The 115,343-nt window shown below is 69.6% G+C and carries 67 protein-coding genes, 1 other RNA gene and 3 pseudogenes (2 of these 71 only partly in view); 29 read left to right on the top strand and 42 right to left on the bottom strand.

Features of this window, described 5'->3' with window-relative positions; translation table 11 throughout:
• The 3 genes from QJS31_RS04985 to QJS31_RS04975 form a co-directional block, all read left to right on the top strand.
• On the top strand, positions 1–1,280 hold the 3' portion of the coding sequence (locus QJS31_RS04985) for a BCCT family transporter (protein WP_306356026.1). The gene continues 247 nt to the left of window position 1, outside the view; only the last 1,280 of its 1,527 coding nucleotides appear in the window; its start codon lies off the left edge, out of view; it ends in the stop codon at positions 1,278–1,280.
• A 132-nt stretch (positions 1,281–1,412) separates the two neighbouring features.
• A complete protein-coding gene (gene mscL / locus QJS31_RS04980; protein WP_282778929.1) occupies positions 1,413–1,874 on the top strand; it encodes a large conductance mechanosensitive channel protein MscL in 462 nt (153 codons plus the stop codon).
• 93 nt (positions 1,875–1,967) lie between these two features.
• The gene (locus QJS31_RS04975; RefSeq protein WP_282778931.1) at positions 1,968–3,521 is read left to right on the top strand and encodes an MFS transporter; all 1,554 of its coding nucleotides are present in this window, start codon (positions 1,968–1,970) and stop codon (positions 3,519–3,521) included.
• A 239-nt stretch (positions 3,522–3,760) separates the two neighbouring features.
• Here QJS31_RS04975 and QJS31_RS04970 read toward each other — a convergent pair whose 3' ends face one another.
• The 4 genes from QJS31_RS04970 to QJS31_RS04955 all read right to left on the bottom strand — a co-directional run bounded on the left by QJS31_RS04970 (position 3,761) and on the right by QJS31_RS04955 (position 7,488).
• Positions 3,761–4,378: a sigma-70 family RNA polymerase sigma factor gene (locus QJS31_RS04970; RefSeq protein WP_282778933.1), complete on the bottom strand. Its 618-nt coding sequence runs from the start codon at positions 4,376–4,378 to the stop codon at positions 3,761–3,763.
• A 161-nt stretch (positions 4,379–4,539) separates the two neighbouring features.
• A complete protein-coding gene (locus QJS31_RS04965) occupies positions 4,540–5,172 on the bottom strand; it encodes a GAF and ANTAR domain-containing protein (RefSeq protein WP_282778935.1) in 633 nt (210 codons plus the stop codon).
• Positions 5,173–5,285: 113 nt separating this feature from the next.
• Positions 5,286–5,972 carry a GAF and ANTAR domain-containing protein gene (locus tag QJS31_RS04960; RefSeq protein ID WP_282778937.1) on the bottom strand — a complete coding sequence of 229 codons (687 nt, stop codon included), beginning with the start codon at positions 5,970–5,972 and terminating at the stop codon, positions 5,286–5,288.
• 121 nt (positions 5,973–6,093) lie between these two features.
• Positions 6,094–7,488, bottom strand: coding sequence for a YhgE/Pip domain-containing protein (locus QJS31_RS04955; RefSeq protein ID WP_282778938.1), 1,395 nt, complete (start codon positions 7,486–7,488; stop codon positions 6,094–6,096).
• A gap of 78 nt (positions 7,489–7,566) precedes the next feature.
• Between QJS31_RS04955 and QJS31_RS04950 the strand changes: the two genes are divergently transcribed.
• Complete coding sequence (locus tag QJS31_RS04950) at positions 7,567–8,157, top strand: TetR/AcrR family transcriptional regulator (protein WP_282778940.1); 591 nt, start codon at positions 7,567–7,569, stop codon at positions 8,155–8,157.
• 41 nt (positions 8,158–8,198) lie between these two features.
• Entirely contained in the window at positions 8,199–8,822 is a 624-nt protein-coding gene (locus QJS31_RS04945; RefSeq protein WP_029931855.1) for a TetR/AcrR family transcriptional regulator, read from the top strand.
• An 8-nt stretch (positions 8,823–8,830) separates the two neighbouring features.
• On the opposite strand, the gene QJS31_RS04940 is transcribed toward QJS31_RS04945, so the two are convergent.
• Positions 8,831–10,942 carry a prolyl oligopeptidase family protein gene (locus tag QJS31_RS04940; RefSeq protein WP_282778944.1) on the bottom strand — a complete coding sequence of 704 codons (2,112 nt, stop codon included), beginning with the start codon at positions 10,940–10,942 and terminating at the stop codon, positions 8,831–8,833.
• Positions 10,943–11,037: 95 nt separating this feature from the next.
• Positions 11,038–12,732 carry a 3-oxosteroid 1-dehydrogenase gene (gene kstD, locus QJS31_RS04935; protein ID WP_372341506.1) on the bottom strand — a complete coding sequence of 565 codons (1,695 nt, stop codon included), beginning with the start codon at positions 12,730–12,732 and terminating at the stop codon, positions 11,038–11,040.
• A 142-nt stretch (positions 12,733–12,874) separates the two neighbouring features.
• Here kstD and QJS31_RS04930 point away from each other — a divergent pair, with 142 nt between their 5' ends.
• From QJS31_RS04930 to QJS31_RS04920, 3 genes are all read left to right on the top strand, one after another.
• Complete coding sequence (locus QJS31_RS04930) at positions 12,875–13,831, top strand: SMP-30/gluconolactonase/LRE family protein (protein ID WP_306356025.1); 957 nt, start codon at positions 12,875–12,877, stop codon at positions 13,829–13,831.
• 92 nt (positions 13,832–13,923) lie between these two features.
• The gene (locus QJS31_RS04925; RefSeq protein WP_282778949.1) at positions 13,924–14,577 is read left to right on the top strand and encodes a DUF4132 domain-containing protein; all 654 of its coding nucleotides are present in this window, start codon (positions 13,924–13,926) and stop codon (positions 14,575–14,577) included.
• Positions 14,578–14,651: 74 nt separating this feature from the next.
• Entirely contained in the window at positions 14,652–15,797 is a 1,146-nt protein-coding gene (locus QJS31_RS04920) for a metallophosphoesterase (RefSeq protein WP_306356024.1), read from the top strand.
• Positions 15,798–15,937: 140 nt separating this feature from the next.
• Here the strand turns inward: QJS31_RS04920 and QJS31_RS04915 are convergent, their stop codons facing one another.
• From QJS31_RS04915 to QJS31_RS04885, 7 genes are all read right to left on the bottom strand, one after another.
• Positions 15,938–16,483 (bottom strand): TetR/AcrR family transcriptional regulator, encoded by a 546-nt coding sequence (locus QJS31_RS04915; RefSeq protein ID WP_306356023.1) that lies wholly within the window; start codon positions 16,481–16,483, stop codon positions 15,938–15,940.
• Positions 16,480–18,279 carry an alpha/beta fold hydrolase gene (locus tag QJS31_RS04910; protein WP_306356022.1) on the bottom strand — a complete coding sequence of 600 codons (1,800 nt, stop codon included), beginning with the start codon at positions 18,277–18,279 and terminating at the stop codon, positions 16,480–16,482. The genes QJS31_RS04915 and QJS31_RS04910 overlap by 4 nt, the downstream gene beginning before the upstream one ends.
• 125 nt (positions 18,280–18,404) lie before the next feature.
• Complete coding sequence (locus tag QJS31_RS04905) at positions 18,405–19,520, bottom strand: class I SAM-dependent methyltransferase (protein ID WP_306356021.1); 1,116 nt, start codon at positions 19,518–19,520, stop codon at positions 18,405–18,407.
• A gap of 227 nt (positions 19,521–19,747) precedes the next feature.
• Positions 19,748–20,779, bottom strand: a complete 1,032-nt coding sequence (locus QJS31_RS04900; RefSeq protein ID WP_282778958.1) for an NAD(P)-dependent oxidoreductase — start codon at positions 20,777–20,779, stop codon at positions 19,748–19,750.
• The gene (locus QJS31_RS04895) at positions 20,776–22,251 is read right to left on the bottom strand and encodes an MFS transporter (RefSeq protein ID WP_282778960.1); all 1,476 of its coding nucleotides are present in this window, start codon (positions 22,249–22,251) and stop codon (positions 20,776–20,778) included. Before QJS31_RS04895 ends, QJS31_RS04900 begins: the two co-directional genes overlap by 4 nt.
• A 96-nt stretch (positions 22,252–22,347) precedes the next feature.
• A complete protein-coding gene (locus QJS31_RS04890) occupies positions 22,348–22,947 on the bottom strand; it encodes a TetR/AcrR family transcriptional regulator (protein ID WP_282778962.1) in 600 nt (199 codons plus the stop codon).
• A 176-nt stretch (positions 22,948–23,123) separates the two neighbouring features.
• Positions 23,124–23,258, bottom strand: coding sequence for a hypothetical protein (locus tag QJS31_RS04885; protein WP_255222359.1), 135 nt, complete (start codon positions 23,256–23,258; stop codon positions 23,124–23,126).
• A 412-nt stretch (positions 23,259–23,670) separates the two neighbouring features.
• On the opposite strand from QJS31_RS04885, the gene QJS31_RS04880 reads away from it, so the two are divergent.
• Positions 23,671–24,228, top strand: a complete 558-nt coding sequence (locus QJS31_RS04880) for a hypothetical protein (RefSeq protein WP_195144027.1) — start codon at positions 23,671–23,673, stop codon at positions 24,226–24,228.
• A 7-nt stretch (positions 24,229–24,235) separates the two neighbouring features.
• Here the strand turns inward: QJS31_RS04880 and QJS31_RS04875 are convergent, their stop codons facing one another.
• The 3 genes from QJS31_RS04875 to QJS31_RS04865 form a co-directional block, all read right to left on the bottom strand.
• Positions 24,236–24,931, bottom strand: a complete 696-nt coding sequence (locus tag QJS31_RS04875; protein WP_306356020.1) for a response regulator transcription factor — start codon at positions 24,929–24,931, stop codon at positions 24,236–24,238.
• Between the two features lie 141 nt (positions 24,932–25,072).
• Positions 25,073–25,516 carry a nitroreductase/quinone reductase family protein gene (locus tag QJS31_RS04870; RefSeq protein ID WP_282777441.1) on the bottom strand — a complete coding sequence of 148 codons (444 nt, stop codon included), beginning with the start codon at positions 25,514–25,516 and terminating at the stop codon, positions 25,073–25,075.
• Between the two features lie 444 nt (positions 25,517–25,960).
• Complete coding sequence (locus QJS31_RS04865) at positions 25,961–26,209, bottom strand: HNH endonuclease signature motif containing protein (RefSeq protein ID WP_282777443.1); 249 nt, start codon at positions 26,207–26,209, stop codon at positions 25,961–25,963.
• A gap of 9 nt (positions 26,210–26,218) precedes the next feature.
• Between QJS31_RS04865 and QJS31_RS04860 the strand changes: the two are divergent.
• Positions 26,219–26,719, top strand: a pseudogene (locus QJS31_RS04860) (tyrosine-type recombinase/integrase); the annotation flags it as partial.
• Between the two features lie 174 nt (positions 26,720–26,893).
• On the opposite strand, the gene ssrA reads toward QJS31_RS04860, so the two are convergent.
• The 10 genes and pseudogenes from ssrA to QJS31_RS04810 all read right to left on the bottom strand — a co-directional run bounded on the left by ssrA (position 26,894) and on the right by QJS31_RS04810 (position 35,882).
• Positions 26,894–27,266, bottom strand: a transfer-messenger RNA (tmRNA) gene (gene ssrA / locus QJS31_RS04855).
• A gap of 133 nt (positions 27,267–27,399) precedes the next feature.
• A complete protein-coding gene (gene smpB / locus QJS31_RS04850) occupies positions 27,400–27,873 on the bottom strand; it encodes an SsrA-binding protein SmpB (protein WP_029931840.1) in 474 nt (157 codons plus the stop codon).
• A 51-nt stretch (positions 27,874–27,924) separates the two neighbouring features.
• A complete protein-coding gene (locus QJS31_RS04845; protein ID WP_029931839.1) occupies positions 27,925–28,158 on the bottom strand; it encodes a hypothetical protein in 234 nt (77 codons plus the stop codon).
• A 487-nt stretch (positions 28,159–28,645) separates the two neighbouring features.
• Positions 28,646–30,481 (bottom strand): annotated as a pseudogene (gene recQ / locus QJS31_RS04840) (DNA helicase RecQ); the annotation flags it as partial.
• 186 nt (positions 30,482–30,667) lie between these two features.
• Positions 30,668–31,573 carry a permease-like cell division protein FtsX gene (ftsX, locus tag QJS31_RS04835; RefSeq protein ID WP_282780812.1) on the bottom strand — a complete coding sequence of 302 codons (906 nt, stop codon included), beginning with the start codon at positions 31,571–31,573 and terminating at the stop codon, positions 30,668–30,670.
• Positions 31,573–32,262 carry a cell division ATP-binding protein FtsE gene (gene ftsE / locus QJS31_RS04830; protein WP_029931836.1) on the bottom strand — a complete coding sequence of 230 codons (690 nt, stop codon included), beginning with the start codon at positions 32,260–32,262 and terminating at the stop codon, positions 31,573–31,575. Before ftsE ends, ftsX begins: the two co-directional genes overlap by 1 nt.
• A gap of 57 nt (positions 32,263–32,319) precedes the next feature.
• Positions 32,320–32,517, bottom strand: coding sequence for a hypothetical protein (locus QJS31_RS04825; RefSeq protein ID WP_143979798.1), 198 nt, complete (start codon positions 32,515–32,517; stop codon positions 32,320–32,322).
• On the bottom strand, positions 32,504–33,361 hold the full coding sequence (locus tag QJS31_RS04820) for a mechanosensitive ion channel family protein (protein WP_029931834.1): 858 nt from the start codon (positions 33,359–33,361) through the stop codon (positions 32,504–32,506). Before QJS31_RS04820 ends, QJS31_RS04825 begins: the two co-directional genes overlap by 14 nt.
• A gap of 87 nt (positions 33,362–33,448) precedes the next feature.
• Positions 33,449–34,567: a peptide chain release factor 2 gene (prfB, locus tag QJS31_RS04815; RefSeq protein WP_029931833.1), complete on the bottom strand. Its 1,119-nt coding sequence runs from the start codon at positions 34,565–34,567 to the stop codon at positions 33,449–33,451.
• Positions 34,568–35,030: 463 nt separating this feature from the next.
• Positions 35,031–35,882 carry a helix-turn-helix domain-containing protein gene (locus tag QJS31_RS04810; RefSeq protein WP_306356019.1) on the bottom strand — a complete coding sequence of 284 codons (852 nt, stop codon included), beginning with the start codon at positions 35,880–35,882 and terminating at the stop codon, positions 35,031–35,033.
• Between the two features lie 229 nt (positions 35,883–36,111).
• Between QJS31_RS04810 and QJS31_RS04805 the strand changes: the two genes are divergently transcribed.
• Entirely contained in the window at positions 36,112–36,705 is a 594-nt protein-coding gene (locus QJS31_RS04805) for an NADPH-dependent FMN reductase (protein WP_282784435.1), read from the top strand.
• 191 nt (positions 36,706–36,896) lie between these two features.
• On the top strand, positions 36,897–37,682 hold the full coding sequence (gene hisN, locus QJS31_RS04800; protein WP_306356018.1) for a histidinol-phosphatase: 786 nt from the start codon (positions 36,897–36,899) through the stop codon (positions 37,680–37,682).
• 335 nt (positions 37,683–38,017) lie between these two features.
• On the opposite strand, the gene QJS31_RS04795 is transcribed toward hisN, so the two are convergent.
• Both QJS31_RS04795 and QJS31_RS04790 read right to left on the bottom strand, forming a co-directional pair.
• On the bottom strand, positions 38,018–39,445 hold the full coding sequence (locus QJS31_RS04795) for a glycosyltransferase family 39 protein (protein WP_282784438.1): 1,428 nt from the start codon (positions 39,443–39,445) through the stop codon (positions 38,018–38,020).
• Between the two features lie 81 nt (positions 39,446–39,526).
• Positions 39,527–39,793, bottom strand: coding sequence for a hypothetical protein (locus tag QJS31_RS04790; RefSeq protein WP_306356017.1), 267 nt, complete (start codon positions 39,791–39,793; stop codon positions 39,527–39,529).
• 219 nt (positions 39,794–40,012) lie between these two features.
• On the opposite strand from QJS31_RS04790, the gene QJS31_RS04785 reads away from it, so the two are divergent.
• The 4 genes and pseudogenes from QJS31_RS04785 to QJS31_RS04770 all read left to right on the top strand — a co-directional run bounded on the left by QJS31_RS04785 (position 40,013) and on the right by QJS31_RS04770 (position 44,377).
• Positions 40,013–41,401, top strand: coding sequence for an acyl-CoA dehydrogenase family protein (locus QJS31_RS04785; RefSeq protein ID WP_372341493.1), 1,389 nt, complete (start codon positions 40,013–40,015; stop codon positions 41,399–41,401).
• A gap of 27 nt (positions 41,402–41,428) precedes the next feature.
• The gene (locus tag QJS31_RS04780) at positions 41,429–42,661 is read left to right on the top strand and encodes an acyl-CoA dehydrogenase family protein (RefSeq protein ID WP_195120665.1); all 1,233 of its coding nucleotides are present in this window, start codon (positions 41,429–41,431) and stop codon (positions 42,659–42,661) included.
• A 250-nt stretch (positions 42,662–42,911) separates the two neighbouring features.
• Positions 42,912–43,960, top strand: a pseudogene (locus QJS31_RS04775) (DUF222 domain-containing protein); the annotation flags it as partial.
• Positions 43,961–44,068: 108 nt separating this feature from the next.
• Positions 44,069–44,377, top strand: a complete 309-nt coding sequence (locus QJS31_RS04770) for an HNH endonuclease signature motif containing protein (protein WP_306356014.1) — start codon at positions 44,069–44,071, stop codon at positions 44,375–44,377.
• Positions 44,378–44,555: 178 nt separating this feature from the next.
• Here the strand turns inward: QJS31_RS04770 and QJS31_RS04765 are convergent, their stop codons facing one another.
• Positions 44,556–44,867, bottom strand: coding sequence for a hypothetical protein (locus tag QJS31_RS04765; RefSeq protein WP_306356013.1), 312 nt, complete (start codon positions 44,865–44,867; stop codon positions 44,556–44,558).
• A gap of 85 nt (positions 44,868–44,952) precedes the next feature.
• On the opposite strand from QJS31_RS04765, the gene QJS31_RS04760 reads away from it, so the two are divergent.
• The gene (locus QJS31_RS04760; RefSeq protein WP_306356012.1) at positions 44,953–45,849 is read left to right on the top strand and encodes a CehA/McbA family metallohydrolase; all 897 of its coding nucleotides are present in this window, start codon (positions 44,953–44,955) and stop codon (positions 45,847–45,849) included.
• Between the two features lie 24 nt (positions 45,850–45,873).
• Here the strand turns inward: QJS31_RS04760 and QJS31_RS04755 are convergent, their stop codons facing one another.
• Positions 45,874–46,881 (bottom strand): hypothetical protein, encoded by a 1,008-nt coding sequence (locus tag QJS31_RS04755; RefSeq protein WP_306356011.1) that lies wholly within the window; start codon positions 46,879–46,881, stop codon positions 45,874–45,876.
• 222 nt (positions 46,882–47,103) lie between these two features.
• On the opposite strand from QJS31_RS04755, the gene QJS31_RS04750 reads away from it, so the two are divergent.
• The 8 genes from QJS31_RS04750 (at position 47,104) to QJS31_RS04715 (ending at position 56,879) form a co-directional block, all read left to right on the top strand.
• Positions 47,104–48,750, top strand: a complete 1,647-nt coding sequence (locus QJS31_RS04750; RefSeq protein ID WP_282780944.1) for an acyl-CoA synthetase — start codon at positions 47,104–47,106, stop codon at positions 48,748–48,750.
• A 164-nt stretch (positions 48,751–48,914) separates the two neighbouring features.
• Positions 48,915–50,573, top strand: coding sequence for an acyl-CoA synthetase (locus QJS31_RS04745; RefSeq protein WP_282780942.1), 1,659 nt, complete (start codon positions 48,915–48,917; stop codon positions 50,571–50,573).
• Between the two features lie 79 nt (positions 50,574–50,652).
• Positions 50,653–51,219 (top strand): hypothetical protein, encoded by a 567-nt coding sequence (locus QJS31_RS04740; protein WP_282780940.1) that lies wholly within the window; start codon positions 50,653–50,655, stop codon positions 51,217–51,219.
• Positions 51,220–51,459: 240 nt separating this feature from the next.
• A complete protein-coding gene (locus QJS31_RS04735) occupies positions 51,460–52,824 on the top strand; it encodes a PepSY domain-containing protein (protein ID WP_282780938.1) in 1,365 nt (454 codons plus the stop codon).
• Positions 52,825–52,966: 142 nt separating this feature from the next.
• Positions 52,967–53,662, top strand: a complete 696-nt coding sequence (locus QJS31_RS04730) for a hypothetical protein (RefSeq protein ID WP_306356010.1) — start codon at positions 52,967–52,969, stop codon at positions 53,660–53,662.
• 366 nt (positions 53,663–54,028) lie between these two features.
• Entirely contained in the window at positions 54,029–54,361 is a 333-nt protein-coding gene (locus tag QJS31_RS04725; protein ID WP_039809584.1) for a YbjQ family protein, read from the top strand.
• 78 nt (positions 54,362–54,439) lie between these two features.
• A complete protein-coding gene (locus QJS31_RS04720; protein ID WP_029931816.1) occupies positions 54,440–54,769 on the top strand; it encodes a helix-turn-helix transcriptional regulator in 330 nt (109 codons plus the stop codon).
• A gap of 22 nt (positions 54,770–54,791) precedes the next feature.
• Positions 54,792–56,879: a cation-translocating P-type ATPase gene (locus tag QJS31_RS04715; protein ID WP_306356009.1), complete on the top strand. Its 2,088-nt coding sequence runs from the start codon at positions 54,792–54,794 to the stop codon at positions 56,877–56,879.
• Between the two features lie 84 nt (positions 56,880–56,963).
• On the opposite strand, the gene QJS31_RS04710 is transcribed toward QJS31_RS04715, so the two are convergent.
• The 3 genes from QJS31_RS04710 to QJS31_RS04700 form a co-directional block, all read right to left on the bottom strand.
• Complete coding sequence (locus QJS31_RS04710; protein ID WP_306356008.1) at positions 56,964–57,173, bottom strand: hypothetical protein; 210 nt, start codon at positions 57,171–57,173, stop codon at positions 56,964–56,966.
• A 172-nt stretch (positions 57,174–57,345) separates the two neighbouring features.
• A complete protein-coding gene (locus tag QJS31_RS04705; RefSeq protein ID WP_306356007.1) occupies positions 57,346–57,585 on the bottom strand; it encodes a hypothetical protein in 240 nt (79 codons plus the stop codon).
• 29 nt (positions 57,586–57,614) lie between these two features.
• The gene (locus QJS31_RS04700; protein ID WP_282780929.1) at positions 57,615–59,348 is read right to left on the bottom strand and encodes a sodium:solute symporter family protein; all 1,734 of its coding nucleotides are present in this window, start codon (positions 59,346–59,348) and stop codon (positions 57,615–57,617) included.
• Between the two features lie 454 nt (positions 59,349–59,802).
• Here QJS31_RS04700 and QJS31_RS04695 point away from each other — a divergent pair, with 454 nt between their 5' ends.
• Positions 59,803–61,257, top strand: a complete 1,455-nt coding sequence (locus QJS31_RS04695) for a GGDEF domain-containing protein (protein ID WP_306356006.1) — start codon at positions 59,803–59,805, stop codon at positions 61,255–61,257.
• Between the two features lie 186 nt (positions 61,258–61,443).
• Here the strand turns inward: QJS31_RS04695 and QJS31_RS04690 are convergent, their stop codons facing one another.
• Together QJS31_RS04690 and QJS31_RS04685 are read right to left on the bottom strand one after the other, a co-directional pair.
• Positions 61,444–62,289 (bottom strand): DUF6319 family protein, encoded by an 846-nt coding sequence (locus QJS31_RS04690; RefSeq protein ID WP_306356005.1) that lies wholly within the window; start codon positions 62,287–62,289, stop codon positions 61,444–61,446.
• 171 nt (positions 62,290–62,460) lie between these two features.
• Positions 62,461–62,862: a hypothetical protein gene (locus QJS31_RS04685; protein ID WP_282785686.1), complete on the bottom strand. Its 402-nt coding sequence runs from the start codon at positions 62,860–62,862 to the stop codon at positions 62,461–62,463.
• A gap of 217 nt (positions 62,863–63,079) precedes the next feature.
• Between QJS31_RS04685 and QJS31_RS04680 the strand changes: the two genes are divergently transcribed.
• From QJS31_RS04680 to QJS31_RS04670, 3 genes are all read left to right on the top strand, one after another.
• The gene (locus QJS31_RS04680; protein WP_282785687.1) at positions 63,080–64,249 is read left to right on the top strand and encodes an MCE family protein; all 1,170 of its coding nucleotides are present in this window, start codon (positions 63,080–63,082) and stop codon (positions 64,247–64,249) included.
• A 100-nt stretch (positions 64,250–64,349) separates the two neighbouring features.
• Entirely contained in the window at positions 64,350–65,297 is a 948-nt protein-coding gene (locus QJS31_RS04675) for an enoyl-CoA hydratase/isomerase family protein (RefSeq protein WP_306356004.1), read from the top strand.
• A 300-nt stretch (positions 65,298–65,597) separates the two neighbouring features.
• Complete coding sequence (locus tag QJS31_RS04670; RefSeq protein WP_306356003.1) at positions 65,598–66,446, top strand: lysophospholipid acyltransferase family protein; 849 nt, start codon at positions 65,598–65,600, stop codon at positions 66,444–66,446.
• An 801-nt stretch (positions 66,447–67,247) separates the two neighbouring features.
• Here QJS31_RS04670 and QJS31_RS04665 read toward each other — a convergent pair.
• The 7 genes from QJS31_RS04665 to QJS31_RS04635 all read right to left on the bottom strand — a co-directional run.
• Positions 67,248–68,006, bottom strand: coding sequence for a PP2C family serine/threonine-protein phosphatase (locus QJS31_RS04665; protein WP_306356002.1), 759 nt, complete (start codon positions 68,004–68,006; stop codon positions 67,248–67,250).
• A gap of 97 nt (positions 68,007–68,103) precedes the next feature.
• Positions 68,104–96,690, bottom strand: a complete 28,587-nt coding sequence (locus QJS31_RS04660) for a non-ribosomal peptide synthase/polyketide synthase (protein WP_306356001.1) — start codon at positions 96,688–96,690, stop codon at positions 68,104–68,106.
• Positions 96,691–97,977 carry a MupA/Atu3671 family FMN-dependent luciferase-like monooxygenase gene (locus QJS31_RS04655; RefSeq protein WP_306356000.1) on the bottom strand — a complete coding sequence of 429 codons (1,287 nt, stop codon included), beginning with the start codon at positions 97,975–97,977 and terminating at the stop codon, positions 96,691–96,693.
• Positions 97,974–99,653 (bottom strand): fatty acyl-AMP ligase, encoded by a 1,680-nt coding sequence (locus tag QJS31_RS04650; RefSeq protein ID WP_306355999.1) that lies wholly within the window; start codon positions 99,651–99,653, stop codon positions 97,974–97,976. The genes QJS31_RS04655 and QJS31_RS04650 overlap by 4 nt, the downstream gene beginning before the upstream one ends.
• Before the next feature lie 188 nt (positions 99,654–99,841).
• Complete coding sequence (locus QJS31_RS04645) at positions 99,842–100,315, bottom strand: fasciclin domain-containing protein (RefSeq protein ID WP_282778976.1); 474 nt, start codon at positions 100,313–100,315, stop codon at positions 99,842–99,844.
• Complete coding sequence (locus tag QJS31_RS04640; RefSeq protein ID WP_195144059.1) at positions 100,302–100,526, bottom strand: MbtH family protein; 225 nt, start codon at positions 100,524–100,526, stop codon at positions 100,302–100,304. The genes QJS31_RS04645 and QJS31_RS04640 overlap by 14 nt, the downstream gene beginning before the upstream one ends.
• Positions 100,523–115,343, bottom strand: the 3' portion of a protein-coding gene (locus QJS31_RS04635) for a non-ribosomal peptide synthetase (RefSeq protein WP_306355998.1). Its footprint extends 8,267 nt past the window's final position; only the last 14,821 of its 23,088 coding nucleotides appear in the window; its start codon lies off the right edge, out of view; it ends in the stop codon at positions 100,523–100,525. Before QJS31_RS04635 ends, QJS31_RS04640 begins: the two co-directional genes overlap by 4 nt.

Raw genomic sequence — 115,343 nt, 5'->3', positions numbered from 1 at the left:
TGCTGTTCGCCGCCGGGATGGGAATCGGGCTGGTGTTCTGGGGCGTCGCAGAACCGCTGTTCCACTACGACGATCCCCGCCCGGGCGTGGGCGATACGGACGCCCAGCGCGCCGACGCGGCCATGGTGCAGACGTTCCTGCACTGGGGAATCCACCCGTGGGCCATCTACGTGGTGGTGGGACTGGCCATCGCGTACTCGATCCACCGCCGCAAGCGTCCGGTGTCCATTCGATGGGCGCTGGAATCGCTCGCTCCGGAACGCATTCGCGGATGGCGCGGTGACCTTATCGACATCGTCGCGGTGATCGGCACCGTATTCGGTGTGGCCACCTCGCTCGGGCTGGGCGTGCTCCAGATCTCGGCGGGCCTGAACTACCAGGGCTGGATCAACCAGCCCGGCAAGGGCTTTCAGGTCGTGCTCATCATCGCAGTGACCCTGCTGGCCACCGTCTCGGTGGTGACCGGCGTGGACCGGGGCATCAAATGGCTGTCGCAGATCAATATGGGGCTGGCGGGCATGCTGCTGCTGTTCGTGCTGGCGGTCGGTCCGACGCTGTTCATCGTCAACGACCTGGTGCAGAACATCGGCACCTACCTCCAGCAGTTGCCCAAGATCAGCCTCTACACCGGCGCGACCGAGGGACCGAAGGGCACCAACTGGACGCAGCAGTGGACGGTCTTCTACTGGGGCTGGTGGATCTCCTGGGCACCCTTCGTGGGCGTGTTCATCGCCCGTATCTCGCGCGGGCGCACGGTGCGTGAATTCGTGGCCGGAGTGCTGTTGGTGCCGACGCTGCTGACCTTCCTCTGGTTCAGCGTCTTCGGCGGCGCCGGGCTGTTCCGCGAGATGTTCGGCGGCGGTGGACTCATCGGGCCGGAGGGTCCCGATCGCGACAGCGCGCTGTTCGCCCTGCTGCACACGCTGCCCGGCGGCGCGCTCACCGCGGGCATCGCGATCCTGGCGATCGTGCTGTTCTTCGTCACCTCCGCCGATTCCGGTGCGCTGGTGGTGAATATGATCTCCTCCGGCGGCAATCCGGAGCCGCCGGTATGGAGCCGGGTGTTCTGGACCTGCTCCATGGGCACCGTGGCCATCGCGCTACTGGTGGCCAGCGGCGAGGGCGCACAGGCGCTCACCACCCTGCAGACCGTGGCGGTGCTCATCGCGCTGCCGTTCAGCGTGGTCATGCTGGCCATGTGCGTGGCCCTGGTGCGCACCTTCCGCAGCGACCGCGCGATCCGCACCGGCCGGACGCCGAAACGCGCGGGGGTGGGCTGAGTCACGAACCACCCCACCGACGTTGGCAACTTCACAGCTAATAGACCCGGTCGCCGAGGCGAAATCGCGGCTCGATCCGCCTTAGACTGCGCCCGGCACTAGTGAACCGGCGCGGATTGGATTCAGCGGATCATGTTCAAGGGTTTCAAAGAGTTCCTGATGAGGGGCAATGTCATCGATCTGGCGGTGGCGGTCGTCATGGGCACGGCCTTCACCGCCATCGTGACCTCGGTCACCAAAGGGCTGATCGAACCCCTGCTGGCGATTCTGGGCACCAATGGTGAACTGGGCCTGGGCTTTCAGATCGTCGGCGACAAACCCGCCACCTTCGTGGCGGTGGGGCCGATCATCAGCGCGGCCATCAATTTCGTCATGGTGGCGGCGGTGCTGTACTTCGTGCTCATCCTGCCGATGAACCACCTGAAGAAGCGATTCGCCGCCCCGACCGAGGTCAAGGCCGATCCCACCGAGCTGGAGTTGCTCGCCGAGATCCGCGACCTGCTGGTGGCGCAGCGCGCCGTGGGTGACGGCAAGCACGCGCTGGCGGCGCGTGCCACCGGCGACGGGCCGAACGGCGATTCGGCCACGAAGTAGCGCGAACGGCCGTGCCCGGCGCGGGCGTTCTCCGTTTCGGGCTATCGTCGTTAACCGAACCATTGCCAACACGCGAGGCGAGGAGGCGCGACGATGGGCCGGGTCCCCCGCGGGCAGGTGCCCGCACCCGATTCCGACAGCGCGGACACCCCGCTGCCCGGACGCTGGGCCATGCTGGCGGTGCTGTGCGCGAGCCTGCTGCTGGTGGCCATGGACGCCACCATCCTGAATGTGGCGCTGCCCTCGCTCATCCAGGACATGCAGCCCAGCCCGATCGAACAGCTGTGGATCATCGACATCTACGGCCTCGTCCTGGGCGGCCTGCTCATCACCTGCGGTGCGCTGGGCGACCGGCAGGGCCGAAAGCGACTGTTCCTCATCGGTTTCGTGCTGTTCGGCCTCGCCTCGGTGGTGGCGGCGACGGCGCAGCAGCCCTGGCAGCTGATTCTCGGGCGGGTGCTGCTCGGCATCGGCGGCGCCATGGTCATGCCGTCCACGCTGTCGCTGATCCGCACCATCTTCACCGACGACCACGAACGCACGCTGGCCATCGGCATCTGGGCGGCGGTCGCCGGAGCGGGCGCATGCGTGGGCCCGGTCGCCGGTGGTGTGCTGGTGGAGCACTTCGGATGGTCGGCGGCCTTCTGGGTGAACGTTCCGGTGGTCGTGGTGACGGTGGTGGCCGGTATCGCGCTGCTGCCGGAATACCGCGCACCGCAGCAGGGTGGCCTCGACCTCACGAGTGCGGCGCTGTCCATCGCCGGTGTGGTGGCGCTGGCCTGGAGCATCAAACACCTCGCCGCGGGCAGTGTGACGGTGCTCGACGCGGCGATGCTGCTGGTGGCACTGGCGCTGCTGGCGTTGTTCGCCCTGCGGCAGCTGCGCTCGGCCGATCCGCTGCTGGATGTGCGGTTGTTCCGCAATCGCACCTTCCTGGCGGCGGCGCTGGCGACGCTGGTGGCCATGCTCGCCATCGGCGCGGCACTGTTCCTGATCTCGTTGTGGCTGCAGTACATTCACGGCTACTCACCGCTGGAGGCGGGTGTTCGCACCATTCCGGCGGCGGTGGCGACGCTGCTGGGGTCGCTGGCCACGCCGTGGCTGCTGCGCCACGTCGGGGTGCGCACCGTGCTCGGCGTCGGATTGTTCGCCCTCGCCGCCGGTTTCGCCGTGCTGGCGATCTCGCCGGAGCCCACCGTGTACCCCGTGGTGGCGCTGGTGCTGGTTGCCCTCGGGCTCGGGGACGGGCTCGCGGTCACGACCGCCGCCGCGGTCATGGTGGCGGCGGTGCCGCCCGAGCGTGCGGGTCAGGCCGGTGCCGTCGAGGAGACCAACTACGAACTCGGCATCGGTCTCGGGGTGGCACTGCTCGGCAGTATCCACGCCCGGATCTTCGCCGCCCATGTGACGGGATTGCCGCTGCGCGGCGATGATCTCGATACCGCGCAGGGCTCCGTCGGCGGTGCGGCCTATGTGGCGAGCCGTGCGGACGGTCCGATCGCCGAGCAGATCCTCACCACCGCCAGCCACGCCTTCGACCTCGCCCTCACCACCACGGCGTGGATCTCGGTGGCGCTGGTCGGCACGGTGGCGCTGCTCACGGTGACCCTCGTCCCGCACGGCTTCAAGGCCACTGCCAGCCACTGACGGTCACAGCCGGTGACGGCGGGAGCCCGCCCCGGCGTCTGCTCGGTCGGACCGGCGGCTGGCCACCGCACGGCCTCCTTCGGCCCGGGGTCGTCGGACCACCGCGGCGTCACGCCGGCCGGCTGGAACCGATGCCCGGCCGGTCGCTCCGCGATCGGCCGATGCGGCGGTTCAATTCGAACTGCGCGCCGCGCGATGTGGGCGCAGCTGTACCTGCCGACCGAACTGTTGCGGGGTCGTCAGGTGCGGGCGGGTGCGGCGTCGGACAGCAGGACCGATTTCAGTTGGGCCAGGCCGGATCTGATGCGGGCCTTGGCGGCGGGTTCGCCGATGCCGAGGCGGGCGGCGACCTGGCGGTAGGTGAGGCCGCAGTAGAAGGCCAGCATCACCGATTCGCGTTGGCGCGGGCTGAGGGCGGTCAAACCCGTTCGTACCGCGTGTTCTTCGTGGCGACGCACGATCTCCTCGGCCACCACGTCGGCCGGGCGGCGGTAATCGCTCGCACCCCAGCGGTTTTCGTACCCATAGGCGGTGCGTTCGCGGCGCACGCGGTCCACCGCCTGATGGTGGGCCAGGGCGCACAGCCAGGTGAGGGCATTGCCGCGCGCCGGGTCGAAGGCGGCGGCGCTGCGCCAGACCTGGAGGTACACCTCGTGACAGGTCTCCTCGGCGTATCCGATGTCGCGCACGACGACCCGCACCCGGGAGAACACCAGTGCGCGGGTGGCGCGGTAGAGCCGGTCGTAGGCGTCGCGGTCGCGGTCGCCGACACGGCGGAGCAGATCGTCGTAGTCGCTGCCGCGGCGGATCGGGCGGGCGGCGGCGGGCGCCGCCGTGGTACAGGGTGGTTGTGACATGAGTGAAGCCCCCGGTGGATATGCAGGATCGCGGACGGGCGTCGAGGTTCTGGACGCTCGCTTGTCACTGCGGAATCCATCCGGGGACAGGGGATCTCGGCTCCGCAGTGCTCAGGCTACTCCGTCGGCGAAATGCACATCGGGGATCTTCGCCAGGTCACTCAGATTCGCAGACCCAGCTCCACGATGCCGCGGGCGACGGCGTGCACGGTGACCCGATTGCGCCGGGCGTGGGCACGAATGAGCTCGAACGCCACGGTGGTCGTGGTGCCGTGCGCGTGGGCGATGACGCCCTTGGCCTGTTCCACCACGATCCGCGAGGTCAGCGCGTGCCGCAGTTGGGCGGTGGTGCGTTGGTGCTGGCGCACCTGATGCCTGCTGAGAATGTGCTCGGCGGCCATGGCGGCCAACAGTGCGGCACGGTGCACGTCGCGTCGCGACCACGGTCGCGGCTCATGCGAATACAGGCTCAGCACACCGGCTTCGGTGTCGTCCACGCGCATGGGGATGGCGGCCACGGCGCAGATGCCCTGCCGTCGCGCCAGATCGGCGTACTCCGGCCAGATGTCACGGTAGCGCTCGATCTCGGTGATGGTCATGGGTGCTCGGCACGAGAAGGCCACCGCGCCGGGGCCGTCGCCCCGATCCCACTGGCAGGCTTCGAGGTCCAGCAGTTCCTCGGGCAGCGCCCCGAACAGTTCCGGCTGATCGGGCAGCCGGACCGCGACGGTGACGCCGTCGGGCTCCAGTACGCCCATGGCGCTGCGCAGGACCAGCAGCTCACCGTCTGACACCGCCATCACCCCGATCGCCGGACATACGTCTCCGCCGCGAAAATGAACTCCCGTGCCGCGCCGCCCAACTTCCCATCGTATGAGAACGTGAAGCTTCAACGCCAATAGCCGTCTCATTCCGGCTCGAAACATATGCTCCGGTCCACCACTCCCCGCGCCACCTGGACCAGCGAAAGCCCGTGGGAGAAGGCGTATCCGCGCATCCGCGCGTAGGCGTCGGTCACTTCGATGCCGAGCTGGGCGCTGGCCATCCCCGCGGCCTGGTGGATCCACCGGCTCGACGACGGCTGGCCCCAGCGCCGCGCCTCCCCCTCGGCCGCCAGGACGAGGCTGGCGGTCACCAGGTCGGCGACGTGCAGGCTCGCCGTCACCAGCCGGGGGCCGGGCCGCCCGATCGCGTCCCGGTACAGATCGAGCGCGCCGAGCCGGGCTCCGCCCAGGCGCAGCGGAATCGCCAGCAGGGATCCGCGCGGGGCGGCATCACCCAGCGCCTCGGCGAATCCGGGCCAGCGCTCGACCTCGGTGGCCAGGTCGGGAACGGCGACCGGCACTCCGTCGTCCACCGCCGACACCGCCGGCCCTTCCCCGGCGGTGGCCTGCGCGGCCTCCACCCGGTCGGCGATCTCGTCACTGGCACACCAGGGTTGCAGTCCGGCATCGCGCTCCTCGAGCACGATGGCCGCCCGCCGCACCGGCAGCACGTGCACGCAGGCCCCGCACACGGCCAGCATTCCGCCGCCGCCGTCGCGCACCGACCGGAGTAACTGTCCGGTCAGCTGATCGAACTGTGCAGCACCCATCCCACCGAACCACTCCACGACACCTTGTTGGCAGCCAGTATCCGCAGGGTAGCCCGGCCGGTCCAGAGTCGAAAGTCCCTCGTGCACAGCACGATCGGTCGGTACGTTCCCGATGCGGCGGCTACGATTCCGCGACCGTCCGGTGCGGGACACCGAGCCGGGACAGGCCGCGCAGATCGTAGGTGTGCGTGGCGATCGCCCCGAACAGCAGGCCGATCCCGAGTCCGAGCACCGTCATCCAGATGCCTTGGCTCAGGCCCGCTTCCAGATGACCGTCGAAGAACAGGATCGCGCGCACGGCCAGGTAGATCTGGTGCATGGGCTCGAAGGCGGCCAGATCGGCGATGTAGCGCGGGGTCGCCTCGATCGGAATGGACCCGGACGAGGACGGCAGTCCGAGCACCACGAACAGGACCATGTTCACCACCAGCCCCGGCGTGCCGAAGGCGGCCAGCACCGACAGCCCGGTCACCGCGACCGCGACCACGGCCAGGGTGCCGTACAGGAACAGCGTGAGCGGATGGTCGACGGGCATGTCCAGCAGGGTGGCGATGCCGAGGAAGATGGCGGACACGATGGGCGCGGTCACCACCGCGACACCCCATTTGAGCAGCAGCGTACGCCGGCGACTGATCGGCGCGGGCGGCGAATTCCGGTAGTAGGGACCGTATTCCGCGGGCGCGTAGCCGAGCGAGGAGTCCACCAGCGAATGGATGATCATGGCACCGCTGAAGCCCGCGAACAACAGGATGAGCGTGTAGAAGAAGGCCGACAGCCCCTGTCCGGTGCCCTCGGGCAGCGGACGGTAGGGCGCGATGTCGATATTGATCGGCTCGGCGAGTTGCAGGCGCGCGGCCCCGGTGAGCGCGGCGGCCGCGGTCTCGCTGCCCGGCGGCGGCCGCAGCTGCGCCTCCACCCGCTCGGTGAGCTGGGTGCCGACGGTCGCGTTCACCTCGCGCATGGCACGATCGGTCACCCGCTGCATGATCGAGGCCGCGTAGGTGCCCGCGCGCGGGTTGGTATTGACGGTGATGATGGGCCGTTCCACCTCGCCGGGCACCACGGCGGCCGCGCCGAGAATGGCCATCCGCTTGGTGAAGTCCCCGGGGATGATGATGGCCCCGTAGACCTGTCCGTGCTGGAGTTGCCGCCGGGCCTCGTTGATGCCGAGCGGGCGCAGGTCGATCTTGTCGGCCGGAACCTTCTCGACCATGGCCGCGGTGATCTGGTCGCCGAAGTTGACGGGCTGCCCGTCGAGAGTGTCGCCGACGTCCTGATTGACCAGCGCGACCGGGAAATCGTGCAGATTCTTCTCCGGGTCGGCGGTGTAGCCGAGGTACATGGTGCCCAGCAGTGCGGCAAGCAGGCTCACGACCGCGATCGGGAAGACCCACCCGCGCGGGGAGAGGTGGCGTCCGGATGCGGGGGCCGTCGCGGCGGCGGGTTGGCCTTGGGGTGCGTTCGTCTCATCCACGTGCGCACCGCTTTTCGCCTCGGGGGCGCTCTGGTTCGTCATAGCCTTCGCCAATGTAGGCAGTGGCTACAAAGTAGTCAATGCCAACATTACGGATGTGTCGGATATCCTGTGCGGACCATGTCCATCCGTTCTCGCTACCACCACGGTGATCTGCGCTCGGCGCTGCTCCAACGCGCCGAGGCCACCTTGCGCACAGTAGGGGTGGACGGCCTGTCGCTACGCCAGCTGGCCCGCGACATCGGCGTCAGCCACGCGGCCCCGAGCCGCCACTTCCGCGATAAGCAGGCCCTGCTCGACCAGCTCGCCGCCACCGGCTTCGACCGGCTGGGCGAATGCTTCGCCCACACCGTCACCGAGGGTCCGGTGACCGAACGCCTCTACGGCATGGCCCGCGCCTACCTGCGCTTCGCCGTCGAGAATCCGGAACTGCTGGCCCTCATGTTCGCCCGCAAACAGCGCTCCACCTCCCCCGAACTGTCCGCGGCGGTGCAGCGCGCCTTCGCGGTGCCGGTGGACCTCATCGCCGTGGGACAGGCCGAGGGCGAGATCGTGGCCGGTGACCCCAAACGCCTCGGTTTGACCGCCATCGCCGCACTACAGGGCGTCGCCACCATCGTGGCCTCGGATTTCACCAGCGACTACGACGCCGACCAGCTGCTGACCGATATGGTCCGCCACCTCACCCACGGATTGCGTCCCCGCCCCTGAGCGATTCCCGCCCCGGCAGCCGCCCGGCTACGGTGTGTGACGTGACAGTGGAGGGCAGGCAGTACGGCGGGCGGGCCGTGGCCGAGCGCAGGGCCGAGCGACGGCAGCGCTTCCTGGACGCCGCGACCAAGATCTTCGCCGAACGCGGCTACGCCAACTGCTCGCTGGCCGATGTGTGCGCGGCGGCCGGACTGTCCAAACGACAGTTCTACGAGGAGTTCGAGACCCGCGAGGACGTCCTCGTCGCCGCCTACGACCGGATCCAGGACGAGGCCGGAGCCGCCATCGCCGCGGCGCTGGGCGATCTCACCGGCGGCGATCCCACCGCCGCCGTCACCCGGGTGCTGGCGGCGTACCTGGCCTCCATCGACTCCGATCCGTACCGCGCCAAGGTGGCCTTCATCGAGGTGGTCGGCGTGAGCGAGCGCATGGAACAGCATCGTCGCGCCCGTCGCCACGCCTGGGGCCGGGTGGTGCTGGCGGCACTGGAACCCATTGCCGGATCCGGTGCGCGGGTGCGTGGCAATCCGGCCCTGGCCACCAGCGCCCTCATCGGCGCGATCAACGGCCTGGCACACGAATGGCTGCTGGAGCAGCCTCGCCCACCGGTCGACGAGCTCGTGGAACTGCTGGTGCCGATCGCGGTCGCCCTCATCGACCGCTGACGGCCGGATCAGCCGAGCTGGCGTTGGAAGTAGGTGTACTCCAGCGCGGTGGTGTACGCCCGCTCATCATTGTTCGAGCCGCCGCCGTGGCCGCCCCGAGTGGCCTCGTAGAACAGGTACGGGTGCCCCTGTTCGGCCAGCCGGGCGGCGAATTTGCGGGCGTGCTGCGGGCCGACCCGATCGTCGGTGGTGGTGGTCCACACCAGCGGTTCCGGGTAGACCACCCCGGCCTTCAGCTGGGCGTAGGGCGAGATGGCGGCGAGGAAGGCGCGCTGCTCCGGATCGGCCACCGTGCCGTATTCGTCCGCCCAGGACGCCCCCGCGGCGATCTCCTCGTAGCGCAGCATATCCAGCAGCGGCACCGCGATATCGACGGCATTCCACAGGTGCGGGCGCTGCACGAGCTGCACGCCGACCAGCAGCCCGCCGTTCGAGCCGCCCTGGATGCCGAGGTGACGCGGCGTGGTGATGCCGCGGGCGATGAGATCCTGTGCCACGGCCGCGAAGTCGTCGTAGGCGCGCTGCCGGTGCACCCCGCGCGCCGCCTCGTGCCAGCGCGGCCCGTATTCACCGCCGCCGCGAATATTCGCCAGCACGTAGACGCCGCCCCGCTCCAGCCACAGCCGGCCCAGCACCCCGTCGTAACCGGGCGTGGACACCGAACCGAACCCGCCGTAGGCCGACAGCACGGTGGGATTGGTGCCGTCGAAGGCCATCCCGGCGGGCCGGACCACGAAGTAGGGCACACGGGTGCCGTCCGGCGAGGTGGTCTTCCGCTGCTCCACCACGTAGCGCGACGAATCGAACCGGGCCGGAGCCATTTTCACCGGGGTGGCCACGCCGCTGGCCGTATCCAGGCTCAGGAGCGTGGCCGGGGTGAGGAACGAGGTCACCGACAGATAGGCGATATCGCCCGCCGCGTCGGCGTCCACGGCCTCGACGGTGGCGTTCTCGGGCACGGGAACCGGTGCGGCCGACCAGGTTCCGTCCGGAAGCGGGGTGTGGACGGCGGCGCGCCCGCGCACATCGTCGAGCGAGGTGACCACGATCCGGTCGCGGGTGACGAGGACGCTGCCCAGCGCCTCCCGTGGGCCGGGCACATACACCGGCACCGGCCGCATCCGGCTCGGGTCGGCGGTGAGCTCGGCCACCCGCAGCGACAGCAGGCTTCCGGCGGCATGGGTGACGCCCGCGACGGTCCAGTCCTGCCGCAGACCGATCAGCAGTCGATCGCCGATCAGGCCCTCCAGGTCGTGCTTGGGCGGGATGCCGAGCGGTTCCGGCGCGCGGCCGTCGAAACGGCTCACCTCGTGCTCGAAGAAGGTGGTGCCGCGCCGGATCAGGCTCATCCGGCCGCCCGCGCCGTCCTCCAGCAGCACCGGCTGGGTGGCGAGTTCGTCGGCGGGGTCGCCGCGCAGCACCTCCACGGCGGCGTCGAGTGGCTGGCCGCGCCGCAGCTGCTTGACGATATAGGGGTAGCCGGAGGCGGTGACCTCACCGGGCCGCCACTCCCGCGAGACCAGCAGCGTATCGAGGTCGAGCCAGGCCGCGTACTGCTTCCCGCGAGGCAGCGTGAACCCGCTGTCGACGAACGCGCCTGTGGTGCGGTCGAATTCCCGGACGGTCACGGCGTCCTCGCCGCCCTCGGACAGTCGCACCAGACATCGGGTGTGCCGGACCGGATCGCAGTCGATGCCCTTCCACACCCAGCTCTTGCCGTCCGCCCGCGCGACCGCGTCGAGGTCCAGCACCGTGGTCCAATGCGGTTGCGGTGACTCGTAATCGGCGCGGGTGGTCTCGCGCCAGATGCCGCGCGGATGCTCGGCGTCCTGCCAGAAGTTGCCGACCCGCCCGTGTTCGAGCCTGGGCACGGGGATCCGATCGGGCGAGTTGCCGATTTCCCGGGCCACCGCGAGGTTGCCGGGGAAGTCCGGATGCCGTTCCAGCACATCGAGAGTCCGCGCGTTCTGGTCGGCCACCCACTGCCGCACCCGGGGGCTGTCGAGCTCCTCCAGCCACAGGTGCGGATCCTGCGCACCGTCCGCCGTACCGCATGCCGCGATCACCGCGACCACCACGGTCGCCAGCCCCGTCCGCCACCACCTGCCCACGCCACCCATGAAGCCCCCTTCGGTATCGGAACCACCCTGTCCACCCACGGTCGAGAATGACCGATGGTCGACGAGGCGGTGGCGTGGCGCGCGGGATCGGTGTGTCAGCCGCGCGCCCGGTCGGCGATATCGAGCGCCGCGAGGTACCCGAACACCAGCGCCGGACCGATGGTCGCCCCCGGTCCAGCGTAGGTATGGCCCATGACCGGCGCACTGGTGTTGCCCGCCGCGTAGAGCCCCGCGATCACCGAGCCGTCGGCCCGCAGCGCGCGGCCGGCGGCGTCGGTGTCGATGCCGCCCTTGGTGCCGAGGTCGCCCGGCACCAGCCGCGCCGCGTAGAACGGGCCCTTGGTCAGCGGCCCGAGACTCGGATTGGGCTTGTTGGCGATATCGCCGTAGTAGTGGTCGTAGACGCTCTCGCCGCGCTGGAAGTCCTCGTCCACCCCGTTGTCCGCGAAGCCGTTGAAGCGCTCGACGGTGGCGGTCAGGGTGGCGGCGGGCACGCCGATCCGCTCCGCCAGTTCCGCGATGGTGGCCGCTGCGACCAGCACGCCGGACTCCAGCCACGCCTCGGGCAGCGGGGCGCGGCCGGGCAGCGTGGCGAACATGTACCGGTTGCGGTACTTCTTGTCGAAGATCAGCCAGGCGGGAATGTGCTCGCCCGGACCGTCGCCTTGCCCGAAGTCGCCGCCGTACATCCGATGCACCGCTTCGACATACGGCAGCGATTCGTTCATGAACCGCTCACCCCGGGCGTCGACGATGATGCTGCGCGGCAGTGACCGTTCGGTCAGCGCGAACCACGGCCCCTCGGGCAGCGGGATGGCGGGCCCCCACCACGCGTCGTCCATGAGGCGCACGGCCGCACCGAGTTTCAGCGCGGCGGTGATGCCGTCACCGGTGTTGGTGGGCGCGCCGGTGGTCCACTCCGAACCGACGGGCTCACGCTGGTACTTGCGCCGCATCTCGGCATTGTGCTCGAAACCGCCGCAGGCCAGGATGATTCCGTGCCGGGCCCGCCACACCTCGGAGCGCCCGTCGCGCTCGACGCGGGCGCCCACCACGCGATCGTGCTCGGTGATGAGTTCGGTGAGCGCGGTGCCGAGTTCCACGGGCACCCCGGCCGTTCGCAGCCCCAGCATGAGTTCGCCCATGAGGGCCGCGCCGAGGCCGCGCAGGCGGCGACCGCGCAGGTACGCCCCGATGGCCCGCGCACCGACCCGCAGCATGGCGGCCGGACCACGCCAGGTGCGCAATCCCACACTGATCCAACGGTATTCGGACTGCTTCACCACGACATTGGTGGGCGCGGTGCTGTAGGGCGGATGCAGGGTGGCGGCGTCCGCGCCGAGGCGGCGGGTGTCGAAGGGCAGCGGCTCGCAGGAGCGTCCGCCCGCCCGGCCGCCGGGGGCCTCCGGATAGTAGTCGGAGTAGCCGCGCACCCATTCCAGATGCAGTGGGGCGGTGTCGATCAGGAAGTTCAGGGCTTCCGCGCCGCGGTCCAGGTAGGCGTCGATCCGCGCTGGATCGGCGTGCGGCCCGACAATGCCGTGCAGGTAGCGGCGGGCCTGTTCGAGGTCGTCGGCCGGGGCCTGCTCGCGCAGCACCCGATTGTCGGGAATCCAGACACCGCCGCCGGACCGTGCGCTGGAACCGCCCCAGTACGAGGACTTTTCGATGACGACCGGGTGCAGGCCGTGGGCGGCTGCGGTCAGCGCGGCGCTCATACCCGCCGCACCCGAACCCACCACGAGAACGTCGACGACGCGCTCGGCAGTTTCCGCATCCGAGCCCGAAATCTTCACGACGGTCCTTTCAGATCTTGTGCGAGCGGAAGGTTACCCGCCGGTCACCAGCCGGGCGAATCGGGCCGCACGCCCCGTCGGGCGAGCGGCTAGATTGACTGCGGGTCGGACAGTCCGAATGGGAGAACACAGGTCCATGGAACGCAACCGCGGCATCGCCGCCACCGGCGCACTCGCCCGCGCCGCCGTCCGGCTGTCGTTCGCGGTCGGGGTTGCCGCACTCGCCACGACGGCCGCGATCACCCCGGCCGGGGCGGAGCCGACCGGATGCGCCGCCGCCACGACAACCGCACTGCCACTGCGGATTCCGGTGCTGGACTGGGCGGAAAGCATCGGCGTCGACGCTCGCGGCGATATCTGGGTGGGGCGCATGTACCGCAACGCGGTGGAGCGCTACAGCCCCTCCGGTGAACTCACCGCGACGGTCCCCGTGGCCTTCCCCGGCGCGATCGCCTTCGGCCCCGACGGCCTGCTGTACGTGAACACCGGCAATGCGCCGTTCTCGGCCCTCACTCGCTCCGGCGGCGTCGTCCGTCTGGATCCGACGGCCGCCGACCCCCGACCGGAGCCCTTCGTGAGCGGCCTCGGCATGGCCAATGGCGCGGACTTCGACGCGGCGGGCAACCTCTACGTCGGCGACACCACCGCCGGGGTGGTCCGCATCCGTCCCGACGGCACCGTCGACACCGAGTGGACCGAGCGCGCCCCGAAAACCGTCAGCGCCGACGGCCTCGCCGTCAACGGCATTGCCGTACACGGTAATTCGGTCTACGTCACGATCATGAGCAGTCCGGCCGCCCGGGTGCTCCGCGTCCCCCTCGACGATCCCGGCCGTCCGAGCGTGGCCGCCGACCTCGCGGCCGCCCCGTTCACCGCCCCCGCTCTTCCCGACGATCTCACCGTCGGCCCGGACGGCCGACTCTACGTCGCCACCACCAGCGGCCACCTGGTGCGCCTCGACCCGGACACGCACACCACCTGCACCGTGCTGACGGGCGAACCCATGACCGCGGTGACCACCGCCCCAGACTCCGACCGGGAACTGCTGGTGAGCACCGAAAGCGGCACTGTGCTGCGGGTCCGGCTCGCGTGAACGCCGGTGACCTACGATCGACCCACCGCCGCCCGAGCGGCCCACCGGGATTCGCTCCGACCCCGGCAGCGGGCGCGCCGAGGAGCTGACAGGTGACCACCGAACAGATTCGGCGCCTCGAGGGGGCCATGGTGGACGGCCGCCGGTGGCGGGTGGGGACGCATCGGAAGACGGTCGTCGAGCAGCCGGGGCTCGGGGCGATGGCACGGCGGGTCGTCTGGGCGGCCTTCGATGCGGATGGCGCTGTCGCTACGTCGTTTCGGATCGATAACGATGGTGCGTACCTCGACATCGAGGGGGTGGCGCTCGAACTGCCCGACGACGCGCTCATCGGTGTCGCGCATCCGCTGCACCTCGGCGACGCCCGCGCACGGTGGCGTGCGGTGTACTCCGAGCGCGGGCTGGCACAGCCGTTCGCTCAGCTCGATCGTGACGTGTACGCCTGCACGGCGGCGGAGGCCGCGTCGAATCGCTTGGCCCGCTTCGACAATCGCCGGGTGGCCACGGCACGGGTGTTCGGGCTCCAGCGGTTCGGCTGGGTCCTCGCCGACCGGTGGGCGCACCGCCGCGTCGACGCCCGCCACGACGTGACGCTCACCCTCGACCGCGGCATTCGGGGCGGGTTCCACGACGACCCCGACGAGCTGCGCATCTTCGGGGTGGAGGTGAGCGGCGGCGTCTTCGGGGCGCTGGAGCCCGTCGCCGCCTCGGAGCTGCTGCGACAGCTGGAACGGCTCTCCCGCTGACGCTGTTAGTGTCGATGGGACCACTGGCGCGGCGCTGTCGCATCTCGCGCCGCGCCGACGAGAATGGTCCTCCCGTGAAGTATCTCCCCCGCATCATCCTGTTCCTGGCGATTCCCGCCCTGCTGTTCCTCCTACCCTGGTGGACGCTGGTCGCCGCGCCCACCGACGGCGCGAGCACGCTGTTCTGGCTGGGTACGGCGGTATTTTTGCTGGGCTACGCCGTGCTGCCGACGACCATGCTGCTCGGGCACGGGAGCAGACAGTCGGATGCGGCGTCGATCGTGGGCGACACCCTGCTGGGCGTGATGTGGGTGCTGTTCAGCTGGTCGGCGATCGGCCTGGCGGCCGGGGTGGGGTTGTCCGTCGCGGGGGTGGATGATCCGGCGCGCTCCCGTCTCGTCGCGGCGGGGGTGCTCGCCGTCTCGGTGGCGCTCAGCGTCTGGGGCGTCGTCGAGGCACGTCGGGTGCCCCGGGTGCGCACCGTGGAGGTGCCCATCCGCGGTCTCGGCGCGGGCCTGGACGGGGTGCGGGTCGCGGTCGTCACCGATACCCACTACGCCGCCACCGACCGGCTGCGCTGGTCCGAACGCGTGGTCGAGGTGGTCAATGCGCTCGAACCCGATATCGCCTGCCATGCGGGCGACCTCGCCGACGGCTCGGTGGAGAAGCGGCACGCCCAGGTCGACCCGCTCGGCAAGGTGGAGGCCCGCCTGGGCCGCTACTACATCACCGGCAACCACGAGTACTTCGGCGACGCCCAGGGCTGGATCGACCACATGACCTCGATCGGCTGGCAGCCCCTGCACAACCAGCACGAAACCCTCACCCACGGCGGCGACAGCCTCGTCCTGGCGGGCATCGACGACCCCACCGGCACCGCTCTCCCGGGCCACGGCCCCGACCTCACCGCCGCCCTGGACGGCGCGAACCGCGACCTCCCCGTCATCCTGCTGGCCCACCAGCCCAAGCAGATCATCGAAGCCCAGGCGGCGGGCGTGGCCCTGCAGATCTCCGGCCACACCCACGGCGGCCAGATCTGGCCCTTCCGCTACCTGGTCCGCCTCGACCAGCCGGTGGTGGCGGGTCTGTCCCGGCACGGCGCGACCCAGCTCTACACCAGCCGCGGCACCGGCTTCTGGGGCCCGCAACTCCGCGTATTCGCCCCGAGCGAGATCACCCTGCTCATCTTGCGTGCGGAACGACCCGCTGCCCGCGACTGAGCGGATATCGCGCGCTTCGCGATTCGCTCCCGCGCGAGGCCGCGAACGTACCGCCGGACCCCCGTGACGTCGTAGCCGTGGGACCGGTGTCCGCCGGGTCCACCACACCCTACGCGGATTCCGGGCGGGCGTCGGGCCGCTCAGTCACGCGGCGGCGCGGCCAGCCGGAGCAGTGCGTCCCGAAGGTCGGGGCGGGGGCTCCGATCGGCCAATTCCATGAGCGCGGTTTCCGCGACGGCGGCGACGAGCAGGGCTGCGACCGGTTCGGGGTCCGTCCAGCCGATCGCGGCGAGATCCTCGGCGATGACGCCCGCGGCCTGCCGATTGCGTTGCGCCACTTCGTCACCGAGCGCCGCCTCGGTGCGGGCCTGGACGAGCAGGGCCTTGGTGGCCGGTTCGGCGAGGCAGCCGTCGAGATAGACCTGGATGCCGGTGGCGAGGCGTTCGGCCCCGGGCCGGTGGTCGGCGATCCGGTCTCGCACCCGCTCGAACAGGTGGTCGTGGAAGGCGCGGTGCAGGGCGAGGATGTAGTCGTCGCGGCTGGGCCAGTGCTGGTAGAAGCTACCCTTGGCCATATTGGCGGTGGCGGTGATGGAGTTGACCGACAGCTTGGACAGGTCGGAGGTGGCCAGCAGGGCGCGGCCGGCGTCCAGCAGGGCGCGGCGGCCCGGTTCGGCGGATCTCATGACACCGATCCTGCCCGGTGCTCGAGAAACGGCCGCACCGCGTCGAGGAACAGCCCCGGGTGCTCGCTGAACGGTTCGTGCCGGGTGGGCAGCGTCGAGATGCGGGCGTGCGGCAGGGCACGGGTGATACCGCGTCGATTGAGCGGCCACGGATTGATCGGATCGCGCGTACCCCACACCACCTGAACCGGGGTGTGTGACAGCAGCGGAGCCTCGGCGACCAGGTCGCATCGCGGATCGGCAAGGCTGCGCCACAGCGAGCAGTAGACGGCCAGCCGGGCCGGATCATCCGGAACCCGTTGCGCCCGTTCGTAGATGGCGCGATGTCCGGCGTCGCGCAGCGGCCCCAGGTAGGCGCGGGCACTGGGCCGGACGAGGTGGCGCGCCAGTGCGGGCCGCCCCATCGCTCGACAGACCAGACGGGTCGCGATGTTCGCCGGGGTGAATCCGGCGGGCTGCACCAGCACCACCGCCCGCACCCGTTCCGGCCGGAGCTGTGCCGCGCGCACCGCGGCATAGCCGCCGACACTGTTGCCGATAATGGCAACGCGTTGAATTCCCCTCCGCCCCAACGCATCGACCACCTCGACCGCCACCTCTCCGAGACTGTCCGCGGTCATCTCCTCCGGGTTCGCGGCGGACGAATCGCCGTAGCCGGGCCAGTCGACGCCCGCTACCGGCAGCTCCCGAGCGAACTCCGCCGCGACGGCATCGAAATCGCGATGATCGCCCGGATTGGCATGCAGCAGTAGCACTCCCGGCACATCGCCACGTTCCGGTCCGGACAACCACACCGCCACGCTGCCGTGGCGCGTATCGATGTCGAGGCGGGCAGGGCGGTTCATCGCACGCCCCCCGTGCTCGACCGGCGGCGCCAAAGGCCCGAGCAGCGGTGCGACCACGGTGCAGTCCACCGGCCGCGCCCGCTCCGGGTCCAGGGCATTGAGCACCTCCGCGACCGCGACCGGGTCCGATGTCAGGCCGTAGTGCTCGCTGAAGTCGGTGGCGCACACATCCTGTAGCACCACGTTGCGCGCGTTGGGTCCCTCCAGAAGTCCGGTCGTGTACGGGGTGGCGATCTCGTCGTATCGGCTGACGATGCCGACGAATTCGGTCTCGGGCAGCAGCCGGGGATCGGCGCGCAACAGATCGATCATCGGCGAACCCGGCGACATCTGGCACGGTCCGCAGTCCGCGACGATCGCCGCCGCGCCCGGCAGATCACGGACGCGGTCGCCGAACATGGCCAACCCGCTGACGGTCGTCCCGTGAAACGGCCCACCCAGGCCGATCAGGCGGGCGATGGTCGACGCGCCACCCAGGTGGTGCATGTAGAAGAAGGGCACCGCGGCACCCATCGAATGCCCCACGACATCCACCCGGTCCACACCGGTCGCGGTGCGCACGCGGTCGATGAACCCGCCGATCTCGGCGGCGCTGCGTTCCACCGGAGCCAGCGCGCCCACCGCGGGCCCGAGCGCACCCGTGCCGTAGGTGGTGGTGAAGACGCAGTATCCGGACCGCGCGAGCAGGGGCGACAGCGTCTGCCAGGTCACGGTCTCATTGCCCAGCCCGTGCAGCAGTACCACCGGGCGCGGATGACGCTCGTTCGGGCGGCAGGACCAGTCGTTCGCACCCGGCGGCGGCTGGCCCGGGGCAGCGGCCTGTGCCGCCAGTCCGGCCAGATAGCTGTAGGGCACCGGCTCGTCCCGCTCGGCCGCGGCCGTACCCGCGGCCCCACCCAGGAGCACCGCCGCCGTGGCGATCAGTGCCGCGCATCGTGTCACGAATTCCACCGCATCCCTTCCTGCCGAAGCACCGGGCGGTCACCACATCGACGGAGTGACCGACCGGTCGGTCATAGGCTACCGCGTGTGACACCGCCCTGGGAAGGGCGTTCGGAGAACGGAATTGCGAGCCGCTACCTCTTTCGCGCGACGTAGTAGCTGTTGAAGATGTCCGCCTCGATATGCTTCACCTCGACGGAGGCGAATCCGGCGTCGTGCAGCATGCGGGTGGCGAGCTGCTCGCCCCACATGGTGCCGAGCCCGTCACCGTCGAGCGCCAGCGACACCGTCATACAGTGCATGGTGGAGATGGTGTACATGGACGGGCCGAGCGGATGCTCCATATTCTCCTCCAGATTGCTGGAGGCTTGGATATCCACCATCAGGAAGGTGCCGTCCTCCCGGAGCACATCGGCGATGCCGCTCAGTACGCGCGCGGGATGCGCCTGATCGTGGATCGAGTCGAAGGCGGTGATCAGGTCATAGTTGTCGACCACGCCCAGATTCGTCACATCGCGCACCTCGAATCGGGTATTGGTCACGCCCATCTCTTCCGCCTCCGCACGACCGGTGGCGATGCCCTCCTCGGAGAAGTCGTAACCGACGAACCGGCTGTTGGGGAATTCCCGGCCGAGCAGGTTCAGCGCATGCCCACTGCCGCAGCCGATATCGGCGACGTCGATGCCCTCCCGAAGCCGCTCGGGCAGACCCGGCACCAGCGTGATGGTGACATCGATCAGCGCGACATCGTGAATCGCGGAACTCTCCTCCGCCATCAACTGCTGGAACCGGCCGTACTTCGAGTAGGGCACGCCGCCGCCCCGCCGGAAGCAGCCGACGACATCGGATTCGACGCTCGCCGCCAGCGGGATGTACTGGGTGAAGGCGGCGACATTCTCCGGACCGGCCGCCCTGGCCAGCGCCGCCGCATGCTCGGGGGGCAGGGCGAAGGTACGGCTGCCCGGGTCGTAGTCGACGATCTTCCCCACGGTGAGCGCGGACAACCACTCCCGCACATAGCGCTCGTTCAGATTCGCGGCGCGGGCGATATCCGCACTCGTCGCGGGCGGCAGATCGCTCATGGTGTCGAACAGCCCGGTCTGATGGCCGATACTGACCATGAGCGTCAGGAAGCCATCGTTGATCAGTTCCAGCATGCGGTTGCCGAAGGCCTCCGCCCGGGCGGCGAATTCCGGATCCTCCGATCCGGTCGCGGGGGCGGCTGCGAGTGTTTGCGTACCGTCGGACATGACATCTCGATTCCGAATGATTCGACCTGTTGATCAGCGCGGTCGACGAGCGCCGATCGCCCCACCGCTTCCTTGTGACACCCACCCCACCCGCGGTGATGTCGAATATGCGCCGCACCCGATCTTCCTTGGACGTGATGCGCATCACATAGTATCCCCGGCGACAGTCCCCGACAAGGAGAGCGAACCGCCCGCGTCGCACCGGCCGGAACGACGCGGGGTCCGGGTCAGACCGCCTGCGCCAGACGCGGCCAGGTATGCGGCTGGTCGCGCAGCCACCGCAGGTTCTCCCGCACGGCATCCCGCCAATCCTGGGTCGGCAGGTATCCCAGCTTCGCCGTGGCGTAGTCGCTGGGGCACCACCAGTCCTCGGCGACGTGCACCAGGGACCGGGTCAGGAACGGATCCGCGCCGGGCAGCACCGGATGCAGCGCCTCCATCAGTCCGCCGAAGGCGTATCCGGCGCGGTAGGGCACGCTGAACCACGGCGCGGGCGCGCCGATCTCGTCGGCGATGAACTCGATAACCGTTCGGGCGGTGGGGAATTCGGGACCGCAGATATTGAACGACTCGTACGAATCCAGTCCCGGCGCGAGCGCCGCGCGCGCCACTCCCTCGCCGAGATCGTGGTCCCCGACCAGGGCCAGACGCGCACGTCCGCCGTTCAACCAGGGCACCAGCCGGGTGCGCAGGCGGGGCGCGAGCGCGGACACCAGGCCGAGCGCATTCCCCGCCCCGACGAAGTGCCCGAGCCGAAGCGTGACCATTTCCGTTCCCGCACCGCTGCTTTCGCGCAGGTGCCGGTCGAGGTCGATCAAGCGGTCGGCATGCGGCCAGAATCCCGTGTACCTGGCCGGGGCGAAATCGCCGACCGCCGTGCCGTCCCGGCTCGGCGTGGCGATGGCCACCGTGGCGGCCAGCACGAAGCGACGCGCTCCGGCCGCCACCGCCTGATTCACGAGGTCGACCGCGGGCTCCAGGAAGTGGGTGCGCTCTTCGCGGCGATGACCCCAGAAGGCGCCCCAGGTGCCGAGGTGGCAGATCACATCGACATCGCGCACCACGTCGCGGCGGTAGTCCGGATCGAGCAGGTCGCCCGATCGCACCTGGCCGGTGAACCAGTCGGGCAACCGAATCGGGTTGCGGCAGGCGGCAATCGGTTCGACATCGGCGCGCGTGGACAGTGCCCGCAGGGCGCGGCCACCGAGGAATCCGGTGGCTCCGGTGACCAGTACCCGGGTGCGGTCGGTGGCGCTCATGCCATGCCCTTCAGCTCGACGGCGGGAGTGGCCGCATCGATGTCCGACCGGTGCTTGCCGATACGCAGTTCACCGGCGCGCAGGGCGAGCACGGCCGCCGCGAGCGCGAAGATCCCGCAGACGAACAGCGCCCGCTGGAAGCCCGCGGTGAATGCCTCCGGCGGCGCCGTCGCCGCGGCGAGCAGCTCGTTGGTACGCGAGGTCGCGATGGCGGTCAGAATCGCCAAACCCAGTGCGGCGCCGAGCTGTTGCGAACTGTTGAGCAGTCCGGCCGCCAGGCCCGCCCGATCGGCGGGCACCCCCTCGTTGGCCGCGGTCGTCACGGCCACGAATACCGCGCCGAGCCCGATGGACACCACCAGCAGGCCGGGCAGCAGATCCGACCGGTAGTCGCCGCCGACCGGAATGCGGGACAGCTGGAACATGGCGGCCGCCGCGATCAGCGCACCCGCCACGATCACCGGCCGGGTGCCGACGCGTTCGAACAGCTTGGCGGACACGCCAGCGGCGATACCCATGCCCACGGTCACCGGCAGATACGCGGCACCGGCCTGGGTCGGCGAGAAGCCGAGCACATTCTGCATGTAGAGGGTGAGGAAGAAGAACATGGAGACGAATCCGGCGAAGGCCAGCATCTGGGTGGCGTCGGCGGCGGCCAGGCCGCGAACCCGGAAGATGGAGAAGGGGAACAGCGGATTGCGATGGCGCAGTTCGTTTCCGATGAACGCGGCGAGCAGCAGCGCCGCCCCGGCGAAGCAGGCGAGGGTGACGGCGGTGGTCCAGCCCTGCTCGGGCGCGCGCACCAGTGCGTAGACGAGCAGCAGCATGCCACCCGTGCCCAGCAGCGCACCGCCGGCATCGAAATCGCGTACCCGCTCGCGGGGGCCGTCGGCGGGCAGCAGCCGGTGCGCTGCGGCGATGATGGCCAGGCAGACCGGCAGATTCACCAGCAGCACCCACCGCCAGCCGGGACCGTCCGACAGCACGCCGCCGAAGAAGACCCCGGTGGCGGCGGCCAGGCCGGAGACCGCGCCCCAGACGCCGAGCGCCCGATTGCGGTCGGCCGTGGACCGGAAGGTGGTGGTGAGGATGGACAGCCCGGCCGGGGCCATCAGGGCCGCGCCCACGCCTTGCAGGACGCGCGCCGCGACCAGCATCTCGGGGGTGACGGCGAGTCCGCCCGCGAGGGAGCAGGCCGCGAACAGGACCGTTCCGGCGACCAGCATGCGGCGGCGTCCGACCAGGTCAGCCAGTCGCCCGCCGAGCAGCAGGAAGCCGCCGTAGGTGAGCAGGTAGCCGCTCAGCACCCACTGCACGCCGTGCGCAGTGAAGGGCAGGTCCGCGCGGATCGAGGGCAGGGCGACATTGAGGATCGAGGAGTCGACGATATCGAGGAATTGGACCGCGCAGAGGAGTAGCAGGATCAACCGGCCGCGGGCCGAGGTCAGGGTGGAGTCGGTTTCGGCAACCATGATTCACCTTCGATTGGACTGTTTAGTCCAATCGAAGGTAGCAGTCTTTGGACTATTCAGTCCAGAGTGGTGATGGGCCGTCCGCCCACAGCGAAATCAGGCGGCCTCCATCCGCAGCCGCGTCAGCCCGGCCTCCACCGCCAAGCGCAGCGATACGGGGTCCCGCCGCGCATGCCCCAGCAGCAGCCCACCCTCCAAACTCGCCAGCAGTCCGGTCGCCAGCGCCGCCGAATCGGCACCCGACCGCAACTCCCCCCGCTCGACCATGCGTGCGATGGCGTCGGCGAACAGCCGCTCCCACGCGTCGAACGCGGACGCGACCTGCTGCCGCGCGGCCTCGTTCCGATCTCCCACCTCACCGGCCAGGGTCCCGATCGGGCATCCGGCCATGGTCTGCTCGTACACCGCCACGAACCCCGCGAGCGCCTGCTCGAGTTCCTCCAGACTCGCCACCCGACCCAGCAGCCGAGTCAATTCCTCGATCACCCGCTCGCACCGATACCCCACCGCGGCGGCGATCAGATCATCCCGATCGGCGAAGTAGTGGTACAGCTGACTCTTGCTCGCCCCCGTCGCCGCACGCACCACATCCAGACTCGTGGCATCCACCCCGCGCTCGCCGATGAGTTCGGCCGCCTGCTCGACAATCCGCTCACGGGTCGCGCGCCCACGGGTGGTCTTCGGGTCATTCGACATACCACGATGGTAGTCCAGTTCTGGACCACTCGGTCCATACCGATGCCGTCGGCGAATTCCGCACGAATATCGACGCATACTCGACACCCCTTCCGCCGGAATTCCTGAAATTTACGACATATATACGAATGCGGCGGCGCATGCCCATGGCAATGCACCGCCGCGTTCGTGATGGATCAGGCGAAGATTCCGACGATCGAGCCGATCAGCTTGACGATCGCGGTGCCCAGGTCCAGACCGCTCCCGAGCACACCGGAACCGCTGTTGAGCACCGAGGAACCGGCATCGATTCCGCTGACGAAGTTAATCATTTCTGAACCACCTGTACTGATGAGGAGGGTTTTCGGGGACAAGGGGAAAGCTAACACCGGCAATTGCGGTCGACAACCCATGAAATCCAAAGAAGGACACCACTGATCACAACAATCAAATCGAGCCGAATACATCCCGATCAGCCGAGCCCCAACCCTGTCCGCTACCGGCTCCCATAGATTCCGCGAATAGTTCTACTATTGCATTTATTGGGCCGTTATTAACTTGGAATTCAGCTAGTCCGCGCATTGTGAGTCCGGTCACCAAGCTGCCCCCGATCTCAGGGGCAGGGCTTCCGGGGCACAGAAGATCCGGATTCCGCCACCGGCCCGGCCTTTCTACCGTCTGCCGTACGACGCGACGATCGCGTCGATCTGTCGAAGGTTGTGCATAGCTCCATGGAGGACGGTCATGGTTTCGAGGATCGGTTCAGCAGCGGTTCGTTTCGGCGTGGGAGCCGCGGCGGCGGTGGCGACATGCATGGGGTCGGCCGTGGCCGCCGGCCAGCCGGGTAGCGCCGACACCGGTAGCGGCATTCTCGGCGACATCATCGGTTCCGGCAGTTCCTCCGGAAGTTCCGGCAGCGGTTCCGGCGGCAGTGGTTCCGCGGGCGGGGGCTCGTCCGACAGCGGATCCTCCGGCAGCGGTCTGCCCGGCGGTGGGGTCCAGCAGTGCAACAACTCCACCAAATCCGGCGGCGCGGGCGTGACCACCACGGTCCACCAACTCGGCGTCGCCGGACCCACCTCGTTCGTGCTGGCCTACGAGACATACGACATTCCCGATCGGATTCAGGTCTTCTACGAGAATGCGCAGATCCACGACACCGGGTATGTCGGCGACAATGCCAACCAGGGCACGGGCTCGGCCGTGGTGACCGTCCCGGCCGGTGGTGCCACCTCCGTCACCGTCCGGGTCACCGGGCCGTCCCGGACGAAATGGGAGTACACCGTCCGCTGCCCCCGCTGACCGCCGCTCAGGCCCGGTGGCGCGGATCCCGCAGAAAGCCGTCCCTCGCGGCTTCCCGATAGAGATCCACCCGCGTCCGCACGGGCCGCCCGGCCTCGGCGTACTTGCGGCGGATCCGGCCGAGGTAGTCGTTGACGGTGTACTCCGACAGCCCCAGCCGGCGCGCCACCGAACCCGCCGTCTCGCCGTTCGCGTACAGCTCGAGCACCTCGCGCTGCCGCGTCGGCAAGATGATGTCCCCCAGGCCCGGGTCGGAGCCGACGGCCGGTGCCCCACTCGCGGCGGGCACCGGCCGTCCGGCGGCCGCCGCCCGCACCATCGCCACCATCAGCTCGACCGGGTCGGACTTGAGCGCGACACCCAGTGCCCCGGCCCGCGCCGCCGCCCGAATGAGGTCACGCCGTTCCCCGGCGGTATAGATCAGCACGCCGAGCCCGCGTTCCCGCAATGTCGTGATGTTCGCCCGCGGCGTGGACCCGTCGGCGAGCACCAGACTCAGCACGACCAGATCGAGATCCGTTGCCCGCGCGAGGAGTTCGGGCACGGTCGGCGCGATCGCGGTCACGGCGAGATCCGGCTGCTCGCCCAGCACCGCGGCCAGCCCCACAGCGGTGGCCTGATGGTCTTCGACATACCCGATACGGCGTGACGCACCGGGCTCGGCGAAATCACCCGGGAGTTCGGTAGCCGCGATACCGGCCATCGATAGGATGTGGCGCAAATTCACGCATCGATATGTACCGGACGTTTATCCACGCGGCAATGAGAATTCGTGCCAGTTACCATACCGACCAAGCGCCACATTTCCGAGATGTCCGAATACGTAAACCGGATATTTCCACCATCAGCGCGTAAATATCACAACGGGAATCTCCCATTCCACCGCATCCTGCATCTCCTTCAGGAATCCCCACCGCTCGATCTGCCTATCCCACAACCGTTTCCGCTCCTCCCCCGCCGCCACCGACGCGACCATCGACCACACCTCATGCCCGACCTCGACCTCCACTCGCGGCCGCGCGACCAGATCATGAAACCAATTCGGCCCCCGCTCCCGCCCGTTGTCCGCCGCGAACACCACCAACCGCTCCCCATCCCGCGCATATCCCACCGGTACGGTCCGCCGCTCCCCACCATCCCCCTCGGTGGTCAGCAACAACACATCGAACTCCGCGTACACCCCGCCCAACTTCCCCCCATTGGCCCGAAACTCCGCAACGGCCTCCCGCTGCACACGGCGACTCTCCTCGTAGGACATGTGCATTGTCGTGGTGGTGGTGACCTGCATGGCGTGGGTCCGACCTCCAGTGGCCAGCGATGCCGACCCCCTAGGGTCGGGGGTCTTGCGGGGCGGGTGACCACGGTGTCACACTGCGATGGTCTACCGTCATCTGTTGGTCCCCCTTCGGTGAGCGGCGAGGATTCCTCCCCTAGCGGGGCCTCTGATCTCCGTCATTCATCGGTGGGGTTCATGCAGCTGGCGTTGTCTCTTCCGATGCCAGGAGATCAACGCCTATGTCTGCATCCACAGACCTGCTGCTCTTTGCAAGCCCGCTTGTTCTAGCCGTCAGTGTGGCGGTCCAACAGATCCGGACGTCCATCGTTCTCGTCGTCGCGGCACTCGTTGCCACACTCACGCGCGACAACGATCGTTATCGGCGAGCACTTAGTGTGATGCGGTTGCTTCTGAACAATCAGGGCGCGGCCAAACACAGTGCGCGACGCCGCGCAATCAGTGAGCGCCGCGGGCCGCGCGGGATTCGTCCAGGCTCTTAGTCAGATGACATGGGCGCCACAGCGATTGCAGGTTGGCCCAGTCGTAGCGTTCGCCGCCCGCGCCCACGGGTTCGATGTGGTAGACCTCGTCGGCCAGGGCGACGCAGCCGGGCCGTTCGCATATCGGGTCGGTCGCGAGCTTGGCCTCTCGCAGTGTGCGCCATCTGCGGGTGCTACCGCTGCCGGCGCGTTGCGGCCGGTCCATGCGGGGTGCATGGGCAGAGCGCAGCCCCGGCGGGTGCTGGCTTGCGACAGCGGTTGCACACGCGGGGCGGCTCGCTGGGCATGGGCCACAGCGCCCACGCGCCAGTGGTGTGACGTAGACGGGCTGTCAGCGTCGAAAGTGAACTCGCGCAGTGTGATCGGAACTCCGAAGTCATGGGAACAGCGGACCGTGGCGATACCTGCCGAGGTCGCCGAGCTCCTGCATCCAGCGGTCACGGCTCAGAAGAGCCCGACCGAGCTCATTTGGTCACGGGAGGACGGGACACCGATTCGACCGCCGACCACTACCCATTGGTTCACCAAGGCAGTCGGTTGGTGTATTGCGGCATCGGTACCGCGTGACGACGACGGCGAGCCGATCGGCCCAGCGATCTTCCCGCGGGTGACTGCACGCCAGCTACGCCACACCGCAGCGTCGCTCATGATCTCCAGCGGCGCGCATGTGAAGACAATCCAACGTCAGCTCGGGCATAAGTCGGCGACGATGACGCTCGACAACTATGGGCCCCCGTTCGAGGACGACCTCGATGAGGTGGCCGGGCGGATGGGCACAGGTTTTCGAGCTGCCGCCGAGCGGTGTGCCCAAAATGCGCCCACGCGCCCACGCTTAGGGCCGTCAGCGCATAAAAAAGGCCCTTCACCTGCGCAGCAAGTGAAGGGCCTCTGGTGGAGCTGCCGGGAATCGAACCCGGGTCCTCCGCCGCATCTTCAGGGCTTCTCCGTGTGCAGTTCGCTGTGCCTCTGCTCGGATCTCTCGGTCACGCGAACAAGCCGAGATGACGATCCCAGCCGCTGTTCGATGTCCCGTCCGACGCCGCGGCCGCGGCGGACGGTAGAGCCCTCTAGCTGATGCCAGGGACCGGGTCGAGGGCGAACCCGGGCTGACAGACACGCTCTACTGCTTAGGCAGCGAGAGCGTAGTCGCGCTGATGAGAATCGGCGCTTATAGGGTTACAGCGACGCTTATACGGTGGTCTCCTGCCTGCACCGACACGCTTCCCCTGAATCAACGTACGCAGTCGAAACCGTTCAGCCCCGAGCTGTGTTCATCGATCCAGATGAACTCCCGGTCTCGCGACCGGGCTTGTAACTTTAACACTCCGCGACCGGCGGATCATTCCATTATCCCGCTGTGGCGTGGCTGACACGAACCGCGCAGGTGAGCGGTGGTCAGCGCATGCCCTTGATGCGGCGGCCGATCTCGCGGGTGACCTCGCGCTCGGCGGTGCGGCGGGCCAGGTCCTGGCGCTTGTCGTAGTCCTGCTTGCCCTTGGCCAGGGCCAGTTCGACCTTCACCTTGCCGTCGCTGAAGTACATGGACAGCGGGACCAGGGTGAGGCTGGTCTCCTTGGTCTTGCCGGTCAGCTTGTCGATCTCGCGGCGGTGCAGGAGTAGTTTGCGGGTGCGTCGCGGGGCGTGATTGGTCCAGGTGCCGTGGCCGTACTCGGGGACGTGCAGACCGCGCAGCCAGACCTCGCCGTCGTCGATGGTGGCGTAGGCGTCGACCAGCGATGCCTTGCCCTCCCGCAGGCTCTTCACCTCGGTGCCGACCAGCGCGACCCCGGCCTCGAAGGTCTCCAGGATCGTGTAGTTGTGCCGCGCCTTGCGGTTGGTGGCGATGACCTTGCGACCCTTTTCTTTCACAGCACCACTCTAAGTGGTCGGGCAACGGGATTATTCCCTGGTCGGGCCGTGCTAACCGCCGCGTTGCAGCCACAGGTAGAGCAGCAGGGTCCCGATCCACATGGCGGACAGGACGATCGTGGTCAGCCGGGGGCGGCCGCGGCGCGGTGCACGGCGTGGCCCCAGCCAGCCGGTGTCCACGATCTCGTGTACTCGTGGCGGTGGGATGACGCCCGCATCCGCCGCCTCGGCCTCTGGTGGCCGCTCGGTTTCGAGTTCGTCACCAGCGCCGTTACCGGAATCCATGTCCGAAAGGTATCCCCACCCAGGGCGTTTTATACCTCCATTCGCGCGGTCGATACCGGACCGCAGGATTGCCGGGAAGTGGCGCTGTAGCGCGCCGTCAGTCCCAGTCGGGCGGCGGCACCTCGTCGTACTCCGGCGGGGGCTCGGGAAGCGGAATGTCGTCGGGTGCGTCGAATGCCGACGCCGCCGCCCGGCCGGTACGGGAGACGCCCTGCGGCGAGCCGCCCCCCGGAAGGCGGGAGGATGGCCGGGACTGCGCGCCACGCGACCGGGAATCGGGCCGTGCCGCGGTGGACCGCGCCTGCCCGGCATGGCCGCTCGGCGCGGCGGACGTACCCCGCTGAACCGCCGCAGCCGTGCGATCCACGGAGCCGGATACGGACTCCCGCGTTCCGGTGAGGGCGGATTCCCCTGCCCTGTCCACGGCCATACCGGTCGCAGCCTTTGCCGGCGCACCAGCTTCGGCAAGGTCAGGGGCACCGGCTCCGGCGACCACCTCGAGCACGCCCTCGCCGTACTTGGCGCGCTTGCCCTCGCCGATACCCGAGATGCCGCCGAGATCGGCCAGCGAGGCGGGTTTGCGGGAGGCGATCTCGCGGAGGGTAGCGTCGTGGAACACCACGTAGGCGGGGACGCCCTGTTCCTTGGCGACGCCCGCCCGCCAGGCCCGCAGCTTCTCGAACAGCTCGTTGTCGGCCGGGGACATGTCCGCGGCGGCCAGCCGGGACGCCTTGCCGGACTTGGGAGTTCGGGCCGCCTTGGCGCGTTCGGGTTCGCGACGCAGCTTCACCTCGCGTTTCTCGAACAGCACCTGATTGCTGGCCTCGGTGAGGGTGAGCACGCCGTAATCGCCGTGCACGGCCAGCAGCCCCTGGGCGAGGAGTTGGCGGATGACGCCGCGCCATTCGATATCGCGCAGTTCGGTGCCCACGCCGAAGACCTTGAGTTCGTGGTGGGCGTGCTGTTCGACCTTGGGGTTGCGCTTGCCGACGAGGATGTCGACGATATGGCCCGCGCCGAAGCTCTGGCCGCGCTCGCGCTTCAGCCGCAGCACGGTGGACAGCACCTTCTGCGCGGCGACGGTGCCGTCCCAGGACTCGGGCGGGGTGAGGCAGGTATCGCAGTTGCCGCACTTCTCGCCGGTCTGGCCGAAGTAGTTGAGCAACTGGGTGCGGCGGCACTCCACCGTCTCGCACAAGGCCAGCATGGCGTCGAGATGCAGTTGCAGCTGTCGTCGATGCGCGGCGTCGCCGTCGGACAGGTCGATCATCTTGCGCTGCTGTACGACATCACTGAGGCCGTAGACCATCCATGCCGTGGACGGGAGCCCGTCACGTCCGGCACGACCGGTCTCCTGGTAGTAGCCCTCCACGGACTTCGGCAGATCCAGATGCGCCACGAAGCGCACGTCGGGTTTGTCGATGCCCATGCCGAAAGCGATGGTGGCGCAGACGACCAGACCGTCCTCGCGCAGGAAACGAGCCTGGTTGGTCGCCCGGGTGCGATTGTCGAGCCCCGCGTGGTACGGCACCGCCTCGATGCCGTTGGCGGTCAGGAAGGCCGCCGTCTTCTCCACCGAATTGCGGGACAGGCAGTAGACGATGCCCGCGTCCCCGGCGTGCTCGGTGCGGATGAACGACAGCAGTTGCTGTTCGGGCCGATTCTTGGCCTCGATCCGGTATTGGATGTTGGGCCGGTCGAAACTCGCGACGAAGTGTTTGGCCCCGGTCAGATCCAACCGCTGGGCGATCTCCTTGCGGGTGGCCTCGGTGGCGGTGGCGGTGAGCGCGATGCGCGGCACCTCCGGCCAGCGCTCGTGCAGCATGGACAGCGCCAGATAGTCCGGCCGGAAGTCGTGACCCCACTGCGAGACACAGTGCGCCTCGTCGATGGCGAAGACGGAGATCTTGCCGCGGTCCAGCAGTTGCGCGGTGGCGTCGAGCCGCAGCCGTTCCGGGGCGAGGTAGAGCACGTCCAGCTCCCCCGCCACGAATTGCGCCTCCACCGTGCGCCGTTCGTCGGGGAACTGGGTGGAGTTGAGGAATCCGGCGCGCACGCCGAGGGCGTTGAGCGCGTCCACCTGGTCCTGCATGAGCGCGATGAGCGGTGAGATCACCACACCCACCCCGGGTCGCACCAGTGCCGGAATCTGATAGCACAGCGATTTGCCGCCGCCGGTGGGCATGAGCACCAGCGCGTCACCGCCGGAGATCACCTGGTCGACGATGTCCGCCTGCGGCCCCCGGAAGCTGTCGTAACCGAATGCCCGACGTAGCACCTCGTGCGCGGCCTTGCTGCCGACGTCGGCACCAGTTGCGGACATGGTCTCGATCTCCGGGGCACTCACCCCGGCAATCCTACGGATCGCCGCCGACAGCGGAACCCCGTTGTCCGGTCTCCGCGAGACTTCGCACCGATTCTCCGTTCTCGCACCGCGTTTCGGCCGAAAGACAACGCACCCCACCCGATTCGGGTGGGGTGCGCCGATGTCGTCGCGATGTGCGGACACTCACTCCCGCACGTAGTACCGCAGCGCGGCGTAGGCCGTCAGCGCGGCGAAACCGACGCCCACCGGCAGGATGACGAACGACACCGCCGCGATGTCGTCACCGCTGATACCCGGCAGCACCCGATTGTCGAACAGATCACCCAGCGCCCGATTGATCACCAGCGGTTTGGCGATGAACAGTCCCGCCACCGCCAGCGCCGAACCCACCAGCGCCGCCAACACGGCTTCCAGGAGGAATGGCAACTGCGTATACCAGCGGGTCGCGCCCACCAGGCGCATGATGCCCACCTCGGTCTTGCGGGCCAGGGCCGCCACCTGCACCATATTCGCGATCAGCAGCAGCGCCGCGAACGCTTGGAGCAGCGCCAAACCGAATGCGGCATTGCGCAATCCGACGAAGAAGCTGACCAGTCGGTCGACGATGTCCTTGTCGTTGAGCACCGTCATCACGCCCGGCCGAGTCGCGAACTCGTCATAGATGGCCTGATAGTTCTCGGCGTCGGTCAATTTCACGCGGAACGACGCGGGCAGCCCCTCCTTGGTGACCTCGTCGGCCAACCCCGGCTGATCCTTGAAGGTGGTCTCCTTGACCTCCTGCACCGCCTCCTCGCTGTTGACGAACTGCACGCTGGCCACCTTGTCGTTCGCCTTCAGGTCCGCCTGCAGGGATTTACACGGTTCGGCCAGGCAGTCCGGGTCGGTGGTGGAGACGGTGTCGTCGAGATACAGCCGGATCTCGACGCGGTCCATGTAGAAGTTCTCGATCTTGTTCGCCATGCGCACCGCGAGCAGGCCGCCGCCGAGCATGGTCAGCGACACCGCGGTGGTGAGGATCATGGCGATGGTCATGGTGATATTCCGGCGCAGGCCGGTGAACACCTCACCGAACAGGAATCCGATGCGCATTACCGGCCCACCCCGTATACGCCGGTCTCGTCGTCGCGCACCAGTCGGCCGCGATCGAGTTCCACCACGCGCCGCCGCATGGCGTCGACGATGGTGTTGTCGTGGGTGGCCATCACCACCGTGGTGCCCGTGCGATTGATACGTTCCAGCAGCGTCATGATGTCCTGACTGGTATCCGGGTCGAGGTTGCCGGTGGGTTCGTCGGCCAGCAGCACCAGCGGCCGGTTCACGAAGGCACGGGCGAGCGCGACGCGCTGCTGCTCACCGCCGGAGAGTTCGCTGGGCAGCCGGTCCGCCTTGCCCGACAGCCCCACCATGTCCAGCGCCTCGGGCACCGCGCGATTGATGAACGAACCCTTCTTGCCGATCACCTCCAGGGCGAAGGCGACATTCTGCTCGACCGTCTTCTGTTGCAGCAGCCGGAAGTCCTGGAAGACACAGCCGATGCGCTGCCGCAGTTTGGGCACTTTGCGCCCGGGCAGCCGGTCCACCCGAAAGTCCGCCACCCAGACCTCGCCCGCTGTCGGCTTCTCGTCTTTGAGCAGCAAACGCATGAACGTCGATTTACCGGAACCGGACGGCCCGATCACGAAGACGAACTCGCCTTTTCCGATATCGACGGAGACGTTGTCCAGCGCGGGTCGCGTCGAGGTCTTGTAGGACTTGGTGACGTTCCGCAGGGTTATCACGGGGAGCCAGTGTAGCCAGACGCGCCGGCCACTCCGGCGCGCCGCGCGGCCTCGCGGTCAGCGCGGCGGCGGTGTCCCACCGTCCTTCGCGTCATTGTTGAGCACCGAGTTGACGATGGGGGTATACGCCGGGCGCTGCGATGCTTCGGGCTTGACGAAGACGTACAGCACGAATGTCGCGACCCATACCGTCATCAGAATCGCCGTGGATTTGCGGGCTTTCAGCGTGAAGCCCGGTGATTTACGCAGTTTCACTCAGACCCTCTCGGCGCAGCGCCGCGGCCACCCGCACCCGCAGCTCGCGCCCTACTTCGAACTGTTTGCCCGGCAGTGTCCGGGCGACCATCTTGATGTTCATCTGGTCGACGGTGAGATCTTCGACACCCATGACGGTCGGCTCGTCGAGCAGCAGCGATTTGAGTTTGCGATCGGCGAAAGCCCGGCTGCCGACCTCGTGCAGGATCTCGTTGACCCGGTTGATGTCGGCGCTGGCGGGTACGGGCACGTCGATGGCCGCACGCGCCCAATCCTTCGACAGATTGATAACTTTCACGATCTGACCATTGGGTACGGTGATCACTTCGCCGTCAGCGTTGCGCAGCGTGGTGATACGCAAAGTGACGTCCTCTACCGTACCTTCAGCGTCCTGTGATGAGCCCGTTACCGCAATGCGAACGACATCACCGTAGCCGTACTGCTTTTCGGTGATGAGGAAGAAACCGGCCAGCAGGTCCTGCACGATGCGCTGCGCGCCGAAACCGAGCGCCGCACCGAGCACCGCCGCCGGGGCGACCAGCCCGCCGAGCTGAAAGCCCAAGCGCTGCAATACTTCCAAACCGACCAGGAAGTACACCAGGGACAGCACCACCCAGGTGAGCACCTGGGCGAGCGCATGCCGATGCTTGGCCGCCTCCGAGCGCACCAGCGAATCGCTGCTGCGGAATCCGGCGTCGATCCGGCGGGTCACCCGATCGCGCACGTAGGTCACGAAGCGGCTGAACAGCATCGCGCCGACGATCAGCAGTACGATCTCGAGTCCGCTCGACCGGACCCAGTTGCCGAAGTCCGAGGCGGTACTCGCGGCGAGCAGCATCTGCATGGTTGTACCTCGAGTCAGCGCTCAGTGATGGTGCCGCAAAGGGTTACTGGTTGTCGCCGGACATCCGCCATCGGATGCCGCCCGTGCTCAGGCATCCTGATTCTGCTGCATGCGCCAGCGAATCCCGCTCTCGATGAAGGAGTCGATGTCACCGTCCAGCACCGCCGACGGGTTGTTGACCTCGTAGTTGGTGCGCAGATCCTTCACCATCTGGTACGGGTGCAGCACGTAGGACCGCATCTGGTTGCCCCACGACGCGCCCTCGTTGGTCTTGAGCGCGTCCATCTGCGCGCGCTCCTCCTGCCGCTTGCGCTCCAGCAGTTTGGCCTGGAGCACGCGCATGGCCGAGATCTTGTTCTGTAGCTGCGACTTCTCGTTCTGGCAGGTGACCACGATGCCGGTCGGGATGTGGGTCAGGCGCACCGCCGAGTCGGTGGTGTTGACGCTCTGACCGCCAGGACCGGAGGAGCGGTACACGTCGACGCGCACCTCGTTGTCCGGAATCTCGATGTGGTCGGTGGTCTCGACCACGGGCAGCACCTCGACCTCGGCGAAGGAGGTCTGGCGGCGGCCCTGATTGTCGAACGGGCTGATGCGCACCAGGCGATGCGTACCCATCTCCACCGAGAGGGTGCCGTAGGCGTACGGGGTCTTGACGGCGAAGGTGGCCGACTTGATACCGGCCTCCTCGGCGTAGGAGGTGTCGTAGATCTCCACCGGGTACTTGTGCCGCTCCGCCCAGCGCACGTACATGCGCATGAGCATCTGGGCCCAGTCGGCGGCGTCCACGCCACCCGCGCCGGAGCGGATGTTGACCAGCGCCTCACGCTTGTCGTACTCGCCCGACAGCAGGGTGCGGACCTCCATGGCCTCCACATCGGCGTGCAGAGCCGAGCGCTCGGCGTCGGCGTCGGCGACGGCCTGGGCGCGGGCCTCACCCTCCTCGCCCTCGGCGAGTTCGTAGAGCACGGGGAGGTCCTCGAGCCGCTGCCGCAGGTCACGCACGCGGCGCAGTTCACCCTGGGCGTGCGAGAGCTCGCTGGTGACGGCCTGGGCATGTTCCTGGTTGTTCCACAGCTCCGGGTCGGCGGCCTGCTGCTCCAGCTCGTCGATGCGGCGGACCAACTCGTCGATATCGAGCACCGACTCGACGGTCTTCAGGGTCGCGTCGAGTTCGGCAAGATCAGCGGAGACGTCAGGATGCACGGTGTTCAAGGCTACAGGGCCGCCTCTCCGAAACTTAAGCGCCCGGCTCGGGTGCCGCGACGGGGTTGTGCACGCGTATCGCCGGTCGGGACCGGGGGAATCCGATGGATCGACCGCCCTCGAGCGGGCTGTCCGGAGCGAGCGGCGGAATGGCGTGTCGATGGGGAGTCGTCGGCCGCGGGGTGATCCGGCGCGGCCGGTTCTCTTCAAACCTCGGAGCGCGGCTGGGTGGTGCCTCGTCGCACGGCGCGCGACCCGGCTTCCTGGAATTCGCTTCGATCGATCACGGTGCACATGATACGCCGCGCTCGCACCGGTGACGAGTGGAATAGATTACCGCCCAAGGGATTACCGTGACCATGAGCGAGCGACCCTACGACGCGGGTCACGCACCCGCCCGCGAATCCCGCTATCCGCTCGGATCGGGGGAACAGCCGGTGCCCGCCGCGTTTCACCGGACTGCTCAGCCGAGGGCGCGCAGACCGCCGGGACGGCGTCCCAACAGTCGGTCGAGGGCGGCGGCCGTGGCGTCGTCGGCGGGGAGGTGAACGAGAATGTGCTGGTCGTCGTCGGCGGAGAGGTCCAGGCGCTCCCAGGCCAGGCGCAATTCGCCGACCTCGGGATGGGCCAGGCGGTGAATGCCGGTGGCGGCGGCGAAACCGGGTATCGAGAGCACCCGGTCGCTGAATTCCGGGCCGACGGTGACCGCGAGTTCGTCGGCCAGTGACGCGACCAGGGCGTCGGAGCGGAAGGGACCGGCCTTCAGGGTGGCGACGGTGGCGTCGGCCAGGTGCGCCCAATCCGGGTAGACGGTGCGGGCGCGGGGGTCGGTGAACACGTAGCGGGTGAAGTTGGCGGGCAGTCCCGCATCGAGCAGACCCGATGGCTCCATCAGCCCGCGATAACTCTCCGTGCAGGCCAGCACCTCACCGAGCCGGTTGAGCACGGCGGCGGGCGCGGGTTCGAGCCGGTCCAGGATGGCGAGCACGGCCGAGCGCACCTCGCGGTTGGGCTGCGCACCGCCCAGGCAGTGGAAGCCACGCCCGGCCTTCTGCATCTGATACAGGTGAATGCGTTCGCTCGAGGTCAGCCGCAGTGCGTCCGCCAGCGCGGACAGCACCTCCGCCGAGGGATGCCGGTCGCGGCCCTGCTCCAGCCGGGTGAGGTATTCGACGCTCACCCCGGCAAGGGTGGCGAGTTCCGAGCGGCGCAGGCCGGGCGTGCGTCGCCGCGGCCCGGCGGGCAACCCCACGGCCGCGGGCGTGACCGCCTCGCGCCGACTACGTAGGAAGAGCCCCATCTCGTTATCACTCACGGCTCGAACGTAACAGCGTCCGTGCCCCGGAGCGTGGCCCTGCCACTACCACTCTCGGCGCGGCCTCCCGGCCACAGCACCGCGACGGCAGAGTCGAATTCGGCGACCGAGCAGACAGCGCGGTCCTGACGGCGGAGACGCATCGACCGTGGGTCGCCACCAACACCCGTATGCGGACCCTTGCCGCGATCGCGGCAATCCGCGCCGCTCCACTCATGAAGGAGTTCCCATGTCCGACACCCTGCGCCTCGCGGTGATCATCGCCAGTGTTCGCGAGGGCCGCTTCGGCCCGGTGGTCGCCGACTGGATCACCGAGTACGCCCGCGCTCACGGCGGCTTCGAGGTGGATCTGATCGACCTGGCGGAGATGGAGCTGCCGCACGCCCTGCCCGCGGTCTCCCCGCTCATGGACCCCAACCCACCCCGCCCGGCGGGGATGGTCGACCTGACCGAACGTCTGGGCGCGGCCGACGCGTTCATCATCGTGACCCCGGAGTTCAACCGCAGCTACCCGAGCTCCCTCAAGGCCGCCATCGACTGGCATTTCACCCAGTGGAACCGCAAGGCCATCGCCTTCGTCGGCTACAGCGGCAACAGCGGCGGCATCCTGGCCATCGAGCACCTGCGCCAGGTCTTCAACGAACTCCACGCCCACACCGTCCGCGGCTACGTCTCCTTCCCCCGCTTCTACCTCCTGTTCGATGCCGAGGGAAACCTGCTCGACCCCACCGGTCCCGGGGAAGCCGCCAGCGCCATGCTCGACGAACTCCACTGGTGGTCGGCCGCCCTGGCCGCCGCGCGCCCGGAGCCGGTGAGGGTGTGATCGGAGGCAGGCCCGCGCCCGGCGAGTACTCGGAGACGCCGCGTCAGTCGTCGACCTTGCAGCGGGTGATCAGGGCATCGAGACCGATGCGAAGCAAAACATCATGTCGTCTTCGGTGACCTGACACCGCGCACTCCGGGAACCCGGGCGCCGACATGTCCGGTAGCGGGTGACAGGTTACGGTTTGGGGCGTGACCTCGTATTCCAGTGACCTCGAACTCGCCCTGCGGCTGGCCGACGCGGCCGATGGGATTACCCGTGATCGGTTCGGTGCGCTCGATTTGAAGATCGACTCGAAGCCGGATCTGACGCCGGTGTCGGATGCGGATCTCGCGGTGGAGCGGGAGATCCGGGCGATATTGGCGACGGAGCGGCCGGGGGACGCGGTGCTGGGTGAGGAGTTCGGTGGGGAGGCCGAGTTCGCCGGACGGCAGTGGGTGGTCGATCCGATCGACGGGACCAAGAACTTCGTGCGCGGGGTGCCGGTGTGGGCGACGCTCATCGCACTACTGGAGGACGGCGTGCCGGTGGTGGGCGTGGTGAGCGCTCCGGCGCTGGCGCGGCGCTGGTGGGCGGCGCTGGGTGCGGGGGCGTGGAGCAGCTTCGAGTCCGGGGAGCCGAGGGCGATCTCGGTATCGGCGGTGCCGCAGCTGGGTGCGGCCAGTCTGGCGATCTCCAGTCTGTCGGGCTGGCGCGATATCGGCCGCCGGGATCAGCTCATCACGCTCACCGACGAGGTGTGGCGGGTGCGCGGCTACGGTGACTTCTTCGGCTACGCACTGTTGGCGGAGGGTGCGGTGGATATCGCCACCGAACCCGAATTGTCCCTGTGGGATATGGCCGCGCTGGACATTCTCGTCCGGGAGGCGGGCGGGCGCTTCACCGCCTTGGACGGCACGCCCGGCCCGCACGGCGGCAGCGCGGTGGCCACCAACGGGCTGCTGCACGACGTGGTGCTGGCCGCGCTGGCCAGCTGAGTTCGCACCGGAACGACAAGAACGCCCCCGCTCCGTCGCGGGGGCGTTCTGCTGTCCGGAGGGCGCTAGGCGGATCCGGTGCCGCCACCATCCATGGGGCCGATCAGCACCCCGACGAGACCACCGAGCAGACCAACGACTACAGAGACGAGTCCTGACAACATGACTTCCTCCTTTCGCCTCGGTGAAAAACGTAGTGACCCTTGACAGTTGACGCTATGAGATCGAAATAACCGAATAGAACTCCTTGTTATACAGATCTCGCAACGCAGCGAATCACTTTGAATACAAGGAGGTTTGAAGTTCTTCCAGCGCAATCATGTTGCGTTGGAACATCATCCGAGATGACGCATCATAGACCATATATCGCCCCACAACCTGCGCGGATCGCGACACAGGAACAGCTCGGCACCCTGTTCGTCGTTGTCGACACCGAATCCGTTGTCGATCCGACCCATCGATTCCGGTTCGTGACACAGTCTTTCGACCTCCACTCGCTGAATACCCACCGTGAACACCCATCGGCCGTCGGCGGGCGGACCCCACCACCAGTAGGCGTTGTGCCCGCTGTGCGGCGTCGGCAGGCCGTACGCGGCTCCGAAACGTTCGAGGGCGGCGGCCTCCCCGTAGTTGGACGTGAGCAGTTCGGCGTCGGGTGCGACCTCGGATCGGATCTCGGCGATCTGCCGCACGAACTCCGGCCAGCCGATGGTCTCCCCCGCGTCGTAATTCACCTCCGGCACCGGAGATTCCGGTATCGCGGACACCGGCAGCACCGGAAGGAACAGCAGCGCCGAGCCCACCGCGCCGACCCCCACCACGGCACCGATGCCGACCGCGCGCACCCGACGCGCCGTGTACCACCGCTCGAGGCCCACCGCTCCGGCGGCGAGCAGCAGCGGATACATGCCACCCAGGTAGTACGCCTTCCCACCGACGATCGCGTAGAGCGCGAAGAGCGCACCGTAGGTGAGCACGAAAGCGCGATAGGGCGACCGCCACAGCCACCACAGTCCGAATGCCCACAGCGGCACCAGCAGCGGGCCGATCAATCCGAGTTGCAGGAGTACGAAGGTGAGCGGCGTATCCGAGGTGCCCGATGATCCGCCCGCCAGTGACCTGCTGACTTCCCATTGCGGCCACCCGTGCCGCGCCTGCCAGAGCAGGTAGGGCGATACGAGCAGGACGGCGATCAGGACGGCGAGGGGAAAGTACCTGGTGGCGAATATCTTTCGCGGCCCGATCGCGGCGAAGCACACCGCCGTGACGACCAGTGGAACCGCGATGAGCGCCTTGTTCAGCAGGCCGACCCCCGCGAGTGCCCCCACCGCGAGCCACAGCCGCGGGTCGGCTTCCGACCGCAGCAATCGCAAGAGGAGGACAACCACGCCCGACCACACCGCGAGGTCGATGATCGTCGTGCCGAACAGATGCCCGGCCGCCATGACCAGCGCCGCGGCCGCCACCGAGGCCGATGCCACGGTTTGCGCGGCCTTCCCGCCACCGAGTTCGCGTGCCGCGAGTCCGGCACAGATCACCACAACGGTGGCCGCCGCGATGGCCGGAAGCCGAAGCAGCACCAGCGAATCCGCGTCGACGGCCGAGACGCCGCGGGCGATCAGCGGTGTCAGCGGCGGTTGGTCGGCGTATCCCCAGTCCAGCCGCCGCCCCGCCGCGAGGAAGTACATCTCGTCCCGGTGATAGCCGTACCGATCGGCGAACACCCCGAGGACGGCCGCGAATACCCCCGCTACCCAGTACATATGGTTACCGTCCCACACCGGGTCCGATACGGCGCGGGTACCGGCGCGCCAGCTGCGGGTGCCGTCGCCGGTACGCGCGGGTCAGTCCGGAATCAGGTCGAATCCGGCGGAGTTGGTGTCGATGCCGACGTCCACGTCGGTGTCGCCGCCACCGGGCGTGGGCAGCGCGGAGTTGGAGCCCACCTCGCTGGCGCTGCCGCTGCTGCCGAATTCGGTGCCGATGGGGCCCGCCGTGGCCGGGGGCCGGGTCGGCTGGTACGGCTCCAGCGGGATGGTGGCGGATGCGGCGGGTACGACGGCGAGGGTCAGGGCGGCGACGGCACCGGCCGTGGCCACGAGTCTCTTCATGGGTGCGACCTCCTTGCGGGGGCGGATGATGCGCCCCCACGGTAGCCCAGCCCGCCTCTTTCTGAAGCGAATTTGTTTCACTAGTTGCCGCGATCTCGACACTCCGCCACCGACCAGGCGATTCGACAACTCTCGACGGCTTTCTTACTCTGAAGTAAGATAGTCTTACTCAGGAGTAAGATTGCTGGGCAGGATCACCCCACACACCCGAGAAATTTGGTGATTATGAGTACTCGAGACACCGCAACGAAGCGGGACACCTCCGCTGTCGGACTCAACCCGGTCAAGCGCGACTGGATGGGCGCGGCCATGCGGGTCATGACGACGATCACGGGATCGGAACTCGCCGAGAAGTACAAGCTGCGCAAGCCGATCGAGCGGCTCACCTACGAAGGCACCAAGACCGGCTTCCGCACCCTCGGCGCGGCCACCCGGGCGTTCGAGAAGGTGTCCGGCGGCGGCGCTCCGAAGCGGCTGCCCGCCAACGAGTCCCGGGGCAAGGACTACTTCGACCTGACCCCGACCGACGAACAGCAGATGATCGTCGAGACGGTGAAGGAGTTCGCCGAGGAGATCCTGCGCCCGGCCGCCTACGACGCCGACAACGCCGCCAAGGCCCCGCGTGACCTGCTCGAGCGGGCCGCGGAACTCGGCATCACCCTGATCAATGTTCCCGAGGAGCTGGACGGCGCGGCCTCCGAGCGCGGCGCGGTCACCAACGCGCTGGTAGCCGAGGCGCTCGCGCACGGCGATATGGGACTCGCGCTGCCCATCCTGGCCCCCAGCGGCGTGGCGGTGGCGCTGTCGCAGTGGGGTACCGACGCCCAGCAGCGCACCTACCTCGGCGCTTTCACCGGCGAGAACGTGCCGCAGGCATCGGTCGTGATCAGTGAGCCGCAGCCGCTGTTCGACCCCTTCGCGCTGCGTACCAAGGCGACCCGCTCCCCCAGCGGCTACCGCCTCAACGGTGTGAAGAGCCTGGTCCCGGCCGCCGGTGACGCCGAGCTGTTCATCGTCGCCGCCGAACTCGACGGCCGCCCCGCCTTCTTCATCGTCGAATCCGACACCGACGGTGTGGTGATCGAGGCGGATCCGGCCATGGGTCTGCGCGCCGCGGGCCTGGGTCGCCTGCTGCTGAACAATGTCGCGGTCCCTGCCAACGCCGTCCTGGGCGATGCCGACGCCGTGCAGCGCGCCGAGGATTACGCGGACGCGGTGCGGCTGGCCCGGCTGGGCTGGTCGTCGCTGGCGGTCGGCACCGGCCAGGCCGTGCTGGATTACGTGATCCCGTATGTGAAGGAGCGCGAGGCGTTCGGTGAGCCGATCGCGCACCGGCAGGCGGTGGCGTTCATGGTCGCCAATATGGCGATCGAGCTGGACGGTATGCGCCTGGTGACGCTGCGCGGCGCGTCGCGCGCCGAGCAGGGGCTGTCGTTCGCCCGCGAGGCGGCGCTGGCCAAGAAACTGGCCTCCGACAAGGGCATGCAGATCGGCCTGGACGGCGTGCAGCTGCTCGGCGGCCACGGCTTCACCAAGGAGCACCCGGTCGAGCGCTGGTACCGCGATCTGCGCGGCATCGGCGTCGCCGAAGGCGTCGTCCTCGTCTAGCCCCGACTTCTCACACGGAGACCACCAATGATCAATCTCGAACTCCCCAAGAAGCTGCGGGCCAGCGCCAACCAGGCCCATCAGGTGGCCGCGGAGATCTTCCGCCCCACCTCGCGCAAGTACGACCTCGCCGAGCACGAGTACCCGGTCGAGCTGGACACCATGGCCGCCATGGTGGAGGGCCTGTCCGACTCCGGCGCACAGGACGTCTCCGGCGCCACCGGCGGCCGCAAGGCCCAGGAGGGCGAGGGCGACGGGCACGCCACCGAACTGCTGGGCAACAGCAACGGCGGCAATATGTCCGCGCTCATGAACGCCCTGGAGACCTCGTGGGGCGATGTCGGCCTCATGCTCTCCATCCCCTACCAGGGCCTGGGCAATGCGGCCATCGCCGCGGTCGCCACCGATGAGCAGTTGCAGCGCTTCGGCAAGGTGTGGGCCGCCATGGCGATCACCGAGCCGTCCTTCGGTTCCGACTCGGCCGCGGTGTCCACCACCGCGGTGCTCGACGGTGACGAGTGGGTGCTCAACGGCACCAAGATCTTCGTGACCGCCGGTTCGCGTGCCACCCACATCGTGGTGTGGGCGACCGTGGACAAGTCCAAGGGTCGCGCCGCCATCAAGTCCTTCGTGGTGCCCCGGGATGCCAAGGGCCTCACCGTGTCCCGCCTCGAGCACAAGCTCGGCATCAAGGCGTCCGACACCGCCGAAATCCGCTTCGAGGACTGCCGGATTCCGAAGGACAACATCCTCGGTTCGCCGGAAGTCAATGTGGAGAAGGGTTTCGCGGGCGTCATGCAGACGTTCGACAACACCCGCCCGCTGGTGGCCGGTATGGCCGTCGGCGTGGGCCGCGCCGCTCTCGAGGAACTGCGCAAGATCCTCACCGACGCGGGCGTCGAGATCTCCTACGACACCCCGCCGAACAACCAGCACGCCGCCGCCGCGGAATACCTCCGCCTGGAAGCCGATTGGGAAGCGGCCTACCTGCTCTCCCTACGCGCGGCCTGGATGGCCGACAACAAGAAGCCGAACTCCCTCGAGGCCTCCATGTCCAAGGCCAAGGCCGGCCGCATGGGCACCGACGTCACCCTCAAGGCCGTCGAACTCGCAGGCCCCCTCGGCTACAGCCAGCGCACCCTGCTCGAGAAGTGGGGCCGCGACTCGAAGATCCTCGACATCTTCGAAGGCACCCAGCAGATCCAGCAGCTCATCGTGGCCCGCCGGGTGCTGGGACTGTCCAGCGACAAACTGAAGTAGGTTCTGGGACAGGGCAACCGGCGCGAGTTCCGCGGAGCTCGCGCCGGTTTCTGTTCGCGGCATCCATCGGGGATTCCACACCCATATCCCGAATGCCCCGGAAGTCACCAATGCCCGAATAGGTCGGCGGGCGGAACGAAATTTGCCGTGAGCACACCCGGGAACGAGATACGCGCATCGGCTTGCGAGAAGGGGTGCGTGAACAATGTTTCTCCTTCTGGCACAATTCCTTTCCCGATAGAATTACGGCATGAATACGAGCCGGGCGGGTGAGGTATTCGCGGTCGTGGAGGAATTGACAACCGCGACCACCGCCCTGCTCGACGAAGACCTCACCCACTACACCGACACCGACTTCGTGGAACTGATGCGACGCGTCGAAGCCGTCCGCGCCCGACTGGGCGCGGTGTCGCATCGCCTGGTCATCGAGACCAGCGACCGGCACCTGCCCGAACGCGCCGGATGCAAGAGCCTGGCCAAGTATTTGAGCGAAACCCTGCGGATCTCGATGGCCGAGGCCGGAGCACGACGCCGCGCAGCACAGAAACTCGGCGTGTTCCATTTCGTGCACGGAGAAGACCGGGAACCGGAATACCCGCGCACCGCCGCCCACCAAACCGCCGGGCGGTTGTCGATCGAACACGCGCGGCGCATCATGGCGGTGATGGACCGCATCCCCGCCGCCGTACCGACCGAATTGCGGGTAGAGGCCGAACGACTGCTGGCCGAACACGCCTGCACGATGACCCCCGAAGCAGTGGTCACGGTCGGGGAATCGATCCTGGCCCACCTCGACCCCGACGGCACCCTGACCGACGACCGCGACCGCGACCGCGTCCGGAGGATCACGGTGGGACGTCAACGCATCGACGGCATGACCGAAATCAGCGGACTGCTCACCCCACACCTGCGGGCGCTGCTGGACGCGGTACTCGCCAAGGGATCGCGACCGGGCATGTGCAACCCCGCCGACCCCGACAGCCCCACCCTCGGTGCCCGCGCGATCGACCCCAAGACCCTCGAAGCCGCCGCCGAACGCGACACCCGCACCATCGCCCAACGCAACCATGATGCTGTGGCGGCGTTCCTGACCGCCACCGGCGGATCGAAAACCCTCGGCAGTCACCGGGGATGCCCGTCTCGGTCGTGCTCACCATGCGCCTCGAGGACCTCGAACGCGGCACCGGGCACGCGGTCACCGCCGCGGGCACGACCATGTCGATCCCGGCCGCGTTGCGGCTGGCCGCAGGCCGCTACCCGTGGCTGTTGCTCTTCGGCCGCGACGGCGTCCCCCTCTACCTCGGGCGCGGACAACGCCTCGCGTCGCGCTGGCAGCGGTTGGCGTGTGTGGCCCGCGACCGTGGCTGTACCTTCCCTGGTTGTGACGCGCCCGCGACGATGTGCGCGGTGCACCATCTGATCCCGTGGGCACACGGGGGTGGCACCGATATCGACAACCTGACCCTGGTGTGCGATCGGCATCATGCCCAGGTCGCCGAGGACGCCGACGACCCGACCGGGTGGGCCACCGAACGTCTGGGTGCGCACACTACGTATCCGGGTCGTACCGGGTGGCGGCCCCCGACTCACCACGACCCGGCACGGGGGCGGCGGGTCAACCACCGCCACCACGGCGACGAACTCCTCGGCCCCGCCATCCACCGGCTGCGCGTCAGGCAGGACGCCGGGCTACCACCGCCACCGTTACGGCAATAAGCCCACCACCACACCCTTTGCGGACGGGCTACCAGCCGCCGCACCACGACACGGTGGTAAGCCCCAGCCACCGCACCACGACACGGCAGCCGCCGCAGCCAGATCACGACCAGGCGCAGCGAAAATGCCGGACACGCGTCGATTGGGGCGCGCCCGGCTTTCTAGTTCGAGCACGCGGTCAGCGAGATCCGAACAGGCACATCAACTCGACCGAAGCGGAGGCGGAACCACTGCCACCGTTCTGACAGGGACGGTTGGCGTCCTTGGTTTCGAGACGAAGGACGTAGTAGTAGCCGTCGGTGTTGGGGTTCGGGGCGGTGGCGCTGCAGCGGTAGCCGATGATCGTGCCGCCGAGACGGGCCTGCCCGGCGCTCTCACACGCCGCGCGATTGGGGTAGGTGCCGCCTTCGACCGTTCCGGCCGCCGCGGTTCCGGCAGCGAAACCGGTGAGTGCTATACCGGCCGCGGCGATTGTGATGGCGCGCTTCACCACATATTCTATTACGCAACAAGCACTTTGATTCTTTCAGCTCACCACGAGGCGCACCACACAACACCGCCTCTACAATCGGCAGATGTCGATCTTCGAGATGCCGGGGCGCTTTTGGCGGGGGAATCTGCACTGTCACTCGAACCGGTCGGATGGCGCGCTGGCACCGGAGGAGGTCTGTCGGCGGTATCGGGAGGCGGGGTACGACTTCGTTGCCGTCACCGACCATTTCCGTCCGGAGTACGGATTTCCACTCACGGATACGCGGGCCCTCCGAACCGACGGTTTCACCACATTGCTCGGGGCCGAGTTGGAGGCTCCGCGGACGGAATTCGCCAGTAGGTGGCATATTGTCGCGGTGGGGTTGCCGGTGGGGTTCGCGCCGCCGGAGCCGTCCGAGAGTGGGCCGGAGTTGGCGCGGCGGGCGCGGGCGGCGGGGGCTTTCATCGGGATGGCGCATCCGGCGGCGGCTTTGTCGACCGTCGAGGATGCGGCGACGCTGGATGCGGCGCATGCGGTGGAGGTGTTCAATTCGCTTGCGGCGCGGGAGGATCGAGGGGACAGTCTGCATCTCTATGATGTGCTGCTGGGGCGGGGGTATCGGCTCGACGCGTATGCGGCCGACGACTGTCACTTCCAGCCGCAGGATCCGGCCGGGCGCGATGCCTGGGTGCAGGTGCGTGCCGAATCCCTCGATCCTGATGCTTTGCTGATCGCGTTGAAGGCCGGGCACTACTACTCCAGTACCGGGCCGGAGATTCACGCCATCGAGATCGAGAGCGGGCGGATCGGGATTCGATGCTCGCCGGTGCACAAGATCGTGGTAACCGGATCGGTTCCCGGGGCGCAGTGGCGAATGGGTGACGGGTTGACCGAGTGTCGGCTGCCGCTGGACATGTTCGCGCGCAGCGCGTACGTGCGGGTGACGGTCACAGACGTGGCGGGCAACCGGGCCTGGAGCAACCCGATTCGGCGGCAGTGAGTTTCAGGGGTCCGGGGCCGAGCGTCAGGCGCTGAACTCCTCCACCAGGCGGCGATAGGTCTCGAAGGCCGCCTTGGGGCGGTAGTCGCTGGTCGCGATTCCCAACTGCGCCATGGGTTCCGGCTGAGCGGAGTCGGCGTCGCGCAGGCCGAAGAGTTCGAGATGGGTCACGTGGTGGCGGCTTCGCACCGCCGCGACGGCGCGTACCAGGTGGTCGATGCTGTCGGCCTGGTGTTCGGGGGTGCGCTCCGGGCCGGTGATGCTGCCGCATTCCGAGATGTGGATCGGTACGTGAGATTCTATGTGCGCCTTGGGCAGCGACTCCTCGCGCAGCTGCCGGATGGCGTGCTTCACCTGCGAATCGATATCGCCGGGCGAGCCGTGCGGTGCGACCGGGGAGAAGGCATCGGGATACAGCGCCAGCCCGACATAGTCGACCAGGTCGGCGAATTCGTGTGCGGGTACGGCCGCCAACTGCTCCCAGAAGGCCGCGTCACCGCCCATCCAGTCCGGTGATTCGGCCACCGAGAATCCGATGCGCACCGCGTCCAGGCCCACCGTGTCGAGCGCCTTGCGCGCATGCGCGATGCCGCGCACCAGGGCCGCCACCACGCCGGGGGAACTGCCGTCGATCCACGGGATGTCGAAATTGGGTTCCAGGGTGATCTGGAGGTAGCGCACGATCCGCCCGTACCGGTCGATGGCCCGGTCGATGAAATTCAGCCAGCCGTCCACGTCGACGGCAGTGGGCAGGTAGCAGAGCACCAGGTCCAACTGCCGGTGCCCCTCCAGATACCACCGATCCGGCATGGTCAGCTCGCCGTAGACGCGTTCGGGGTGCAGGACCGCAGCCCGTTCCGGGTCCGGTGGAGTACCCAGGTAGTGCAGGTACTCCCGCACCACGAACGGCGCGTCCCCCGGTAGCCGTCGCACCAGATCCGCGATGGCGGCGCGGTCGTCGGGCGGCCCGGCCACCGTGCTGACCTGCCCCGCCGCGTACACACCGAAGAGCAACTCCGTGGAATCGGTCACCCGGTCCATGTAACCACCGGCGAGCACCCGCCGGTCACCCCTTGGATCGCTTCACCCGGCCCGCCGCGGCAAAACGCCTGGTCGGTGGACGCACCCGGCCGCGTTGTCCGATCTGACCGGATTTCTGTAACGTCGGTCACACTCCGCTGCTACCGTTGCGCCAATCGCAGGGTGTCGTGCGGCGTCGAACCGGCACGACCACGAGTTCGGAGGTTGATCGAGATGGCCTCGATTCTGCATTCGGTGCAGCAGCGCATGACCCACACCGGAGAGGTGATCAAGGGTCTGGGGCGGTTGCGGGAGGTCGGCATCAGCGATCCCCGCAATCCCATGGAAACCCTGCGAACCATGCGGGAGGCCAAGGTTTTCGGGCCGCAGGCCACCATGGTGCAGCATGCCGCGCGGGTGTGGCCGGACCGCCCGGCGCTGGCCGACGAACGCGGCGAGATGACCTACCGCGAACTCGACGAGGGCTCGACGGCGGTGGCCCGGGGACTCCAGGCCATGGGCATCCAGCCGGGCATGGTGATCGGCATCCTGGCCCGCGACCACCGCGGGCTGCTGCTCTCGCTGGCGGCCGCCGGGAAGCTCGGCGTGCGCTCCGCGCTGATGAACACCGGATTCGCCAAGCCACAGTTCGCCGAGGTGTGCGCCCGCGAGAACGTCAAGGCGGTGCTGCACGACAGCGAGTTCCTCGGCCTGCTCGACGCCCTGCCGCCGGAGTTGCCGCGCGTACTCACCTGGGTGGACGAGGGGCACGAGGTCCCGGCGGGGGCGACGACGCTCGACACGCTGATGGCGGAGAACTCCACCGAGCGGCTGCCCGCCCCGCAGAAGCCGGGCGGTTTCATCATTCTCACCAGCGGCACCACCGGCCTGCCCAAGGGCGCGCCGCGCACCAAGGTCGGCCCGATCGGCACCGTGCAGATGGTGGACCGTATCGATTTCCCGCGCCAGGGCACCATGGTGATCGTCTCCCCCATCTTCCACAGCACCGGCATGGGCACCTGGCTGGTCGGCACGGCACTGGGCAACAAGGTGGTGCTGGTCCGCCGGTTCGACGCGGAACGCACGCTGCGACTGATCGACGAGCACAAGGCGGACATGCTGGTGGCGGTGCCGACCATGGTGCACCGCATGGTGGAGTTGGATCCGGCCATCCGCGAGAAGTACGACACCTCGTCGCTGCAAGGCATCGTCATCGCGGGTTCGGCGCTGTCGCCCGAGCTCAGCGTGCGCACGCAGGAGGTTTTCGGGCCGGTGCTGTACAACCTGTACGGCTCGACCGAATGCGCGGTGGCGACGGTGGCGCGGCCAGAGGATCTGGCCAAGGCACCGGGAACAGCGGGCAAATCGCCGCTGACCTGCGAGGTCGCGCTGTTCGACGATGACGACAAGCGCATCCACGCCAAGAATGTCACCGGCCGTATCTTCATCCGCTCGGGCGCACCCTTCGAGGGCTACACCGACGGGCGGCACAAGCAGATCATCGACGGGTACATGTCCAGCGGTGACGTCGGGCATTTCGACGACAACGGCCTGCTGTTCGTGGACGGCCGCGACGACGACATGATCGTCTCGGGCGGGGAGAACGTCTTCCCGCAGGAGGTGGAGAACCTGCTGTTGGAGCGGCCGGACGTCTTCGACGCGGCGGTGGTCGGCGTGGACGATGTGGAGTTCGGAAAGCGCTTGCGCGCCTTCATCGTTCCGGAACCGGGCGCGAGCCCGGACGCCGAGGAGATCAAGGCGTACGTGAAGGGCAATCTGGCCCGCTACAAGGTGCCGCGCGAGGTGATCTTCCTCGACGACCTGCCCCGCAACACCACCGGCAAGCTGCTGCGGCGCGTGCTGGTCGAGTACGAGGTGTAGCCGGGGGTCACATTCCGACCGCATTAAGCGCTACTTGAGGTAACAGAGACCTGAGCCACAACCTTTCTGCCTGCGCTTGCTAGGCTGCAAGCGCACTGGATCTCGATGTCGCGGTCCACCCGGCCGACTCGTCCGGCAGGGGGATCGCGGGAATGGTTGTACCCATGTCAGTTGCCCGTCCGACGGCAAACGGCGCGTTGAAAAAGGTCAGCGACACGGCGCTCAGCGTGAACGCCATGATGAAGCGGGGCCTGTTCAATCCACTGCGCCCCGATCATGCCGTCAAATCCGCGCTGAACGTGCTCAAGTTCGGCCCGTTCGCCGGCGTCGTCATGCATGCCGCGCAGACCAACCCGCACGCCGCCATCATCGACGAGCGCGGTGAGCTGTCGGTCAAGCAGCTCGACGAACTGTCCAACGCCTTCGCGCGCGGACTCAGCGCGCGCGGGCTGCGGCCCGGTGATGTGGTGGCGGTGCTGGCCCGCGATCATCGCGGCATGGTGCTGAGCCTGCTCGCCACCGGCAAGCTCGGGGTGCGCGCCGTCCTCATGAACACCGGCTTCGCCAAGCCGCAGTTCGCCGATGTGGCGGCCCGCGAGCAGGTCAAGGCGGTGCTGCACGACAGTGAGTTCTTCGAGCTCATGAGCGCCATTCCCGAGGACATTCCGCGCATCCTCACCTGGGTGGACGAGAAGGACAACGCCGATCCGGCCATCCCCACCATCGAGTCGGTGTCGCAGGGGCAGTCCAGCGCGCCCATCGCACCCCCGGAGAAGCCGGGCGGCATGGTCATCCTGACCTCCGGCACCACCGGTACCCCGAAGGGTGCGCCGCGCGACAAGGTGAGTCCGTTCATCTCGGCCCAGTTCCTGGATCGAATTCCGCTGCCGCGCAACGGCACCATGGTGATGGCCGCGCCCATCTTCCACGGCACCGGCTTGTCGCAGTTCACCCTGTCCATCGCACTGGGCAACAAGGTGGTCTTCCAACAGCGCCGCTTCGACCCGGAGCTCACGATCGCCAATATCGTGAAGTACCGGGCGCAGGGCCTGACCGTGGTGCCGACCATGCTGCAGCGCATGCTCGACCTGCCGCCCGAGGTGCTGGCCAAGTACAACCCGAAGGCGTCGCTGCGCGTCATCTTCGCCGCCGGTTCGGCCATCCCGCCGGACGTGGTCACCCGCAGCCTGGACTACTTCGGCCCGACGCTCTACAACCTGTACGGCTCCACCGAATGCGCGGTCATCACCGTGGCCACCCCGGATGAGCTGCGCAAGTCGCCGACCACCGCGGGCCGCCCACCGGTCGGCATCACCCTCGCGCTGTACGACGAGAACCGTAAGCTCATCACCAAGCCGGGCGTGACGGGCACCATTTTCATCGGCAACGCGCATTCATTCAAGGCGTACACCGACGGCCGCACCAAGGAGTTCGTGGACGGCCTCATGTCCTCGGGCGACGTGGGTCACTTCGACGCCGACGGCCTGCTGTTCATCGACGGCCGCGACGACGACATGATCGTCTCCGGCGGCGAGAACGTCTTCCCGCAGGAGGTGGAGCACCTCATCTCCAACCGCCCCGACGTGCTGGAGGCGGCCGTGGTGGGCGTGGACGATGCCGACTTCGGAAAGCGGTTGCGCGCCATCGTGGTTCCGGGTCCGGATTCCCAGCGCGATGCCCAGGAGATCAAGGATTTCGTGAAGGAGAACCTGGCGCGCTACAAGGTGCCGCGCGAGGTGATCTTCCTCGACGAGCTGCCGCGCAATGCCACCGGCAAACTGCTGCGCAAACCGCTGGTCGAAATGGAAGTTCCGGCGGAGTAATTCGACGCGACCACTCCATCCGCACCCCGGCGGGTAGCGGGTGTGGAGTCCGGAATCCAGGGACCGCTATCATCAGCGGGTGAGTTTCGAGTCCGGCCGCTCTACGGCGCATTTCCGCGGTGATGCCGCGGTATTGCGCGGTGGGGCGGCCGGTTCGATTTCCGGGGCGCTGGCCGTCGCCGCGCACGGCTGGGCCTCCGGCGCCATGGCCCCCGATTCCGGCGCGCTGTCACTGCTCATCGCGGGCTGTGCCGCCGTGGGCGCGCTGACCGCCGGGGTGCGCTCGCTGCGCACCACCGCCGTCGGGCTGGTGGGTGCGCTGGTGGGTGGACAGCTGCTGGGCCACCTCGCCATGTCGTGGGGTGCCGGCGGCGGGCATCACCACCAGCAGTCGGTGTGGACGCCGTCCATGCTGCTGGCGCATATCGTGGCCGCCGTCGCCGCGGCTGTCGTGATCCTGGGCGCGGAGGCCGCCTATCGGATCGTCACCGCCGTGATGGCGCGGGTGCTGCCGGCACCCGTCGTGCTGCCGGTGCTCGCGGGGCCGCCCGCGCTGCCCATCGAGCACCGCGATCGGATCGTGCTGCGGCTCTTCGCCGCCGATGCACTGCGCACCCGCGGGCCACCCGTTCTCGTTCGAGGCTGATTCTCCTTTCTTGCCCGGAACACGGATTTTCCCGTCCGTGTGATCGCGCTGTCCACGTATGCCGATGCGGCATGCGGTATTCCGCGCATCCAGGCTGCCCCTCGAACAGAAAGTCCGCTAGTGACCACCACGGATAGCGGTGTCGAGACGACACCGCCTATTTCGCCTACCCCGGAAACGGATTCATCCGTCGAATCCGCGGGCGGTAAGAAGAGAGCAGGCGGCGCTTTTCAAGCGCTGATGCTGAGACTCCATTTTTACGCGGGCGTTTTCGTCGCCCCGTTCATCCTGATCGCGGCCGTCACGGGCGCGCTCTACGCCATTGCCCCGACCCTGGAGAACATCACCGAACGGGGCCTGCTGCACACCGATTCGACCGGCCCGGTCAAGCCGCTGTCGGATCAGATCCGCGCCGCTGTCGCGCAGCAGCCGGACCTGGCGCTGGCGGCGGTCGCCCCGGCGCAGGGCACCGGGGACACCACCCGTGTGATCTTCACGGACCCGACACTCGGAGCGTCCGAGCGGCGCGCCGTCTTCGTGGATCCGGTGACCGCCGAGCCGCTGGGCGACAGCGTCGTCTACGGCAGCTCGGGTGCGCTGCCCATGCGCACCTGGATCGACCAGTTGCACCGTGACCTGCACCTGGGTGAACCGGGTCGCCTCTACAGCGAGCTGGCCGCCTCCTGGCTGTGGGTGATCGCCCTGGCCGGGCTGGTGCTGTGGATCCGGCGGGTGCGCGCTCGGCGCGAGCGCCGGTCCGCGCGCTGGCTGCTGTGGCCGGATCGTTCCCGCCCGCGTGGCCGTTCGCTGAATTGGCATGCGGCCGTGGGCGTGTGGATTCTGCCGATCGTGCTGCTGCTGTCGGTGACCGGTATGACCTGGTCCACCTACGCCGGTGAGAACATCTCGAAGATCCGCGAGGAGATGAGCTGGACCACCCCGAAGGTGAGTTCCGAGCTGCCGGGTGCCGCGACGCCGTCCGCGCCCGCCGCCGGTGATCATTCCCACCACGCCATGCCGGACCCGGAGGCGGCCTCGCCGTCTGGCAAGGCGATCGAGCAGGCCGATCTGGTGTACGGCGTGGTGCGCGCCAACGGCATCGAATCACCCGTGGAGATCAGCATTCCGGCGGCGGAGGGCGTGGCGTTCATCGCCAAGGAACGCCGGATGCCCGGGGTGCTCACCACCGACTCCATCGCCGTGAACGGCGCGACCGGTGAGGTCACCGACCTGCTGCGGTTCGCGGACTATTCGCTCGCGGCCAAGTTGACCAGCTGGGGTATCCAGTTCCATATGGGCCTGATGTTCGGCCTGGCCAACCAGCTGTTGCTGTTGGCCGTCATGGTCGGGCTGATCACGGTGATCGTGCGCGGCTACCTCATGTGGTGGCGGCGGCGGCCGACCAAGGACGCCAAGGCTTTCGCTGTCGGCAAGGCCCCGCGACGCGGGGTGCTGCGGCAGACGCCGCTGTGGCTGCTGCTGCCGTTCGCGGCCGCGGCCGTGGTGGTGGGTTGGTTCGCTCCGCTCATCGGGCTCAGCGTGCTCGGCTTCCTCGTCGTAGACGTGGTGGTCGGTCTGATCGCACGCCGCCGGGCCTCGGCCTAACTCAACTCCGACTGCACCGCGGCGACACGGCATCCCCGCCGTGCCGCCGGTGCGGTCCGTCCATCCTCAGGGTCACGTCGCCTGTTCACTGGCATGGAGGCGGCGCGCTGGACCCTGCGCGACAATCCAAGGAATTCACCTGATGAAGATCAACAAGTTCGCCGCCACCTCGGCCCTGCTCGTCGCCGCCCTCGGCGTCGCCACCGGCACCGGCCACGCCGACGCGCCGACCGGGCCCGCCCCGGTCAATGTCTCCTACCAGGCGCAGGAGCGGAGCCTGACGCTCGCCACCGATATCGGTTCGCTGGAGGTGGCGAACGGTGTGCTGGCGATCAAGTCGGCCGACGGCACGGTCATGGCGGGCGCGCCCCTCCGGGTGCGGGTGGACGATTTCGTCTTCCCCGTCGCCGCGGAGGTCTCCGGGCACACCGCGACCCTGACGCCGCAGATCGACCGCGAACATGCTGTCTACCAGCCTGTTTCGCTGCCGTTCGAGGACAAGGCCGAGTTCAAGAACGAGTACGAGCGGGAGAAGGCCGCCTGGTCCCGGATGACCTCCCGCATCGGTTTGGCGGGCACCCTGGCCGGGCTGACCACGACCGTGCTGGGCGGTCTCGTCGGCTGCGCCCTCGGCGCGGTCGCGGGCACGATCGCGACGGGCGTCGTCGCCACGCTGTTCGGTGCCGGCCCGATCGTCGGCTGCCTGGTCGGCGCGGCGGCGGGCGCGAGCCTGATCGGCATCGCGGGCACGGTGCTGATCACCGCCCCGGTGGCGGTGGCGTCGATCATCGACTACTTCAACACCATCAACGCACCGCTCCCCCAGCCCGCCGACTGAGACGAGACCGACCCCGCCCGGCCACCGACCGGGCGGGGTTACCGCTCCTCGGTGGGGACACCCTCGGGCCACCGCTCGGCCAGTCGTACCGCGTCGGCGGCGTTCGACCACGCCACCCCGCAGCCGAGCGCGCCCCATCGAGATGGACGACGGTCACGGATTCGATCCGCGCGAACGGGATCGCCAGATGATTCAGCTCCGGTGCTCGCCGCTGGGTCGCGTGCCCGGGAAGCGCCGACGCCGATCGCCCCCGTACGCTGCGGATCTGTGAGTCATCCCATGCCGCCGCAGCAGCCGCAGTACCCGCCGCAGCAACCGTACGCACAGCAGCCCTACCCGCAGCAGCAGCCGGGGCCGCAGTTCCCGATTCTAGTCTCCACCATGAACGATGTGCCCGGCCAGGACATCGTGCAGGTTTTCGGGGAGGTGGCCGGGTTGACGGTGCGCAGTCGCAGTATCGGGTCGAATATCGGCGCGACCTTCCGTTCCCTGGGCGGCGGGGAGATTCACGAGTACACCCAGCTGCTGTACCAGTCCCGGCACGAGGCGATCATGCGCATGTGCCAGCACGCCATCTCGCTGGGGGCGAATGCCATTGTGGCCATGCGCTTCGACTGCAATGAGATCGCGGGCACCATGAGCGAGGTGGCGGCCTACGGTACGGCCGTGCGGATCCGGCCCGTCCAAGCCGCGCCGTAGCCAGCGCGCCGTCACCCGGCAGCGGCATAGATTGTTCATGCTTTTCTGTATACAGATTCTGATGTAACGTCAGGGTTTATGGAGACCCTGCTGCACTCGGACGCGTTGGCTCGGTTCGGGCATGCGCTGTCCGACCCGACGCGTACCCGGATCCTGTTGAGCCTGCGGGACGGACCCGCGTATCCGTCGGAGATGGCGGAGCGGATCGGGGTGTCGCGGCAGATTCTGTCGAATCACCTTGCCTGCCTGCGGGGGTGCGGTCTGGTGGTGGCGGTGCCGGAGGGACGGCGCAATCGGTACGAGCTGGCCGACCGGCGTATCGCGGCCGCGCTGGGGGATCTGCTGGGTGTGGTGTTGGCGGTGGACCCCGCGTGCTGCCCCGCCGCCGAAGCCCAGGACTGCTGCTGAGTACACGAGAGCGAGTGCGACGATGAGCGACGGGTGCTGCGGCATCGACGAAGGCCCCGGCGAGCGCGGGAACGCGGCCGCGCCGGATGCCGGAGGCGAACGCCCGCAGCGGTTGTGGCAGGTGCGGGAACTCCGGCTGGCCGGTGTGGCGGGGGTGCTGCTGCTGGGCGGTTTCGCGGCGGGCTGGTCCGGTTTCGAGGCCGGGGCGACCGCGGCGCACCTGGCAGCGGCGGCGGTCGGCGGGGCGACCTTCGCACCGGCTGCGGTGCGGGCACTGCCGCGGCGGCGGATCGGCGTCGCCACGCTGATGACGATCGCATTGATCGGCGCGCTGGCGCTGGGGCAGTTCGCCGAGGCGGCGATGCTGGCGTTCCTGTTCTCCATCAGCGAAGCCCTGGAGGACTATTCGCTCGCGCGCACCCGCCAGGGGTTGCGGGCGCTGCTCACCCTGGTGCCGGAACGGGTGCGCGTGCTGCGCGACGGCCGCGAGACCACCATCGAGCCCGGTGAACTGCTGGTCGGGGACCTGATGCTGGTGCGGGCGGGTGACCGGATCGCCAGCGACGGCATGGTGCGCGAAGGGCGTTCGAGTTTGGACACCGCCGCGGTGACCGGGGAGTCGGTGCCGGTGGAGGTCGGCCCGGGTGACGCGGTGTTCGCCGGGTCGATCAATGCCCACGGCGCGCTGGTGGTGTGGGCGACCGCTACCGTGGCGGACAATTCGCTGGCCAAGGTCGTCCGCGTGGTCGAGGATGCCCAGCGGCGCAAGGGTTCCCGGCAGCGGCTGGCCGACCGGTTGGCCCGCCCCCTGGTGCCCGCGGTCATGGTGCTCGCCGCCGGAATCGCCGCGCTCGGCGCTGTTTTCGGCGATCCGGCGCTGTGGTTCGAACGTGCGCTGGTGGTGCTGGTGGCCGCCGCCCCGTGCGCCCTGGCCATTTCGGTGCCGGTCACCGTCATCGCCGCGGTCGGCGCCGCCACCCGGCTCGGGGTGCTGGTCAAGGGCGGCGCGGCACTGGAAGCGCTGGGCGCGGTGCGCACGGTCGCGCTGGACAAGACCGGCACGCTGACCCGCAACCGGCCCACCGTCGTCGAGATCGTTCCCACCGCGGACCATTCCCGCGAACGGGTCCACGCGCTCGCCGCCGCGCTGGAGGCGCGCAGTGAACATCCGCTCGCCGCCGCGATTCTGGCCGACGCACCCGCACCCACCGCACCCGCACGGGACGTCACCACCGTTCCCGGTGCGGGGATCGAGGGCATCGTGGACGGGCGGGCGGCCCGCCTCGGCAAGCCCGGCTGGATCAGTCCCGGCGCACTCGCCGACCATGTCGATCGACTCCAGGACGCCGGTGCGACGGTCGCGCTGCTCGAATACGATCACGCCCTGATCGGACTGGTCGGCATCCGTGACGAACTGCGCCCCGAGGCCGCCGACACCGTCGCCGACCTCCACCGGGCCGGGGTGCGGGTGGTCATGCTGACCGGCGACAACGCCCGCACGGCGGCCGCGCTCGCCGCACGGGCGGGTATCGACGACGTCCATGCCGAACTGCTTCCCACCGACAAGGCCGACCACATCGCCCGGCTGCGCCGGGAGCGCCCCGGCGCGGTCGCCATGGTCGGCGACGGCGTCAACGACGCCCCCGCGCTGGCCACCGCCGATATCGGAATCGCCATGGGCGCCATGGGAACCGATGTCGCCATCGAGACCGCCGATATCGCACTGCTGGGGCACGACCTGCGCCAACTGCCGCACGCCGTCCGGCACGCCCGCCGCGCCCGCGCGATCATGCTCCAGAACATGGGCCTGTCGGCCGCGATCGTGCTGTCGCTGGTCCCGCTCGCCGCCACCGGCGTCCTCGGCCTGGCCACCGTGGTCTTCATCCACGAACTCGCCGAGGTCTTCGTCATCGCCAACGGCGTCCGCGCCGCCCGGCTGCGCCGTCGTGCCGATTTGTCAACCATGCAACCGGTCGGTACTCCCCCATCGTTCGACATCCGCGCCACACGACCGTCGGCAGCCACCCCGGCCTGTGACTGCTGCGCGGAACCCGCACCCATCGGCCTGACGATTCGTCCGTCGGAACGAAAGGCAATGCCGCCTCGGTGATTTCGCTTCCAGAACGACGACACCGAACCCGAGACCACCGAAGACACGCGGGCGAACCGCGCTGCCGCCGGCGCGGTTCGATCCTCAGTGGTTCGGTAGCCGCGGGTGCCGACGCGCGGGTGCCGAGCCGTGGGCGATGCCGAGCAGGGATGCGGCGCGGGAATGCAGGGAGCAGATACCCGGATCGCAATCCCGGTGTAGGGCCAGCACGTTCGAGAGGTCCAGTCTGGTCAGGTTCTCCACTTCGACCGAGCAGTCGACGAGTTCGAGCGAGCGGGGCGCGAAGTACTCCATTGGCTCACCTTCGGTGATGCTTTCCGGTGGCACGGTGCCGACCGGCGGCGACGGGGACGAGGACCGCGTCGTCTTCCATCCACGTCTGTGTGTCGGGAGTGCGGCGATCGTTCGTTACCGATGCCGCGGCGGACACGCGGGCGACGCGCCCGCGCGCCTCTCCGACGCGGAGCTATTCGGCGGGCTTCTCGTCCTCCGGCAGGGTGGGTGAGACCTGGACGGGGCGGAGGCGGACCCAGGTGAAGAAGACGGCGGCGGCGATGAGCATGCCGATGCCGGTCCATTGGTTGATGTCGATGCCGCCGGTTTTGGCCTCCTGTTCGGCGGCGTCGTAGGTCAGGCCCGTCACCAGGACGATGAGGCCGTAGCAGGCGAGCAGTGCGCCGACGATGGTGCGGATATCGAACAGCATGGCGGGCCTTTCCTATCCGGCGGGTGCGGTCAGCCGACGAAGATATTGAGGGCGATGACGATGACCAGGGCGATACCGGCCAGCAGGACGGGTCGCTGGTACCAGGGCAGCGTGTCCGATTCCGGGTCGGTGCGCACCTCTTTGGGAGTCTCGGAGTAGACCAGGCCGACCAGTTCCGCCGCGGGCCTGGGCTGCGACACCTGGGTGACGACCACGCTGACCACGATATCCACCACGAACGCCACGCCCGCCGCCACGAAACTCGAACCCTGCCCGGACAAATGGAAGGCACCGGCCTCGTGCAGGATGAAAACGACGATGGCGGAGGCGGTTCCGGCCACCAGGCCCGCCCATCCGGCGGCCGGTGTCATGCGCTTCCAGAACATGCCCAAGATGAAAGTCGCGAACAGCGGTGCGTTGAAGAAGCTGAACAGCGTTTGCAGATAGTCCATCATATTGCCGAAATTCCCGGCGATGAACGCGGTGCCGATGGCGGCGACGGTCGCGCCGACGGTGGCCAGGCGGCCAACGCGCAGGTAGTACCCGTCCTCCCGGTCCTTGACCACGTACTGCTGCCACAGGTCGTAGCTGAACACGGTGTTGAACGCCGAGACATTGGCTGCCATACCGGCCATGAACGCCGCGAGGAGTCCGGCCAGTCCCACCCCCAGCAGCCCGTTGGGCAGCGTGTCCTTCATGAGGTACAGCAGCGCCTGGTTGTAGGTGGTGTCACCCTGGTAGTCCGGATTCGCCGCGGTCCGCGCCTTGAGGTCGACGATCTGCGGCACCAGCACCGCGGAGATCATGCCCGGGATGACGACGAGGAAGGGGATGAACATCTTCGGATACGCGCCGATGATCGGCGTGCGCCGCGCGGCGGAGATCGAGTGCGTCGCCATGGCGCGCTGCACCTCGACGAAATTGGTGGTCCAGTAGCCGAACGAGAGCACGAAGCCCAGGCCGAACACGATGCCGAGAACGGACATGAAGTTGTTCGCGAAACCGGACAGCTCATTACCCGGCCATGCCTCGACCTGCTGCGCACCGCCGGGACCGGTGATCACCTTGTCGCGCAGGCCATCCCAGCCGCCCACCTTGTGCAGACCGACCAGTGTCAGCGGCAGCAGCGCGGCCACGATCACGAAGAATTGCAGCACCTCGTTGTAGATGGCAGCCGACAGCCCGCCCAGCGTGATGTAGGAGAGCACGATCACCGCCGCCGCCATCACCGACACCCACAGCGGCCAGCCCAGCAGCACATTGAGAATGGTGCCGAGCAGGTACAGGTTGACCCCCGCGATGAGCACCTGCGCCACCGCGAAGCTGAGCGCGTTGACCAGGTGCGCGCCCGGTCCGAAGCGTCGCCGCATGAACTCCGGGACGCTGCGCACCTTGGAGCCGTAGTAGAACGGCATCATGACCACGCCCAGGAACAGCATGGCCGGAACCGCGCCGATCCAGAAGTAGTGCATGGTCGGCATGCCGTACTCCGCGCCGTTGGCGGACATGCCCATGATCTCGACCGCGCCGAGATTGGCGGAGATGAAGGCCAGACCGGTCACCCAGGCGGGCAGCGAACGTCCGGACAGGAAGAAGTCGATACTCGACGAAACCCGCTGCCGGGCCAGCAGACCGATGCCGAGAACGAAGAGGAAATACAGCGCCACCAGCGCGTAGTCGACGGGATCGGCATCCAGCCGCAATTGCCCGTCGGCGAGTACGGCGGTGAGGGTGTCGGCGGAACCGGCGACGTGGAACGGCATACAGCTCTCCTGACGAGACGATCGGGCGGAGACGAACAACCGTGCGGCGAATACTAACTGTCCAGTCCGTAGCGCCGGTGATGATCGTGCGGGACACGCCTGGCAGCGGGTCACACGCCTGCCCGTCGAAGTCGAAGCCTCACAGTGCAGCATGCAGAGCGAACCTTGCGAAAAGCAGTCCTACGTGTTCGTCCAAGTCCGATACGGGAAGCTTGTTTTCGTGACATGATCGACTCTGCTACCCGGGACCGTATGGCCGTACACGGGGTTCACCTCACCCCCCAACGAGCCGCGCCCAGTGCGCACCGGGTGACCTCATGGCGGAGGAATCGCGGACCTACGATGAGGTGGCGGCTTCATCGGGGACGGAGCGGACACAAGGGGGCGGCTGGTGGGCAGGGAGGCAGGGCCAACGGAGAGGCCCGGTCGACTATTCGGATCCTGTTGGCGCACCGTGCTGTTCGGATTCCTGCTCTGCCTGCTGACCCTGCTGCTGCTCCTGGCTTCCCGCTCCTTCGGTGTGTTCACGCTCAGCGTTTCCGTCATCGCCAGCGTGACCATGATCGGGGTGGGGCTGCGCCGCTACGCACCCCCGCAGCCGCTGCCGTGGTATCTGCTCTCGATCTCCGCCGTGCAGTTCACCATCGGGACGGTCCTGCGGGATGTCACGCACTCGCAGACGCATCCGTTCGACGACCTGTTCACGCTCACCGGATACTGCGGTATCGGCGCGGCGGCGGTGCTGTGGCTGCGGCCCCGCAAGCGCAGCACCGATCACGATCTGCTGCTGGATTCCGCGCTCATCGGGTTGGGTGCGCTGCTGGCCTCGTGGACCTTCCTCATCTCGCCGATCCTGCACGCGGCCGAGCGGATCTCGTTCACCACGCTGACCGCCGCCACCTACCCGGTGGTGGACGCGCTCATGCTGACCGTGGTCGCGCATTCGGTGGTGACCTCGGCGCGTTCGGAATACTCCCTGCGTCTGGTGCACCTGGCCATGCTGATCATTCTGGCGGGCGATCTGGGCTACAACCTGGAGACGGCCGGATCGGCGGTGATCGAGCACGAGATCCTGCTGGTGCCACTGCAACTGGCGTACACGCTGATCGGGGTGGCGGCCCTGCACCCCGCCATGGTCACGCTCGGGGAACCGCGGCGCATCCTGTCGCACCGGTCACGGCAGCGGGCCAGCATCATCGCCACCGTGCTCATCGTGGCGTCACTGGTGCCGGTGGTGGGTTCGAGCCTGGATCCGGTGGACCGGCTGGTGGTGTCGTCGCTGTTCGCGCTGCTGCTGGCCGGAATGCTGCTGCGCAGTGAGCGCGCCATCGAACGCAGTGCGCGCAGCGAGCGGCGGGCGCAGTATCAAGCCGATCACGACATGCTGACCGGACTGCTCAATCGCGCGGCACTGCTGCGGGCGCTGCATCGCAATCGCGAGCGCTGGGGTGAGGCGCCGCTGGCGCTGCTGTTCATCGACCTGGACGGGTTCAAACGGGTCAACGACAGCTACGGGCACGCGGTGGGTGACGAGTTGATCGCCAATGCGGCGGCGCGGATTCGGCGCATCATCCGGCGCGACGACGCCGCCGCCCGCTACGGCGGTGACGAATTCGTGGTGCTCACCCCGGTGGGGCGGCAGCAGGCCACCCTGCTGGCGGAGCGGCTGCTGGCCGCGCTCGGTGAACCGTTCGAGCTCAGTGCGGCGGAGGTCCGGATCGCGGCCAGTATCGGTGTCGCGTGCAGCGGCGGACGGGGCAGCGACACCACCGTGTACGACCTACTGCGCGAGGCGGATTCGGCCATGTACCAGGCCAAAGAGTTCTCACTCGGCTACGTGTTCCAGGACGAGGCGCCCCCGGTCCAGCCCGCCGATCAACCGGCGCGGCAACGAGAAACGGCGGTCTGAGCGGACCCCGCCAGCCGAACGCGCGCGGTGTCCCGCCCCGCCCAACCCGCTCGGGGTTGGGCGGTTCGCACATCCGGCCGCGGCGGCGCGCCGACACCGGGCCACACCGGATCGTTGCGCCCGCGCCGAGTCGGTTGCGCGCGGCGACGCGACAAGCCGGGCGGCGGGGAGAGCCGGGACGGCAGGTCAGTTGCTGCCGAGCTCGTCGAGCAGGCGGCGGGCGTTCTCCAGTTCGGCCTGCAACTGTTCCACCTTGGCGCGCTGGGCGCCGCGCACCGCCTCGAGTACGGAGTCGACCACCTCGGCCACCTCCGGGTGCAGGATCTTGGCCGCCTGGGCTACCGACGAACTCGGCACCGAGAGACCGCGAATGGTGCGCTTCTTGCCGTTGACGACATCGAGGGTCCATTCACCGTCGGCGGTGCCGGAGAGGGTGACGGTCACCTCCGGGGCCTTGGCCTTGCGGGATGCGGCGGCGGCATTGCGGGCGGGGCGGGACCCGGCGGGCTTGGCCGCCTTGCCCGTGTCGTTGTTGGAGGTGGCGGCGGTGCCCGCGGGCTCCGCCGCCGAGCCGGGCTGCGCCGCTGCGGGATCGGGGGTGGGCGATGCGCTCGGCTGGGCCGATGGCATGGTCGCGGGCGACGACATCGTCACAGTGGAATCCTTCCTGGTTGCCGTTGTCGGTTTCGCTACAGGCGGTTTCGCGTCGGTCGTTGTCGCGGCGGCCGCGGCCTTGGCGGCGGTCGCCTTCTTCCCGGCCGCGGCGTCCTTCTGGGGCCGGGCCGGTTTGATCAGGGTGACCTCGGTGGGGCCGAAGGCCATCACATCTTTCGAGCCGGTCGGTTTTATCTGTAGGAAATCGCCCTCGGAGGGATCGCCGAGTGCGAGCACCTTCCCGGACCGCCCCTCCGGCACCCCGACCGCCGCGGCCGTGAACCACACCATCGGCGGACGGCCGGCCTCGATATCCGTGGCGATCTGCCGAATCTCGCTATCCGACAAGGGCTGTGGCTTGGTGCGGCGGGACGACATGGGGCACTCCGAGCGGTGGTGGACACTTGCGTGCCCAAGAGCATGCACCATGGCACCGACAAATCCACAACGGAGAGTTCGGCCCGCTGCTGATCCTAAGCGCTGCGCGGCCCCCGTCGGGTGAGTTCGACCCAAGCCCGGAGCAGCCTCCCGGCAATCGGTAAGCCGAGTTCAGAGCTGTTCCACATCGCGCAGCACGCACGCCACGGTATCCGGTCGCCGCACCGGATCGAGCCGGGTTTCGGTGGTGAAGTTCTCCGTCGCCCCCGGCTGCACCAGCACCTCGGTGCGGGTGCGCTCCAATACGGTCGACTCCGGCGTGACGAAGCTGACCACGACCGCGTAGCGGTGCTCGACGTCGTCGCGGTTGCTCACCACCCCGGCGGCCCGCCACCCGGCCGCCGTGCCCCCGCATTCGGTGACGAAGACACTGCGCTGCGCGTTCGACGCGTCCGTCGCGGCCGGTTCCGCACCGAACGCCTCGGTGGTGGTGTCGTCCCGATCGGCACATCCCGACGCCAGTACCGCACACACACCTGCGACACCGGCCAACCACACGCGGCGGGCGATCATCGAATCTCCCTTTCCCCAGCACACTTCCGGCCCCCGAACCTCAGTTGCCGTCCATTAGCTGCGCGAAGAGTACCCCACCACACCTGCGTGTCGTCACATGACGCGTGGGTCGTGTCGCAATCACGCAATCGGCGCACGCGGACCCGCTACCATGGGCGACGTTTCGCCAAGAGTTAGCTGTTGCAGTGTTTCCGAAACCCGGCGGCAAAGGTGGCTCGTGAGCAATTCCCAGCGTCACAGGTTTCTGGCCAGCGGTCTCACCCTCGCGCTCGGAGTGCTGGTCGGAGGCGGTTATCTGCTGTTCGACGTGATGCGGGTGCGACCGCCCGGATCGACGTACACGGTGACCATCCAATTGGACCGGTCGGGCGGTTTGCAGGCGGGTAACAATGTCACCTGGCGCGGCTACCGGATCGGCGAGATCACGGCCGTCGAACTCACCGACGCCGGCGCCGCGGTGGCGGTGCGCGCGGAAGTCGACAACCGTTACCGGATTCCGAAGGATACGGCCGTCCAGGTGCATGCGCTGTCCGCCGCCGGGGAGCAGTACATCGACTTCGTGCCCCATACCGATCGAGGTCCCTACCTCGACGACGGTGCGGTGGTGCCGTTCGACGCCGCCCGCACCTCCACCCCGGTGCCGCTCTCGGAGGTCCTGATCGACTCCAGCGAGCTCATCGCCCAGATCGATCCGGACAAGTTCGCCGTCATCCTGGACGAACTCGATATCGCGCTCAGCGGCGGACCGGACCAGTTCCGCGCCTTCGTGAACGGCATCAGCCTGGCCGTGGCCGGGTTGGACAATCTGCTGCCGCAGACCACCAATCTCATCACCAGCCTGCGCACCATCGCCGCCACCACCTCCCAGGCCCAACCCGATCTGGGCACGCTGACCCGCAATTCGCGCGTTCTCATCGATCAGGTCACCGCAGCCGACGCCGAGATCCGGGCGCTGCTCGACGACGCACCGGGCATGATCGACGTGGCGGCGCGGACGCTGGACCGCAATGCCGACCCCATCACCAGTCTCGCCACCAATCTCAGCGCCGTCGTCCGCTCGGCCCAGCTGCGCATTCCGGCGCTGCGGGCGCTGTTTCCGTCGCTGTTGATCGGCACCTCGGCCATGGGCGTGCCCGCGCACGACGGCGAGTTCTACACCATCGTGGATATCTGGCCGCGGCCGTTCTGCCAGTACCCGACGAAGCAGACGCCCCAATACGTGGTGCAGGACGGCACCTTCCGCCGCTGGAACTACTGCGCGAATCCGCCCGCCGATCAACAGATCCGCGGCTCGGCCAACGCGCCGCGGCCGAATGTTGCCGACAATGGCGCGAATCTGCCCACCGGGGTGGATCCGAACGAGCGGACGCCGCCGCCGGTGCGGTGACCCGGCACGCTGCCCGCGTTTCCCGGCCGGAGTTGTGCAACCGACAAGAGCGCCCGCGCGGGTATTCCACCGAGCGGATCGGCATCCATATCGTGGGCGGATGAACGCGATTCGCACCCGGCAGGACGATGCCGTCCTCACCGTGGAACTGGACAATCCGCCCTACAACTTCCTCACCGGCGCGATGATGCGCGACCTGGAAACGCTGCTGCACCGGCTGGCCGACGACGAGACGGTGCGGGCGGTCGTGGTGACCAGCGCGCTGCCCGGGGTGTTCGTGAGCCACTACGACGTGGCCGAGATTCTCGCCGGGGCCGAGGCCAGCCCGCTGCCGCTGAGTCCGGCGCTGGCCGGTGCGGCACTGCGAACCACCGGCGCGGCCAGTCATCTGCCCGGGGCGCGGGCGGTGCTCGGGCGCGGGATGACCGCCGGGCTCACCGATATCCTGCGCTATCACGAGGTGTGCCGCCTGATGCGGCGATCGGACAAGGTCTTCGTCGCCGCGGTGAACGGCCACGCCATGGGCGGCGGCTGCGAACTCGTCCTGTCCTGCGATATCCGGCTGATGGCCGACGGGCCGTACCGCATCGGGCAGCCGGAGATCCTGGTCGGGCTGATTCCGGGCGGCGGCGGCACCCAGCTGCTCACCCGCTCGCTCGGGGCGGCGCGGGCGCTGGAACTATGTCTGGAGGGCGCGCCGATCGACGCTGCCACCGCGCGGGATATCGGACTGGTGAACCGGCTGATCGATCCGGATCGGCTGCTCGCGGAGGCGCTCGATACCGCGCGGCGGTTGGCGCGGCGCTCCCCCGTGGCCGTCGCCGCCGTCAAACGCGCTGTGCACGAGGGCGGTTCGGCCGGGCTGGAGACCGGGTTGCATATGGAGCGAGCCGGATTCCTCGCCGCCGCCTCGCAGCCGCAGACGCGGGACGCCATGCGCGCCTATCTCGCCGATGTGCGGCGCAACGAGGCGGCGGGGAAGGATCTCACCGCGTTCATCGAGGAGCGGCTGCCGGATTGGCACCGGGGTACGGCCGGGGAATCGTAGGACGGCCCGGGCGAATTCGCCGGGGGTGGCCGTGACTGTTGGATTCCGCACACTTCCTACCAAGCAAACGCTTGGCTGCTAACGTCGGAGGGGCAGGAGGACGGTGACGGACATCGATCGCAGCGCGGCGACGATGGAGCGCCGCAGCGCCCTACCGGTCCGCGTGGACGCGGCCGATCGGGGACTATCAATGGGGATGTACCGGGGGCAATTCGATTCCGCCCGAGGCTTTTTCGAGCATGGGCGCAGGCCGTCTCGCGCCGCCCGTCCACCGCCAGTGCGAGAGACAGGAATGGGTACATGAGCACCACCACGCAGGTTCCGGATCCGAATCACCCGCTGCTGCCCCTGGCGCGGGCCTACACGAGTTATTTCACCCCGAAGGTGAGCGGGCTGGAGAATCTGCCCGCCTCGGGTCCGGCGCTGGTCATCGGCAATCACTCCTCCATCTACTGGGCGCCCGAGGTGTGGATCACCTTCATGGCCATGATGGAGCGTCGCCCCACCGAGCCAACCTTCGGGGTCGCGCACGAAATCCTTTTGCGCGCACCATTTCTCGGTGACAGTCTGCGGCAGTTCGGCGTGATTCCCGCGTCCCAGGAGGCGGCGGCGGCCGGACTCAAGGACGGTGGCGCGGTCATGGTGTATCCCGGTGGCGACTGGGAGGCGTGCCGTCCCTGGACCGAGCGCGGCAAGATCGATTTCGCCGGGCGCAAGGGATTCATCCGGCTGGCCCTGAAACTGGGAGTGCCGGTCATCCCAGTGGTCGCCAACGGCGGCCACGATTCCATCTTCATCCTCAGCCGTGGCGAACGCACCGCCAAGCTCTTGCGGCTCGACAAGCTGTTCCGCGCCAAGGTGTTCCCCTACACCGTCGGCCTCCCCTTCGGCATCGCCCCGGTGATACCGCAGATACCTCTCCCCGCCACGGTCGACGTCAGCTTCCTCCCTCCTCTGGACTGGTCCACCGAACCCGGTGACCCCGAGGACACAGCCGCGGTGGCCGCCCACTACGAATCAACAGTGCGCACCATGCAAACCGAACTCGACCGCCTCCGAGCCGAAACCCCCAACCCGGTGTCCGCGGGTATCAAGAACCACCTCGCGGCCCTCCCCGGACCGCTGTCCGGCTTGGCGAACCTCCTGTAGGACGACATACCGCCCGACGGACAGCCGTGGCCCGGAGAGACCTCCTACTCTCCGGGCCGCACCCCAACCGTCCGGGCCACACTCACCCGCCCCTCGGGCCGCGCTCACCCGCCCCCGGGCCACGCTCTCGCGCTTCCCTCAGCACGCTCGCAGGCCGCGGTTCGACACACCACGGACGCACGTCGCATCAGCTGTAGCGCAAGCCGCATCGACCGCGGCCCGCATCAGGAACGGACGCAGGCCGCACCGGCTACGGCGCACAGCGGAATCTTCGGCGGCGCAAGCGGCACCGGCTACGGCGCTGGTTCACATCGGCTGCGGCACAAGGCGTGGACCGCGGGGCTCGACGCATCGGCTACGGCGCAGGCCACACCGGCTACGACGATGGAGCGCAACAGCCACGACTCCAGCCGCATCGGCTACGGCGCTGGGGCGCATCAGTTGCGGCACAAGGCGTGGACTGCGGCGCTCGACGCATCAGCCGCAGCTCCGGCCGCATCGGCTACGGCGCTGGATCGCGTCAGTTGCGGCACAGGGCATGGACTGTGCCGCTCGACGCACCGGCTACAGCACAGGCCGCACCGGCTACGGCGCTGGATCGCATCAGCTGCGGCACAGGGCATGGACTGCGGGACTCGATGCGGCGACCAAGGCGCTGACCGCACCGGCGAGATGCGACGAACCATATCGGCTGTGGCGCTCGACGTATCGGCGAAGCGCGAGTCCGTGTCGGCTGGCGCGAGTCGGTGTCAACTGGCGCGAGTCGGTGTCGGCTGTGGAAGGGCGGGCAGATCGGCGGTGTTAGCCGCGCACGTCCACCACGAGGGCGGTGGCGTTGTCGGTGCCGCCGGAGGTGAGGGCGGTTTCCACCAGGGAGTCGGCGGTGAGGCCGGGGGTGGTGGGGTGGGTGAGCAGGGCTTTGACGGTGGCGATGTCCAGGGGCTTGTGGACGCCGTCGGTGGTGAGGAGGAAACGGCCGGTGCTGGAGCCGGTGGCGGCCTGGCCGATGTCCTCGACGCGGGCGGTGCGGGCGGAGGTGGTGACCAGGTGGCCCATCCCGGGCAGGGGTTCGTGGCCGCGCAGGCGGAAGTATTCGGCGACGGTGTGGTCGGTGGTGATCTGGTGCAGGACACGGCCGTTCCAGCGGTAGACGCGGCAGTCGCCGACCCAGGCGATATCGCACGGGCCGTCGGGGCGACCGTCGGCGGGCAGTACCGCGACCGCCAGCACGCTGTCACCGCCGGACTCGGGTAGCTCGCGTTCCAGTTCGGTTCGGGCGGCGAGGATTCCGGCGCGCGCCCCCTCGGTGACCGCCACCCGCGCCGCCGTGCGGGCCACGATGCGGGCCGCCCGGGCCGCGCCCAGATGGTCGCCGACGCCGTCCGCCACCACCACCGCGGTACGCCCGACCCGGCGGTCGGTCACCGTGGCGACCGCATCGGCGTTGATCTCGCGCCGTCCGCGCTTGCTGACCGCTTCCCCCGCGACCCGCACCGCCCGCCCCTCCCCGTCCGGACCTACCGACGCGACGGCTCCGACCTCGATGGCTGCGCTGTGCATGGCCCGACCTCCTCGGACTCGCGGGTGCTGCCGATCAGCACAACCCATAGTCAACAGCCTCGAGCCGTGTTCCGCGCCAGAATTGCCTGTGTAGTTGCTATGTGATCGGATTGTCACCTAACCGGTCGTCGGTCGGCTGACCTGCTGCGGAGCCGTTATCGAGCGCGCGCAGCCGAGCCCGCAGGATCGGGCCGAGTTCGGCTGCCTTGTCGGCGCTCAGCATTCCGGTATGCCAGGCGTCAACGGGGACTTCCTCGATGCGGCCGGTGATGTACCGCCGCCAGGTCGCGGTGAACCCGTCCCGGTTCGGCTCGCGGGCGGAGGTGAACAGCAGGGCGTCGCCGGTGAAGTGGCGCGGGTCGTAGGGCAGCGGTTGGGAGAAGCTCTCCAGGACGCGTTCCACCTGCGGTGCCGTCAGGATGCCGGCGCGGCTGATCCGATCGGAGACCAGGGCGTAGAAGTCCTCGACCCGGTCGATGTCGGGAATATCGGACAGGCCGAGGGCCTCTCGCCAGCCGCCGAGAATCCGGCCGACGGTCTCGGCCACCTCGCGCGGTCCCGGTTCCGGCAGCTCGACGGGTTCGGTGGTGATGCCGGCGTCCACCAGGGCGAGCAGGCCGACCGAGTGGCCGAGCTCCTGGAGTCGTGCGGCCATGGCGTGCGCGATCTGGCCACCCAGGGACCAGCCCAGCAGGTGGTAGGTGGTGTCCGGGAACCGTTCCAGGAGTTCGCGCACATACCGATCGGCGTATGCGCCAACCGATTCCAGCCGAGGTTCGTCGGCGACGATGTAGGGGTCCTGGAGGCCGTGGACGGGGCGGTCCGGCTCGAGGTGACCGACCAGTGCGCCGTACACCCAGGCCAGGCCGCCGCCGGGATGGACGCAGAACAGCGGCGGGCGGGTGCCCGCGGAGCGCAGGGGGGTCAGGACGCCGAGCGAGATGTTCAGGGTGTCCGCGCCGCTGTCGAGGGCGTGCGCGAGTGCGGCCGGGCTGGCGTCGGAGAAGAGGTGGCCGTACCGCAACTGCCTGCCGGTGCGGGACCGCAGCAGCGTGACGACACGCACCGCACTGAGCGAGTTCCCGCCGAGTGCGAAGAAGTCGTCGTCCGCGCCCACCCGGTCGACCCCGAGCACCTCGGCGAACACCGCCGCGACCAGCCGCTCGGTGGCCGTGGCCGGTGCACGGAAGGTACGTGCCGCGAGCACCGGTTCCGGCAGCGCGCGGCGGTCGACCTTGCCGCTGGCGGTCATCGGCAGGGCGGTGAGCGCCATGACGGTATCGGGCACCAGGTAGCCCGGCAGGCGCTGGCCCAACTCCCGACGCACCCGATCCGACTCCACGGTATGGTCCGGCCGCGCCGTCACATACGCGGCCAGGCGCGCCCCGGCGGCGTCGTCGGAGTTGTGCACGACGACCGCCGCCTGCTCGATGCAGTCCAGGTCGGCGAGTGCGGCTTCGACCTCGCCCAGCTCCAACCGCTGGCCGCGCACCTTCACCTGGAAGTCCGCGCGGCCCACGAAAGCCAGCACCCCGACCCGGTCGGTGGCCGAGCTTCCCGCGGCGGCGGATTCTCCTGTGGCTGTGCGGAGTTCGAACTCGTCCGCCACCGCGGATGCACCGCGCGCTGCACTGGAATCGGCCGCGGCCGCGGCGGATGTACCGGCCGTGGGCCGGAAGGCGAGCGCGGTCGGTGTGGTTTCGCGGGTACCGGACCTGGAATGGTGGCTGGTCCACCGCACCAGATCGCCGGTGCGGTACAGGCGGGCACCGGGTGGGCCGTAGGGGTCGGCGACGAACCTGGTCGCCGTCGCGGCGGCCCGGCCACGGTAGCCGCGGGCCACCCCGGGGCCCGCGATGTACAGTTCGCCCACCACGCCCGCGGGGACAGGGCGCAGCCAGGCGTCGAGCACCAGCACCGTGGCACCGGGGATCGCCGAACCGAGGGTGACCGGGGTGTCCGCCCGCAGTTCGGGGCTGCCGGTCACCCAGATCGTCGTTTCGGCGGGGCCGTAGAGGTTGTGCACGCGCCGCCGTCCCGCCACATCGGTGCGCGACCAGCGGGACACCAGGTGGGGCGGGCACCGGTCCCCGCCGGTGAGCACCACCCGCAGGTCGTCGAGACCGTCGGGGTCCAGTGAGAGCGCGACCGCGGGTGTCAGGAAAGCGTGGGTGACGCGCTGCGCACGCAGCACCTCCGCGAGCGGCTCACCGCCGAACGCGTCCGGGGGCGCGACGACCAGTGTGGCGCTGCCCGACAGCGCCAGCAGCAGTTCGAGCATGGCGGCGTCGAATGTCCGTGCCGCCACGGCGACTACGCGCGAGTCCGGGTCGACATCGTATTCGCGCTGGTCCGTCGCCACCAGGGCGGCCAGACCGGAATGCGGGACCGCCACCCCCTTCGGGCGGCCGGTGGAGCCCGAGGTGTACACGACGTAGGCCGTCGTGGTCGGCAACAGCAGTCCGGGACGATCCGTATCGGATACCGCGGTCGCATCGAACCGCGTCAGGTCGATCGCGTCGAGACGGAGCGTCGGCACACCGGGCACCTCGAAACCCAGGTCGTGCACCGCGAGCAGGCAGCGCGCTTCGGAATCGGTGCATACGAACAGGTTTCGTTCCACGGGGTGCGCGGGATCCACCGACACGAAGGCCGCCCCGGCCTTGGCGACGGCCCAGACGGCCAGCACCCAGTCCAGTGAGCGCGCGACGCCGATGGCGACCACCGCTTCGGGTCCGACGCCGTACCCGATCAGGCAGCGCGCCAACCGGTTCGAGCGCTCGTCCAGCTCGCGGTAGGACAGTCGCCGGTCACCGTCGACGACCGCGTCACCCTCGGGATGGCCCGCCACCGCCACCTCCAGCAGCTCCGGCATCGTGATGGTGGCGAGGTCGAGGTCGGGGCCGTGCCCGTACTCGGCCAGGAGGCGCTGCCGCTCCGCGATCGCGAGGATGTCGATATCCCGCACGGGCACGGCGGGATTCGCGGTGATGGCGCGCAGCACCCGCAGCAGGCGTTCGGCGACGTCGGCGACCGTCCGCGCGTCGAAGAGGTCGGTGGCGTAGCCGATGTGCACTCCGAGCGCGCCGTCGGCGTCGGCGATATCGGTCAGAGTGAAGGTCAGGTCGAACCGTTCGATGCCGGTGTCGGTCCCGACGGGCGTCACCGACACCTCCGGCAACTCCACCCCGGCCGGATCGAGGTTCTGGAAGGCCAGCATCACCTGGAACAGCGGGTGGTGGGCCTGGGTCCGAGGCGGATCCAGCGCCTCCACCACCTGCTCGAAGGGAATCTCCGCGTGCGCGAAGGCATCCAGGTCGACGCCGCGAACCTCGGACAGCAGTTCGGTGAAGGGCACCGACTCGTCCACGCGGGTGCGCAGCACGAGCGTATTGACGAACATGCCCACCAGATCGTCGAGTTCGGCCGCACCGCGCCCCGCGACCGGTGTGCCCACGGCGATGTCGGCACTGTTCGACAACCGCGCCAGCAGCACCGCCAGGGCCGCGTGGAACACCATGAACATGGTCACCCCGCGCGTGCGCGCCAGCTCCCGCAGAGCGGTGACCACCGCCGGATCCACGGTGCACCGATGGGTGGCCCCCCGATGGGAGGCCACGGCCGGGCGCGGGCGATCGACGGGCAGCTCCAGGACCTCCGGCAGACCGCGCAGCCGCTCGGTCCAGAAGTCGAGTTGCCGCGACAGCGGTGCGTCCGGGTCGTCCGACGTGCCCAGCGATTCGCGCTGCCACAGGGTGTAGTCGGCGTACTGCACCGGCAGCGGGGCCCACTGCGGCTGCCGCCCGGCGCAGCGCGCGGCGTAGGCGGCGGCCAGGTCTCGCGCCAGCGGAGCCATGGAGAAGCCGTCCGCGGCGATATGGTGCACCACCCACACCAGCACGTACTCCTCGGGACCGGTCGACAGCAGTCGAACCCGCAGCGGAACCCGCTGCGCCACATCGAATCCCACCGATGCCGCGGCGGCGACCGCGGCGGTCACGGCGGTGGGTTCCACCGGCCGGGGCGTCAGGTCGATCTCCGCCACGGCGGGCAGCTCCTCGACCGGGACGACCACTTGGAACGGCACACCGTCCACATCCGGGTACCGCGTGCGCAGCACCTCGTGGCGGCCCAGCACATCCCGGACGGCGGCCGCGAGCGCCGGCACGCGCACGGTGCCGGTCAGGCGCAGCGCCAGCGGGATGCTGTAGGCCGCGGATTCGGGGGCGTACCGGTTGACGAACCACATGCGCTGCTGCGCGAACGACAGCGGCACCCGCTCCGGCCGCACCCGCGCGGCGATCCGCGGCACGTCCACCGTCGCAACGCTGGTGCGGGTGTCGAGCAGCGCCGCCAGCTCCGCGACCACCGGCCGCTCGAACACGTCGCGTACGCCGACGCCGAGACCGGTCTCGTCGGCCAGTCGCGCCGACAGCCGGGTCGCCGACAGCGAATTGCCGCCCAGGGCGAAGAAGTCGTCGTGGCGGCCGATCCGCTCGGCGTCGAGCACGGCCGCGAACACGCGGGCCACCAGCTTTTCGGTGCGGGTGACCGGCGCGCGGTACTCCGCCCGCTCCCACACCGGTTCGGGCAGGGCCGCCTTGTCGACCTTGCCGTGCACCGTGACCGGCAGCCGGTCCAGCACCGTGACCGCGTCCGGCACCATATAGCCGGGCAGGCGCTGCCCCAGCGCGCGCCGCACCGTCGCCGGGTCGGGCCGGTGTCCCGGCGCGGCGACCACGTAGGCCACCAGGCGCGCACCGGCACCGCCGTTCGGGGTGTGCACGACGACGGCGGCCTGTTCGACGTCCGGCAGCTCGGTGAGGGCGCTTTCGACCTCACCGGGCTCCATCCGCTGACCGCGCACCTTCACCTGGAAGTCGACCCGGCCCACGAATTCCAGTACCCCGGAGCCGGATTCCGGGTCCGGCAGCCACCGAACCAGGTCGCCGGTGCGGTAGAGACGCTCCCCCGCCGTCCCGAACGGGTCGGCGACGAAGCGCGCGGCGGTCAGGCCCGCACGGCCTCGGTAGCCCCGCGCGACTCCGGGTCCGGAGACGTACAGTTCACCCGCCACCCCGGCGGGCACCGGCCGCAACCACGCATCCAGCACCACCACACCCATGCCCGGGATCGGCCCGCCGATCACCACCGGGCGACCGGGTGTCAGTTCGGCGCCGGTCACCCAGACGGTCGCCTCGGCCGGACCGTACAGATTGCGCACCGTGCGCCGACCCGCGGTATCGGTGCGCGACCAGCGCGACACCAGCTGTGGCGCACAGCGATCACCGCCGGTCATGACCATGCGCAGCTCATCCAGACCCTCCGTTTCCACGGTCAGCGCCACCGCGGGCGTCATGAACGCGTGCGTGATGCGCGCGGTGCGCAGCAGCGCGGCCAGCGCCGGGCCGCCGTACACGTCGTCGGGTGCGATCACCAGCAGCGCGCCGCCCGAGACCGCCGACAGGAGTTCGAGGACGGCCGCGTCGAAGGTCCGCGCGGCGACCGCCAGCACCCGCGAATCGGGCCGTACCTCGTGGTCACGGAGCTGCGCGGCGGCCAGGGCCGCGAGTCCGGCATGGGTGACCTGCACGCCCTTGGGGCGGCCGGTGGATCCGGAGGTGTAGATGAGGTAGGCGGTATTGCCGGGCCGAATGCCGCGGTGGCGGTCGGCGTCGGTGACCGGCGTGGGCGCGCATGCCGCGATCGCGTCCGCGCTGCCCGGGTCGTCCAGCACCAGCCAGGCCACGCCGTCGCGCGGCAGTGCCGCCGCATGGTTTTGGGTCGTGATCCCGATGCGCACAGCGGAATCCGTGCAGACGAACCGATTGCGGTCGAGCGGGTGGCCGGGGTCCAGCGAGAGGAACGCGGCACCGGCCTTGGCGATGGCCCAGACCGCCAGCACCCATTCCGGGGAGCGCGGCAGGCCGATGGCGATCACCGACTCCGGGCCGACGCCCTGACCGATCAAGTAGCGCGCCAATCGATTCGAGCGCTGGTCGAGTTCGCGGTAGGTGAGGGTCCGATGGCCGTCGGTGACCGCGTCGCCGTCGGGGTTGCGGGTCACCGCCGCCGCCAGCAGGTCCGGCATGGTCACGGCGGCCGTGGCCGGGTTGCCGCGGCGTCCCCAGTCGCGGACGAGCCGATCGTGCTCGGCGGGCGACGGCAGGCCGAGGGCACGTACCGGCGTCTCCGGGGCACGGGCGACCGCGCGCAGGGTCTCGTGCAGCCGGGTGGCGAACGCCGTGACGGCGGTCTCGTCCAGCACGTCCGGACGGTACTGCAATCGAATCCGCAGGCCGTCCTGTGCGATGACACTGCAGGTGAGCGGATAGTGGGTGGAGTCGGCGGCGCTCACGCCGGTGACGGCGACGCCGCCCGGTCCGGTGAGCCGACGCACCGCGTCGACGTCGACCGGGTAGGACTCCAGCACCATGACGGTGTCGAACAGGGCGTCGCTACCGGCGAGTGCGTGAATCTCGGTGAGCCCCAGGTGCTGATGGTCGAGCAGGGCCGCCTGTTCGTCGTGTACGCGGGTCCACAGCCGGGTGACCGGCTCGGCCGGGCGCAGGCGCACCCGGGTCGGCACCGTATTGATGAACAGCCCGATGGCGCGGTCGGCACCGGGCAGCTCACCGGGACGCCCCGACACCGTCGTGCCGAACACCACATCACCGCGTCCGGTCAGTCGCGCGATCAGCACGGCCCACACCGACTGGAGGACGGTGTGGAGCGTGACGCCCGCGGCGGCGGCCGCGGCCGTCAGCTCTCGGGTCTCGTTGTCCGCGACGGTGATCCAGTGGTCGGCGACGATCCCGGTGTCGGCGGCGGCACCGGCGATCAGGGTGGGTTCGACGCCGTCCAGCGCGCGAGCCCAAGCGGCGCGGGCCGCGTCCCGGTCCCGAGTCGCCAGCCAGGCCAGGAAATCTCGGTACGAGCCGGGAGCCGTCGGCGCGTGCTCGCCCAGATACGCGGCGAACAGTTCGGTGAGCAGCAGCGGGCAGGACCAGCCGTCGAGAATCGCATGGTGGTTGGTCAGGATCAGGGCCCACCGCTCGGGGGCCGTCGCGGCGACGGTGCAGCGCAGCAGTGGGGCCGCCGCGAGATCGAAGCGCCGCGCCTTCTCGGCGGCGGCCAGCTCCGCGAGCGCGGCCTCGCTATCGGTCGCGTCGGTGAGATCCACGAATTCCCAGGGTATTTCGGCGTCATCGCAGATCACGGCCACGGTGGTGCCGTCGCGGCCGGTGGCGAACGCGCCGCGCAGGCTCGGGTGACGTTCGAGCACCACCGCCCCCGCCCGGCGCAGCCGGTCGACGTCCAGGTCACCGGACAGTCGCAGCAGCACCTGTGACGCGTACAGATCGTCGGCGGCGGCCCATCGGGCGTGGAACAGCAGCCCGGCCTGCAACGGGGTCACCGGCCAGATATCGCTCAGCGCCGGATACGCCCGCTCCAACCCATCGATCTCCGGTTGCGTCAACCGCACCAGATCGAAGTCGGACGGCGAATGTCCTCCCGCACCGGGCAGTTCGGCGTACTCGGCGATCGCGGTCAACGCCCCCGACCACAACTGCGCCAACTCCTCGACCTCGGACCGGTCGAGCAGCGTACGCGGGAACCGAAGGCTCCCCCGCAGCCGGTCGCCCACCGCGATCGCGCTGATGTCCAGGGCCACCGTCACCGGTGTCTCGGGATCGGGTGCCACCGCGAGTTCGCCCAGCCCGCCGTGGATGTCGTCGTCGCCGGTATCGGAGACCCGGCCGAGGTAGTTGAAGGCGATGCGTCCCGGCATCCGGTCCGGCAGCTGGGCGGCGGTCTGGGGATTGAGGTACCGCAGCAGGCCGTAGCCGATGCCCTTGTCCGGAAGGGCGCGCAGGGTCTCCTTCACCGACCGCACCAGCGCGGCCGCACCGGCACTGCCGGTGAGCGGTCCGTCCGGGTCGAGCCCGGTCGTATCGAAGCGGACCGGGAACATGGAGGTGAACCAGCCGACCGTACGGGACAGCTCCGCACCGGGCACCACCTGCTCCTCGCGTCCGTGCCCCTCCAGGCGCACCAGCACCGACGGCTCCGCGATGCCGCGCCGGTGACGCCAGATGCGCACGGCCGCGGCCAGACTCGCCAGCAGTCCGTCGTTGACGCTGCCGTGGAAGACCGCCGGCACCGTCGACAGCAGCGCGCGGGTGACCGACTCGGGCAGTTCGATGCCGACCTGGTCCAGTACTTCGACGGTATCGATCCCCGGATCCAGGTCGCGCCCGCCCCACAGCGGGTCCGGACCGGTCACCATGGCGTGCCAGACGGATAGTTCGGCCGTGCGGGACACCTCGGCGGCGGCGGTCACCAGGCCGTGGGCCCAGCGCCGCAGGGAGGTGCCCACCGGTGGCAGGGTCGGCGCGCTGCCGGTGGCGGCTTGGGCCAGGGCCGCGAGCAGGTCCGGCACCAGGATTCGCCAGGACACGCCGTCGACGACGAGATGGTGCGCCACGATCAGCAGCCATCCGGGTGCGCCGTCGGCGGGCGCGAGCCAGACCATGCGCACCATGTCGCCGGTGCTCGGATCCAACCGCCGCAGCGCCGAATCCAGTTCCACCGCGGCGATATGGGTGACGGTCCGGCGGCCTCGTTCGGAGTCGACGTCGACGGCCGGGTCGAGCGCGCGCCGGTGCAGTACCGTCGCCGCGTTCACCGCATCGGCCGCGGCGATATGCAGGGACCACTCGCCCGATCCGTCGTGGCGCAGCGTCGAGCGGAGCGCGTCGTGCCGCTCCAGCACTGCGCCGATGGCCGCGAGCAGGGCCGATTCGTGGACACCGGCCGGGAGTCGCAACACCACGTGCTGGTCGAAACGCTGGAAACCCTTGCCCCACTCCACCATCCAGCGGGCGATCGGCAGCAGGGGCAGCTCGCCCACTCCGCCGCCGGGCAGCTCGGTCGCGGTGGCTGCCGCGTCCGCGGCGGTCCGGGCGACCGTCGCGAGACGGGCCGCGGTCCGCTGCTCGAATACCTCCCGTGGACCGAACACCACGCCCCGTGCCCTGGCTTTCGCCACGACCTGGATGGAGACGATGGAATCGCCACCGAGGACGAAGAAGTCGTCGTCCATGCCGACCCGGTCGGTCCCGAGCACGTCGGCGAACACCTCGGCGATGATCCGCTCGGTCGCGCCGGCGGGTGCACGGTAATCTCGTTGCGCGAGCGCGGGTTCGGGCAGGGCACGGCGGTCGACCTTGCCGCTGCTGTTCAACGGCAGTTCGTCGAGCACGGTCACCACATCCGGCACCAGGAACGCGGGCAGCCGCCGGGCCACCGATTCGCGCACGCCGGAAGGGTCGAGGACGCTGCCGGGCGCGGCCACGACATAGGCCACCAGCCGCGTCGCGGCGGCGTCGCCCGCCGGGTGGTGCACCATCGCGACGGCCTGCCCCACCCCCGCCACTTCGGTCAGCGCGGATTCGACCTCACCGAGTTCCAGGCGCTGACCACGCACCTTGACCTGGAAGTCGGAACGCCCGACGAACTCCAGTTCCCCGGCACCGGAACCCGATTCGCCGGTGATCCAGCGCACCAGGTCGCCGGTGCGGTACATGCGTCGCCCCGGCCGGCCGTGAGGGTCGGCCACGAACCGGGTCGCGGTGAGGCCCGCACGGCCCCGATAGCCGCGCGCCACCCCGGGTCCCGAGACGTAGAGTTCACCGACCACGCCCGTGGGCACGGGCCGCAGCCAGGTGTCCAGGACCGCCACCGACATGCCGGTGATGTTCGCGCCCAGCGTGATCGGCGCATCCGCGCGCAACTCGCGGCTCCCGGTCACCCAGATGGTGGCCTCCGCCGGACCGTACAGGTTGTGCACGCGCCGCCGCCGGGCCGGGTCGGTGCGCGACCACCGCGCCACCAACTGCGGTGGGCAGCGATCGCCGCCGGTCAGCACGACCCGCAGCGCGTCGAGTCCGTCGGCGTCCATCGACAGCGCCACCGCGGGCGTGAGGAACGCGTGGGTGATGCGCCGCGATCGCAGCAGGTCCGCCAACGGCGGGCCGCCGTAAGTCTGCTCGGGCGCGACGACCAGCGCGGCGCGGCCGGAGACCGCGAGCAGCAGTTCCAGCAAGGCCGCGTCGAAGGTGCGCGCCGCGACCGCCAGCACGCGCGAATCCGGGTCGACGGCAACGCGGTTCCGGTGGTCGGCCACCAGGTTCGCCAGTCCGGCATGGGTGACCTCCACCCCCTTCGGCCGACCCGTCGAACCGGAGGTGTAGACCACATAGGCCGTGGTGGACGGTCGCACCGCACCGCGGTCCGCGGCCGTCACCGGTGCGGGCGCGCACGCCGCGATCTCGTCCGAGGTGGCGGTCGCGTCGAGGACCAGCCACGACACCCCGTTCACCGGGAGGTCGGCGGTGTGCGCGGTCACGGTGAGACCGACCCGCACCCGGGAATCGGCGCAGACGTAGCGATTGCGGTCGATCGGGTGGCCCGGGTCCACGGACAGGAAGGCCGCGCCGGTCTTGGCGACCGCCCAGACCGCCAGCACCCAGTCCAGGGAGCGGGGCACGCCCACCGCCACCACCGACTCGGGGCCGACGCCGCGGCCGATCAGGAAGCGCGCCAGGCGATTCGTCTGCTCGTCCAGTTGCCGGTAGGTGAGGGTGCGATCGCCGTCCACCAGCGCCGCGCAGTCCGGATTGCTCGCCACGGCCGCCGCCAGCAGGTCCGGCAGCGGAGTGCCCGCCCCGGCGTGGTCGTCCCCGGCGCACGGCGGCAGCCGACGCTCCCGCTCCGGCAGCGGGTCGATGTCGCGCACCGTGGCGGCGGTCTCGGTGCCGATGATGTGCAGCACCCGCCGCAGTTGCCGGGTGAACGCGGCGATGGTGTCGGCGTCGAAAACCGCCGTGTGGTACTGGATTCGCAGGCGCAGGGTGTCCTGGACGGTGGCGGTGCAGGTCAGCGGGTAGTGGGTGGCGTCGTCGGCGACGATGCGCTCGACGGTGAGGCCGCCGTCGCCGATGCTGTGTTCGATGCCGTCGGCGTCCACCGGGTACGACTCCAGCACCATGAGGGTGTCGAACAGACTGTCCTGCCCGGTGAGCGCGTGAATCTCGCGCAGGCCGACATGGTGGTGGTCGAGCAGCGCCGCCTGTTCCCGGTGCATGCGAGCCCAGAGCTGGGCCACGGATTCGTCGGGGCGCAGGCGAACCCGGGTCGGAATCGTATTGATGAACAGGCCGATGGTGCGCTCGGCGGCGGGCAGGTCGCCGGGACGCCCGGAGACCGTGGCCCCGAAGACCACGTCGGTGCGTCCGCTCCACCGTGCGGTCATGATCGCCCAGGCCGACTGGAGCACGGTATTGACGGTCACGCCCGCCGCCGCGGCGGCGGCCAGCAGGTCGCGGGTTTCGCTGTCGTCCAGCGTGATCGCGTGATCGGCCACCGCGAGCGGGCCGGTGCCGAGGGTGGCCCCGGCGGCGAGAAGGGTGGGTTCGGCGCCGTCGAGCGCGGCGGTCCAGGCGGCGCGGGCCGCGTCCCGGTCCCGGGCCGCCAACCAGACGAGGAAGTCCCGGTACGAACCGGGCGGCGTTCCCGGCGCGTCGGCGTAGTGGCCGAACAGATCGGTGAGCAGTAGCGGCCAGGACCAGCCGTCGAGGATCACATGGTGGTTGGTCAGCACCAGCGCCCAGCGGTCGGCGGGCAGTGCGGCGACCGTGCACCGCAGCAGCGGTGCGGCGGTGAGGTCGAAGGGGGTCGCCTTCTCCGTCGCGGCCAACCGCGCCAGCGCGGTGTCCGGATCGGGATCGTCGGTGAGATCCACTACCCGCCACGGCAGTTCGACGTCGTCGCGGAGCACCGCTACGGTGCTGCCGCTGTCGGTGGTATGGAACGCGGTGCGCAGGCCGTCGTGGCGGGCCAGCAGCGTGGCCGCCGCGCGGCGCAGCCGGTCGGCGTCCAGGTCACCGGACAGTCGCAGCATCAGCTGTGCGACATAGGCGTCCGCGTCGGCGTCGACCAGGTGGGCATGGAACAGCAGTCCGGCTTGCAACGGAGTCACCGGCCAGATGTCACCCAGGGACGGGTACGCGGCCTCCAACGCGTCGATCTCCGATTGCGTGAGCCGCACCAGCTCGAAGTCGGACGGCGAATGCCCACCCGCACCGGGTATTTCGGCACATTCGGCGATCGCGGTCAACGCCTGCGACCACAGCTGTGCGAACTCCTCGACCTCGGACCGATCGAGCAGCGTACGCGGGAAGCGGAAACTGGCCCGCAGCCGATCGTCGATGGCGATCGCGCTGATGTCCACCGCCACCGTCACCGGCATATCCGGATCCGGTGCGGCATCGAGCTCGCCCAGTCCGCCGTGCACCTCGCTGTCGCCGGTGTCGGCGGCGGAGACTCGGCCCAGATAGTTGAAGCCGATCCGTCCGGGCATGCGATCGGGCAGCCGGGCGGCGGTGTCGGGATTGAGATAGCGCAGCAGGGCGTAGCCGATGCCCTTGTCCGGGAGGGCACGCAGGGTCTCCTTCACCGACCGCACCACCGTGGCGACGTCCGCGAGGTCGACGCCGGTCAGATCGAAGCGCACCGGGAACATCGAGGTGAACCAGCCCACGGTGCGGGACAGGTCCGCGCCGGGCACCACCTGTTCCTCGCGCCCGTGCCCTTCCAGCCGCACCAGCACCGTCGGTTCGTCGCTGCCGCGGCGCGCCAGCCAGAGTCGCACGGCCACGGCCAGACCGGCGAGCAGCCCGTCGTTGACGCCGCCGTGGAATGCGGTCGGGACCGTGGTCAGCAGGGTGCGCGTGACCGCCTCGGGCAGCTCAACGCGCACCTGGTCGAGCGTCTCGGCGGTATCGACCGCGGGGTCGAGGTCCCGTCCGCCCCACAGCGGGTCGGGTCCGTCGACGATGCCCTGCCAGAACTCCAGTTCCGCCAGCCGAGCCGGTTCCGCGGCCGCCGCGACGAGGCCGTGCGCCCACCGCCGCATCGAGGTGCCCACGGGGGCGAGAACGGGGGCCGCGCCGGTGCGCACCCGGTCGAGCGCCGACAGCAGATCCGGGACCAGCACGCGCCAGGACACGCCGTCGACCACCAGGTGGTGCGCCACCACCAGCAGCCAACCGGGCATATCGCCGAGGTCGAGCCAGACGAACCGCACCATCGCCCCGGCGGCCGGATCGAGCGCTCGCAGAGCCGAATCCAGCTCCGCGGCGGCGATATTCGTGACGGCCTCCAGGCCGTCGGATACCAGCTCCGGGTCGATCGGCCGGTGACGCAGCCGCGACGCCGCGGCGACCGTGCTCGGCGGCGCGACCGAGATCCACCACTGTCCGGGCGCATCGCACCGCAGCGTCGAGCGCAGCATGTCGTGGTGGTCCAGCAGCGCGCCCAGCGCGGTGTGCAGCCCGGTTTCGGTCACGCCGTCGGGCAGCCGCAGCATCACGTGTTGCTCGAAACGCCGGAAACCCTTCCCCCACTGCACCATCCAGTGCGCTACCGGCAGCAGCGGCAGTTCGCCCACACCGCCGCCGGGCAGCTCCGCCAGCGTGACCGCGGCGGCCGCGGTGGTGTCGGCGACGGCCGCCAGGCGCGCCGCCGTCCGCTGTTCGAAAACGTCGCGCGGGCCGAAGGCCACGCCCCGGGCCCGCGCCTTCGCCACCACCTGGATGGAGACGATGGAGTCGCCGCCCAGGGCGAAGAAGTCGTCCTCCGCGCCGACCCGGTCGATGCCCAGCACCTCGGCGAACACCTCGGCCACCACCTGTTCGGCGGGGGTGGCCGGTGCCCGGAACTGGTGCGGGGTGAGCACCGGTTCCGGCAGTGCGCGGCGGTCGATCTTGCCGCTGCTGGTCAGTGGCAGTTCGTCGAGCACCGTCACCACATCCGGCACCAGATAGCCGGGCAGGCGTCGGCGCACCGACTCCCGCACCGCTGCCGGATCGAGCTCGGTTCCGGGCGCGGCGACCACGTAGGCCACCAATCGCGCTCCGGCGGCGTCCTCGCTGCCGTGCGCGAGCGCGACGGCCTGCGCCACGCCGGTCACCCCGGTCAGCGCGGCCTCGACCTCACCCGGTTCCAGACGCTGACCACGGACCTTCACCTGGAAGTCGGACCGGCCGACATACTCCAGAATGCCGGTGGCGGAGTCGGATTCGCTGCCGTTCACCCACCGCACCAGATCGCCGGTGCGGTACAGCCGCTCGCCGGGTCGCCCGTAGGGGTCGGCGATGAAGCGTCCCGCCGTCAATCCCGCACGACCCCGATACCCGCGTGCCACACCGGGGCCCGACACGTACAGCTCACCCACCACGCCCACCGGAACCGGCCGCAGGGACGAATCCAGCACCCGCATGGACATGCCCGCGATACCCGCGCCGAGGGTGATCGGATCACCCGCGCGGAGTTCGGGGCTGACGGTCACGATGACGGTGGTCTCCGTGGGGCCGTAGACATTGAAGAAGCGCCGCGCACGCGCGGTGTCGGTGCGCGACCACCGTGCCACCAGATCCGGTGGGTAGTGCTCGCCGCCGACCGTGACCACCCGCAGTGCGTCGAGTCCGTCGGGGTCCACCGACCGTGCCACCGCCGGGGTCCAGAAGAGGTGGCTGATGCGTTGTGCGCGCAGGAGTTCGGCCAGCGGTTCGCCGCCGTAGACGTCGGCGGGCGCGAGCACCAGCGTCGCGCCGGCGGGGACGGCGAGCAGGATCTCCAGCACGGCGGCGTCGAAGGTGCGGGCGGCCACGCCCAGTATTCGCGACTCGGTGTCGATCGCGTACCGCTGCGCCTGGGTGGCGGCGACCGCGGACAATCCGGCATGGGTGACCGCGACGCCCTTCGGACGGCCGGTCGACCCCGAGGTGTAGACGATGTAGGCGAGGGCATCGGGATGGAGCGCACCGCGCCGATCCGCGTCGGTCACCGGTGCGGCGGGCTGGTCGCGAACCCGCTGCGCCACTTCCGGAGCGTCCACGACCAGCCATTCGGGCACCGCGTCCGACAGCTCCGCACGGTGGCGCTCCAGTGTGATCCCCACGCGCACCTCGGAATCGGCGCACAGGAACCGATTGCGCTCGCCCGGATGCGCCGGATCGAGGGAGAGGAATCCGGCCCCGGCCTTGGTGACGGCCCAGACCGCCAGCACCCATTCCAGCGACCGCGGCATGCCGATGGCGACCACCGACTCGGGGCCGACCCCGCGCTCGATCAGGCAGCGCGCCAACCGATTCGTGTGTTCGTCCGCGGCCCGGTAGGTCAGGCGGCGTTCGCCCGCGACGACCGCGTACCCATCGGGATTCGCTGCCACGGCCCGCGCCAGCAGTTCGGGCAGCGTGCCGCCGTCGGAGGCCGGGACGGTGTCGGCGCGGCCCCATTCGGAGAGCAGGCTGTGCCGTTCGGAGGCCGAGAGGATGTCGATATCCCGCACGGCGCGGTCGGAGTCGGCGGTGCAGGCGCTCAGTACACGGATCAGCCGCTGCGCGAACGCGGACACCGTGGCCTCGTCGAACAGATCGGTGGCGTAGCCGATCGCGATCGGCATGGCCCCGCGTTCGTCGGGGGTGTCGGCGGCGGTGAGGGTCAGGTCGAACCGTTCCACGCCGGTGTCGGCACCCGATGCGACGACATCGACTCCGGGCAGGGCGATGTCGGCGTCGGCGAGATTGTGGAAGGCCAGCATCACCTGGAACAGCGGGTGCCGGGACTCGCTGCGCGGCGGATCCACCGCCTCCACCACCTGTTCGAACGGAATCTCGGCGTGCGCGAACGCTTCCAGGTCGACGTCGCGCACCGCGGCCAGCAGGTCGGCGATCGTTGCCGACTCGTCGATCCGGGTACGCAGCACCACCGTGTTCACGAACATGCCGACGAGACCGTCGAGTTCGGCCGCGCCGCGCCCCGCGACCGGCGACCCGACGGCGATATCGGCGCTGCCCGACAGCCGCGACAACACGACCGCCAGGGCGGCGTGGACGATCATGAACACCGTGACGCCGCGAGCGCGGGCAGTGTCGTGCAGCCCGGCGACCACGCTCGGTGCGACCGTGACGTGGAGGGTGGCTCCCCGATGCGACGCCACGGCCGGTCGGGGCCGGTCGGTCGGCAGGTCCAGAGTGTCCGGCAATCCGTCCAACTGCTCGGACCAGTACCGGAGCTGTCGCGTCAGCAGCGAGGTCGGGTCGTCCGCCGAGCCGAGGAGTTCTCGCTGCCACAGGGTGTAGTCGGCGTACTGCACCGGCAGCGGCGCCCACGCCGGGTGCCGTCCGGCGCGCCTGGCCCGATATGCCTCGGCCAGATCGCGGGCCAGCGGACCCATCGAGAAGCCGTCCGCGCCGATGTGGTGCACCACCCACACCAGCACGAACTCCTCGGGCCCCACCGACAGCAGCCGCACCCGCAGCGGAATCCGCTGCGCGACATCGAATCCCACCGCCACCTCGGCGGCGACGGTCGCCGCGACAGCGGCGGCTGCCACGGGGCGCGGTGTGGTGTCCACCTCCGCCGCGGCGGCCAGCTCCGCGACCGGCACCACCGACTGATAGGGAACGCCGTCCGCGTCGGGATAGCGCGTGCGCAGCACCTCGTGGCGGCCGAGCACATCCCATACCGCCGCCGACAGCGCGGCCACGTCCACACGACCGGTCAGCCGCAACACCATGGGAATGCTGTAGGCGACGGAGTCCGGTGCGAAGCGGTTCACGAACCACATGCGCTGCTGCGCGAAGGACAGCGGCACCCGCTCCGGGCGCGTCCGCGGCCGCAGTGGCGGAACCGCTGCGGCGGTGGCCGATTCCGCCACCCGGGCGGTGAGTGTCGCCGCCAACTCGCCCACCACCGGCCGCGCGAAGATATCGCGCAGGCCCACCGTGACGCCGATCCCGTCGGCCAGCCGCGCCGACAGCCGGGTGGCGGACAGGGAATTGCCGCCCAGCGCGAAGAAGTCGTCATCTCCTCCGACGCGGCCGGTACCGAGCACCTCGGCGACGATGGCCGCCACCCGCGCTTCGATCGGCGTGGCGGGCGCGCGATAGGCGGCCCGCGCCGACACGGGTTCGGGCAGCGCCGCCCTGTCCAGCTTGCCGTTCACCGTCAGCGGCAGTTCGTCGAGCACCAGCACCGCATCCGGCACCATGTAGCCGGGCAGGCGTCGGCCCACGGCTTCCCGGATCCGGGCCGGATCCGGACGGTGGCCCGGATCGGCCACCACATAGGCCACCAGGCGCGCGCCGTCGCCGTCCGCCGGGGTGTGCACCAGCACGACGGCCCGGTCGATACCGGCGAGGTCGGTCAGGGCGGCTTCGACCTCCCCCGGCTCCAGACGCTGTCCCCGCACCTTGACCTGTCCGTCACCGCGTCCGACGAACTCCAGTTCCGCGGCGCCCGAGCCGTTGTCGTCTGTCGTCCAGCGCACGAGATCGCCGGTGCGGTACATGCGACGCCCGTTCTCACCGCAGGGGTCGGCCACGAAACGGGCGGCGGTCTGTCCCGGGCGGCCCGCATAGCCCCGGGCCAGTCCCGCGCCGCAGACGTACAGCTCGCCCACCACGCCGGTGGGAACCGGCCGCAGCCACGAATCCAGTACGCGCACCGTCATTCCGGCGACGACCGTACCCATGGGTACCGGTGCACCGGCCCGCAGGTCCGCGCTGCCGGTCACCCAGATCGTGGCCTCGGCGGGGCCGTACAGGTTGTGCACCCGGCGCCGACTCGCGCGGTCGGTATGCGACCACCGGGCGACCAGGGCGGGCGGGCAGGCCTCACCGGCGAGGGTGAGCACCTCCAGGTCGTCGAGCCCGGCGGGGTCGACGGTGGCGGCCACGGCCGGGGTGAGCACGGCGTGGCTGACCCGTTCGGCGCGCAGCAGGTCGGCCAGGGCTCGGCCGCCGTAGACGTCGGGCGGGCTGACCACCAGCGTCGCGGAACCCGACAGCGCCAGCAGCAGTTCGAAGACGGCGGCGTCGAAGGTGCGGGCTGCCACGCTCAGCACCCGTGCGTCCGGGGTCACTACGAATCGCTGGCGCTGTTCGGCGCACAGGGCCGCGAGTCCGGTGTGGGTGATGGCGACGCCCTTGGGGCGGCCGGTCGAGCCCGAGGTGTAGACGATGTAGGCGGTGCCGTCCGGATGCGGCCGAACCGTGACCGGTGTCGGCGGGTACTGCCGGATATCGGCCGCCACGGCCGGATCGTCGACCACCAGCCAGCCGATGGTCTCGCTCGGCAGTGCCGACACCTGCCGTGTGACGGTAATGCCCACCGGCACAGCGGAATCGGCGCACATGAAGGAGTTGCGTTCCAGTGGATGCCCGGGATCGAGCGAGAGGAAGGCCGCGCCGGTCTTGGCGATGGCCCAGACCGCCGTCACCCAGTCCAGCGACCTCGGCAGCCCGATCGCCACCACCGTCTCCGGACCGATGCCCCGGTCGATCAGGAAGTGCGCCAACCGATTCGACCGCTCGTCCAGCTCCCGGTAGGTGATCCGCCGGTCCCCGTCCACGACCGCGTCGCCCTCGGGATCGCCCATCACGGCGGCGGCCAGCAGGAGCGGCAGGGTCACCTCGGATGAGCCGGGGTCGACGGCGACCCCGCGCCCACGGTGCGACAGCAGTCGCCGTTGCGCTGGCGGCAGCAGATCCACGGCCCGCAGCGGCAGGGCCGCGTCGGCGGGGATCGCACCCAGCACCTGCCGTAGGCGCTGAGCGAAGGCGGCGATGGCGGCGTCGGTGAACAGTTCTGGCCGGTACTGCAACCGCAGCCGCAGCGTCTCCTGCAAGGTGACGCTGCACGTCAGCGGGTAGTGCGTGGCATCGGTCGCGTCCACGCCGTCGATGCCGATACCGGCACGGCCGGTGAGCGTCCGAATCCGCTCGGCGTCGAGGGGATAGGACTCGAACACCATGACCGTGTCGAACAGGCGGTCGCAGCCGGTGAGTTCATGGATATCGGTGAGTCCGAGATGCTGATGCTCGAGCAGCGTCGCCTGCTCGTCGTGCATCCGCTGCCACAGCCGGGTGAGGGTCTCGGCCGGGCGCAGCCGCACCCGGGTCGGCACCGTATTGATGAACAGGCCGATGGCGCGCTCGGCACCGGGCAGCTCACCCGGACGACCCGACACCGTCGAACCGAACACCACATCGTCGCGTCCGGTCAGCTGCCCGACCAGCAGCGCCCAGGCCGATTGCAGCACCGTATGGACCGTCACACCGGCGGCCGCGGCGGTCGCCAGCAGCGCCCGGGTGTCGGCGTCGTCGAGGGTGACGGCGTAGTCGGCCACCGCACCGGACCCGGTGTCGGTGCTCGCCGCGACCAGGGTCGGTTCGGCACCGTGCAGGGTTTCGCGCCACGCCGCACGCGCCGCGTCCACGTCCCGGGCGGCCAGCCAGGCCAGGAAGTCCCGATACGATCCGGCCGCGCCGAGGGAGCGGGTGTCCGGCTCGGCGTAGCGGGTGAACAGTTCGGTGACGAGCAGCGGCCACGACCAGCCGTCGAGAATGACGTGGTGGTTGGTCAGCACCAGCGCCCAGCGGTCGGCGGCCAGCCGCGCGAGGACGAAGCGCAGCAGCGGCGCGGACGCCGGGGCGAAGCGCCGGTCCCGCTCCGCGGCGGCCAGCTCCGCGAGAACGACGGTGGCGTCCGCCGCGCCGGCCGACCCGTCACCGCCCTGCCGATCGGTCAGATCCACTACCTGCCAGGGCGGTTCGACATCGTCGAGGACGACGGCGACGCTGACGCCGCTGCCGGTGGTGGTGTACGCGGTGCGCAGGCTCGGATGGGCGTCCAGGACCGCGTGCGCGGCGTCGTGCAGGCGATCCGCGTCCAGGGCACCGGTCAGCCGCAGCACCAGCTGGGCGGTGTACAGGTCGACGTCGGCGTCGAGTTCGGCGTGGAACAGCAGTCCGGCTTGCAGCGGCGTCACCGGCCACACGTCGCGCAGTGTCGGGTAGGCGGATTCCAGTGCGGTGACGTCGGATCGGGTCAGCGACACCAGCGCGAAGTCGGAGGGGCTGTGCCCGCCCGCGCCGGGCAGTTCGGCGTGCTCGGCCAGGTCGGTCAGCGCCTGCGACCAGGCCGACGCCAGCTCGTGCACCTCCGCGCGGTGCAGCAGCGTACGCGGGTAGCGGAAACTGGCGCGCAGGCGGTCGCCGCTGACGATCGCACTGATATCCACGGCCAGGGTCACCGGCATCTCCGGATCCGGGGTGCCGGGCAGTTCGCCCAGCCCGCCGTCGATGCCGTCGTCGCCGAGTCCCGCCAGGCGGCCGAGGTAGTTGAAGCCGATGCGGCCGGGCATGCGGTGCGGCAGATGGTTCGCGCTCTCCGCGTCGAGATAGCGCAGCAGGCCGTAGCCGATGCCCCGGTCCGGGATCGAGCGCAGTGTCTCCTTGACCGTCCGCACCACGGCGTCGAGTTCGGCCCCGCCCGCCGCCACCGTGTCGGGGTCGATGCCGGACAGGTCGAAGCGCACCGGGTACATGGAGGTGAACCAGCCCACGGTCCGCGACAGATCCGCTCCCGGCACGACCTGTTCCTCACGCCCGTGGCCCTCCAACCGGATCAGCACCGACGGGTCGTCCACACCGCGGTGGGACCGCCAGCGGCGCACCGCCACCACCAGCCCCGCGAGCAGTCCGTCGTCGACGCCGCCGTGGAATACCGCGGGCACCCGCGACAGCAGCGCACGGGTCACCGCGGGCGGCAACTCGACGCGCACCTCGTCGAGCGTGGCGGCGGTGTCGATGGCCGGGTCGAGATCGCGTCCGCCCCAGAGCGGATCGGGGCCGGACGTCATGTGCTGCCAGAGCGCCAGCTCACCGCGCCGACGCGGGGCGGTCGCCGCCGCGTGCAGGCCGTGCGTCCAGCGGCGCAGGGACGTGCCGACCGGCGGCAGCACCGGCGGCGTCCCCGATCCCGCCTGCGCGAGCGCGGACAGCAGATCGGGGATGACGATCCGCCAGGACACGCCGTCTACCACCAGGTGGTGCGCCACCATCAGCAGCCAACCGGGCGTGTGATCGCCGGGGTCGAGCCACACGCACCGCATCATCGCCCCGGCGGCCGGATCGAGCCCGGCCTGGGCCGAATCCAGTGCCGCGGCGGCGATATCCGCGATGGCCGCCCGCCCCGCCTCGGTATCCGGGTCGGTTGCGGGATCGATCGCCCGCCGGGACAGCACGTCGGCGGCGAGCACGCTGCCGGGTGCGGGCACGACCAGCGTCCAGTCGCCGAACCCGTTGCGCCGCAGGGTGGACCGCAGGGCGTCGTGACGATCGAGCAGTGCGCCGACCGCCAGGGCGAGAGCCGCCGCGTCGACATCGGCCGGGAGTCGCAGCAGCACATGCTGTTCGAAGCGCCGGAATCCGCCGCCCCACTCCACCATCCACCGAGCCACCGGCAGCAGCGGGAACTCGCCCGCACCATCGTCCGCGGTGACGCGGACGGCCTCCGGCTCGGCGGTGCGCGCGATCACCGCCAGTCGGGCGGGCGTGCGCTGTTCGAACACGTCCTTCGGGCCGAACACCACCCCGCGTTCGCGGGCCTTGGCCACCACCTGGATGGAGATGATCGAATCACCGCCCAGGACGAAGAAGTCGTCGTCGGCTCCCACCCGCTCGATGCCCAGCACCTCGGCGACAACCCGGGCGATGGTCTCCTCGACCGGTGTGGCGGGCGCCCGGAAGGTGGGCGCGTCGAACACCGGCTCGGGTAGGGCACGCCGGTCCACCTTGCCGCTGCTGCTCAGGGGCAGCGCGTCGAGAACGGTCACCGCATCGGGCACCATGTAGCCCGGCAGGCGGCGACTCACCGCCTCCCGCACCGCCACCGCGTCCAGTTCGGACCCGGACGCCGTCACATAGGCGATCAATCGCGTCCCGGCGGCGGTGGTCCGGGCGGCGGCGACCGCCTGTTCGACCCCGCCGACCTCGCTCAGCGCGGCCTCCACCTCACCGAGCTCCAACCGCTGACCGCGTACCTTCACCTGCGAGTCGGCGCGGCCGACATAGGCCAGTTCGGCGGTGCCGGACGCCGCGTCGTCGATCCAGCGCACCAGATCACCTGTGCGGTACCGCCGTTCGCCGGGCCGCCCGTGCGGATCGGCCACGAACCGCGTCGCCGTCAGGCCCGGCCGCCCCCGATACCCGCGGGCCACGCCGGGACCGGAGACGTACAGTTCGCCCACCACCCCGGCCGGGACCGGGCGCAGCCACTCGTCCAGGACGGCGACCGACATCCCGGCGATCGGGCCGCCGATACCCACCGATCGACCCACGGCCGGTTCCGCCGCCGTGACCCAGATGCTCGCCTCGGCCGGACCGTAGAGGTTGTGCACCGTGCGCCGCCGCCCCGGATCGGTACCCGACCAGCGCGAAACCAGCTGCGGTCCACACTGGTCGCCGCCGGTCATGACGACCCGTAGGGCGTCGAGCCCGTCGGGGTCCACCGACATCGCCACCGACGGGGTGAGGAAGGCGTGCGTAATGCGCTGTGCCCGCAGCAGATCCGCCAGCGGCGGCCCGCCGTACACGTCCTCGGGCGCGAGCACCAGTGCCGCACCGCCGGACAGTGACAGCAGCAGTTCCAGGATCGCCGCGTCGAAGGTACGGGCGGCGACCGCGAGCACGCGCGAATCGGCGGCCACCCCGGCGCGCCGCCGCTGGTCGGCCACCAGCGCGGCCAGGCCGGTGTGCGTGACCGCCACGCCCTTCGGACGGCCCGTGGAACCCGAGGTGTAGACGACATAGGCCGTGGTCGCCGGGTGCGGCGACGCGATCCGCTCGGCATCGGTCACGACCGTGCCCGCGCACGCCTCGATATCGGCGCTGGCGGCCGGATCATCGGCCACCAGCCAGGACATGCCGTCGGCGGGCAGTGCCGCCGCATACCGTTGGGCCGTGATGCCCACCCGCACAGCGGAATCCGCGCAGACGAAGTGATTGCGCTCCATTGGATGCGCCGGATCCACGGATAAGAAGGCGGCCCCCGTCTTGGCGACCGCGCATACCGCGAGCACCCATTCCAGCGACCGGGGCAGCCCGACGGCCACCACGGCCTCGGGACCGATCGTGCGGTCGATCAGCCAGCGCGCCAGTCGATTCGAGCGTTCATCCAGATCGCGGTAGCTGAGCCGCCGGTCCCCGTCCACCACCGCGTCGCCATCCGGATTGCTCGCCACCGCCGCCGCCAGCAGGTCGGGCAGCAGTACGCCGTCCACGACGTGGTCGTTGCGGCCCCAGACGTCGAGCAGCCGGTGTCGCTCCGACGGCGACAGCACATCGATATCGCGCACCACGACGGCGGGATCGTGCGCCACCGTGCGCAGCACCGAGCACAGCCGCCGGGCCAGCGCCTCGATCGTGGCCGGGTCGAAAAGATCGGTGGCATAGCCGAGTTCGACCGGTATCGCCCCGGTGGCGTCCGGTGTGTCGCTCAGTGTGAAGGTCAGGTCGAAGCGCTCGATCCCGGTGTCGGCTCCCGAGCCGGTCACCACCAGGCCGGGGAAGTCGAACCGGACCTCGTCGAGATTGTGGAAGGCCAGCATGACCTGGAACAGCGGATGATGCGCCCGGCTGCGCGGCGGATCCACCGCCTCCACCACCTGCTCGAAGGGAATTTCCGCGTGCGCGAACGCGTCCAGGTCCACCCCGCGCACCCGCGCCAGCAGATCGGCGAAGGGTTCCGCCTCGTCCACCCGGGTGCGCAGCACGATCGTATTCACGAACATGCCCACGAGATCGTCCAACTCGGCGACGCCGCGGCCGGACACCGGTGAGCCGATGGCGATGTCCCGGCTGCCCGACAGCCGGGACAGCACGACCGCCAGGGCGGCGTGGAAGATCATGAATACCGTGACGCCACCGGTATGCGCCAGTTCCCGCAGCTGCGCGACCACCTCGGGTTCCACCGCGAAGGCGTGCTTCGCGCCGCGATGCGACGCCACCGCCGCGCGCGGGCGATCGGTGGGCAGCGCCATTACCTCGGGTAACCCGTCCAGCTGCGCTACCCAGTACCGACGCTGCCGCGCCAGCACGGATTCCGGATCGGTGACCGATCCGAGCAGCTCACGTTGCCACAGCGTGTAGTCGGCGTACTGCACCGGCAGCGGTGCCCACTCCGGCTGCCGCCCCCGGCACCTCGCCGCATACGCCGCGGCCAGATCCCGGGCCAGCACCGCGATGGAGAAACCGTCGGCATTGATGTGGTGCACCACCAGCACCAGCACGAACTCGTCGAGACGCACCGACAGCAACCGTGCCCGCAGCGGAATGTGCTGCGCCACATCGAAACCCGTTGCCACCACACCGGCGATCACCGCGCGGGCACCGGCCTCGTCCACCGCCTGGGGCGTGAGGTCGAAGTCCACGGCCTCGGCCAGTTCCTCGACCGGCACCACCACCTGGTGCGGAATGCCGGCCACCTCGGGATACCGGGTCCGCAGCACCTCGTGCCGAACGAGCACATCCCGCACCGCCGCGGTCAGCGCCGCCACCTCCACCCGGCCCGCGATCCGCAGCAGCATGGGAATGCTGTACGCCGCCGAGTCGGGGTCGAACCGGTTCACGAACCACATCCGCTGCTGCGCGTACGACAGCGGCACCCGCTCCGAGCGCGGCCGTGGGGTCAGTCGCGGCACCGCCGCCACCCGCGCCACGTCCGCGCCCGCGACGCGTTCGTCGAGCAGCGCCGCCAGCGCCCCGGCCGTCGGCGCCTCGAAGATGTGGCGCACGGTCAGCGCGACGCCCACGCCGTCGGCCAGCCGCGCCGCCAGTCGGGTCGCGGACAGCGAGTTGCCGCCCAGTTCGAAGAAGTCGTCGTCGACGCCCACCCGGTCGATGCCGAGCACCTCGCCGAACACCCCGGCCACCACCTCCTCCATGGCGGTGGCGGGTGCGCGGTAGGCCGTGCGGGTCAGCACCGGATCGGGCAGAGCGGCCTTGTCGACCTTGCCGTTCACCGTCAGCGGCAGGCCGTCCAGGACCATGACCACATCCGGCACCATGTAGCCGGGCAGCCGCTCGCCCAGCCGCTGCCGCATCCGGGTGCCGAGCGCCGACGGCGACATCCACCGCGGCCGCTGCTCCAGCACGTTCACCCGGTTGGCGTCGACACCGGAATCGAGACCCCGTCGCACCGCGTAGACGATGTGCAGGTCGGTGCCCTCCACCTTCGGCGACACCCGGGAGGCGACCTGGAATCCGTGCTCCCGCAACAGCTTCTCGATGCCCGCGAGGCGGTCCTCGATATCGTGCACCTCGATGACCATCCGGTCGATGCGCGGCCAGTCGTCGGATGCGATGCCGCGCAGCGCATCCAGTTCGCTGCCCTCCACATCGATCTTCAGCAGATCGATATGGTCGATGGCGTACTCGCCGATGATGTGCGACAGGGTGCGGATGGGCACGTCGACCTGTTCGAACTCCAACCGGTCGGCGATCAGCTGATCGACGTACCGCTCCCCCGGATCGCCGCTCTCACCGCGATATTCGTTGTGCAGGTAGGACTCCAGGATGCCGCGCTGCACGTGGCTGTCGCTGCCGCGCCCGGACAGCACCGACATCTCCGGGTAGTAGGTGAAGGTGTCCATCTCGGCCGCCGCGCCGATCGCGTAGGGCACCAGGGTCGCGTTCAGGCCGTGCAGGGCGGCGTTGGCCGCGAACATGCGCCGCAGTTCCGGCATCGGCTCGACCGCGAAGATCCTCAGCTCCGGTGACTTGCTCTGCGCGTAGAGGGAGAACATGCCGACGTGCGAACCGATGTCGACCACACAGCCCGATTCGGGAATGGTCAGCCCGCAGGCGCAGTACTCCGCCCGTTCGAAGATCTCCTCGTACAGGAAGCGGATATTGGACCGATTGCGGCCCACCACCGGCATGCCGTTGGGCAGCTCGTGCAGTTCGTCGGCGGCGATGACGCCGTCGCGCCGCAGTTCCAGGCAGCGCAGCGCCACCGGCGCGACCCCCGGATCCGGAACCATATAGGCGACAAGCTGATCCGAGGACGCGGTGGGGCGGGTGGTGACCACGGCCCGCGCCACCTCGTCCTGGGCGGCGAGCACGGCCTCGACCTCGCCCAGTTCGATGCGATAGCCGCGGATCTTCACCTGCTCGTCGGCGCGGCCGAGGTACTCCAGCACCCCGGCCTCGGTCCAGCGGACCACATCGCCACTGCGGTAGAGGCGTCCGCCACCGGCCGCGTCGAAGGGGTCGGCCACGAAGCGCGCGGCGGTCAGCCCCGGTCGGTCATGGTAGCCACGGCCGACCTGGCCACCCGCCACGTACAGCTCACCGGCGGCCCCGATCGGGACCGGTCGCAGCCAGGTGTCCAAGACATAGACGCGCAGATTCGCCAGCGGCACGCCGATCGGGCTGCTGCCCGCCGCACCGTGCCAATGTGCGGGCTCGAGCGGCTGTTTCGTCACATGGACGGTGGTCTCGGTGATCCCGTACATGTTGACCAGTACGGGAGCGGCGGCGGTGTCCAGCAGCGGCCAGCGCCGCAGCCGGGCCGGGTCCAGGGCCTCCCCGCCGAAGATGACCAGCCGCAGCGCGCTGGCGTCCTCCGCACGCGTGCACTGGGATTCGATCAGGGCGTAGAACGCCGAGGGAGTCTGGTTGAGAATGGTCACGCCCTGCGCCACGACGAGTTCCCACAGTTCCGGGGGCGAGTAGGCCACCTCGCGCGGTACGACCACCACGCGTCCGCCGTGCAGCAGCGCGCCCCAGATCTCCCATACCGAGAAGTCGAATGCCTGGGAATGGCACCAGGCCCACACATCGTCGGGGCCGAACCCGCCCCATGGCCGCGTACCGGCGAACAGCGCTACCGCATTCGCGTGGGTTACCGCGACGCCCTTGGGTTTTCCGGTCGTGCCGGAGGTGTAGATGTAATACGCCGCATTGTCCGGACGCACCCGCGGCGACCGGGCCCGGGCCGCTCCGCCGTGCGGCACCTGGTCGACGCGCAGGCACGGCACCCGCTCGTGGTCGACCAGATGCGCCGTGCTGTCGTCGGCGAGCACGAGGCGCGGCGCGGCGTCGGCCAGGATGTAGGCGAGGCGGTCCGGCGGTGACGCCGGGTCGAGCGGCAGGTAGGCGGCACCGGCCTCGAGTACCGCCAGCAGCGCCGTGATCAGCTCCATGCCGCGCGGAAGCGCCACGGCCACAATCGTTTCCGGTCCCGCGCCACGCTCGGCCAACAGCGTGGCGAGGTGTCGGGCGCGGGTGCCGAGTTCGGCGTAGGTGTAGGCCCGGTCGCCGGATACCACGGCGACCGCGTCCGGGGCCTCGTCCGCCCGCGCCCGGAACATGTCCACCAGGGTGCGGTCCGGGTCCACCGGTAGCGCGGTGTCGTTCCACCGCCGCAGCAGCCGATCGCGTTCGCCGTCGTCGAGCACGTCGACGCCCCGCACCGGTGTGTCCGGGTCGGTGACGATCGTGTGCAGGAAACCGTGGAAGAAGCCGAGGAACCGGCGATGCTGCGCCGCGAGTTCGGCCGGGGTGTACAGGTCGTGGTTCCCGACGAAGTCCAGGCGGGTGGCCTCGGCACCGGCGCCGGAATAGCAGCTGACCGACAGATCCGAGACCAGCCCCGGGGTCAGTACCTGGAGGTGGCCGACGATCGAACCGAGGACGATCTTGGTGTCGAACATCATCAGGTCCACGAACGGCCCGAACACCTGGGATTGCGGCGTGAGGCGGCCGATATCCCGGAACATGTCCTCCTGGCGGTAGCGCTGGTGGCGCAGCGCGTCGATGAGCTGCCGCTGCGCCGATTCGATGAGCGCGCCGACGGTGTCGTACGGGCCGGTGGTGATCCGGAACGGGAGGGTATTGGCCAGCATGCCGCCGGACCGCCGCGCCGAGGTGGTGACGCGCGCCGATACCGGCAGGCCGAGAACGACATCCGCGCTGTCGGTCATGCGGCTCAGGAACAGGCCGAACGCCGCGAGGATCAGGGCGGCCGGGGTGGTCGCGTGCTTCTTGACCACGGTGTCGAGCAGGTGCGCGGTCTCAACGGGGAGCAGCCCGCTCACCGAAACCGGGTGGGCGTCGGCCTGTCCGGTGCGACCGGCGAGGCTCACCGGCGCGGGCAGTCCCGCCAGCCGCTCCCGCCAGTACTCCCGGTCGCTGACGAAACGTTCGGAAGCACGGTACTTCTCGTCCTCTGCGACCAGCTCGGCCAGACAGTGCACCCGCGCGGGTGCGGGCTCGGTGCCCTCGACCGCGGCGGTGTACACCGCGCCGACCCGGGTCAGCAGGGTCATGGCGGCGACGCCGTCCATGGCGATGTGGTGGGCGCGCAGGTACCAGAACCAGCGGCGCTGCTGCACCCGCAGCACCGCGGTGGTGATGAGCCGGTCGGCGTACAGGTCGACCGGCTCGCTGTATTCCGCGCGCATCCACTCGTGGGCGGCGGCGACCGGGTCCGGGGCGCGGCGCAGATCCAGGCACCGGGCCGGTTCGTCCAACTCCCGATCCACCACCTGCATCGGGATGCCGTCGGTTTCGATCAGGCGCAGGCGGGCGGCCTCGAACTCCCCCGCCACGCGCCAGAACGAAGCCAGCAGCAGGTCGGGATCGAGGTCACCGTGCAGGTCGATGCAGAGCGAATTGGTGATCGGGGTCGAGCCGGATAACTGCTGTGCGTACCAAATCCCTTGCTGGGCAGCCGATAACGGAAACGGCAGTGATCGCGGAACGGTCAACTATGCTGCCCTTTTCTCGAGTCGAGCCAGTGCTGCGAGACCTTCCAGCACATCGGCGTCGGGAATGCCGAAGTCGATCAGGCACGCGATCTCGTCCACGCCGATCTCCCGCAGCCGGGTGACCATCGAGCTGGCGGAATCCGGGGTGCCGAACAGCCCGTTGTTGCGGTAGTAGCGTTCGAAGGCGAAGTCCAGCACCTTGGCCCGCGCGTGCTCGTCCAGGCTTTCCAGCGCGGCCGACCCCCGCCGCCACAGGTCGACGGAATCCTCCAGATAGCGTTTGAACGGCCCCTCGACGGTGCGCCGGACCCGCGCCTCGTCCTCGCCGACGAAGGTGTGCAGCATGACGGTGACGGTGCCGTCGTCGACGCCGTGGCCGTGCTCCGCCCGCGCCTTGCGATAGGCCGCCACCTTCTCCGCCAGCTCGTCCACCTCTTGGAAGAGCAAGGCGGTCAACACATTCGCGCCGAGCGCGCCCGCCATCGCGAAGCGTTCGACCCCGCCGCTGCACGTCAGCCAGGTGGGCAGTGCGGGTTGTACGGGGTTCGGGAAGATCCGCACCGAGCGCTGCTCGCCCACACCATTGGGCAGTTCGACGGATTCACCACGCCAGAGCCGCTGCACGGTGTCCATGCCCGAGCGGGTGATCTCGACCCGGTCGGCGTAGTCGCCGTCGGCGAGGACGAAGTCGTCCACGTTCCATCCGGTGGCGAACGCCACGTCGACGCGTCCGTCGGACAGATTGTCGACCACCGCCCAGTCCTCGGCCACGCGCACCGGATTGTGCAGGGGGAGAACCACGCTCCCGGCACGAATGCGCACCCGCTCGGTGGCGGTGGCCAGCGCCGCACCCAGCACCGCGGGGTTCGGATAGAGACCGCCGAAGCTGTGGAAGTGGCGTTCCGGAACCCAGATGGCCTTGAAATCGTGCGCATCGGCGAACCGGGCGCTCTCCAGCAGCAGCCGGTAGCGTTCCCCGGCGGCGCGCTGCGCGTCACTGGCGAAGAACAGCAGGCTGAAATCCATGGTGCGCTTGGCGTTCTCCGCGCCGGACGCGCTCACCTTGGCCGCGATATCGGCCAGGCTCAGCCCGTCGAAGATCTCCTCGGCGGTGATCTCGGTGTCGTACCGGTCCTCGAGGATGGTCATGAGTTCGGCGGCCTGCACCGAATCGAGGCCGAGGGAGGTGAGCGGCGCGTGCGGGTCGACCGAGTCCCGCTCCAGCCGCCGCGCGACCCAGTCCACGAAGTAGTCCACCACGGTGGCATTGCCCGTCACCCCGCTCATAGCGCACTCTCCTCCAATGCCGTTCCGGCCGAATAGGTTTCGCGCAGCCGCTGCCGCTGGATCTTGCCGCTGGTCGTCTTGGGCACCCCACCCTTCTCGACGAAGACGACCTGATGCAGGCGGATGGCGTGCACGCGGCTGACGATGTCGCGAATCGACCCCTCCAGGGCCGCCGCGCTACCGGGCTCCAGGGTGTCGTTCAACTCCTGGACCGCGATGACGCGGTCCTCGTTGTCGATGGTGGCGGCGAATACGGCGCAGCCGCCGGGGCGCAGCATGGGGTGGTTGGAGATGATGGTCCGCTCGACATCCTGCGGGAAGATATTGCGGCCGTGGACGATCATCAGTTCCTTGCTGCGTCCGGAGACGTACAGTTCGCCCGCGCACACGAAGCCGAGGTCGCCGGTGCGCAGATACTCGGCCCCGTCCTCCCCGGCGATCGTCGCCGCGAAGGCGCCGCGGGTCTGCTCCGGCTTGTTCCAGTACCCGGCGGCGACACTCGCGCCGCGCAGCCAGATCTCGCCGACCCGGTTGTCCGGGCAGCGTCGTCCCGTCGCCCGATCGACCACGGCGACGTGCTCCGGTCGCACCGGCCCCATACTCAGCAGTTCGCGGCCGGTGGGCCATTCGATGGCGACGCCGCGTTCGAGTTCGTCGGTGGAGAACCTGCGGGGGCGCGCACCCGCGCCCACCGGGCCGCCGCTCACGTAGAGGGTGGATTCGGCCAGGCCGTAGGTGGGCACGAAGCTCTCCGCGCGGAACCCGCTCACCGCGAAGGTGTCGGCGAAGGCGCGCAGGGTCTTCGGATCCACCGGCTCCGCGCCGACGAAGGCCATCTCCCAACCGCTCAGATCCAGCAGTGCCGCCTCGGCCGGTGAGATCCGCTTCGTGCACAGGCCGTACGTCAGATTCGGGCCACCGGCGAGGACGTTCTCGCTCTCCGATATCGCCCGCAGCCAGGTGAGCGGATTGCGCAGGAATGTCATGGGCGACATGAGGGTGGCCCGCATGCCGACGAACACCGGCAGCAGCACGCCCTGGATCAAGCCCATATCGTGAAAGGGCGGCAACCACGACACCAGCGAATTGCGCTCGGTGAGAACGAAGTTCGCGGTGATGAGTTCGAGGTTGTGCACGAGATTGCGGTGCAGCACCGTGACGCCCTTGGGAGATCCGGTGGAGCCCGAGGTGTATTGCAGGAAAGCGATGTCATCGGGTGTGGGCGCAGCGCACCGTATTTCGAGACCCGTGCCACCGTCTATCGAATCGATATCGATGATCCGGAGGTCGCGGCCGAGCATTTCCCCATCGACCGGCACCGCGGACAAGGGCGCGATCGCCGCCGCCGCGCCGCTGTCGCGAATGATGGCCGTCACCGCGGCCACCTGGTGCGGCGAGGTGGGCAGGGGTACGGCGACCGCGATCCGGCGTGTCGCCAGGCAGGCGAAGAACGCGTGGACGAAATGCGGTCCGGGCGGACAGAGCAGCACCACCCGGTCTCCGGGCGCGGTCGTGTCGATCAGCCGCTGCGCGACGGCGGCGACTCGTTCCCACAGCCGCCGGAAATCGACCTCCTCGGTGTCCTCCCGGTAGCTCGAGAACCGAAAAGCGATTCGGTGCGGGTCGTCGGTTACTCGTGCCGATGCGATATCCACCAGGGTGGGAGGGGTCCCCATGTACGCCCGGCTCCTTCCGGATCCTCGGCTGTGCACCGGGCCGGACGCGCCGACGACCCGGGTGAACAGCGGCTAGACGGAACAGCAGCTGAAAAGACCGTGCAAGATCATAGCTTGCAGGTGACCCGGATCACGTCAGCGCGATGTCGCGGAGCGTTGTCTCCCATTCTCGGTGCCGCCGCGGGCGGTCACGGCGGCGGGGTGAGCACCCTGTCGATCACGTAGACGGTGGCGTCAGCCGTTCGGAAACCACCACGCAGCACCGTCGCGCCGTTGACTTCGAGACCGTGCGTACCTCGCGTGACAGTCAATTCGCGGCCCGCGAGGGTGGGATAGCTGCCCTCGTCCATTTCGGGCGGCAGGCCGATCGGAACCGTGTGATAGGCGATCATCCTCAGCAGGGCGGCGCGGTCGGCGCGCAACCATCTCGTCGTCCCCGCATCGAGCGCGCGGAACGCGCCCGCCACCGGCATGAAGACGGTGAAACTCGGGTCGGCACGAGCATGGCCGTGCGGTAGCCGGTCGGGGGTCCGATATTCCGTTCGAACCTGTCCCGTCCCCGCCACCACGACGGCCACGGCCGCGGCGATCAGCGTCGACCGCCGCCACCGGGATACGGGCAGCGCCGATCGCGACCGCCGTTGATCACTAGCCGCGCCCATCACCCCCCATGGCCGCGATCAGACTGTTCGGACGCATATCGGTCCAGTGCAGCTCCACGTAATCGAGGCAGTCGCGGCGGCCGCCCTCGTGGACGACCTGCCATCCCTCGGGGATCGGCGCGAAGTCGGGCCACAGCGAGTACTGCCCTTCGGCGTTGCGCAGCACCGAGAACTCGCCCTCGTCGTTGTCGAACGGATTGGTGTCGCTCATCGTGCATTCCCTTCTGTCGGTACTTCTTCCGTCGCTGCATCGTTCAGATGACTCCGCACTACCGGACCGATCTCGCCCAGTGCCGGGGGCGAGCCCATATCGACGTGCGACCATGCGGTGACGTGCTCGTCGACCGCACCGCGCACCACCCGCCGCCACGGGGCGGCACCACCGGCCGGGGCCGGGGCCCGGGTGGGCTCCGCGGGCGGAACCGGTTCGGTGGCCGTGAAGTACAGCAGGTCGCCGTCGTAGACGCCGGGGCGATACCGGTGGCCCATGGCCGTCCCCGCCAGGTACCCCGCGTACATCCGCTCCACCCGCTCGGGATCGATGGAGCCGAGCGGGCCCTGCCGTTCGCGCAGCAGTCGCGCGGCATGCTGCGGAGTGATGTGCCGCGTCGCCAGGCTCTCGTCCCCCAGTAGCGCGGCCAGCAGTTCGCCCGCACTGGGATCGGTGGGTTCGGGCGCGTCGGCCAGCACCCGGCTGTCGAGCAGGGCGAGCACACCCACCTGTGCACCCGCCGCGCGGAGCTGCACCGCCATCTCATAGGCGATCAATCCGCCCAGTGACCAGCCGAGCAGGTGATAGGGGCCGTGCGGACGCACCGCGCGCAGTTCACGGATATAGCGTTGGGCCAGTTCTTCGATGGAGTCGATGCCGACGCCGTCCTCGGTGAGATGCGGCAGTTGCAGGCCGTACACCGGCCGCTCCGGTTCGATGTGCGGCAGCAGGGCCGCATAGTTCCAGGCCACGCCGCTGACCGAATGGACGCAGAACAGCGGCGGCAGCGTGCCGCGCGCTCGCAACGGCAGCAGTGGATCCAGCGCGGCCGCGACGGCGTCGACAGCACCGCCCCGGTCGGCGACATATGCGGCGATCCCGGCCGGTGTGGGATCCAGGAAGAGGGCCTGCATGGGAATCCGCGCACCATGGGTGTCCCCGAGCTCCGCCACCAGCCGAGTGGCGAGCAGGGAGTTGCCGCCCAGTTCGAAGAAGTTGTCGTCGGCTCCCACCGTGTCCGACCCCAGGACGGTGGCGAAGGCGGCGCACACCCGAGCTTCCAGTGGGCTGCCCGGCTCACGATAACCGGCGCTCGCGAGGAGCACCGGTTCCGGCAGCGCCGCACGGTCGATCTTGCCCGCGGGCGTCCGCGGCAGCTCCGCCAGCACCGTGATGGCCTGCGGCACCATGTATCCCGGCACCTTGGCGGCGACATGGCGGCGCAGCTCCGCCGCCGTCGGGTGGGTGCCGGGCGCACAACCCACATAGGAGGCCAGGATCGTCGTGCCGCCCGGCAGGCCGTAGCCGATGGTAATGACGGCGGCTACCTCCGGATGGGTGGCGAGGACGGCGTCGATCTCACCGAACTCGATACGGAAGCCGCGAATCTTCACCTGATGATCGGTACGACCGAGATACTCGAGTTCCCAACGGCCCTCGAGCCGCAGCCAACGCACCAGATCACCGGTGCGGTACATGCGGGTGCCGGGCGCTCCGAACGGATCGGCGACGAATCGCGCCGCCGTCAGTCCGGGTCGCCGGTGATAGCCGCGTGCCAGAGCGTTTCCGGCCAGGTACAGCTCCCCCGGCACGCCGATCGGCACCGGATGCAACCGGTCGTCCAGCACCACGACGGCGAACCCCCGCAGCGGCCCTCCGATCGTGATCGGCGCACCGGGCAGCAGCGGGGCGCTCACGGTCGCCGCCACGGTGGCCTCCGATGGCCCGTAGGCGTTCAGCATGGTGCGGCGGGACGCGGCGGTGTCGTCCGCCCACCGCCGCACCAGTTCCGGATCGGTGCGGTCCCCGCCGACCATGACGAACCGAAGCTGGTCAAGACCCGTGGCGTCGACGGTGGACAGCGCTGCCGGCGTGCTGAAAGCGTGCGTTATCGCGTTGGTGCGCAACAACTCTCGCAGCTCGTCACCACCGTATACCGAGGGATCGGCGAGGACCAGCGTCGCGGCCGAGCCGAGTGCGAGCAACACCTCCAGGATGGCGGCGTCGAAACTGGGGGAGGCGAAGTGCAGTACCCGTGATTCGGCGGTCACCCCGCCGCGTGCGGCCAACTCGGCGGTGAAGTCGGCGATACCCGCGTGCGTCACACACACGCCCTTGGGCACGCCGGTCGATCCGGAGGTGTAGACCAGATACGCGGGGTGGTCGAGCCGCGGCCAACCGCCGGGCTCGGCGACTCGCACCGGCGCATCCGAATACGTCCGCACCTCGGCCGCGAAGCCGGGGTCGTCGAGCACCAGCCACCGGATCCCGTCAGGCAGGGCGTCGCGACAGTGGGCGACGGTGAGGCCGATCCGCGCGTCCGCGTCCGACACCATGTGCCGGATGCGCTCGGCCGGGTAGGACGGATCGACGGGCACGAAGGCGGCTCCGGTCTTGATCACCGCCACCATGGCCCGCACCGATTCGACGGATCGTGGGATACCCAGCGCCACATATGATTCCGGGCCGATGCCGAGTTCCAGCAGTACCCGGGCCAGCCGGTTGGTGGCACGGTCGAGTTGGTCGTAGCTCATCTGGATCTCGTGATCGCGGACCGCGACGGTGTCGGCACCCGCGGCAACGGCGGCGGCGAAGAGCGCCGGGAACGACGCCGCACCGGTCGACGCCGCACCGCGCACGGGTGCGAGCGCACGCCGCTCCCGTGCGTCGAGCAGATCCACGTCCCCGACCAGGGTGTCGGGTTGTGCGACAACGGCGGCCAGGATTCGCCGGAACCGCTCACACAGCTCGCGAACGGTGTCGCGGTCGAAAAGGTCCTCGGCGTAGGTGACGCACAGCTCGATGCCGCCCGGACCGCCCCCGTCCGTTCGCGTCTCCGTGAGGGTGAACTGGAGGTCGAATTTCGCCACCTCGACGCCGGGGTCTTCGGCGACGACGCTCAGCCCGTCCAGCCGCGGTGCGCCCGGCACCGTGCTGTGCACCGACAGCATCACCTGGAACAGCGGGTGGTACGCGGCGGACCGGGTCGGCGCCAGCGCCTCCACCAGACGTTCGAAGGGTATGTCGGCGTGCGCGAAGGCATCCAGATCGGTTTCACGCACCGTGCGCAGCAGATCGGCGAAGGATCGGTCGGGCGGCACCGCCGTGCGTAGCACGAGCGTGCCCACGAACATCCCGACCAGAGGCTCGAGCCTCGGATCGACGCGACCGCCGATGGGCGTGCCCACCGAGATGTCGGTGACACCGGCGAGGCGGCTCAACAGCACCGCCGTGACGGCGTGCAGCACCATGAAAACGCTGACGCCGCTGCGATGCGCCAGATCGGTCAGGGCATCGTGCAATTCCGCGTCGATCCGAGCGGCCACGGACGCGCCTCGGTGCGAGGGTACGGCCGGGCGTGGCCGATCACTCGGCAACGCCAGGCATTCCGCCGCACCGGCCAGTCGCTCGGACCAGTAGGCCAACTGGCGTGCGGCCGGGCTCTCCGGATCCTGCTCGCTGCCCAGCGTCTCGTGCTGCCACAGACTGAAGTCGGCGTATTGCACCGGCAGCGGCGGCCATTCGGGTGCGCTGCCCACGCTGCGGGCCGCGTAGGCGGCGGTCAGATCCGCCGCCAGCGGTCCGACCGAGCCGCCGTCGGCGGCAATGTGGTGCAGGACCAGCACCAGCACATGTTCGACTGCCGTGAGCCGCAGCAACCGCGCGCGAATCGGTATCTCCCGGCTGATGTCGAATCCGTCGGCAGCACAGCGGCGGACGTGGTCGGACACCTCGTCGTCGGTGCTGTCGACGATCGGAACCGGGAGCGTGGCGTCGGGAACCGGCACCTGATGCGGTCCCTGCGCGTCCGCCGGGAACACCGTGTGCAACACCTCGTGGCGCGCCACCACATCGGCCACCGCCCGGCACAGCGCCGTCTCGTCCAACGACCCCCGTAGCCGCAGCACCAGCGGCACGTTGTACGCCCCGGAGCCGGTGTCGAAGCGGTTGAGCAGCCACAGCCGCTGCTGCGCCGGCGACAGCGGCACCCGGGCCGGGCGGGTCCGCGCCACCAGTTCGGGACCGCGGCCACCGCTGTCGGCGCGATCGAGCACTGCTCCCAACCCGGCCGGAGTGGGATTCTCGAATACCGCACGCACCTCGAGACGGCAGCCGGAGGACGCCGCGATCCGCGCCACCAGCTGGGTGGCCGACAGCGAGTTGCCGCCCAGCTCGAAGAAGTTGTGCTCGGCCAGAACTCGCTCCTGCCCGATCACCTCGGCCATCGCGGCGGCCACCACCCGCTCGCCGTCGGTGCGTGGCTCGCGCCCGCCGTCGGACCTCGTCCAGCTCGGTTCAGGCAGCGCCCGCCGGTCCAGTTTTCCGTTGGGCGACAACGGTATCGAGTCCAGCACCAGGAACAGGGCGGGCACCATGTGTGCCGGGAGCCGTACTGCGGCCGCAGCACGGAGGGCACCGGTGTCGAGGGTCCGATCGTCCAGCGCGACCACGTAGCACACCAGCTGCGCCCGACCCGCGGCATCGTAGCGAATATCCGTGTGCGCGAATCGGACTCCCTCGCAGCCCGCGACGACCGCGGTGATCTCGCCGAGTTCGATTCGGAAGCCGCGCACCTTGACCTGATCATCGGCGCGGCCGACGAAGACGAGTTCGCCGTCGGCGTTCCAGCGCACCAGGTCACCGGTGCGGTACATACGCGCACCGGGACCCCCGGACGGGTCCGCGACGAATCGTTCGGCGGTCAGCACCGGTCGGCGGTGATAGCCGCGCGCCACACCGATGCCGCCGACATAGAGTTCCCCGACCACGCCCAGCGGCACCGGGCGCATCCGCCCGTCCAGCACCATCGCGGTCACACCGCGGATCGGACGACCCAGGGCGATCGGCCGCTCGGGGTGCATCGGCGCGGAGAAGGTGGTGGCGATGGTCGCCTCGGAGGGCCCGTAGCCGTTCACCATGGCCCGGCCACCTCCCCACTGCTCCACCAGCTCCCGGTCGAACGCCTCGCCACCGACCACCAGGGTGCGCAGCCGAGGCAGCGGCCAGCGCTCGGTGTCGATGGTCGCCAGGACGGCCGGCGTGATCACGGCGTGGGTCACCGCCCGGGTCTCGAGCAGTTCGGCCAGCGCGTCGCCGCCGTAGACGTCGGTCCCGGCGATGACCATGGTCGCGCCCGCGCACCAGGCGAGCAGCAGTTCCAGCACGGACACGTCGAAGCTGGGCGAGGCCAGGTGCAGGGTGCGCGAGCCGCGGTCCACGCCGAAGCGAACCCGCTGCACCTCGGCGCAGTTGAACAGGCCGCGGTGGGTCACGGCCACGCCCTTGGGCAGTCCGGTCGAACCCGACGTGTAGATCACGTACGCGATCTCGTCGAGACGCAGCGGTCCCCTGCGTTCCCCCTCGTCGATCGCGCCGCCCGGCCACTCCGACGCGGTGTCGACCGGCAGCCACTCCACTCCGAGATCCCCGGGCAACGCGGCCCGGTCCGCATCGACGGTGAGGCCGCAGCGCACCGCGGAATCGGTCAGCATGTGCCGGATACGGTCCACCGGATGGCGCACGTCCACGGGCAGGAAGGCCGCGCCGGTCTTGGCGACGGCCAACGCCGCGACGACGGACTCCACCGAGCGCGCCAGGCCCAGCGCCACGACGTCGCCGGGTCCGACACCGGCCGCGATGAGCCTACGGGCCAACCGGTTCGACCAGGTGTCGAGCTCACCGTAGCTCACCGTGCGGGCATCCGCGACGAGCGCCGGATGGGTGGTGTCCACGGCGCGGGCGAACAGTTCGGGCAGGACGATCGGCGACGCGGCGGGCGCGCCGCGACCGGGTGCGAGCACCGAACGCTCCCAGGCGCTGAGCAGATCGATATCGCCGACCGGGGCGTGTGGATCGTCGAGCACACCCTCGAGCAACCGGACGAAGCGGCGGCTCAGGCGGTCCGCCGTGGTGGCGTCGAACAGATCGGTGGCGTAGGTGAGGTTCAACTCGATGCCGTCCGGATCCCCGTGTGGTGTCCGCGTTTCGGTGCAGGTGAATTGGAGATCGCACTTCGCCAGGCCCGGATCGACGGGCAGGCCCGAGACCTCCAGTTCCGGCAGCCGCACCGTGGGCACGCCCACGTTCGTGAGCGACAGACTCACCTGGAACAGCGGATGATGTGCGGTCGAGCGAACCGGGTTGAGCAGCTCCACCAGTCGTTCGAAGGGCAGGTCGGCGTGGGCGAAGGCGTCGAGATCGGTATCGCGTACGGCCGCCAGCACCGTGGGGAAATCGGCCGCGCCGTCGATCCGGGTGCGCAGGACCAGCGTGCCCACGAACATGCCGATCAGATCGTCGAGCGCCGCGTCGCCGCGACCGGACACGGCCGTGCCGATCGCGATATCGCCGGTGCCACCGGTCCGGGCCATCAGCACCGCCAGCACCGCGTGCAACACCATGAAGACACTCGCATCGTGCGCCCGGGCGATATCGGTGACGCGGGCGTGCAGCCGCGCGTCCACCCGCACCGACGTCGTGGCACCGCGGTGGGTGGCCACCGCCGGACGCGGACGGTCGGCGGGCAACTCCAGGCATTCGGGCAGCTCGGCCAGATGCTCGGTCCAGTACCGCACCTGCGCCGCCGCGATGCTGTCCGGATCGTCCTCGCTGCCCAGCGCTTCCCGTTGCCACAGGCTGTAATCCGCGTACTGCACCGGCAGCGACGACCACTCGGGGGTACGGTCGGCGCGGCGCGCCTCGTACGCCGCCACCAGGTCGGCGGCCAGCGGGGTCAGCGACCACCCGTCCGCGGCGATGTGATGGACCACGAGCACCAGCGCGTGGTCGTCGCGGCCGATTCGGAGCAGCGCGGCCCGCAGCGGCGGTGCCGCACTCAGATCGAATCCGGTGCGCGCCACCTCGATCGCGTCGTCGACCATCGTGCGCGCGCTGGAGACGACGCGCACGAACGGAATCGGGGTGTCCGGCGGCAGGATCACCTGATGCGGTCCCTCGGCATCCTCCGGGAAGATGGTGCGCAGTATCTCGTGACGGGCGGCCACATCGGCGACGGCATGCCGCAGCGCGTCGATATCCAGACGCCCGCGCAGGCGCAGACCAACCGGAATGTTGTAGGCCCCGGAACCGGGCTCGAATCGGTTGAGGAACCACAGACGCAGTTGCGCCGAGGACAGCGGCACCCGTGCGGGCCGCGGTCGGGCCACCAGCGCCGGGCGGACCGGATGCGGATCGGATGCCGAATCATCCAGCAGCGCGGCCAGTTCCGCGGGTGTCGGATGGTCGAACACCGCACGCACCGCGAGCTGCCGACCACCGGCTGCCGCGAGGCGCGCGACCAGCTGGGTCGCCGAGAGCGAGTTGCCGCCGAGGTCGAAGAAGCCCTGATCGGCACCGATATCGGAGCGACCGAGCACCTCGCCCATCACCCCGACCACCACCCGTTCGGTGGGAGTGCGCGGAGCGCGGCCGGGCGTCGCGACCGGCCACACCGGTTCCGGCAGCGCACGGCGGTCCAGTTTTCCGTTGGGCGACAGCGGAACCGCGGGCAACGAGACGAACGACGCCGGAACCATGTGCGCGGGCAACCGCCGCGCCACCGCTTCCCGCAGGTATGTCGTATCGGCGTCGGTATCGCCATTCTCCGGCACGACGAAGCACACGATGGCCGGTGCACCGGCGGGATCTGGGCGTACTTCGGTGTGTGCGAAGCGGATTCCGTCGACCTGCGCCACCACCGCGCTGATCTCTCCCGGTTCGATGCGGAAGCCCCGGATCTTCACCTGATCGTCGCCGCGGCCCAGGAACAGCAGCTCGCCGTTCTCCGTCCACCGCACCACGTCGCCGGTGCGGTACATCCGCTCCCCCGGCAGCGTGGCGTAGGGGTTCGCCACGAAGCGCTGCGCGGTGAGCCCTGGGCGCAGCTGGTAACCGCGGGCCAGACCGTCACCGGCAATGTACAGATCCCCGGCGACTCCCGGAGGGAGCGGCCGCAATCGCCGGTCCAGCACCACCACGGCGGTGCCGCGGATCGGGCGGCCCAGTACCACGGGGGCCGACTCCGACAGCGGGTCCGAGATGGCGCTCATAATGGTGGTCTCGGTCGGCCCGTACCCGTTGTGCAGCGCCCGTCCCGGAGCCCAGCGAGCCACCAGGTCGGCGCCGACGGCTTCACCACCCACCACCAGGCGGCGCAGGGCGGGCAACGGCCAGCGGTCGGCGTCGATGCTGGCCAGTGCCGCCGGTGTGACGAAAGCGTGCGTGACCTGTTCGCGGTCGAGCAGGGCCGCCAGCTCGTCGCCGCCGTACACCTCGGGCGGGACGATCACCATGGTCGCCCCGGCACACCAGGCGAGTAGCAGTTCGAGCACGGCGGCATCGAAGCTGGGCGACGCGAAGTGCAGTGTGCGACTGTCGGATTCCACGCCGTAGCGGGTGCGCTGCTCCAGGGCGAATCCGGCGAGACCACGATGGGTCACCGCCACGCCCTTCGGGCGGCCGGTCGAGCCGGAGGTGTAGATGAGATATGCGACGTCGTCGATACCCGGTGATCGCTCCCGGTCCGCGTCCGAGACGGCCTCGGCCGATTCGACGCCCTCCAGCTCGGCCAGGGGCAGCCAGGTGACGTCCGTCGGCAGCCGCGTATCCGTCGCGGCGGCGGTCACGCCCAGACGCGCACCGGAATCGGCGAGCATATGGCTGATGCGATCGGCGGGATAGCGGACGTCGACGGGCAGGAACGCCGCACCCGTCTTGGCGACCGCGACCGTCGCGAGCACCGATGCCGCCGAGCGGGGCAGGGCGAGGGCGACGGTGTCGCCCGGGCCGACACCGTGGGTGATCAGCGCCCGCGCCACCCGATTCGACCGTTCGTCCAGCTCGCCGTAGGTCGGTTCGCCGTCCGCCGCGACGACCGCGACGCGGCCCCGTTCGGTGGCGGCCGCGGCGAACAGCTCCGGCAGGGTGGCCGCCACCGGCCCGGCCGGACCCCGCGCCGGAACCAGGGAGGCGCGCTCCGGCACCGACAGCAGATCCAGATCGCCGACCGGTTTGCGCGGTCGCCTGCTGACCTGGGCCAGCAGCCGCAGGAATCGGCCCGCCAGCCGCTCGGCGGTGTCGGCGTCGAAGATGTCGGTGGCGTAGGTCAACCGAATATCGATGCCGTCCGGATCGCCCTGGGCGGTATGGGTTTCGGTGAAGGTGAATTGCAGATCGAACTTCGCGGTGTCGAGCGCGATCTCCTCGATCGTCACCTCTATCTCGTCCAACCGCGGTACCGCCGGGAGCGAGTCGTGGACCGACAGCATCACCTGAAACAGCGGATGGTGTGCGGTGGATCGCACCGGGTCGAGCTCTTCGACCAATCGCTCGAACGGAATGTCGCTGTGCGCGAAGGCGTCCAGATCGCGATCGCGCACCGCCGCCAACAGATCGGTGAAGACCGTAGCGCGGTCGACCGGGGTGCGCAGGGCCAGGGTGCCCGCGAACATGCCGATCAGCGGGTGCAGCCGGGCATCGGCCCGACCGGAGATCGGCGTGCCGACCACCACGTCGTCGGTGCCCGCCAGGCGGGCCAGCAGTACCGCCAACACGGTGTGCAGCACCATGAACAGGCTCGCGTCGTGATCGCGGGCGACCCGCAACAGCGCGGTGTGCGCGGCGCCGTCCAGTCGTGCCGTGACCGCCGCGCCGTGATGGTTCCGCACGGCCGGACGCGGCCGGTCTGCGGGCAGCTCGAGGCATTCGGCCAGCCCCGACAGCGTGTCGCGCCAGTAGCGCAGCTGCCGGGCGGCGACGCTGTCCCCGTCCTCCTCATCACCCAGCAGCGCCCGCTGCCAGATGCTGAAATCCGCGTATTGCACCGCCAATTCGGGCCATGTCGGTGCGTGACCGTTCCGCCGGGCCTCGTAGGCCACGGCCAGATCACCCGCCAGCGGCGCGATCGAGCCGCCGTCGGCGGCGATGTGGTGCACGACCACCACCAGCAGCCGATCGTCGTCGACCCGCAGCAGCTCGGCGCGCAGCGGTAACTCGGTGACCAGGTCGAATCCCGTGACCGCCAGCGCGCGCAGCCGCGCCGCCAGATCGTCGGCGGCGCAGTCGAGCACGGGCAGCGGGAACTCCAGCCCGTCCGCGGCCAGCACCACCTGATGTGGTCCGGTCGCGTCCTGCGGAAACACCGTACGCAGCGCCTCGTGCCGAACCACCACATCGCGCAGTGCCGCACGCAGTGCGTCCACGTCGACCGGACCGTGCAGCCGCAGCGCCATGGGGATGTTGTAGGCGCCGGAATCGGTGTCGAATCGGTTGAGGAACCACAGCCGCTGCTGGGCCGGGGACAACGGCACCCGATCCGGTCGGGGCCCGCGTTCCAACCGCGGCAGCGCGGTGTCGCCCCGCGTCAACCGCTCGTCGACGAGCTGAGCCAGGCGTTCCGGGGTGGGATGCTCGAAGACCGCGCGTACGCCGAGTTGCCGGCCGGTCGCGGTGGCGAGCCGCGCGACCAGTCGGGTCGCCGTGAGCGAGGTGCCGCCGAGTTCGAAGAAGTCCTGGTCGGCGCAGACGCGCTCGTGGCCGGTGATCTCGGCCATGGCCGACGCCACCAGAATCTCGCTGGGAGTTTCGGGCTCGCGTCCACCCGCGACCGCCTCCCAGTCGGGCTCGGGCAGGGCACGCCGATCCAGTTTTCCGCTGGGCGAGAGCGGCACCTCGGCGAGCGGAACCACGGCGGCGGGCACCATATAGCCGGGCAGCCGAGCCGCGGCCTGGGTACGCACCCCTCGCACATCCACCGGCTCCGTCGTGGTGACATAGGTGACCAGCCGAGGCGTACCGGCTCGGTCGTGACGAACCTCGGTATGGGCGAACCCGATTCCCGCGATCGCCGCCACCACGGAGCTGATCTCACCGAGTTCGATGCGGAAACCGCGAATCTTCACCTGGTCGTCGCCCCGGCCCACGAAGACCAGATCCCCCGCGGTGGTCCACCGCACCACGTCGCCCGTGCGGTACATCCGCTCCCCCGGGCGCGCGGCGAACGGATTCGCCACGAAACGCTCCGCGGTGAGCGCCGGGCGCTCCAGGTAGCCGCGCGCCAGGCCCGCACCCGCCACGTACAGCTCCCCCGCCACACCGACCGGCACCGGTCGCAGCCGGGTGTCCAGCACGGCGACCGCGACACCGCGGATGGGACGGCCGAGCACGACCGGCTCATCGGTCGGCAGGGCCGACGAGATCACCGGTGCCACTGTGGCTTCCGAGGGCCCGTAGGCGTTGAACATGGCGCGGTGCGCCGCCCAGCGGGACACCAGGTCGGCGCCCACCGCCTCGCCGCCGACAATGAGACAGCGCAGTGCGGGCAGACGCCAGCGGGCCGCGTCGATGCTCGCCAGCGCCGCGGGGGTGATGAACGCGTGCGTCACCGCCTGGTTTTTGAGCAGCGTCGCCAGTTCGTCGCCGCCGTAGCTGTCGGCGGGAGCCACCACCATGGTCGCGCCGGCGCACCACGCCAGCAACAGTTCCAGCACTGAGGCGTCGAAGCTGGGCGATGCGAAATGCAGGGTGCGACTCGTGGATTCGACGCCGTAGCGGGCGCGCTGCTCCAGGGCGAATCCGGCCAGTCCGCGATGCGGCACGGCCACGCCCTTGGGCACGCCGGTCGAGCCCGAGGTGTAGATGACATAGGCGATGTCGTCGACGTGCACGCCGCCCAGCCGATCAGAATCCGTGACGGGGGCCGATGATTCGGACTCCGCGATGATGTCGGCGGGCAGCCAGGAGATCGCGGGTTCGGTGGGCAACCGGTCCCGATCCGCCGCGGTCGTCACCCCCAGCCGCGCCCCGGAGTCGGTGAGCATGTGCTGGATTCGCTCGGCCGGGTGCCGCACGTCGACTGGAAGATAGGCCGCGCCGGTCTTGGCGACCGCCACGGTGGCCACCACCGACTCGACCGATCGCGCCATACCCAGCGCGACCACCGCGCCCGGACCCGCGCCATGCGCGATGAGTATGCGCGCCAGCCGATTCGACCACTCGTCGAGCTCCCGATACGTCAGCGTGCGGTCCGCGCAGACCAGAGCCACTCGATCCGGGTCGGCCGCAGCCAGGGCGAAGAGCTCCGGCAGGGTGAGCACGATATCCGACACCGGGCCGGACACCGGGGACAGGGCGCGTGCCTCCTCCACGGTGAGGATGTCCAGCACGCCCACCGTCACATCCGGATCGGCGATGACGGCGTCGAGTACGCGCAGCAGGCGACGGCCGAGCCCGGCCGCGGTAGTCTCGTCGAACAGATCGGTGGCATAGGTCAGGCACAGTTCCAGCCCGCCGTCGGCATCGGCACCGAAGGCGAATTGCAGATCGAACTTGGCCACGGTCGGCTGGACCCGCAGCACCGAGACGTCGAGTCCGGGCAGCCGGGGCGCGGCGGGCACGAAATCGTCCAGCGACAGGCTCACCTGGAACAACGGGTGGTAGGCGGTGGAGCGCATCGGATTCAGGGCCTCCACCAGCTGCTCGAACGGCAGGTCGGCGTGGGCAAAGGCCTCCAGGTCGGTCTCGCGTACCGTCCGCAGCAGCTCGTGGAAGGCCCGGTCGCACTCCACCGCCGTGCGCAGCACCAGGGTGCCGACGAACGCACCGACCAGCCCCTCGAGTTCGGGTTCGGTACGACCGGCGACCGCGGTGCCGATGGCGATATCGGAGCCGCCGCCGAGGCGGGACAGCAGCAGCGCGACGGCCGCGTGCAGCACCATGAATTCGGTGACATCGTGGGCGCGCGCGAAATCACGCAGCCGCGTGCCGGTTTCGGCGGCCGCGGACAACCGCACCGCCGCGCCGCGATGGGACGCCACCGCCGGACGCGGGCGATCGGTCGGCAACTCCAGGCAGTCCGGCAGCCCGGCCAACCGCGAGCGCCAGTACCGCAGCTGACGACCGGCCACGCTGTCCGGATCGTGTTCATCACCGAGCAGCTCGGCCTGCCACACCGCGAAATCGCGGAACTGCACGGGCAGCGGCGGCCACTCCGGGGCTTGTCCGGCCCGGCGCGCCGCGTAGGCCGTCAGGAGGTCGGTCAGGAGTGGAGCCAGCGACCAACCGTCCATGGCGATGTGGTGAATGGTGAGCGCGAGGGTGAAGTCGGCGTCTCCGCTGCGCATCAGCTCGGCCCGCAGCGGCAGCTCGGTGGTGAGGTCGAAACCGGGCTCGGCGAAGGCCTCCACATCGTATTCGACCTCGAGCGGCGACACCTCCATGCGGGTCAACGGCATCGGCACGTCGTGGGCGGGAATCACCACCTGGTGCGGTCCGTGCTCGTCCTGCGGATAGAGCGTGCGCAGAATCTCGTGCCGAGTGATCACATCTAGCAGCGCCGCCCGCAGCGCCGCCTCGTCCAGCGGGCCGCGCAGTCGCAGCGCCGCCGGGATGTTGTACACGCCCGAGTCGGTGTCGAGCTGATTGAGGAACCACAGCCGCTGCTGTGCCGAGGACAGCGGAACGCGGGCGAGCGCGGTACCCGGACGCAGCCGCGGGCGGAGCGACACCGCCTCGTCCACGGCGCCGTCCAGGATGCGGGCCAGTCCTTCGGGGGTCGGATGGTCGAACACCTCGCGTACGGCGAGCCGGTGCCCGTGCGCGGCGGCGATCCGGGAAACCAGCAGCGTGGCCGACAATGAATCGCCGCCGAGGTCGAAGAAGCCGTGATCGGCGCAGACCATCTCCCGGCCGAGGATGCGCGCCATCTCCGCGGCCACCAGCTCCTCGGCCGGGGTCGCGGGTGCGCGCCCGCGGTCCTCGGCCTCCCATGCCGGTTCCGGCAGCGCGCGGCGGTCCAGTTTGCCGCTGGGCGACAGCGGCACCGAGGCCAGGGGGACTATCGCCGAGGGCACCATGTGGGCGGGCAGACGGGCCGCGGCGTGCGCACGCACCGCCCGCGGGTCCACCGCATCGGCTCCCTCGCCGAGTACGTAGCAGACGATCCGCGCCCGACCACCGTCGTCCGCGCGAAGCTCGGTGTGCGCGAAGCGAACTCCCGCACATCCCGTGACGACGGCGTTGATCTCGCCGAGTTCCACGCGGAATCCACGCAACTTCACCTGATCGTCGGCGCGGCCGACGAACACCAGTTCGCCGCCCGCGCTCCAGCGCACCAGGTCACCGGTGCGGTACATCCGTTCGCCGGGACCGCCGTAGGGGTCGGCCACGAAACGGGTCGCCGTCACCTCGACACGACCCCGATAGCCGCGTGCCAGTCCCGCACCGCTGAGGTACAGCTCGCCGACGACCCCGAGCGGGACCGGGCGCAGGCGGCGATCGAGTACGGCCAGCCCGGCACCACGGATCGGGCCGCCGAGGACGATCCGCTCCCCGGGTACGAGCGCGGCGGAGACGACCGCGGCGATGGTGGACTCGGACGGCCCGTAGGCGTTGAACATGGTTCGGTCCCGCCCCCAGCGCCGCACCAGTTCGGCACTGACGGCTTCGCCGCCGACGATGAGACAGCGCAGACCGAGCAGTGGCCAGCGCTGTGCATCGACGGTGGCGAGTGCACCGGGCGTCAGGAAGGCGTGGCTGATCCGTTCTCGCTCCAGCAGTTCGGCGAGTTCTTCACCGCCGTACAGCTCGGGCGGCGCGATCACCACGGTCGCGCCCGCCCCCCAGGCCAACAACAGCTCGAGCACCGAGGCGTCGAAGCTCGGCGAGGCGAAATGCAGTGTTCGGGACTCGGATTCGACGCCGAACCGCTCGGCCATGGTGCGGGTGAAATTCGCCAGCCCGGTGTGTGTGACCGCGACGCCCTTGGGTGTACCGGTCGACCCGGAGGTGTAGATCAGATAGGCCGTATGCGAAATGTGCTGT

Origin of the sequence: Nocardia sp. CC213A (genome assembly GCF_030766805.1) — a bacterium.
In the GTDB taxonomy this organism is placed as follows: domain Bacteria; phylum Actinomycetota; class Actinomycetes; order Mycobacteriales; family Mycobacteriaceae; genus Nocardia; species Nocardia otitidiscaviarum.
The sequence above is the reverse complement of the archived record's forward strand: the minus strand, read 5'-3'. Positions and strand labels throughout refer to the sequence as shown.

What these genes read in the sequence shown, in the direction of transcription:
- mscL (WP_282778929.1), top strand. Translation starts at nt 1,413, where the DNA reads ATGTTCAAGGGTTTCAAAGAGTTCCTGATGAGGGGCAATGTCATCGAT.
- QJS31_RS04975 (WP_282778931.1), top strand. Translation starts at nt 1,968, where the DNA reads ATGGGCCGGGTCCCCCGCGGGCAGGTGCCCGCACCCGATTCCGACAGC.
- QJS31_RS04970 (WP_282778933.1), bottom strand. Translation starts at nt 4,378, where the DNA reads ATGTCACAACCACCCTGTACCACGGCGGCGCCCGCCGCCGCCCGCCCG.
- QJS31_RS04960 (WP_282778937.1), bottom strand. Translation starts at nt 5,972, where the DNA reads ATGGGTGCTGCACAGTTCGATCAGCTGACCGGACAGTTACTCCGGTCG.
- QJS31_RS04955 (WP_282778938.1), bottom strand. Translation starts at nt 7,488, where the DNA reads ATGACGAACCAGAGCGCCCCCGAGGCGAAAAGCGGTGCGCACGTGGAT.
- QJS31_RS04950 (WP_282778940.1), top strand. Translation starts at nt 7,567, where the DNA reads ATGTCCATCCGTTCTCGCTACCACCACGGTGATCTGCGCTCGGCGCTG.
- QJS31_RS04940 (WP_282778944.1), bottom strand. Translation starts at nt 10,942, where the DNA reads ATGGGTGGCGTGGGCAGGTGGTGGCGGACGGGGCTGGCGACCGTGGTG.
- QJS31_RS04930 (WP_306356025.1), top strand. Translation starts at nt 12,875, where the DNA reads ATGGAACGCAACCGCGGCATCGCCGCCACCGGCGCACTCGCCCGCGCC.
- QJS31_RS04915 (WP_306356023.1), bottom strand. Translation starts at nt 16,483, where the DNA reads ATGAGATCCGCCGAACCGGGCCGCCGCGCCCTGCTGGACGCCGGCCGC.
- QJS31_RS04905 (WP_306356021.1), bottom strand. Translation starts at nt 19,520, where the DNA reads ATGTCCGACGGTACGCAAACACTCGCAGCCGCCCCCGCGACCGGATCG.
- QJS31_RS04900 (WP_282778958.1), bottom strand. Translation starts at nt 20,779, where the DNA reads ATGAGCGCCACCGACCGCACCCGGGTACTGGTCACCGGAGCCACCGGA.
- QJS31_RS04895 (WP_282778960.1), bottom strand. Translation starts at nt 22,251, where the DNA reads ATGGTTGCCGAAACCGACTCCACCCTGACCTCGGCCCGCGGCCGGTTG.
- QJS31_RS04890 (WP_282778962.1), bottom strand. Translation starts at nt 22,947, where the DNA reads ATGTCGAATGACCCGAAGACCACCCGTGGGCGCGCGACCCGTGAGCGG.
- QJS31_RS04885 (WP_255222359.1), bottom strand. Translation starts at nt 23,258, where the DNA reads ATGATTAACTTCGTCAGCGGAATCGATGCCGGTTCCTCGGTGCTCAAC.
- QJS31_RS04880 (WP_195144027.1), top strand. Translation starts at nt 23,671, where the DNA reads ATGGTTTCGAGGATCGGTTCAGCAGCGGTTCGTTTCGGCGTGGGAGCC.
- QJS31_RS04875 (WP_306356020.1), bottom strand. Translation starts at nt 24,931, where the DNA reads ATGGCCGGTATCGCGGCTACCGAACTCCCGGGTGATTTCGCCGAGCCC.
- QJS31_RS04870 (WP_282777441.1), bottom strand. Translation starts at nt 25,516, where the DNA reads ATGCAGGTCACCACCACCACGACAATGCACATGTCCTACGAGGAGAGT.
- QJS31_RS04865 (WP_282777443.1), bottom strand. Translation starts at nt 26,209, where the DNA reads ATGGACCGGCCGCAACGCGCCGGCAGCGGTAGCACCCGCAGATGGCGC.
- QJS31_RS04845 (WP_029931839.1), bottom strand. Translation starts at nt 28,158, where the DNA reads ATGGATTCCGGTAACGGCGCTGGTGACGAACTCGAAACCGAGCGGCCA.
- ftsX (WP_282780812.1), bottom strand. Translation starts at nt 31,573, where the DNA reads ATGCGCATCGGATTCCTGTTCGGTGAGGTGTTCACCGGCCTGCGCCGG.
- QJS31_RS04820 (WP_029931834.1), bottom strand. Translation starts at nt 33,361, where the DNA reads ATGCAGATGCTGCTCGCCGCGAGTACCGCCTCGGACTTCGGCAACTGG.
- QJS31_RS04805 (WP_282784435.1), top strand. Translation starts at nt 36,112, where the DNA reads ATGTCCGACACCCTGCGCCTCGCGGTGATCATCGCCAGTGTTCGCGAG.
- QJS31_RS04795 (WP_282784438.1), bottom strand. Translation starts at nt 39,445, where the DNA reads ATGTACTGGGTAGCGGGGGTATTCGCGGCCGTCCTCGGGGTGTTCGCC.
- QJS31_RS04790 (WP_306356017.1), bottom strand. Translation starts at nt 39,793, where the DNA reads ATGAAGAGACTCGTGGCCACGGCCGGTGCCGTCGCCGCCCTGACCCTC.
- QJS31_RS04780 (WP_195120665.1), top strand. Translation starts at nt 41,429, where the DNA reads ATGATCAATCTCGAACTCCCCAAGAAGCTGCGGGCCAGCGCCAACCAG.
- QJS31_RS04760 (WP_306356012.1), top strand. Translation starts at nt 44,953, where the DNA reads ATGTCGATCTTCGAGATGCCGGGGCGCTTTTGGCGGGGGAATCTGCAC.
- QJS31_RS04750 (WP_282780944.1), top strand. Translation starts at nt 47,104, where the DNA reads ATGGCCTCGATTCTGCATTCGGTGCAGCAGCGCATGACCCACACCGGA.
- QJS31_RS04745 (WP_282780942.1), top strand. Translation starts at nt 48,915, where the DNA reads ATGTCAGTTGCCCGTCCGACGGCAAACGGCGCGTTGAAAAAGGTCAGC.
- QJS31_RS04735 (WP_282780938.1), top strand. Translation starts at nt 51,460, where the DNA reads ATGCTGAGACTCCATTTTTACGCGGGCGTTTTCGTCGCCCCGTTCATC.
- QJS31_RS04730 (WP_306356010.1), top strand. Translation starts at nt 52,967, where the DNA reads ATGAAGATCAACAAGTTCGCCGCCACCTCGGCCCTGCTCGTCGCCGCC.
- QJS31_RS04720 (WP_029931816.1), top strand. Translation starts at nt 54,440, where the DNA reads ATGGAGACCCTGCTGCACTCGGACGCGTTGGCTCGGTTCGGGCATGCG.
- QJS31_RS04715 (WP_306356009.1), top strand. Translation starts at nt 54,792, where the DNA reads ATGAGCGACGGGTGCTGCGGCATCGACGAAGGCCCCGGCGAGCGCGGG.
- QJS31_RS04710 (WP_306356008.1), bottom strand. Translation starts at nt 57,173, where the DNA reads ATGGAGTACTTCGCGCCCCGCTCGCTCGAACTCGTCGACTGCTCGGTC.
- QJS31_RS04705 (WP_306356007.1), bottom strand. Translation starts at nt 57,585, where the DNA reads ATGCTGTTCGATATCCGCACCATCGTCGGCGCACTGCTCGCCTGCTAC.
- QJS31_RS04700 (WP_282780929.1), bottom strand. Translation starts at nt 59,348, where the DNA reads ATGCCGTTCCACGTCGCCGGTTCCGCCGACACCCTCACCGCCGTACTC.
- QJS31_RS04690 (WP_306356005.1), bottom strand. Translation starts at nt 62,289, where the DNA reads ATGTCGTCCCGCCGCACCAAGCCACAGCCCTTGTCGGATAGCGAGATT.
- QJS31_RS04685 (WP_282785686.1), bottom strand. Translation starts at nt 62,862, where the DNA reads ATGATCGCCCGCCGCGTGTGGTTGGCCGGTGTCGCAGGTGTGTGTGCG.
- QJS31_RS04675 (WP_306356004.1), top strand. Translation starts at nt 64,350, where the DNA reads ATGAACGCGATTCGCACCCGGCAGGACGATGCCGTCCTCACCGTGGAA.
- QJS31_RS04670 (WP_306356003.1), top strand. Translation starts at nt 65,598, where the DNA reads ATGAGCACCACCACGCAGGTTCCGGATCCGAATCACCCGCTGCTGCCC.
- QJS31_RS04665 (WP_306356002.1), bottom strand. Translation starts at nt 68,006, where the DNA reads ATGCACAGCGCAGCCATCGAGGTCGGAGCCGTCGCGTCGGTAGGTCCG.
- QJS31_RS04655 (WP_306356000.1), bottom strand. Translation starts at nt 97,977, where the DNA reads ATGAGCGGGGTGACGGGCAATGCCACCGTGGTGGACTACTTCGTGGAC.
- QJS31_RS04650 (WP_306355999.1), bottom strand. Translation starts at nt 99,653, where the DNA reads ATGGGGACCCCTCCCACCCTGGTGGATATCGCATCGGCACGAGTAACC.
- QJS31_RS04645 (WP_282778976.1), bottom strand. Translation starts at nt 100,315, where the DNA reads ATGGGCGCGGCTAGTGATCAACGGCGGTCGCGATCGGCGCTGCCCGTA.
- QJS31_RS04640 (WP_195144059.1), bottom strand. Translation starts at nt 100,526, where the DNA reads ATGAGCGACACCAATCCGTTCGACAACGACGAGGGCGAGTTCTCGGTG.